Origin of the sequence: Vibrio sp. 10N.261.54.E10 (genome assembly GCF_002877735.2) — a bacterium.
GTDB lineage: Bacteria > Pseudomonadota > Gammaproteobacteria > Enterobacterales > Vibrionaceae > Vibrio > Vibrio crassostreae_C.
Window position 1 is genome coordinate 518,476 of sequence record NZ_MCXE02000001.1, and the last position, 115,343, is coordinate 633,818.

The following is a 115,343-nucleotide window of genomic DNA, read 5'->3' on the forward strand; positions in this document are numbered from 1 at the left end:
TTAGGTCAGGTGAAGCAAGCGTATACGGACTCGCGAGAGAACAAATCCGTTGATGCTTCAATGGAAAAACTATTCCAGAAATCATTTTCTGTTGCGAAGCGTGTTCGAACTGAAACTGAAATCGGCGGAAGCGCGGTTTCTGTAGCTTACGCAGCCTGTACCTTAGCCAAGCATATTTTTGAATCCATCGCAGATTCAACCGTGTTACTGGTTGGTGCGGGTGAAACCATTGAGCTGGTGGCTAAGCACCTTTCGGCGAATGGCTGTACAAAAATGATTGTGGCGAACCGAACTCGAGAACGTGCTCTAGGGCTAGCAGAAGAATTTGGTGCTGAAGTGATCAGCTTGAATGAGATCCCTGATCATCTTCATCGAGCGGACATCGTAATTAGCTCAACCGCAAGTCCATTGCCTATTATCGGTAAGGGTATGGTTGAGACTGCTCTAAAAACAAGAAAGCATCAGCCGATGTTATTGGTTGATATTGCCGTTCCACGTGATGTGGAATCGCAGGTTGGTGATCTAAATGATGCCTACCTTTATTCGGTTGATGATTTGCAGTCGATTGTTGATGGCAATATCGAACAACGTAAAGTTGAAGCGATTCAAGCTGAAGCGATCGTCAGTGAAGAAAGTGCCGCGTTCATGAGTTGGATGCGCTCTTTACAAGCGGTAGACAGTATTCGAGATTACCGTAAATCGGCTAACGAAATCCGCGAAGAATTATTAAGTAAAAGTTTACAATCGCTTGCCGCTGGCGGTGACCCTGAAAAAGTTTTACTCGAGCTCAGCAATAAGCTCACAAACAAATTGATCCATGCTCCAACGCGCGCACTTCAAAGTGCAGCTGAGCAAGGAGAACCTGCAAAATTAATGGTCATTAGACAGAGTTTGGGCTTAGAAAACCCTCAATAATATTAGACCTCCAACAAGATAAGACATTATGAAAGCCTCGATTCTAGTAAAGCTTGAAACACTTGTTGAACGCTATGAAGAAGTTCAACATCTACTTGGTGATCCAGATGTAATCGGGAATCAAGACAAATTCCGTGCACTTTCGAAAGAATACTCTCAACTTGAAGAAGTGACAGCTTGCTTCCAGTCATACCAGCAAGCGAAAGAAGATCTAGAAGCTGCTGAAGAGATGGCAAACGAAGACGACGCAGAAATGCGTGAAATGGCTCAAGATGAAATCAAAGATGCGAAAGCAGCAATTGAACGTCTGACTGATGAGCTACAGATTCTTCTTATTCCAAAAGATCCAAACGATGAGCGTAACTGTTTCCTAGAAATCCGCGCAGGTGCGGGTGGTGATGAAGCAGGTATCTTCGCGGGCAACCTGTTCCGTATGTACTCTAAGTTTGCTGAGAAGAAAGGTTGGCGTGTTGAAATCATGAGCAGCAATGCTTCTGAGCAAGGCGGCTACAAAGAGATGATCGCTAAGGTTAGTGGCGACGCTGTTTACGGCACCATGAAGTTTGAGTCAGGCGGTCACCGTGTACAACGTGTACCTGAAACCGAATCTCAAGGCCGTGTTCACACGTCAGCATGTACGGTTGCGGTTATGCCTGAGATCCCAGAAGCGGATCTTCCAGAAATCAAAGCGGGCGACCTTAAAATTGATACTTTCCGTGCATCAGGCGCGGGTGGTCAGCACGTTAACACCACGGATTCAGCAATCCGTATTACTCACTTACCAACGGGTACAGTAGTAGAGTGTCAGGACGAGCGTTCTCAGCATAAAAACAAAGCGAAAGCGATGGCTGTTCTTGCTGCTCGTATTGTTCAAGCAGAAGAAGAGCGCCGCGCGGCAGCGGTTTCTGATACACGTCGTAACCTACTAGGTTCGGGTGACCGTAGTGACCGTATTCGTACGTACAACTACCCACAAGGCCGTGTTTCGGATCACCGTATCAACCTTACAATTTACCGTCTTAACGAAGTACTTGAAGGTGACATGCAAAGCTTGCTTGATCCTGTACTTCAAGAGCACCAAGCCGATCAGCTTGCTGCACTTGCAGAGAACAACTAACCAGTATGCAGTCAGCATATACGGTTGAAAGTGCTTTAAAAGCAGCAATCGTAAAGCTTCAAGAGGGTGATAACACATCACCCTCTATTGATGCCGCGGTACTGCTTTGTCACGCCTTAGATAAACCAAGATCTTACCTACTGACTTGGCCTGAGAAGCATCTCACCTCTGAGCAAGAGTCTGAATTCAATGCCCTTCTAAAACGTCGCTTAACCGGTGAGCCTGTGGCTTACATTATCGGTGAGCGTGAGTTTTGGTCACTGCCGTTAAAAGTTTCCCCTTCTACATTAATCCCACGCCCAGATACCGAGCGTTTGGTTGAAGTAGCGTTGGATAAAACCTTTGGCAAGCAAGGCGCGATTCTCGATTTAGGGACTGGTACAGGTGCTATCGCGTTAGCATTGGCGTCTGAGATGCCGAATCGACAGGTAACGGGTATTGATCTTCGCCCTGAAGCACAGCAGCTTGCTACAGAGAATGCACAACGTCTCAATATCACCAATGCGACTTTTTTGCACGGCAGTTGGTTTGAGCCTTTGAGCTCTGAAGAAACTGTGAAGTTCTCTCTGATTGTTTCTAACCCGCCATACATTGAGAAGAATGATCCTCATTTATCTCAAGGCGATGTGCGTTTTGAGCCGATCACAGCACTGGTTGCTGAAGAGAAAGGGCTTGCAGATATTCGATACATTTCTGAAAACGCACGCGACTTTTTGGAAAATGAAGGTTGGTTAGCATTTGAACACGGCTATGACCAAGGTTTGGCAGTTCGTGAGATTATGCAGGCGCTCGGTTATCTCGATGTTGTCACAGAGAAAGATTACGGTGGTAATGACCGAGTGACATTGGGTCGTTACTGTTCATAGTTAGTGATTGTTAATCGTCTTGTGAGCAATGGATGATGAACTTGCTAAATTGATACCTTTAACTCGACAATACATTTAACCCGATAATGCATTTAACGCAGAAATACAGAGATTTTACGCAGAACTACAGAGCATTAACGGGTATTGTGAGGCTCGTGTTAACGAAAGCACATATAAAAATATAAAGGAATACCATGTACGAAGGTCTAAAACATTTTCACCTATTAACGATTGCTATAAGTGCGCTACTTCTCTCGATTCGTTTCGCTCTTATGATGGCTAACTCACCTAAGCTTAAGCATCCTTTCTTGCAGCGTTTCCCTCATATCAATGACTCGTTGCTATTGCTATCGGGTATTGGTTTGATTTTCATCACTGGCTTTATTCCATTTACACCAGCAGCACCATGGTTAACCGAAAAACTAACTTGTGTTATGGCTTACATCGCATTAGGTTTCTTTGCGCTTAAGCTAGGTAAAAACAAGCTACTGAGAGTATTCTCTTTCTTTGGTGCGCTTGGCTGGTTAGCGATGGCAGGCAAAATCGCAATGACCAAGACACCAACATTTTTCGGTTAATTATCTCCTTATTTCGGTTAACTATCTATGTACGAATTTTTTGATGAAGACTTTGACCAGCTAGAATTAGCTGAAGGTGCATTGATCTTAAATAAAGCGATTAACCCAGAAACTCAAGACAGTTGGGCAGAGCAAGAGCTGGCGAGATTGTTAAAAGACGCCGAGTTTGCTTTGGTTAATGAAACCGATGAACAGCAGAAGTTTGAATCTTTTATTCGACTATTCTTTTATGAATGGGGTTTTGCTGGCGATAAAGATGCGTATTTCTCTTCGGAAAACGCGTTCATCGATAAAGTGCTTGAGAGAAAGAAAGGCATTCCAGTGAGTCTGGGGGCGATCTTTCTTTTTCTAGGTCGCAAGCTAGGCTTTCCTGTAGAGGGCGTCTCTTTCCCGACTCAATTCTTACTTAAAGTAAGTTGGTACGGGCAAGCTGCAGCCTATATTAACCCTTATAACGGTGAGTATGTTGGCGAACAAACGCTGCGAGCATGGTTAATTGGCCATGATGGCCCATTAGCTAAGGTGAAACCTGAGCACTTAGAAGTCGCCGACCACCCAACAATTATTGGTAAGTGGTTAGCCCTGCTCAAGAGTGCACTGCTGCGAGAAGAGCGTTATACACTTGCATTGAAGTGTACTGACCTTGCTTTGACGTTTGTACCTGATGACCCATATGAAATCCGTGACCGCGGTTTTATCTATCAGCAGCTAGACTGTCACCAAGTAGCCGCAACCGATTATCAATACTTTATCGACCAATGCCCAGATGACCCGGCATCTGAGTTACTGAAATCTCAAGTGAACGTCATGAACGAAAAGACAGTGGTTGTTCACTAATTAATAATTATTTAGAGAGAATATGATGGAACAGAAAACAGTTCATATTGGCGATATGCCAATTGCTAACGACAAGCCATTTACGCTATTTGCAGGCATGAACGTTCTTGAATCTCGCGATCTTGCTATGCAGATCTGTGAGCACTATGTAAAAGTAACCGAGAAGCTGGGCATCCCTTACGTATTTAAGGCGTCTTTTGATAAAGCGAACCGCAGCTCAGTTCATTCATACCGTGGTCCAGGAATGGAAGAAGGTCTCAAAATCTTCCAAGAGCTGAAAGATACTTTCGGCGTGAAGATCATTACTGATATCCACACAGAAGCTCAAGCTCAGCCTGTTGCGGATGTGGTTGATGTAATCCAACTACCTGCATTCCTAGCTCGTCAAACTGATCTTGTTGAAGCAATGGCTAAGACTGGCGCAGTAATCAACGTGAAGAAGCCTCAGTTCATGAGCCCGAATCAAGTTGGCAACATCGTTGATAAGTTCGCTGAGTGCGGTAATGACAACATCATCCTTTGTGAGCGTGGCGCTTGCATGGGTTACGATAACCTTGTTGTGGATATGCTTGGCTTTGGCGTAATGAAGAAGTCTTCAAACGGTAGCCCAATCATCTTCGACGTGACGCACTCTCTACAAATGCGTGACCCATCAGGTGCTGCATCTGGCGGTCGTCGTGAGCAAACGGTTGAACTTGCTAAAGCGGGTCTTGCTACGGGTATTGCGGGTCTGTTCATTGAAGCTCACCCAAACCCAGACCAAGCTCGTTGTGATGGCCCATCTGCGCTACCTCTAGACAAACTAGAGCCGTTCTTGAAGCAGATGAAAGCACTTGATGACCTTATCAAAGGCTTTGAGCATATTGATATTAAATAATTGAGATGGATGTGAAGTAACGGAAACGTTATTTAACAAAGTTGATCTAAGAAAGCCCAGTTCTCTGAATTGGGCTTTTTTTTTATCTCGTAAAATCAGCCGAACATAAACCGTTCATTTAAAGAGTTGTTAACGTGGCGGGTTATTACCTAAGAAACTCTTATATGAGTGTGAGGTCAGTCCTGTTTGCAGTAAATTGCAGATATTCATCACACTTTGTAAGTAAACGATTGCTTGTGATGCAGGGGAAGTTTGAGTGTAATCTCATAATTTTGTTACACTTAACTGTTGACCTATGCGTGACCAATTCGACATAAATATGAAATCGTCGTGTTACATCTAGAATGTTAATTTAAGATTAGTCATGTTGAAGTCTTATTGTTCGAACTCCAGGAAAGGGGTCGCAATAGATTATAAAAAGCAGTGGATTCCCTAAAAAGTTCAAAGGTATGACAATGAAGCAACGCCTTATTCTAAAGACAGCACTAAGTGCTGCAATTCTAGCTACTCTAGCTGGGTGTGCGTCTCAATCAGCTCATGATTGGAACCAAGACGAAACTTACAAGCTAACGATTCTTCACACAAACGATAACCATGGTCGTTTCTGGCAGAATAAATATGGCGAATACGGCATGTCTGCACGTAAAACGCTAGTTGACCAACTTCGTTCAGAAGTTGAAGCAGAAGGCGGTAGCGTGTTGCTTCTATCTGGCGGTGACATCAACACGGGTGTTCCAGAGTCAGACCTTCAGGACGCAGAACCTGATTTTAAAGGTATGAACAAAATTGGTTACGATGCCATGGCATTGGGTAACCACGAGTTTGATAACTCTTTAGACGTATTACAAAAGCAGATCGACTGGGCTAACTTCCCAATGCTATCTGCAAACATCTACGATAAAGCGACAGGTGAACGTAAGTTCCAAGCTTACGAGATGTTCGAAAAGCAAGGCATCAAGATTGCGGTTATTGGTTTAACAACTGAAGATACCCAAAAGATTGGTAACCCTGAATTTATCGCAGGCATCGACTTCCGTGATCCTAAAGAAGAAGCGAAGAAGCTAATCGCTGAACTTAAAGAAACAGAAAAACCGGATCTAATCTTTGCTGTGACTCATATGGGTCACTACGAAAATGGCCAACGTGGTGTTAATGCTCCGGGTGATGTCGCACTTGCTCGTTACCTAAACGAAGGCGATCTAGACATGATCGTTGGTGGTCACTCTCAAGAGCCTGTATGTATGGAAGGCCCTAACGTTGCGAAGAAAAACTTCAAGCCGGGTGATGAGTGTAAGCCTGACGTACAGAACGGTACTTACATCGTTCAAGCTCACGAGTGGGGCAAGTACGTAGGTCGTGCTGATTACGAATTCCGTAATGGCGAGCTAGAGATGGTGAGCTACGACCTGATTCCAGTTAACCTTAAGAAGAAAGTTAAGATCGAAGGTAAGAAGCAACGTGTTCTTATTCAAGATGAAATCGCACAAGACCCAGAGCTACTTGAATTCCTACGTCCTTTCCAAGAGCAAGGTCAAGCACAGCTAGAAGTTCAAATCGCTGAGACAAATGGCAAGCTTGAAGGCGATCGTAACGTCGTTCGTTTCCAACAGACCAACCTAGGTCGTTTGATTGCGACTTCTCACATGGAGCGTGCAAAAGCAGACTTCGCTGTGATGAACTCTGGTGGCGTTCGTGACTCAATTGAAGCCGGTAATGTTACTTACAAAGATGTACTGAAGGTACAGCCTTTTGCAAACATCCTGACTTACACAGACATGACGGGTAAAGAAGTTCTGGATTACCTAAATGTAGTAGCGACTAAACCAATCGATTCTGGTGCTTACGCTCAGTTTGCTGGTATCTCTATGACAGTAGCGAACGGTGAAGTATCGAATGTATTCATCGGTGGCAAACAGCTTCGTCTAGACGAAACTTACCGTTTCACAGTACCAAGCTTTAACGCTGCTGGTGGTGACGGTTACCCTAAACTGTCTGATCACCCAGGTTACGTAAATACTGGTTTTGTTGATGCTGAAGTACTGAAAGAGTACCTAGAAGCAAACAGCCCGGTTGACGTGAACAAGTACGCGCCTTCAGGCCAAATGGTTTACAAGTAATTGAATCCAAGCAATTGTATCAATAGGTGCTAAATTAGATTGACTCTAGCACCATGATAAATTTAACTAAAGCGACGCCTCGGCGTCGCTTTTTGTTTATCTATCGTTTGGATTTGTTATGACCCCAGCAATCAATCTCGCCAAGAAAAAGAAAATCGCTCATAGCGTGCATCAGTACCATCATGATGCCAATAATACGAACTATGGTTTAGAAGCCGTTGAAGCGCTTGGTCAAGATCCCAAACGTGTATTCAAAACGCTGTTGTTCTGCTTGAATGGTGTGGCGAAAGATTTGGCAGTCGCCGTTATTCCTGTCGACCAGAAGCTAAACCTAAAGCTGGCAGCAAAAGCGGCGAAAGGCAAAAAAGCAGAGATGGCTGATCCAGATATTGCTCAGAAAACCACGGGTTATGTCGTGGGGGGAATTAGTCCGCTTGGTCAGAAGAAAGCACTACCTACCTTCGTTCATTCCAGTGCGACAGGTTTTGAAACGATATGTGTGAGTGCAGGTAAGCGTGGGCTAGAGATTGAATTAGACCCAAAAGACTTAACACTGCTGACTCGCGGCCAGTTTGCTGATCTATGTTTATAGATTGTTGTCATGATGATAAAACTATCGAATGACAAACAAAAACGCCCGCTAGACTAATCTAGCGGGCGTTTTTATATCGAGTGTCTCGTCTTACTGATTCAGACTACTTCTTCAGACCTAAAGTACCACCAACACGCTTTGGTGCAGGTTTGTTCGGTCTGTTTGAATCTTGGCTGCGGTTTGCCGGCTTACCGCTTCTACGATCGGTATTATCGCGATCTGTGCGATTGCGATCCGAACGATTTCTATCTGAATTAGAACGCTCTGAACGAGAGTTCGATTTCCAGTTCTCGGTATTACCACCGCTTTCACCATTCGATGAATTGCGGCCACGCTTTGAATTAGGTGCATGACGGAATTCATCCGCATTGTTACCGCGGTAGGTGCGTGTACGGTTCTCGTTTTGATTACGGCGCGCTGTTGAAGCTTGGTTCTCTTCACGGCTATCAAAAAGTTTCGCGTCAGTCGCTTTGCGAATGCGTTGACCTTTCGCGTTCATTTTTGACGCATCTTCCGTACTTACTGAGCCTTCACACATCGCTAAAATTTCAGTGATCTCTTCGTCGCTCAGGTAGCGCCATTTGCCGTTAGGAATACCGTCTAGTGAGATATTCATAATACGAACACGACGCAGTTTAAATACTTCATAACCGAGCGCTTCACACATACGGCGAATTTGGCGGTTAAGGCCTTGTGTTAGCGTAATTCGGAATGAGAACTTAGTCTCTTTCTCTACTTTACATGGCAAAGTGACTGTATCGAGAATGTGAACGCCAGCGCCCATTTGCTTCAAGAATTCCGTCGTAATCGGCTTATCTACACGCACCACGTATTCTTTCTCGTGGTTGTTACCTGCACGTAGGATCTTGTTTACGATGTCGCCGTCATTGGTTAGGAAGATAAGGCCATCAGAAGGCTTATCTAGACGACCAATCGGGAAAATGCGCTTGTGGTGGCCAATAAAGTCGACGATGTTGCCAGGAATATCACGCTCAGTCGTACAGGTGATACCTGTTGGTTTATTGAGAGCAATGTAAATCGGCTTCTCTTTTGAGCGAACAGGCTTATTGTCGATCTCAACATCATCACCTGGCAAGACTTTAGTACCCATTTCAGGGATCTTACCGTTAATAGTAACTCGGCCTGCATCAATCAGTTTATCGGCTTCGCGGCGTGAGCAAAAACCAGTTTCACTGATGTATTTATTAAGGCGTTTAGCTTGGGATTCTTGTGACATGATATTCTCTTAGCGTTTCACAACGGAAATGTAGATAAACAAAAAGCAACCTTTGGATAGTTGCTTTGAGTTGAAATTCGTTAACTGAGGTAATTTTAGCACTTGGTGTGAGTCTAGGCACGAAATATCGATCTTGATGCAAAATCGTTACTAGTCCATTTATCTATCTCAACCTATTAACTGGTGCGTTTTTGATGGCGCTCTCTGTTCTCTAGCTTTTTCTCATTACTCTTTCTGAGCATTACGTAGACTGCGCCCGTACCACCATGAAATTGCTGAGCAGAATGAACACATTGAACGTCGTTGATTTGTGTTAGCCAATTTGCCACGTAGCTTTTCATCATTGCAGGTGGATTCGAACGCTCACCCTTACCATGAACAATGATGACGGTACGAACATCCATTCTTAAACACTGACGCAAAAATGAAAGCACTTCGTTACGTGCGTCTTTCAGTGTTTTCCTATGAAGGTCGAGCTTGGCTTGAATAGGGTATTTTCCTAGGCGCAGCTTTTTGTATACGCCTTCTTGTACACCGTCTTTTTTATAAGCAACAACATCGTCTGGCTTGATCATTGGCGAATAGTCTAATGATAAGTAGTCTTTCTCGTCGTCAGACAGCCACATAGCGGCTTCACGCTTAGCAAGGTGAGATTCGGTGACTCGGTGTACTTTCTGGTGTTCAGCGGTGTCATGGTCGATACGTTTAACATCGCCCATCATTTCTTGGAATAGATCTAAGTCATCATCATGAGACATAGTGTGTATCTCAAGTTGGAGAAGGATAGGGTAAGTATACCTAAGTTGAGGTTAGGTTTAAAAATGAAAAAACCGGAGAAGACAATAAGTCTGCTCCGGTGCAAAGCGTTTTGACATTTACTTATAAAGTAAAAGAATACTTAAAAGTAAATGATTTAGGCAGAGCGATTCTAGTGAGGAGATTTTTCAGTCATAACTTTGTATATGAAGAAGCCTCCATAAAACATCATGAGACCCAGAGCCCCGAAGATTACTATCATTGAAGATAGTCCCACCGCATTACCAAATAGGAGATCTAGCCAAAAGTCCATGTGTATACCTCAAAGTTATATGACATGGCTTAGTGTATTAACAAGCATTATCAATTCACTGATCTGGATCAATCCTGTTTCATAAGTTAAATACTTGTTGGTAACTGTGTGTTTTTCGTCACATCATGCTCGTTGTTGTATGTCTTTTGTTCGAACGATTCAAAATCGCAATAAATATGAGAAAAAGCCCTTGCGGATAAATTCAGAACCCGTATTATACGCTCCATCGACAGGCAATGAGCCAGTTAGATATCTCGGTGAATAGCGCAGCTTGGTAGCGCATCTGGTTTGGGACCAGAGGGTCGGGGGTTCGAATCCCTCTTCACCGACCACATTAGAAAAAGCCGTAGCAGAAATGCTACGGCTTTTTTGTATTTGGGATTTCTACATTCTAACTGCATTGACTGTTTATGGTTGAGGGCAGAGAGTTAGGTCTATTGGACAAACTCATTTGTCGCAACGTTGTTCTTAACCCAGATCAAAGCTTGTAAGCGATTCTTCACCTTGATTTTTTTAAACGTGTTGTGAAGGTGTGCTTTGACCGTATTCTCACTGACATAGAGGGTATCTGCTATCTGAGTGTTAGATGCTCCATCACCGAGTAACTTAATGATCTGCTGCTCGCGTTTGGTCAGCTTGAGGTAATAAGGACTGGTTTTCGCGCACTGCCTCTCTCTGTAGAAGCTAATGTACTGGTAAATGAGCTTTCTACTCATCCACATCTCGCCTTGCAAAATGCAGTTAAAGCCGGCCACGAGCTTTTCAAGCGTGTCCGACGTATAAAAAATGCCGACAAGATACTGCCATTTAAGCATTTCAGAGTGCGGGAAATCGCCTGGTGTATTGAGTAGCACTTCATGGACATCACTTGCTACGTCATCTCTGAGCTCCTGGTATTTCTCTATGTATTGCTTACTCATTGTCGGGAAATCAATAATAATCAGAACTAAGTCATCGTTTTTTAGGGATTTAGCACTGAGCCTTTCCGGTGATATGAGTTTTATGTTCAGGTTAACTTTCTGTTCTATAGACTCTTTTAGTAGTATCGATTGTAAATTGTTCTCCGCAAGTAAAATGGCGTTATGAGCCTCCAGTTTAGCCATGTGGAACTCCTTTTCTTAACTCATTACTTGAACTTTAGGTGTTTTAGTTTAAAGCACGTATTGTTATTTTGCTAACTTTTAAAGCTAATTATTCATCAAATTTATGAAATTAATTTAATAGTATTGTCGAAGGTAAAATAATACTTAAGTAGAAAGAGGGAATTACCGAGATTTATGGTTTTATTTTATTGATTGTACAGTCTTTATGAATTTTCCAGATCCCCTTGTTTGGGTGAAGTTTTATAGTGGCAGGAAACTGATTTATATTAATAATCAACGTTGTAATACCACTATTCGTATTCTGGTTGAAATTAGAGTTGGTGTTCGTACTCAACGTTAATGAAGATGCCACACTGTTATTTATGGTCAGAATAAGACTTTTATTTTTTATCAGGCACTGTACTGAATTTAAATCAGAAGAAAATCCATTAAAATGGAAAGAAATAAATAAAACGGCGATCAACGCCGTTTTAATATATGCACTCTTTATCATATTAATTCTGATAAATTATACCGACATTACCACTTGCGCCATTACCTGAAACGAGAGCAGTATCATAAGAGGTTTGTTCAATCATAAATTGGTTTGAACTGCTGTTTGTTAAGCTAACAATGGCATCTGAATGAGATCCTGTTTGTAACGTGAATACTCGGTTATCGCTACTGCTCACGAGATCGATATCGACATAGTTATCGTCGCCACCACCAACATCGGTGTTGACTATCGTTTGAACATAGTTATTATCGCCGCTGATATCGATGTCTACATCATTATTATCAACACTCGCGTTACTAAACTCGGTATAGGTTGTATTGGAGTTACCAGAGACATTCACATCAGCTTCATTGTAGTCAGCACCACCTAGAGCATTGACGACAGAGATGTTCTCGTTACCCACTTGTGTAACTCGTAAATCATTGCTTCGACCATAAGGTTGAACTGTAATTTGGGCTTGGTTACTAACACCATCTTGATCAACCCAGGCGTTGTTGTTTACATAGCGTAACTTAACGTGAGCTTCATTGAGATTGCCATCTTGTTGAACCACTACGTCAGAGTTATAGCTAGCATGTGTGTCAACTAGTGCAACATGCCCATCAGTAACACCAGACGTGTTCTGGTTAATGGTGACATTGGCATTATCGCCACTACCCATTTGCCAAACGGCAGTATTATCCATCGCTAAAGGTTGAATACCGGCTACTGTCGATGATATGCCAAGATCGGTTGTTCCTTCTATTGTCCCCAACGCTGGCTCAGAGGCTGGAAAAGGAGCAGGTAAATTATCTGCGTATGCTGCATTAAAGCCCAGAATAGCACCGACTATAATTCCAATTTGTGTAACTTTCATAAGTTGTATCCTTATACATTTCCATGTCGACTATGTTGTTACTTCATCGAGAAGCAACGGTGAATCAAGCTTTCCATACTGCGCGCTAATTGGCTTGATTGATGTGAATTCTCATTGAGCTAGACGCTTTCACTAAAGCAAAGTCGTTGCCGTCTTGAGAAATTCCTAAATTACTTCTTCCAGAACCAACCAAATAAGCAGTATTGCCATTGCCTTTTTGGTCAATGCTCAGCTGACTACTCTGTCTTGAGAAGTTAGCTTGTCCGATAACTGCTAAATTGTTATTCCCGTCTTGGGAAATAAGCGCTTCAGAATTTACTCCGAGTTGCCCAATTGCGGCATCGTTATTTGAACCATTCTGGTCTATTAAGGCGGTATTATTGCGCCCTGTTTGACCAATGTATGCGGAGTTAGAACTTCCGCTTTGCGTTATCTTCGCTCTGTTGTTCGCGGTAATACCAGGACTGCGTTGCTTTATTATTGCTATTGAATCAGTAGCATTAGATATATTTAATTCTGAATAATTATCTAAATCTCCAGAAGAGAAGCTTTCTAAATAATTATAATCATTGACTATATCTTGATTAACATTATGTAAAAAATCCCCTTCTATATCTGACGCGATAGCATTATTAAAACCTCCTGATAAAAAATATAAACAAGTTAAGCTGATAAGTGATGCTTTCCCAATTACCATCATCTTTACCTTAAAGTGTTCGTGATTATGATCCCTACGAAAATAAACTGCGTAGGGAATGAGTGAACCTTTGTCTTATCGAAATCCTAGGCCTTGAATTTACGAACAGCTATAAACTTAAAGTTGAAAATATTTAGTTGTTCATATGAAATTTAATTAGTATTTGACCGAATCCTACCAACCTTAGTTAATCAATTCCCTTCAGTAATTAATTCGAAAGTTTATATATGCCACTGTAAGCATGAATTACGCTTTATTCAGTTTCAACGAATCACATTCTCATTTTGTAAATAGACTTTGAATGGGAGCACATATGAAAATCAAGCTGCTTACAATAACTCTGCTTTCCTTTGCTCTTCATGCAGAAGAAAAGAGTCATGGTCTTGAAAATGCTGCTCCTTTAGAAAATGGACAAAAACTTGAGGACTCGACAAATAATCTTAAGGAAAAATTCAATGACTTCAGTGAAGTCGATGGAATCATTGTGGACAGAACCATTACGCGGTTGGGAGAGGATTTCTATTTTTTCTTCTCGCAATCGCTCAATGATAGTTATCCCGACCTTAAGGAAAATTTGACGGTAAAAGAAAGGCCAACGGCGTTATCAGGAAGCATCATAGAGGTTCAACACTCTAGAAAACCGATCTTCCGTACGGCGTTGTCCCCTGGTCGTAGACAAGCGAAAGAACGCGCTGCCGATGCAACACGAGTGGTTGGGAATTACATCATCCGATGGCAAGCGGAACGGATCTTTCAGGACACTTACGATCTAGACCATGATGAATTTTAAGGAGCCAAGGATGTCGATATTTTTCAGAAAGGCCGCGCTCATTGCGCTGATAGTTTCGCCTTCGGTTTACTCAAGCGAATTAGTTTATACGCCCGTAAATCCAAGTTTTGGCGGAAACGCTTTAAACAGTTCTCACCTTTTTAATCACGCTAATGCTATCAATGATTATGAAGACCCAAGTGCAAGGGATATCTTTGATGAGCAAGAATCAGCCTTAGATCGTTTAGCGTCTAGTTTAGAGTCCCGTTTAATTAGCCAATTGCTTGCTGACGTGGGTAATGGAAACACGGGGCAGTTGGAAACTGATGATTTTTTCCTGAATATTGTGGATGATTCCGGGACTTTGTTGGTTCAAATCGTCGATAAAGAGACTGGGGAATCGACAGAAATCAGTGTCTCTGGATTAAACCCCGACCTCTAATCACAAGGATTGTGTTATGAAATCGATCATTATCGTCTTCTTGACCTTTGTGTTGGGAGGGTGCACTTACTCTATGCAAATTCCAGAGACTTCTGAAACGCCAAAGTTGATGCCGAGAGGATCGACTTATACGGACCTGATCTCATTACCTCAGCCTCGCGGTAAAATACTTGTTTCGGTTTATGATTTTAGAGATCAAACGGGACAGTATAAACCTCAGCCAAACAGTAACTTTTCGACAGCGGTACCACAGGGTGGAACGTCTTTACTGACCACGGCATTGATAGATTCCCAGTGGTTTGTTCCTCTAGAGCGTGAAGGGCTCCAGAACTTGTTGACGGAACGTAAGATCATTCGTGCTGCTCAGAAAAAAGACAAGGTAGTGAACAATCACGGAGCCGACTTAACATCGTTGAGCTCTGCGAATATCGTTATTGAAGGCGGTATTGTTGCTTATGACTCTAATATTGTTACAGGTGGGGCTGGTGCGAAGTATCTTGGCATTGGTGGCTCAGGGCAGTATAGAACCGATCAAGTGACAGTTAACTTAAGAGCCGTTGATGTAAGAACAGGGCAAGTTCTGTTGAGTGTGACTACGACAAAAACCATTTCATCACATGAGATAGGATTCGGCGCATTCAGGTTTGTTGACTACAAAGAACTATTAGAAGTTGAAATGGGCTACAGCCAAAATGAACCCGTTAATATCGCTGTGATGTCAGCGATTGATGCTGCGGTAATACATCTTATTGTAAAAGGCATGAAGCGTGGAATGTGGTCGCCGGGCGATCCTAATGCACTACAAAATCCAATTATTGCTCGTTATTCCGAAGAGAGCGCCGACATATTGTAAGCAACCGAGTAAGCAGCAAAATAGGGCTATGCGGAAAACGGACCTTTCCCTTAGCCCTGTTTTTTTCTTCAAGCAACTCAATGATCAATTCACATCGCACGTAATATCTTTTATCGGTGTTTCCGAGGTAACAAAACAAACATACGCTTCCGCTGGCTTATTCGGGCCTATTCGAATGTAACCTGCCTTTATTTCATCTTCATCAAACGTCACCGAGTGAGAACTTCCCGTTTGGTTGTCGTAAAAGTTTGCTTCAAAATTGTTGTTCATTTGGCTTGCGATACGGTTTCGTGTTGTAGATGTTGTGAACGTAATATTGGCGCAGCGCATCGGTGGTTTCTCTGTAATGAGAAATTGCCCACTTTCTTTATCTATCACGCCCCCCTTTGTATCTGGCTGAATGTCGATAGCTTGAAATTGTTCTACCGTACAAGTTTCTTTGGCTGAGGCTATTGAGGGCATCAGCATCGTGAGGGCTAAAGGGAAAGCAAAAAGTACTGGTTTCATTAGAACAACGCCATAGGTAAAAAGAGCGAAAGATAATAGCACTGCAATGGTGCCATTAAATGTAAAGATTCTGTTATTAAGGAAATACTTTTATAACGAAAACAAAATGAGGTTGAGCATCGTTAGCTTTTTTAGCTAGTCTCAAATTGACATTGGGCTGATTGGCTTTGTGATTGCTGAATGACACTGAAGCCTTTCTTTTCTAATAACTGTATAAGGTTACCTTCTCCAATTAGGTGCAAGGTACCAACTACTATCATGTAGTTCCCTTTAGTCTTAAGCTTCCAATCATTGGAGGATAGTTTGTTTGCCCAGTCTATGTTGCGATCGGTTAAGAATGCTTTCTCAAGTTCAGGCGACATCTCTGACAGTTCTGAGAAGGCTTCCAGCTTCGCTAAATCACCCGCTTTCCAGCTTTCAATCAGGCAATGAACCACGCGATCAGTTTGGTCAAATTCTTCTAGGCTACTGACTAACCATTCCTTACCGTCGTCCTTTTGTTTTGTCATCAGGTCTATTTGAAATTGCAGTGGCTCTAAGCTGATCACCGGAACGTCTTGGATGGTTGCCTTATAGGCTAATGTTGCGTCTACACCGCCCGCCGAGCCATAGCCAAGATTCTTTAATTGCTGCATTTGTATCGATAGAGATGTCGCCCAAGGTGGAGAGCTCAATAGTTGCTGAGTCGGCATACCCAAAGATTTTGAAATGCTTGTTAGTAACTGCTTTTGTTCTGTGCTGAGCACATCGGCAGTGGTGACGGTTGTAGCCGGGTATACGACACCTTCGGATTTCCTGATATCCGTTTCGATAATTAAGCCATCACTGTTTTTTAGCGCGTCGGTGATCGCCGAAGGAAGGGGGTACATACTCTCGTCTCCAACGTGCACTGAACCTAAGATAGTGAGTGTCAGATCATCCTTTTGTGCTTGCCAATAAAGGGGCTCGGCGACCGCTTGCCTAGCTGAAAAAGCGAGAACGAATAAAACCATGTACCAGAGTGGACGCAAAGGGAGCTCCTTAAGGAAGTATTAAACTCGTTAAAATCGATTTTGACGGTGTTTTTTAACGGTTTTTTTTGAGAACAATGTCACGTTGTTTGTACGAAAAGTATAATAATACGCTGAAACTCTAAATCCTTTCTGACTACCAATGACACGATTTTATGAAATCGGTAAAAAAGATTGTGATTCATTTCTCAAATTTTACGTCAAAATTAAAATGACGGAAGTGCCGTTGCTTGTAACTTGATGATTTTATTTAAATTAAATTTATCAATATTTTTGAGATTTGAAGCCGATCACTTTATTAGCTCGATTTAATTCACGGTAAAAAATAAGCCCATATAGTTTATCTAACTTTCGAAGCGCTCCATTTTGCTTCTTACTCAATTTTTAATTTATGGGTGAATACGATGTTGAAGAGAAACTTACTATCTGTAGCGATATTGGCTGGCCTAACAGGTTGTGCAGTAACGCAAGCACCAGAACAAAAAGTAGTGAATGCACTGGCTGATAATCTTGATGTTCAGTACGAAATTCTAACTAATCATGGTGCGAATGAAGGCTTGGCTTGTCAGGACCTAGGTGCTGAATGGGCGTCATGTAATAAAGTGAACATGACGCTAACCAATGAAGGTGAAGCGATTGACTCTAAAGATTGGAGCATCTACTTCCACAGTATTCGTCTTATTTTAGATGTTGATAATGAGCAATTTAAGATCACTCGCGTTACTGGTGACCTTCACAAGCTAGAACCTACTGAAAAATTTGACGGCTTTGCGGCTGGTGAAGAAGTGGTTCTTCCGTTAACGAGTGAATACTGGCAACTGTTTGAAACTGACTTTATGCCAGGTGCATTCGTGACGGCGCCAAACGCAGAACCTAAGATGATTGCATCATTGAATACAGAAGATGTTGCATCGTTCGTAACTGGTCTAGAGGGTAATAACCTTAAGCGTACGCCTGATGATAATAACGTAATGGCGACAGCGGTGACGCGTTTTGAAAAGAATGCTGATCTAGCAACGCAAGACGTATCAACTACTTTACTACCAACGCCAATGTCGGTAGAAGCCGGTGAAGGTTCAGTTAGCATTGCTGGTGGTATTGCCCTACCTAAAGACGCATTCGACGCTGAGCAATTCGCAGCAATTGAAGAACGTGCAGATGTGGTAAACGTAGATGTGAGTGGCGACCTACCTGTGAGTGTCGCTGTTGTTCCTACTCAGTTTACGGGTGATTTAGCGAAATCTGGCGCTTATGAACTAAGCATCTCGGAAGAGGGGATTGCAATTAAAGCGTTTGATAAAACGGGTGCTTTCTACGCAGTTCAGTCTATTTTTGGCCTAATAGATAGTCAGAACGCTGAATCATTACCACAACTGTCAATTAAAGATGCGCCGCGCTTTGATTATCGTGGTGTGATGGTGGACGTTGCTCGAAACTTCCACTCAAAAGATGCCATCCTAGCAACGCTAGATCAAATGGCGGCATACAAGATGAATAAACTGCACCTTCACCTAACGGATGATGAAGGTTGGCGTTTAGAAATTCCAGGTTTACCAGAGCTAACGGATGTAGGGTCTAATCGTTGTTTTGATTTGGATGAACAAAGCTGCTTACTGCCTCAGCTAGGTTCTGGTCCAACAACAGACAACTTTGGCTCTGGTTTCTTTAGTAAAGCGGATTACGTCGAGATCCTAAGCTACGCTAAAGCGCGCAGCATCGAAGTTATCCCTGAAATTGATATGCCAGCACACGCTCGTTCAGCTGTGGTATCAATGGAAGCGCGTTACACTCGTCTCATGGCGGAAGGCAAAGAAGCAGAAGCGAACGAATACCGCTTGATGGATCCGCAAGATACATCGAATGTAACCACGGTTCAGTTCTACGATAAGCAAAGCTTCATTAACCCATGTATGGAGTCATCAACTCACTTCGTCGATAAAGTAATCTCTGAAGTGGCGGCAATGCACCAAGAAGCGGGCGTACCGCTAACGACTTGGCACTTCGGCGGCGATGAAGCGAAAAACATCAAGTTAGGCGCAGGCTTACAAGATATTAATGCAGAAGATAAAGTGGCTTGGAAAGGCAACATCGATTTGTCTAAGCAAGATAAGCCGTTCCAACAATCACCACAATGTCAGTCATTGATCGCTGATGGTACTGTAAGCGATTTCGGTCATCTACCAAGCCACTTCGCAGAACAGGTTTCTAAGATTGTTGCTGAGAAGGGTATTCCCCACTTCCAAGCATGGCAAGATGGTCTGAAATACAGCGAAGGCGAGGAAGCATTTGCGACCGAAAGTACACGCGTGAACTTCTGGGACGTTCTTTACTGGGGCGGAACTTCATCAGTATACGATTGGTCAGCAAAAGGGTATGACGTGATTGTCTCTAACCCAGACTACGTATACATGGATATGCCATACGAAGTTGATGCAGCTGAGCGTGGTTACTACTGGGCAACACGTGCAACCGATACTCGTAAGATGTTTGGCTTCGCACCAGAAAACATGCCACAAAACGCAGAAACATCATTAGACCGTGATGGCAATGGTTTTACTGGTAAAGGTGAGGTTGAAGCGAAACCTTTCTACGGTCTGTCAGCTCAACTTTGGTCTGAAACAGTACGTACTGACGAGCAATATGAATACATGGTGTTCCCTCGCGTATTGGCAGCAGCAGAGCGCGCATGGCACCGAGCAGATTGGGAAAACGACTACAAGGTTGGTGTTGAATACTCTCAAGAAACTAACTTAGTGAATAAGCAAGCGTTGAACAGCGACTTTAATCGCTTCGCGAATATTCTTGGTCAACGTGAGCTAGCTAAGCTAGAAAAAGCGGGTATTGATTACCGACTACCAGTTCCAGGTGCGAAGGTTGTTGACGGTAAGCTAGCGATGAACGTTCAATTCCCAGGTGTAGAGCTGCAATACTCTGCTGATGGCGAAAACTGGCTAACATACGATGAGCAACAACGTCCATCAGTTTCTGGTGAGACTTACATCCGCTCTATTTCAGAAAGTGGTGAGAAAGTAAGTCGAGTGACCTCAGTTAAATAATCGATAAGCACTATTAGTAGAAGAGCTCCTGACCTTTATCTTATTCAAGATAAAACGGGAGCTCTTTTTGTTTACTGCGAATTAGGTGCATATCCAAAACTGAAACATATAGAAATCGCCTTTGGTCATATCATCAACAATGCACATAAGGTGACTTTAATCCCAAAAGTGACGCGCTTCTCATTATTCTCTTCAAAAAATAAGCCCCCTGTAAAAAACTCTAAATCAGATGTGATTCAACTATCTAGATCTAATTTTTCTTCGTGAAATAACGTGATCCCGATCTGTATATTTTTCCATCTTAAGTTTTTTATCAATTTTTATGTTTTTAAGTTGTTGATTTTAAAGTTTTAAATAACTTGTCTTTTTTTGATAGTGAGAGGGATCACTCTGCTGTCCCTTTTATTTTTAAGCGCGAATTAATTCGAGCAACATAGATTTCATGCCAGGGAGGCTACCAACTACTCAAGCGGTGAAGGTGAATGATGTACCGAAGATGTGCCGCTGAAAAAATTAAACTAAGGCAGTTTACTATGAAAAAAATTATCGCTCTAAGTGCTCTTTCTCTTGCTTTCGCTTCTAGTGCTTTTGCTGGTTCTTCTTACGTAACGGGTAACATCCAAATTCATGACGATGGCCGTATCCACGGTTCTGACATGACTTCTACGCTAGAAGCTGGTCACACGTTTGACAACTCTCTAGGCGGCTTCACGGTTTATTCTGAGTTTGATGGTATCCAACTGGGCAAACTTGAATCTGAAAATGGCGGTGCAGGTAATACTACTCCAGGCATCACTGTAGGTGGTGAGCAATCTTTCAACATCACTGACAACCTATGGGTTGCTGCGGGTTACCAACACCTATTCTCTGCAGGCGAAAGCATTCAGTTCCGTCCACTAGTTAAGATCGGTTACAACTTCGACAACGGCATCTCTATTAGTAACCGTACTCGTGCACACATCGATGATACTTCAGCTAATGCTGACACAGACTACCGCATGGATAACCGCATTGCTTACACAGTGAATGCTGACCTAGCGATTAGCTACAACAACGTATACATGATTGATGCTGAAGCGATGGACCACGAGTTACGTGCAACATGGACTCGTCAAGGTGTTCAACCTTACTTTGAATTCCGTAGCCAAGCTAACGGTGTAGATTTCGCAAACGGCGATTCTAAGCAGAACAACGCATTCGTATTCGGTGCTTCTTACGGCTTCTAAGCTGATTCGCTTGGTTGCTTAGTCTATTAGATTATTAGCCGAGTGAGCTTCTTCGCTAAATAGCTTTTTGCTAAATAGCTTGCTAGCTAATTAGCGAGGGGAACATAGCGGTACTAACAGCCCGGTTGGTGCCGCGACAAGATTTGCTTTACTGTCCAAAAGCAAAGAGCCTAGCAAGTAAACCACAGTCTTGGGTTTACTGAATGCTAGGCTCTATTTTTATGACTTCTTTTTATTGCTGTGTGTTGGTCTGTTTAGGTTCTATTTCCCGTTGTAGTGACGGTATTCAAACACCTGACCTTTTTCATTAAACGCATACACAGAATACTCGTCTTTCTTATCGCCATATTCCATGCCTGGCGAACCCATTGGCATACCCGGAACCGCTAAACCAATCGCATTACGTGGTGGGTTTTCTAGAAAGGCTTTAATGTCATCTGCTGGAATGTGTCCTTCAAATACGTATCCGTCGATCTCTGCAGTGTGGCAAGAGGCTAGCTCTTGTGTTATCCCTAGTTTCTGCTTGATTGGGTTCATATCATCGTGGAGCTTCTCAGTAACATCGAACCCAGCATCTCGCATATGTTCAGTCCATTCTGTGCAGCAGCCGCAGTATGGAGATTTGTGGTTTAGAACATCAGTAGCTAAAGCTTGTCCTGAGATTGCAGCGAGTGCAGTAAGAGTCATAATTTTACGAATCATGGTTAACCTCATGAATATGGTTTTTATTAATATTAGAATGAGTTGGTTTGAACAATCTCAGCCTGTTGGCATTGCTTACTACAGTAATTGACGACATCGCCATCGCTGCCCCTGCAACTACTGGACTAAGCAGAAATCCGAAAAATGGGTAAAGCACACCGGCCGCGATAGGAATACCAAGCGAGTTGTAGATGAAGGCACCAAATAGGTTTTGCTTCATATTTCTCACGGTCGCTTGAGATAGCTCGATCGCGTTGCTTACTGATAATGGCGATGAGTTGAGTAGCGTCATTTGCGCACTTTCAATCGCGACATCACTGCCACTGCCCATTGCTATGCCTATATCTGCTTGAGCAAGTGCAGGCGCGTCGTTAATACCGTCTCCGACCATGGCAACACTCTTATATTGCTGTTGCAGCTGAACAATGTGTTGAGCTTTCTGCTCTGGAAGCACTTCTGAAATCACTTCGTCGATACCGACGTTTTTACCTATCGCTTGAGCTACAGAGTCGTTGTCGCCCGTTAATAGCACAGTGTGAATTCCGGCGGATTTTAGTTGAGCAATGGCTTGTGTGCTATCTATTTTTAATGCGTCTGAAATGCCTAATATGCCTACCAGTTTTTGGTCGATGACTACGAAGATTGGCGTCCATGCTTGTGTACGGCAAAGTTCGATAAAGTCACGGCCTATTTGAGTATCAATACCAAGTTGGGTTAGGTATTTAAGAGAGCCGACTTGGACGTGTTTTCCGTTAATGTTGGCTTGTACTCCAAGGCCTCGGCGGTTTTCAAAGTCGCTGTGTGGGAGTGCTGAAACTTCTAGGTTTTCGGCATACTGACAAACGGCTTTGGCAAGTGGGTGTTCTGAACCGACTTCAACCGAATAGGCGTAAGCCAGCAGTTCTTGTTCTGATAGGTTGTGATAAAACGCCTGCTGAACGCTTGGTTTGCCTTGGGTTAGAGTGCCTGTTTTATCAAACACGACAGCATCGATTTTGCTGGCTGATTGCAACACATCGGCGTCTTTGATTAGAACACCAAGCTCAGCGGCTTTACCTACGCCGACGGTAATAGAAAGCGGAGTCGCTAGGCCTAAGGCACACGGACAAGCGATGATCAGCACGGTAGTCGATACCACAAGCATATAACTTGCACTTGGTTGTGGGCCAACAAAAAACCAAACTAGGGCGGCAACAGCTGCGATCGCGACCACAACGGGTACGAACACGGCAGAAATAGAGTCGGCTAGTTTCGCAATCGCAGGTTTGCTGCTTTGTGCTTGGCGAACCATTTGAATGATGCGTGCCAACATAGTGCTTGAGCCAATTCCCGTCGCTTCAATGATCAGGCTGCCATCACCATTAATGGTTCCTGCTGAAACGCCATCATTAATCGATTTAACGTTGGGCAGTGGTTCGCCAGTCAGCATCGATTCATCGATATAAGATTCACCCGAAACCACGACACCATCGACAGGGACTTTTTCTCCGGGTTTTACTCGTACCTGCATGCCTACCTGAATCGCTTCTACTGCGATGGTTTGTTCTTTGCCATCGACAATAACCACCGCTTTTTGAGGCTGTAAGTTAATCAATGCCTGTAAAGATTTTGTGGTACGCGCTTTGGCTTTGGCTTCGATGTAATGACCCAAAGAAATTAAGCCAACGATCATTGCGCTTGCTTCAAAGTAGACATGGCGAGATGGTTCTGGAAACCATGATGGAATCAGCACAACCAACATTGAATAGAACCATGCTGCGCCTGTACCTAGAGCGACTAAGGTATCCATGGTCGCGCGCTTATACATGAGAGACTGCCAAGCATTGGTGAAGAAGCTACGACCTGAGGTAGCAAGCAGTATCAAACAAACGACACCAACCAAGCCCCAAGCCAGTTGATCGTTAAATGTGGCAATGGTCATGCTGCCGCCGAACAGACCCCATGCCATCAGCGGCGCACCGATTACCAACGCGCTTACTGAGTTTCTAAGGAAGGCTTGTTGAGTACGAAGTTGCTGTTCTTGTTGTTTTTGCTGTTGAGTCGCTGCATCGTCGACAAACTCAGCGCCATAACCAGCAGCTTTCACCGATTCTATTAGAGCGTTTTCAATGATGTCTCTTGTTTGAGAGGTGAAAACCAAGGCAGTTTGTTCGGCAAGGTTGATCTGAGCTTGGTCGACAAACTCATTCTTTTTCAGTGCTTTCTCTACCGAAGAGACACAACTCGCACAAGTCATCCCCTCAAGAACAAGGTGATAGGTATATTGGCTAGCTGCGGTTTTATCTTCACTCTTTTTATCTGCTTGTTCGTCTTCTAAATCTGAACTCGATGAAAGGTCATTCGTTTCTGAGTAGGGAGCTGCGTGGTAACCCAGGCTTTCGACCAGCTTAATCACCTCAGACTCAGAAAGCAGAGTAACCAGTGATAATTCCTGTTTGCTGACTTCTAGGTTTAAGGCTTGCTCAGTTTGTTCAAGCGCTTTAGTCAGTTTGCTCACACACTTGCCGCAACTCAGACCGGATAGCGAAAGGTGCAGCTGATTACCCATAGAATAGCCAAGCGTTGCTAACTGTTCGTTGAGCTGAATGTAACTAAATGGAGTCGAAATATCGATGTAGGTCGGCGATATGTCATTAATCATCGTGCTGTCGAGATCGCTAAACAGTGTGCGAACTTTCTTCGCGCAACCCATGCAATTTAGGCCGTTGAGCGCCGTTGTGTAGTAGTTCATATCGATACTCCAATTCTCATCTACGCCTAACATAAACCTTCCCGTAAGGGTAAGGTCAAACATAAATTCAAGAATTTGATCTTAGTGGTGCATTAGCTGGTGGATTCAATTTGGGAATGAGAGAGGGGAATAAAGAATGTGCGACTATAACCTACAGGCTAATACCATCGATTTGCTACTTTGAAGACGTAATTGGCCTTTCAATAACAGCTTTCGTACAACAACAGTGCATTAATCATTCACTACTGATTGTAGATTTAAGCGGTGGTGATAAAATAGCGCCCAAAATTTAGTGATATTTTTCTGTTACAGGCTTTGTAATGGCGAGCACTAAAAGAATCACCTACATAATCAAGGTATTTAAATGACGGTTAAAACTCGTTTTGCTCCTAGCCCAACTGGCTATCTTCACGTTGGTGGTGCACGTACTGCACTTTACTCTTGGCTATTCGCTAAAAACCAAGGCGGTGAATTCGTTCTACGTATCGAAGACACAGACCTTGAGCGTAACTCTCAAGAAGCGGTTGATGCAATTCTAGAAGGCATGCAATGGATGGGTATGGAATGGGATGAAGGTCCTTACTACCAATCTAAGCGTTTTGACCGTTACAACGAAATGGTTGATAAGCTACTTGCTGAAGACAAAGCATTCAAATGCTACGCGTCTAAAGAACTGCTTGATGAAATTCGTGCAGAGCAAGAAGAAAACAAAGAGATGGCTCGTTACGATGCTAACCACCCTAAAATTGTTGCAGCAAACGAAGCAGCAAAAGAAGGTGATGCATGCGTTATCCGTTTCCGTAACCCTAAAGAAGGCAGCGTAGTATTTGATGACCAAATCCGTGGTCGCATTGAAATCGCGAACAGCCAACTTGATGACCTAATCATTCGTCGTACAGACGGTGCACCAACATACAACTTCGTAGTTGTAGTGGATGACTGGGATATGGGTATTACACACGTTGTTCGTGGTGAAGACCACATCAACAACACACCTCGTCAAATCAACATCTATGAAGCACTAGGCGCGCCAGTTCCAACTTTCGCTCACTGTGCAATGATTCTTGGTGATGACGGTGCGAAACTTTCTAAGCGTCACGGTGCTGTTTCTGTAATGCAATACCGCGACGAAGGTTACCTACCAAATGCACTAAACAACTACCTAGTTCGTTTAGGCTGGTCTCACGGTGACCAAGAGATCTTCTCTCAAGAAGAGATGATTGAATTCTTCAGCCTGAAGGCTATCAGCAAGTCTGCTTCTGCATTCAACACTGATAAGCTACTTTGGTTGAACAACCACTACATCAAGACTTCTGAGCCTGAGTACGTTGCTAAATACCTGCAATGGCACCTAGACGCACAGAAGATCGATACAACAAATGGCCCAGCTATCACTGAAGTGATCAAGCTAGTTGGCGAGCGTTGTAATACGCTTATCGAACTTGCTGAGCAATCTCGTTACTTCTACGAAGATTTCTCTGAGTTTGAAGCTGGTGCAGCGAAGAAGCACCTACGTGGTGTTGCTAAAGGCCCACTAGAGCTTGCTCTTGCTAAGGTTGAAGCACTTGAAGATTTCACTACTGCAAACATCAAAGATGGTGTAATTGCAGCTGTATGTGAAGAGCTAGAGATCGGCATGGGTAAAATCGGTATGCCACTTCGCGTAGCAGTAACAGGCGGCGGTCAGTCTCCTTCTGTTGATGCAGTGATGGAGCTTGTTGGTAAAGAGCGCGTAATCGCTCGTATCAAGATGGCTCTTGAGTTCATCGCTGAGCGTGAAGCTAACGCTTAATTTGAGCGATTGATAGAATCAAAAAAGGGTCAGTAACTTGGTTACTGGCCCTTTTTATTTACTTAGCGTTTTATGTAGCTAAGCTTAGACTTTCTTGAAGATGATAGAGGTGTTGATTCCACCAAAAGCAAAGTTGTTGCTCATCAAGTATTCAACATCCAATTCGCGACCTGAGCCCGTGATGTAATCGAGCTTGCCGCACTGTTCATCGACATTCTTAAGGTTTAGGGTTGGGCTGAACCAACCGCTATGCATCATCTCTAGGCTGAGCCACGCTTCAATTGCACCACACGCACCAAGCGTATGGCCAAAGTAACTCTTAAGAGAGCTGATTGGTACTTCACCAAAGATATTCGCTGTCGCGTTACTCTCTGCAATATCACCTTTTTCAGTCGCAGTACCGTGCGCAGAAACATAGCCAATCTTCTCAACTGGAAGTTGTGCGTCTCTCAATGCTTTCTCCATACAGATTTGCATGGTTTCCATCTGAGGTTGAGTCACATGAGCCGCATCACAGTTGCTCGCAAAACCTATGATTTCTGCGTAGATCTTTGCGCCACGAGCAACAGCATGTTCGTACTCTTCAAGGATCAGGGTTCCAGCGCCTTCGCCGATAACCAAGCCATCACGCTCGCTGTCGTATGGGCTAGGGGATTTCTTGGGTGTGTCGTTTTTTAAACTGGTAGCGAAAAGGGTATCGAAAACGGCAGACTCAGTTGGGCATAACTCTTCACCACCACCGGCAACCATTACGGTTTGGTAACCATGCTTGATCGCTTCATAGGCGTAACCAATGGCTTGGCTTCCTGAAGTACAGGCGCTGCTGGTGGGAATCACGCGGCCACGCAGACCAAAGAACAGACCTACGTTTACCGCGGCTGTGTGTGGCATCATTTGAACGTAAGTGGTTGCTGTGATTGCTCGTGTCGACTTCTCGTTCAGCATTACTCCGAAAGCACCAACCGCATCGGTACTGCCAGTTGAAGAGCCGTAAGCGATACCAGTTTCGCCATTGGTCAATACATCGTGACCAATTAAGCCGGCTTGCTCCAATGCATTCTCAGTCGCAACGGTAGCTAGGCGTGATACACGGCCCATGCCACGCACTTGCTTACGCTTGTAGTGTTTAGGCAGTTGGAAGTCATCAATAGGCGCGGCAAGTTTTGTGTTGAGACCATCATATTGCTCGAAGCTTGGCATATATTGAGTCGCATTTTCACAGGCCTTTAGCTTAGGCTCTATCTGTTGCCAGTCGTTACCAAAAGCAGTAACACCAGACATTCCAGTTACAACAACGCGGCGGGTCATACTAAGCCTCCATTTACTGAAATCACTTGGCGAGTTACGTAGCCTGCAATATCAGACATTAGGTAGCTGACTAGGCCGGCTACTTCTTCCGGCTCACCCATACGGCGCAGTGGTACTTGAGGAAGTGCATGATCTTTCACGTGCTCGTCAACCATACCTGTGTCAATTAAGCCAGGAGCGACACAGTTTACCGTGATCTTGCGTTTTGCGAGTTCTAGAGCAAGAGACTTAGTTGCGCCAATCACCCCCGCTTTTGCTGCAGCATAGTTAGTTTGACCACGGTTACCCATAATGCCGGATACCGACGCTAGAGTGACGATACGGCCACCTTTACGCTTTTGAACCATAGGCATTACACAAGGGTGAAGTACGTTGTAGAAGCTATCTAGGTTGGTATGGATCACACCATCCCACTCTTCTTCCGTCATCGCGGGGAATGCAGTGTCACGAGTAATGCCCGCGTTGTTCACTACACCATAGTAAGCACCATGTTCAGCGATATCAGACTCAAGCTTTTCGCGACACTCGCTTCGTTTGCTGATATCAAATTGAATAAGACGTCCAGCGCCACCCAGTTCGGTGATCGACTTTAGCGTCTCTTCAGCACCTTGCTTGTCACCCATGTAATGAACGGCGATTTCAAACCCGTCTTTCGCGAGTTGAATAGCGATCGCTTTACCAATACCTTTACTGGCACCAGTGACTAAAACCTGACGGCTCATGATGGGCTCCTAGTTTTCATTTCTTGTAATTTTTGTTCGGTCGGCACGTAGACGTTGAGTTGGCATTGAGCCACTAACTCACCTCGGTCTTCGACTCTTGCGGTAAACACAGCCATACCGCTGTCTTCCATCATCTGTTCGGCGTAGATATCAAGGGTCTGACCTTGAGTAAACTCATCACACAGTGATTTATAGCGACGAGAGCCGAGTAAGAATCCGATTGGGGGCGTGGTGCCGTTTTTAAGTGCGTGATATCCAGACCATGCCGCTACAGACTGCGCCATAAACTCGATTCCAACATATGCTGGTACCGTTTGAGATTCGGCGTCAAAGAACAGATTATGGTCACCAATATCGACCTGACAGTGGGTCGACAACGCCTCTACGCTGATAGCACGATCGATTAATATCATCGGATCATCGTGAGGGAGAAGTTGGTCTACAGAAGGGATATCAGTCATTTACTACACCAAAAATCAGGCTAATGTTGTTGCCACCAAAAGCAAACGAGTTGCTTAAGATGTTCTTTGCTTTAAGTTTCTGTGAACAGTTTACCAAATCAATCTCAATATCTTCAGCTTTATCCTGACATTTTTGTAAGGGAAGCGGTAAGTCATATTTCAAAATATGCCACGCAATTGCAGCCTCAATCGCACTTGCTGCGCCTAGAGTATGCCCGGTCAGCGGTTTGGTAGAACTGACGGGAACCTTGTTTGCAAAAATACGATGAATGGCTTTACTTTCCATCGAGTCATTGAGTGGCGTTGCTGTACCATGTGCATTGATATAACCAATGTCTTCTGCGTTTAACTGTGCAGAATGTAACGCTTTTTTCATTGCTTGTTCAGCACCATTGCCTTCAGGGTGAGGCGCTGAAATGTGGTGTGCATCAGAGCTATCACCACAGCCTAATAAGGCAATTTGAGGTGTGTTTTGAGTAGAATGAACACGCTTGATCTTGGTTTTACTGAGCAACATAAATGCGGCTGCTTCACCAATATTGATGCCATCTCGAGATTCGCTAAATGGCTTACAATGTTTGGTTGAAAGGGCTTCAAGACCATGGAAACCATTGAGTGTCAGCTTACACAAGGTATCCACGCCACCGACTAACACGGCATCAGACATGCCTGAATCTAACAAGCGCTGGGCGGTCAGAAACACGCGGCCGCTGGATGAGCAAGCCGTAGAGATGACGTAGTTTGGTCCTGTTAACGCGCAGTATTGGCTAATGAACTCAGAAGTGTCACCAAGCTCTTGTTTTGAGTAATGGTAATCTTCTGGAAACTCACCGTTTGTCAGTTTTTGTTTGAAGGCCGCTTCACCATCGGAGATACCAGAGGTGCTGGTGCCTATAACAACAGCAATACGGTCTGCGCCAAACTGTGCCTTGGCAAGTTCAATAGAATCTTTGATTTGGTTGAGAGCTGACAACGCCAGCTGATTGTTGCGAGTGGCATACTTCACGAGGGTGGATGGAACCTCTGGTAGCTCACCTGCGATTTTGCCAACGACAGTGTGTTTGCCGTCGTTCAGCATATCGCTCACTTCAACCATGTTTGGTTCACATTCGCCTTTTAGGCAGCTATGAATGTCAGTAATACTTGAGCCTAGCGCTGAGTGGAAACCACAGTCTTGGATATAAATAGGCATAGTGTTTAGCTCTTACTTGGGTTATCGACAATCGTTGAATCCAACGTTTGTATAGTAATGGTGTAGCCTTGGGTCAAATGTTTAAAAACAATGTTGCCTGCCGTTTTGTGTGTATTCGGTTCGGCTTGGTAATCAATTCGGATGATTGCCTGCTTTTTGTCATTAAACACTGTGCGGCTGTTATCTGTATCGACCAAATGCCAACCTATGCCTTGCAGAGACTGAGCCCATGCTTCAATTGGCCATAGAGTCAGCATTAAATTAAAAAGCACCTGTTCGGGTTGCGGTAAAGTCGCGCCAAGGCCAGATAGCACTTGCGTTTCAATGGCTTGATTTTGATATTGCAGCGATAGGATGCGCGTTCCCCAAGAGGAAAAACCCGCTAACACGACTTTATCCGCTGTGACTTCGACTTGAACAGGAAGCTGCTGTGTGTCGGTTTCCCACGTGGCGCTAATCAGCTGACTGGCCGTGAGGGAATACCCTAGTTCAGCTGGCATTGGTAGTGCTAGCTCGGTGTCATTGTCGATAGACACACTGGCACCACTCGGTTGCTGAGAAACCATCGAGCAGGCAGTAAGTAGAATACCCACTAGTGTGACGAAGGTTACCTTTAATGTCTGGATCATCTAAAAGCCTCTCGAGTAATTGGTCCTTCTACGTTTTTACTACTGTTGATCGCGAGTGGAGAAAGCAGCCAAGCGACAAAGATCCCTGTCAGAACCGTCACCCCGAAGCTATGAATAGCATGAGTCTGGCTCAGCGACAGTAAGCCGAATGAAAGTAGTGTTGTGAGACCTGACAAGGTGATCGCTAATAAGGTGCTCAGCGATTTCTTTTGCTCAGCAAAGAACAGGGTGTAGTCTATGCCAATCCCTAAAATCAGAATCAAACCAAGCAGGTTAAATAGGTTCAGTGTCGAGCCTAAAATGCCCGTGACCGCCAAACCTGCTACGCCTGCAATCAATGAAGGCAACAGCATTAACAGGCTTTGCTTCACACCATAGCGCCAGCCTAACAGCATGCCAATAGCTGCCAATGCTATCAATAACAGCTCGGTAATCTTGACGCGGTACTCAGCAAAAAGAGAGGAGATTTCATCCGCTTTATTGAGGTGTTTCACACCTTGCTTCTGAGCAAAATCTGACTCCAACCACTGTGAGAACAGCTCAGCATCAGTGACGTCTTTTATCAAAATGACCGACGCTGCTTGCCCGTCGATAGGTTTTAACCAAAGTGGTCGAACAGGCTCTGAGACTGGAGACTCCAAAAATCCAGATACCGTGATTGGTTCGAATTTTGGTAGTTCTGGAAACGTAGACCAACCGAGAGAGCTTTGTAATATATGGCTTTGTTGACTATAGAGTTGTTCAACCAACTGATAGTTATCATGCTGTTCTTGTTTACTTAACAAGTGTTGATTGATGCTGCGATACCCGGAGATACCTTGGCTATTGACCAGCGAATCTAAGCTTGTGGTGATTTCTGTCAATTTTTTGAGTAGCTTTTGGTCGCTCTGAGCTGTGACCAAAAGCATATTTTGACCACTGCCTAACCCTGATATCTCAGTAATGGCTTGCTCTTGTTGTTTGAGTTGTTCGGGCATAGCCTGAAGCTGGCGAATATCGTCGTCGTAACGAATTTGACTGAGTGACATCAAGCTAACGACAGTCACTGTTAACGGTAAGCCAATTCTAAATTTTTGGTTGCTCCAAAGGCTTAACCAAGTATGCCAAAGTTTCGACAGGGGAAGAGGGCGCTCTTGGCCTGGTTTTACCGCTAAAACGGGGTACCAGCACACCACACTGGCGTAAGCTGCGATCAGTCCAATCGACGAAAACAGAGCCAGTTGCTGCAAGCCTGGGAATGGCGCAACCAGTAGCCCTAAGTATCCGATTAAGCTGGTGATTAAACCTAGAGTGATGGCAATGAAAATATGCTTTAGGCCTTTATCGCTCTGCCAGTGGCTTCCTGCGGCCAAACGGTCAGTGAGATAGTGAAAAGAGTAATCGATGGATACGCCAATCAAGCTAGCGCCAAACACCAAGCTGAATAGATGCACCTTACCAAAGATAGCGACAGTGCTTGCCAGTGCAACCAATAATCCTGTACTGATTGAGAGTAAAGATAAGGCAAGTGGTAGCGCACTACGAAATGTCAGCCACACCAATAAAATAACGCCTGCCAATGAGCCCAAACCAATGGTACTGATTTCTGATTTCGCGCTTTCGGTACCGTAATTGGCGTAGAACACCACACCAGTATGCTGCACCTTGACGCCAAATTGTTTTTCGACCTCGCGCTCAATTGAATCAAGATCGGGAAGTTGTTCTTGAATCGCCAAGCTATAAGGCGAGCCAGCCAGAGTTGCTGTAACCAAAATATGAGTTTGGTCATTAGATTGAGCGGTGAGGTATCCCTCTTTCTGAACAAAATTACTTGATTGAACGCCAACGGCACTGATGTAGTCGCGAAATAGTAGAAATGGATCCATCGACAGTTCGGCTGCAGTCACGCCTGAGAACGGATTGTACAGAGACCGAATCACATATTGAGCTCGTGAATCAGGCGAGTGGGTCAGCGTCTCTTTTTGTTGCTGGGTAAGCAGTTGAGCTCGGTGACGAAAGTAGAAATCGCTCCACTGGCTTTGGGTGCTGGCGCTGATTTTGCCTTGAACTTGCTGAAACAGAGTTGGCTGACTTGAAAAGGCTCTTTGGTTGAGAGCTTTTTCAAAAGCGTCGGTCGCAACCATGGTTTGTTCGATGTCGGGGGCGCTGATGATAAACACCACTTGCTCGCTCATCGAGCTGGATATCTGCTGAAAGGCTTGCTCTACCATTGGGTCTTGCTGGTTTTCTGGTAGTAACTTTAGGATGTTGCTTTCAATGGGTACCGACGAAGAAAAAGCGAATTGTTTTATCAACAACCCGCTAAACAGCATTACAACAACAAGCCAAACAAGGGCAAGACTAGAGTTGGAATTGTTTCGCTTCAGCATCTGATAATACTTCCGGTAGATGGCTTAACTGACTGAATTCGATCACTGTGCTATCTCCACGAATCTCTTTCAACTCAATACGTTCAATATCGCTGTTGCCTTGCAGCGTGATAGCCTCAAACACCGCATTCATCGGTGCATTTTTGGGCTTTAGAGTCAGTGTCCATGCTTGTACATTTTCATCAGAGCTGGTGTTAGTTGCGGGCTCAAAATTGAGTGCGAACTGTTCCTGAAGTTTTTGCGTGTCCCCATGAAACACTGACAAGAAGATATGGCTGAAATAAAACGCCATTGGATTTTCTTTGTCGGTGATGATTTTTGCGGGTTGATCGGCAAACCTTTGGCTCAGTTTGTTATCGGTGAGCACTAAGTTCACGGGAAACGGAGTGGTTTGTGTCCAGAGTAAGCCACTTGATTTGTCTAACAGAAATGTACCTTGTGACGTTAAAGGCTGGGCGAACATCTCCATATTGCGTGTTTGAGTGAACTCACCACGCACAATACTATTTTCGCTGAGCACCGTCTGCAGCTCTGAAATAGAATTGACAGCAGCAGAGTTTTCTTTGGCGCTTACAAGGCCGCTTGCCATCATCGCAGTAAGTCCAATTAGCGCGATATTGATGTATTTGCGACTGCGTTTAAACAGATTCATGGTTCACCTGCTGTGGGTTAGAGGTTTGTGTTTGATGTTCAGTTGCTAGAGGTAAGCAACCAAATTGGTGCCAGTGTTCGACTTTGTCAGTAAACACTTTGGGTGAGGCAAAGCACATCTCTTGTTCTTCGATGGTGACGGCAACCTGCATGGTGTGAGCACGTGTCATTCGAGCACCGGTTAGAGCATCATGAATTTCATAATCGACGCGCAGGCGATTTTCCCACTCGGTGAGTTTCGCCGTTACCTTAATCTTGTGATTAAACGGTATCGCCTTAATGTATTTCACGCGGGTATCGATGATAGGCCACATGTAGCCAGAATCCTTCATCTCATGGTAGTTGTACTCAATCTTATCCATCATGATGCGCCTAACTTCTTCAAAGAATCGGAAGTAGTTGCCGTGATAGATCACGCCCATTGGGTCGGCATCTTGGAATGAGGTGATAAGCGTCACCTCAGATTGTAATGGGTGAAGGATTTCAGACATAAATCGCTCTCAACAATATTGCGTAAAGGGTTGGCTACTTTATGAGTAAAGTGACCAGTGCTGACTTTGAATACGAGCAATGAAGTGGCGTAGATCGCCTTCAAGTGGTCGATCTTCTACGATAAATTCAAACTCCTTAAGCACTTCGTCGCGAATGTGCTTGAGGTTCTCACTCATGTGGTGCTCATCAAGCTCATTGTGGCGCTTACGAAGTTCGAGTGCTTGTGTCCCCGCCAGTAGTGACGCTGCTGCCACTTGTTCGGTTAGCTCTAGAACGCGTAAACAGTCACGAGCTGCGATGGTGCCCATACTCACTTTATCTTGGTTGTGACACTCAGTTGAGCGAGAGAATACGCTTGCTGGCATGGTGTGTTTCAATGCTTCTGCTGTCCAAGCTGAAACGCCAATCTGTACTGCTTTAAAGCCGTGGTTGATTGGCTTACGTTCGCCTTCAGCACCCGTTAGGTTGAATGGCAAACCGTTGTTGAACTTGTAGTCCATCAGCTGAGCCATTTGACGGTCAAGCAGATCAGCAAGGTTCGCAACTGCAGTTTTTAACGTATCCATCGCCATTGCAATGTGTCCACCGTAGAAGTGTCCACCGTGCAGTACGCGCTCATTATCACCATCGATAATTGGGTTGTCGTTGGCACTGTTTAGCTCGTTCTCGATCATTTGGCGTAGCCAAGGCAGAGAGTCTTGAACCACGCCGATAACATGTGGAGCACAGCGCAGAGAGTAACGATCTTGGAGGCGATCACTGTTACGTGGCGGGCGATCCGCTTGCAGATCATCACGCAGCCATGCAGCAACTTGTTGTTGACCAGGATGAGGTTTGACTGCAAACAGCGCTTCATCGAAATGGAAGTCATTGCCGTGCATACCGACTGATACCATAGCGGTGATCTTAGTTGATAGCTGAGCTAGATATTCCGCACGCTTGTAAGCGATACAAGCTAATGCCGTCATTACAGACGTACCATTCATCAACGCCAAGCCTTCTTTTGGCTTAAGTTTGATAGGGCTAATTCCTAACTCTTTGTAGACGTCACTGGTTGGGCGCACTTCACCTTTGTAGATTACATCACGCTCACCAATCAGTGCTGCGGCTAAGTAAGACAGAGGTGTTAAGTCGCCACTGGCACCCACCGATCCTTCTTGAGGAATGCGTGGTGAGATGTCTTGGTTGATTAGGGTAACGATCTGGTTGAGTAGATCGTGAGTCACACCAGAGACACCTTGTGATAACGAACAAAGACGAGTTGCAAGGACTGCACGAGCTTGTTCGTGAGACAATATTTCACCTAAACCACAGCCGTGAAAACGTGTTAAATGCAGTGGTAGCTCGTCAACTAGGTTTGGCGGAATCGCAACCGTACATGAGTCACCGTAACCCGTCGTTACACCGTAAATCACACCTTCTTCTTTCAATAGGCGTTCTAAGAAAGCGACACCACGGTCGATCTTAGATGTGAATGCTTCACTTGTGTTCATCGAGGCTTTTGCGCCTTGTGAGATAGCGACAACATCCTCAATCGTGAGGCGCTCGGCACCAAAGGTGATGCTATTTGAATTCTTTTTCGTCATGGTGCTTGCTCAATGTCCAAAAATTAAAAAAGTTGTACCACTGAAGCGGTGCTTGCAGTGTGTAGTGCTGAAGTCGATTTGCGTATTTTTGCACGACTTGCTGTAAAGATTGTTCGCGAGTCTTTCTTGGTAGCTCGATCTTGTTGCTAAAATGCTCGAAATAGACATTAAAATGCGGCTTAGATTGTGAGTCGTCACGTAACCCAAACAGCAAAAATACGGGTGCTTTGAGAACCGAGGCTAACATAAATGGACCTTGAGGGAATGGAGCTTCCTTACCTAAGAACTCAGCCCATACTGAGCGGCTCTCTTTGCTGGTGGAAGTTCGATCGCCAACAATCACGATCCATTCGCCTTGCTCTAGTTTCTGTTGTAACAAGATAGCGGTATCAGGCCCCATCGATGTCACCTGAATCAGATTTAAATCAGACTGCGGGTTAACCGCTTTCATCACGGAATTAAAACGTTCGGCGTGTTCTGTAAAAACCAGGGCGTTGATTTTGATGTTCGAGTGTCTGCGACCTAAAGCTCGGCACAGCTCAATATTGCCAAGGTGAGATCCAAGGATTAGCACACCTTGCTTATTTGCCACCATGCTCTCGAACTGGTCTTGGCCATGAATAGTCAGGTTATCTGCCGAGAAATCACCTTTCCATGCCGCGAGCTTGTCGAGCATCGTATGGCCAAATGAAAGCAGATGGTTGTAACTGGTTAGTTCTCCGGGGAGCTCAATATTTTGCTGTTCCGCATAGGCTTTTAATTGGAATAGATATTGTTCGGAAGCGTTTCGCGCACGCTGGCCCGTCAAGTGGTAGTAACGCATCACACCACGCAGAATGAGGTTGAACACACCGCGACCTAACAAGGTATAAATGGCTAATAACAGCTTAATGCCTAATACTGTGCCGCGTTCTTGAGTGCGGGACCAGTGTGGTTGTTCAGAAGCTTGCGGCTCTGAATCAGTCGATAAATTTGGGTTATTATCAGCTGAATCGGATTTGAAATGGCGAGCAATCAGTTTTGGTGCTCTTGGCAGCATGCTGAAGAATAGACGTGTATGCATCCAACTGATTTTGACGTTATCCCACAACGCATCGAAATGAGAGATGCCGTTCTCAGGATAGATAACGCGCGTTTCAACGAAGTCTATGTCGCAACCTTCCCAATACAGGCGAACCAAAATCTCGATATCGAAGTCCATTCTCGAACCAACATCGTACTTATTCAACACAGTTTGAGTTTGGTTGATAGGATACGCTCTAAAGCCACACATGCTGTCTTTAATTGATAAAGAAAGGGTTTCTATCCATACCCAGATATGTGTCGCGTAGCGCCCATAGAGCCTTGCTTTGGGTACGCTGTCGTCGTAGATAGGCTGGCCTGATATCAGACGTTGTGGCTTAGCTTGTGAGGCCTCAATCAATGTTGGCAAGGCTTCCAGGTCGTGTTGCCCATCAGCATCTATCTGAATAGCGTGGCTAAAGCCTAGTTGCTGCGCTTTTTTGATTCCGGCTTTTACTGCGCCGCCTTTACCTTGGTTCTGTTCAAGCGTCACCAAGGTTACGTTTGAATTCTCTGCTAGGGGAGACAGAAACTGTTTTGTTGTGAGTTCACTGCCATCGTCAACGATGATGATCGGTAACTCAAAATGATGAAGTGACGACACCACAGCCGGCATGGTTGCGCCATGGTTAAAGCACGGGATAAGGAAGCAAGCCTTGTAGCTGCTTTCTTTTGTGTGGTGTTGAGAAGTAGCCTCGACGGGAGCGCTATTCACTTTTTTCTCCCAGCTTCATTTTGCCTGAAGAGTGGGTCTGTTCACCGTTGTTTGATGTGTAACTAAAGCTCAGCTTGTCTTTGTCAGCATCCCATTTGAGTGATAGCTGGATTGTAGCGTCAGGCAGGATAGGCTCTTGGAACTTAATGACTTCCATTCCTTTAAAGAAACCAGGAACGCCTAACTCTTGGACTGCGTAGTGAAGTGCCCAATCAATTTGCGTGACGCCAGGTAGAATAGGGAAGCTCTTGAAGTGCCCATTAAAGTCGGTGATATCTCCGCTAACATGAAGTGTCAGGGTCGATTCATTTTCTACCGTGTCTACAGCAATGATGTTTGGTTTTCTTTTATCCATAGGGCGTGCTTAGAATCCTTGGGCAAATATTGGTTCTTTGACAAAAATATAAAAAGATAATCTCAGTGTAAAATACGATCAGCGGTTTCTATGATTTTATTAGCTGTTCTATGTGAGATGTTAATCGCTTACCTTGGCTGTTGAGGGGGATCTCATCGACAACACGGTATTTTCTCGGGATTGCGATTGGCTCTAACCACTTTCTGAGTTCTGTACGCAGCATCAACCAGAATTTACCTTTGCTCATGGTCGATAGAGCGGCTTGGCCTTCATCTGATAATACCAAAACAGAGGCTAATATTAATCGCTCAGGCTCCTCAAATGGAATAACCACGCACTCACTTATCCAAGGCAGTTGCTCCAGTCGCTTTTCCACTTCAACCAGTGATACTCGCTTTTCTTCTATCTTGATCACTCGGTCCGTTCGGCCCTTCAATATGAATTGATTCTCCGAGACCATCTCGCACTCATCAGAGGTTTGATACCAGTTATTCTTATCGATGTACGGCGACAATAACTTAATGCAATTCTCACTGTTGAGACTAGCCTCAATACAGGCAAAAAGCTGCCAAGGCGTTTGAGCGCTCTCTTGCTGACGAAATGCGATGCCACCGGTTTCTGTGCTACCAAAGACTTCAATCGGTAAATGACCAAGCAGATCTCGTGACTGGTGAGCCGACTCGGTAGGCAATGGACCACCCGAAGAGAAGATTCCTGCAAGTTGTACCTTGTTGGTCTCATGCTTTAATCGTTTAAGTAGCGCTGGGCTGCTGATCAGTACACAGTTTTGATTTGCGTGAGATAAGATCTGTTCTGGGTATTCAAGGTTGTGTCGAGCAAATGGAACACCAGAGCATAGTGGCCATAAGATTCTAAACAGCAAACCATAGATATGTTGATGAGAAACTGTGCTTTGGATTTGGTTTCCCTTGAGTAACTCACCCCAGTTCTTGTGTAACTGAGCGGTCTCAATATCGAGGTGCTCTAACGTTTTATCTATCGCTTTTGGCGTGCCACTTGAACCTGAAGTGAACAGAGTTAATGGGACTGTTGCCAAATCAATGGTCGTAAGATTCTCGGTTAGAGGTTTTTGTGCTTCAGTGTTTGAATCCAATAAGGTTTGGATATTACGAACGTCATTCACCTCAACTTCGCCAATCGAGTTATCAACTAGCAGGCAATCAAACTGCTTACTTAACTCAGCAAGCGCACATGGCTGGTAGTTGCCCGGTAAGATGATGTGTTTGTTGGCTGCTGTACATGCCAAAAAGGCCACCGAAAATAGGTAGCTGTCTTGGGTACAAATCGCGATTCGTTGAAAAGGGGATAAAGACAAAAATTGTACGAGTTGAGATAAGTCGTCGTTAAATGTTTGCCACGTAATCTCGCTATTGTCGTCAAAGCAGACAATAGATTCAGGGGCTCTGTCCTGGCTAAGAAGCTCAGACAACGAGGTGTAAGATACGGTTTGGGTCATAACAATTTAACTCTGACGAATGCGCTGTCTTACTACCCACTCTCCTGCAAAGAGTAACCCTGCAAACAGATAGCTGAGTAAGCCATTGTATAGGGTCCATACTTCTAGCGGTTGGAAGCAGGTGTAAAGGGCAATAGAGCCATTGATAACAAAGAACAAGCACCACACTTTGGTGACTTGTCGTGTGTAATCAACGCCACTTTGCGGAAGTTCAGGCTCTTGAAGGCGAGCAAGACGTTCGATAATCGTTTGTGGTTGCCATAGGCTCGAAGCGAATACAACCAGCATACAAACATTAACGATAACGGGATAATAGGTTAGCCAGCCGTGTTGCTTAAAGGCTAAGCCTAAAGCCAGCAGAACAATACCGGCACTTCCACTGATCCAAGCTAGGTGTTTTAGCTCTTTGATTTTAGCCTGACCGCCGGTGAAAATGCGTACAGCAAAGATAGCGGCTAAGGCAATACCAACGGTTTGTAAGCCAAACTTGTTGAGTCCAAAGTAAACCGCTATTGGATAAGTGAAAAGTATAATTGCCGACAGTAAAGTCAGCAGAGGACGCATTAGGCGTCCTTCAATAGTTCAACCACAGATTCGACAACGTCATTAACGGTGCGCACTGCTTTGAACTCTTCAGGTTTTATCTTCTTACCTGTGACGTTCTGTAGGTGAACGACCAAATCAACGGCATCAATGCTGTCTAGGTCTAGATCAAGATAGAGATGAGCTTCAGGGGTGATATCTTCAGCATCAAGCTCGAACAGCTCAATAAGCGCATCTTTAACCTGGTTGTATACTTCTTGTTGGTTAGCTTGTGTCATAAAGATCTGTCTAGTTATTCGTTTGAGAAGAGATGTAGTTCGCTAGATTTTCAACTGACGCAAAGTGCTGTCGAGTGTTTGAATCATCTGCATCGATAACAATGTTGTACTTTTTCTTGATAGCAAGGCCAAGCTCAAGGGCATCGATAGAGTCTAGTCCAAGTCCATCACCAAATAGTGGAGCTTCCGTTTCAATCTCATCAATGCTCATGTCTTCAAGGTTCAATGCGTCGATGATCAGTTGTTTCAGTTCGTTGTGTAATGTTTCCACTTTGGCCTACTTAATGCTTTATCTGAATGCTGCTTTAAGGGGGCGATTCTACATTATATGAGGTATTTTCGAAATGCCGATATCGCCTGTTATGTTATTGATACGCTAAATGTTTTCTTCGGAAGGGAAAATTGTTTGTGCAAGATGATGATTAAGGCGCCTTGCTGCCGAAGTTAAATTATTTGAGCCTTCAATAAATGGTTCGACTTCTATTTTACCTTTCACCGCGACATGAAAAAAGGGCTTCGACGCAGGAACTTGATACCATTTTTTCTCTTTCGTTAAGAATGTCGGAGAAACCGTAATATGAATCACGCGTAAATCGGTTTGTGTTCGAGTCGCGATTTGTGCCGCCCCACGCTGTAAGGATGGTTCAATTCCTGGCGTTGTGCGAGTTCCTTCGGGAAAAATCAGCATGACATTGCCACGTGAGAAGCGTTCTTCACAGCGCTCTAAAAGATCGTCAGGGGCTTGGTTCGGTATATAACCTGCCGCTTTGACAATCCTTTTCATAAAAGGGTTTTCCCAAATGGCCGCTTTGACGAGGCAATCACATTGAGGAAGTTGAGAGGCGATCAGCACATAGTCAATCAAACTTGGGTGGTTGGCGACGATAATGCAGTTACGGTCGTTACGCAGTAGTTCTGCACCATCAATTCGGTAATCGATTGCTCCGGTGAACTTCATGATTTGGCAAAAGGCGTTGAATGAGAAACGGATTAATCGCTGTGCTTTAAGCTCTCTTTTAATGGTATTGGGATTGGTTAGCGCGATAGTCGGTAAGATTAAGAAGCTTAATACTAAGCCACCTAGACCAAAGATGGTAAAGCACAGCCCTGTCGCGAATACTCGCCAATACTGGTCTACTCTGCTCATTACGCTGTACCTGTCTCGGTGTTATTTACCCAAGACCAAGTTTGGTGCTTGCCAGCAATAGCCCACCTATTTGTACCTAATAAGATATGTTGGAGCGTTTGTAACCCTTGTGGTAACACGGAAGGTGCTTGGTTGGTCTCTACTGTCCTAGTAATAGAGTATTCACTGCCAGCGGTGAGCACTAAGCCCAGCGCATAATCAGCAAAGTTCTGTGTTTCGTACTCTTGGTAGAGCTCGGGCAGAGGTTGGTCGAAATCGATAACTAACACTCGATGCGACGGATATTGATGAAGGTAAAGATAAGCTTCGATCAGAGCGTTATGGAAAGTATCTTGCCCTGCGGCTATTGAAGTCAGTGGAATCGGTGCTTTGGCGGCAATGGTGGTTAGACCAGCTGCGGTATTATGTACCGACTGCGAGAACGCCATTGGTGAGGCATCATCACCTTCCAATATCGACTGGATCAAGGTTGCGGTTCGGTGCAGTTCACCATGTCGACTGGCAAAAACCAGATAATCAATCGAGTTGTCTTTTAAGAGTGTCAATGCAGTTTGAACGGCCAATTTACTTTGTAGGCTCATTCGGCGGCGCATCATCGGTGGGATCGCTTTAAATTCAGTTGAGCCATCTTGTGGCCAATCTAAATTAGTGCTCCACGCTTGCCATTGGGCAACAGAATTGAGACCAGCCGAATTTGCAGACCATTTCTCAATATTAAACGACATTAATTGGGATTGATTTGACATAGAGTATTGATTTGCTTTGAGTCTAACTAAATACTATGCGCGCTTATAAATAAACACAGATAAGGAATTTAAATGAAATTACTAAAAATAGCAGTTTCAATGTTATTCATATTCGTTCTTGCAGGGTGTGGACGCGTCCAACCTGTAATGAATGTTGAGGATACTCCAGTTGCACTGAATCTTCAAAGTAAACAGGTTAAATCAGCTATTTCTGAATCTGCTGAAAATCGAGGCTGGTTGGTTTCAGAAATAAAGCCTGGTTTGATCCGCGCTGAATTGTATGTTCGTTCGCACCACGCTGTGGTTGAAATTCCTTATAGTGATAAGTTTTACTCTATTCTTTACGTTGAATCAGAGAATTTGAAGTACGACGATGGTGAAATACACCGTAATTACAACCGTTGGGTTAATAACTTAAACGTTGATATTAAACGTAAGCTTGCGCAAATGGCAGCTGAGTAACTCTCTATTATTTAAAGTTAGGTTTTTCGTGTCGGAATATAAATTAGATCCATTCAACGCATTAGAAGCAAAAACAGAAGCGCAGAAATTGTCTTTCGCTCCGATTGTTTTTCATACTGCTCGTACACTTCGTGATTTAGGCATTTTGAAAGCGTTAGATGACGCGGGCAACGAGGGTTTACCAGCAGAGTCTATCTCTGAATCGACCGGTGTCTCTGAGTACGGCGTGAAAGTCCTGCTCGATATGGCGTTAAGTGCTCATATTGTGACTTGGGAAAAGCCTAACTACAAAATGGCTAACCTTGGTTTCTACCTTCTGCATGATGGTATGACTAACGCAAACATGGATTTCACAGCCGATGTTTGTTATGCCGCGATGATGCATCTAACAGAAGCGATTGAAGAAGGCACACCTGCAGGCTTGAAAGAGTTGGGTGATTGGGAAACCATTTACCAAGGCTTGTCTCAATTGCCAGAAAAAGCAAAAGAGAGTTGGTTCAAGTTTGATCACTTCTATTCGGATCGCTCGTTCCCTGTGTTACTTGAAAAAGTCTTCAGCAAGAAACCTAAGTCGCTGGTGGATATCGGCGGCAACACGGGTAAGTGGGCGATGCAATGCTGCAACCATGATGCGGACGTTGAGGTGACGATTGTTGATTTGCCACAGCAGCTAGAAATGGCAATGGCAAACGCGGCCAAGCATGGTCATCAAGAGCGAGTCACGCCATTCCCAGCGAATATGCTCGATAAACAGCAAACTCTGCCAACGGGCGCGGATGTTTGGTGGATGAGTCAGTTCCTTGATTGTTTCTCGCCAATGGAGATTCTGAGCATATTAAAGCGCGTTCGCTCTCATATGTCAGAAGATGCGACTGTCTATATCCTTGAACTGTTTTGGGATTCACAGAAATACGATGCGGCTTCTTATAGCTTAAACGCGACGTCTCTCTACTTTACCTGCTTGGCCAATGGCAACAGTCGTTTTTACCGCAGTGAAGATTTCTTAGAGATTGTTGAAGAAGCGGGCTTTGAAGTGGTAACGCGTACCGACGATATCGGTCTTGGTCACACGCTTCTAGAATTGAAAGCTGGCGCGCAATAAAAATAACAAACATGGCTTAAATAATGAAAAAACTATCAACTCAAGTGGTGATCATCGGAGCTGGGCCATCAGGGTCTATTGCTGCGTCTTTACTTCATAAAAAAGGCATCGATGTTCGAGTGATTGAAAAGAGCGTATTCCCTCGCTTTTCTATTGGTGAAAGCCTATTACCAGCTTGTATGGAAATGATTGAACAGGCTGGGATGACTGACGCAGTGATCAACGCTAACTTCCAATACAAAGATGGCGCTGCCTTTCGCAAAAATGGTGTTTATACGGCGTTCAATTTTGAAGACAAGTTCTCTTCTGGCCCTGGAACCACGTTTCAGGTTCAGCGAGGTGCCTTTGATAAGGTTTTGGCAGATACGGCTGAGGCGCAGGGTGTCTGCATTGATTACCAACATGAGTTAATGGGCATTAATTTCACCGACGACAGCACCATTTTAGATGTACAAGTGCTGGGTGGAGAGCGTTATCAGATAGAAGCTCAATACGTTCTGGATGGCAGTGGTTTTGGTCGAGTGCTACCAAAAATGCTTAACTTGGCAGAGCCGTCATCGCTTCCTCCACGCAAAGCTATTTTTACGCACATTAACGATCATATTGCAGAGGTGGATACCGATCTTGAATATGACCGAAATAAAATTCTTATCTCTGTGCATCCAACCAACCCTGATGTTTGGTATTGGTTGATCCCGTTTAGTAACGGTGTCTCTTCGTTTGGTGTGGTAGGAGAGCCTAAGTTCTTTGAGTCCTATCCAGAAGACAAGATTGCTGCAATTAAACAGCTGGCAGCGGAAGAGCCGGGCTTGGCTGAGATACTGGCAAGCGCCGAGTATCCAAACCCTGCGGGTGAAATTGGTGGCTATTCTGCCAATGTAAAACATTTGGCGACGGGTACGCGTTGCTTGGCAATGCCGGCGAGTTCCTTGACCCGGTGTTCTCGTCAGGCGTGACGATTGCGATGAAGTCGGCACAGTTTGCGGTTGAGTGTGTCGAAAAGCAACTTAACGGTGAGAAGGTAGATTGGGAACGCGATTATGCCGCTCCTTTGATGGTTGGTGTAAACACCTTTAGAACGTATGTTGAGGGGTGGTACTCAGGTACTTTGCAGGATGTGATTTTCTATCAAGATCCAAATCCAAAGATTAAGCAGATGGTGTGCTCAATTCTGGCGGGTTACGCATGGGATCAAGCCAACCCTTATGTGAAAGAGTCTAAGCGCCGATTGGCGACACTGGCTGAGATATGCCGAAACTAGGTAATCGATTTTGTATGTAGCAATACTCTAAATTGCCACGATGGATCGTCATAAATTAAAAACAGCCGCAATGTGCGGCTGTTTTTGTATCTGAAAAATATGGGCGGTCAGCTTAATCGGATTTAAGCCTATTTTAAGTCGATGCTGTTCAATCGTCCCATAAATATAAGTAGATCAATTACGTCTTTGTGAGCATCAAGCAGCGCACGTTTGGTTTGGCTATAAGCTGCAAGTCGGCCGTGCTTTCTGATTGAACATACCTTGGTTTTGTACTTGTAGTCACCATTCTCAGAGAAGACGCGCCACTTAGCGATGTAGCACTCGTCGCGGTGCTCAGGATCACTCTGAGTTGGATTTGGCTTGAATACAATTTTGGGTTCTAAACTATGAGGCAGGCGCGTCATTAGGTAGGGCTCTTTGAGGACTTTGGGCCAAAATTTACCCCAAAGCTGTCTGCCCAGTTCATCTCTTAATTTAATGGTTTTCTTTAGTGCTTTGTCTTCACCCATACGAACAAAACCGACCGACCGATGCAGCACCGTATCTTCGGGAGTATGGATGTGGATCTTAAAAGCGGTTTTACCTTTCGAGATAAAGCGGTAACCGGTAGCACCAATTAGATTATTCTGACTCATAGTTTGCTAAGTGATGATTATGTTATCAATAAGATTACGCCAAATACTGCAAAACCGAAACTAATACCCATGAAAAAAATAAAGCCTTAGCATCTTTGCTAAGGCTTTATTAGAAACTCTGAGACGAGAGTGTCGCTAACTACATGATTTTCTGCATCACATCACCAATTTGAATGCTTCCCGCAAGGCTTGGCTGATCAATCGTGAGTTCCGCTTCGTTTTCGTAAACGCGAGAAACCGTTAGGGTGATGTCGCTTTGAGAAACCTTGTTGCGTGGCAAACCGCGTTGGTCGATAAACGAACCTGTGTGCCACAGTTGCAACTTGTCACCTTGTTGTACGCCATGCATTCGACCTAAATCAATGGTCACAGTGTTACCAAATACCGCTGCCACCTCTGGAAGGGTGATCTTACATGACACTTCCGATTCTAAGTCCAACATAATATTACGGCTAACACGCAGCATCATGCTGCCGTAGGTTGATGCCCAGAAACGGGCACTGCGGGTGTCGACTTCACTGGTCTTAGCAAATGGCCACTTTGCCACTTCACGATAGCTACGGTTGTAAACCTGATGCCCTGTTTTACCATCGAAGACTTGCATCTCTAACGCAAACTGGCGATTGATGATGTCGTCTTTCAACAGTTTGGACTCGATGGTCGCGGTTAAATCGGTAATGTCGCCACCAATGATGTATTGTGCGCCAGTGTCTTGGGCGATCATCTTGATCACTTCAGGTCGACGTTTGTCGATGTCGTAATTGGTCGTGCCAACGGAAACAAAGCTGCGAGACTCTTGCGCCAGCTGTCGATCTACGACATGACCAAAATCATCACCGATGTTATAGATTCTGCCCATTACAGCTTGCTGTGGGGAAGTTACATCGATGTTGCCGACCAAAAATGTCTTCTTATATTGGCTCTCATGGCAAGCATTTGCCGAAGGATAGATATCGATCCTTGCGGTGATCATTATATTGCCACTGCGTTTTTTCTCTTTTTCTACCAAGATGTAGCGCACTTCATGATTGGTAAATTGAAACTCTTTTTTGTTTGCGTCGAGGTAGGGCGTGAGGTTGGCAATGCTACCAATGTCGGCTCCTGAGAACTGGATCGCTTTATATACCGCGTCTTCCAGAGCATGGACCCTTGCCGTTTCCTCTGACGATACGATGGCTGCGGTACCGGTAACCTCATACCAAGAGGCATGAGCACTGAAGCTTATGGTTATCAGTGAACTTATTGAAAATAAGTAAGAAATTATTTTTTTCATCTATTCGTTACCAGTTGGGTATAAATATTGCTTAACAAATAACTATAAGCTTGAAGCTGACTTAAGTGCGTTTTTCTTAATCTGAACTATTAATGAAAAGCAAAGACTGTTCCAACATTGTAATCCATTGAAAAGAATAATGGTGAGAACATATTGGAACAGGTGGCACTAAAACTATCTGGAGATTAGAGAATGAAAAAATGGCTCGTAGTAATGAGTGTCATGTTACTGACATCATGCGCTTATTCGCCGATCTATAACGGCAAGTCTGAATATTCAGGCAGTCAGTTTATGTTGATGGACAGCCCTCGTCATACCATGGATTTTTTTGTGGAAAGTATGACTGAAGATTTGATCATTTCGAATACAAGTATTTCAGCGAGAACGCCAATAGCAATTACTTCGTTTGTGGACCTGCAGCACATGGACACAACGAACTGGCTAGGCAACTCGGTATCAGAAGGCTTCATTCATCAGTTTCAGCGTCGTGGCTTCAAGGTGGTTGATTTTAAAACTACTGGCTCTATCCAAGTGACTCACCAAGGTGACTTTGCGTTGAGCCGCGATTGGAAAGACTTAGCTCAAGAGCAAGACGTACAGTATGTACTGACAGGCACCATGCTTCGCCAAGAAGGCGGTGTACTAGTAAATGCTCGCGTTGTTGGCATGCAAACTCGAATTGTAGTGGCGACGGCACAAGGCTTCTTACCTGCAGACCGTATTGGCCGTGACCTAGATACTCTCAACAGTATTCGAACTCAAGATGGCGTGATCATTCGTTCCGATCCAACGATCAGTCAGCCTTATACTGTTATTCTTCGCCCTTAGGAGTTCGAGATGAAGAAGTTAATGTTTGTTGTTGCCGCTTTATTGCTTGTTGGCTGTCAGCCATTGCAGAGCATGAGACCTGATGATTTCTTAGTGGCTGTTGGCTATGCGAGTATCAGTGAGCAGAAAGGTCGTAACGACGAAGAGAGACGTATCCGCGCGATGAGAGCCTCTAAGATCGATGCTTATCGTGAGCTTGCTGAACAGGTTTACGGCATGCGAGTGAGTGGTCGGGCAGAGTTGGAAGATCAACGCCTTGGTACGGAACGTACTTCTGGTGCGGTTGATGGCGTAATCCGCGGTGCAGAAGTGGTACGCAGCTACCCTGTGGGCGATAGCTATGTTACTGAGCTTCAGCTTGATATCCGTAAGATGGAACAGCTACGTAATTACGGTGAAGTTCAACCTGTACCTGAAAAGAGACAACAAACGCTGTTCTAGCCCAAGGGGCGTCTAGCGATAGGACTATCCAGTTATATTGGCTGCTTTCGTTTTCCAGATGGCGTATCGGCAACCAATAACTAATATGAATGTAAAAGCGGCAAGTATGAAAATACTTGCCGCTTTTTTGTTTATCGATTTTGTCAGGGCGTTCAAAGGCTGATTAGGTGTTTTAATAAAAGATAACGACAGGAATAGTCTGAGATACAGATAAACGGTTAACAAGGGGTATTACTGAAGAGGAAGAGTTAACTTAACTAGGCTTTTACGTTGGTTCCCAGCGTAGAGATAGTATGCGTTTGACCACCGGCATTGTAGGTCATGCCAATTTTGCCGTGGCTTTGCTGCATCATATTGCTGAGTTTTTTGAAGCTAAGGTGTGCTCGATTCAAGGCTTCGCCATTAACAAGGTTCGCTTGCTGGCAATCGTGCACTATCGACTGGATCTTAGTGACTAACTGAGCAAGTTCAGGGTTCTCGGTCAGTTCTGAGATATTGGTATGGGCTGCGATTCGCTGATCGGTTGATCTTAGTTGTTCAACTAGGACCACTTTTTCTTTGGCGATTCGCTCAATATCGTTTGATTGTCGGCTCGTAATAGCGGTTTTCTCTGAACTTAGTAATTCAGATAAGGCTTTGGCATTTTGAAGTTGAAAATTAACTAAATCTGCTAGTGCCGCCATAACGTAAACCTATTCATAACCTCGAGTACTTTAAGACAATAACTTCAATGAAAAGTTAGTGTTTTCTTAAAGGCCTTTTAATTCATCTTCGAACTTGATCATGTTGTCAGCCAGTTTCTCTGGATCGACAGTGTATGAACCATTCGCAATTGCTTCTTTGATCGCTGCTACTTTCACAGAATCAAAGCTTGGCTGTGCTGCCATATCTTGGTGGAGCTGACCAATCGCTTTGCCTTGTTGGCTCAGTGAAACCGCATCTTTGCTTGCTGGTGATTTAGTTGATACATCAGAGCGTGATGCCTCAGAACTAGAATCAGAGCGTACTGCTGATCGGTTAGTGGTCGTTAGGGTTTGCCCTGAACGAATATTATCAATGCCTGCCATAGTTAAGCCTTTTTCTTCAAAAATGGGAACCTGTACAGTCAATATCGACCAAGGGTTCGAATACTTTAGCAATTTTTAGCTCAATAGTCGAAAAGGGACAAAACACCGCAGCCGTTATATTTGGCGTTAGAGTTGAGGGTGAAATCGCTAACGATACCGTCAATTTAGAAGTAAAGAGTTAAAAGTAAACCGTGACTTCAGACATGCTGGTAACAATCCCTTCAATTATACGCTGTGATTTATCATTTTTCACTCTTACTTGATCACCCATAGAGCCATCGGTAAGCGCAGTTCCTTTGGTGGTAATGGTCATGCCACCTTTTACTGCCTGTATGATAACCTTCTCGTTTCGGCACACGACACAGATATCACCTCTTTCTACAACATCGCCCGGTCTTAGGTTCTTTTTTACCTTAGCGCCGATGACCTGATGTGGAGCTGTGAAACCTTGGCGACGAAACTTGTTAAGAGAAATCATAGCGGTGGTGACATCGTATTGACCGACGATTTCGCCTCTCGCGAGTGAGCGAGTGGTGGTGACAAGAGGCACCGACATCGAAAGGCGCACCGGTACATAAACTCGCCACTCATCAGGAACACATTGCACTAAAACCGTAATACTGCTGCGGGTATTGGTGGTCGTTGAAGCGCTGGTCTCTAAAGGCACTGGGCAGTCTGTCGCTTTGATTCTTGAGTCAACATTTGCTGAATTAACAAAGAGTTCGCCACCTTGTGGCTGCTCAACTGTATCAAGGATATGTTGCTCCGCTGCAGACTGAATCATCTCAATTTGTTCTGGGGTCGCAGCTTGTACAAAAAAACTAAACAATATTGATAAAATGCCGATAAACTTAGCGACAGTTTTAAAAGTAGCTCTACACATTGCTATGGAAAGAGGTGGCAAATTTGTTTTATAATACGTCATTCCGTTTCTCTGGTGGTTCGTAGCCTGCAGTAGACTAACACTTTTTATACAAAAAAGTTTGATATGGAGATGAGCTCATGACGGGTATTCTTGATTCGGTGAATCAGCGTACGCAACTCGTCGGTCAAAACCGATTAGAATTACTAACCTTTCGCCTAATGGGGCGTCAGCGTTACGGCATTAATGTCTTTAAAGTAAAAGAAGTGCTGCAATGCCCTAAGCTGACAAAGATGCCAAACTTGAACCCACTGGTTAAAGGTGTAGCACACATTCGTGGCCAAACGATCTCTGTGATCGACTTGAGCTTAGCGATTGGTGGCCGTCCTACAACGGATATTGAAAAGTGTTTTGTGGTTATCTCTGAGTTTAACCGAACCATTCAAGGTTTCTTGGTAAGTTCAGTTGAGCGCATTATTAACATGCACTGGGAATCGATTCTTCCGCCGCCAGATGGCGCAGGTAGAGCTAACTACCTGACAGCGGTAACCAACATTGATAATGAATTGGTAGAAATTCTTGATGTTGAGAAGATCCTTGCAGAAATTTCTCCTGTTGATGAAACAATGGACAGCAAGATTGCTGAAGATATTGCGAAAGTAGAACAAGAGAAAGAACTGGTTCGCCGCATCTTGATTGCTGATGACTCGACCGTTGCTCGTAAGCAGGTTCAGCGTGCTATTGAGTCGATTGGTTTTGAAGTTATCTCGGTGAAGGATGGTAAAGAAGCCTATGAGAAGCTGATGCAGATGTCATCAGAAGGCAGTATTTACGATCAGATTTCATTGGTGATTTCTGATATCGAAATGCCAGAAATGGATGGATACACGCTGACTGCTGAGATTCGTCGTCACGCCGAACTTAAAGATTTATACGTAATTTTACACTCATCGTTGAGTGGTGTATTTAACCAAGCCATGGTTGAGCGTGTTGGAGCTAACTCCTTCATCGCTAAATTCAACCCAGATGAGCTTGGTGCAGCTGTAAAAGCTGCGTTAACTAACTAAAAGAGACATTAATGACTGCTATAACAATAAGTGATCAAGAGTATCGCGATTTCAGCCGTTTCTTAGAATCTCAATGTGGCATTGTATTAGGTGACAGCAAGCAGTATTTAGTGCGCAGTCGTCTAAGCCCATTAGTAACGAAGTTTAAGTTAGCTTCTTTGTCTGATTTGTTGAGAGATGTAGTAACAGGTCGAAACCGTGAGCTGCGTGTGGCTGCTGTCGATGCCATGACGACGAACGAGACACTTTGGTTCCGTGATACTTACCCGTTTGCTGTGCTTGCGGATAAGCTTCTACCGGAAATAGCGGCAAATAAACGTCCTATTAAGATTTGGTCTGCGGCAAGCTCTTCAGGCCAAGAAGCATACTCAATGGCAATGACGATTCTTGAAACTCAAGCTCGTAAGCCAGGTATGCTGCCAAATGTATCGATTACCGCAACTGACATCTCAGCAAGTATGTTGGATATGTGCCGCACTGGCGCTTACGACAACCTTGCATTGGGACGTGGACTTTCTCCAGAGCGCCGTCGTACTTTCTTTGAAGATGCGGGCGATGGCCGTATGAAAGTGAAAGATAACGTCAAGCGCATGGTGAACTTCCGCCCTCAGAACTTGATGGACAGCTATGCATTGTTAGGCAAGTTCGACATCATTTTCTGTCGTAACGTGCTGATCTACTTCTCACCTGATATGAAGTCAAAGGTACTTAACCAGATGGCAAATAGCCTCAACCCAGGTGGTTACCTGCTATTAGGTGCGTCGGAATCACTAACAGGCTTAACGGATCGTTTTGAAATGGTTCGCTGTAATCCAGGCATCATCTACAAATTAAAGTAACGAGCGGCACCGATATTAGGTGTAAGGTTACCGTCTAAATTTAAAACCCAGCCAAGTGCTGGGTTTTCTTTTTCCTGCTTAAGCTATATCTTTAAGTCAGAGTGACATTCCAATTTACTCTATTTTTTGGCTTGTTTATTGCAAGTTTACCCACGAGTAACCTGTAAAAGCATTGATAGACCGCCTTGTTTCAAAAGTTGGTATATATATTGCTTTGGTTATTTCATAACAGTCAGTTCTTGAGTTGAGGTTTACATGGCTATTTCTTTTGACAATGCTTTGGGCATTCACCAGCACACAGTTGGTGTACGTGAGCGTAACGCTGAGGTGCTTTCCACCAATATCGCGCAAGCAAACACGCCTGGGTATAAAGCAAAGGGATTAGACTTTAAGAAATCACTGCAAGCGGCAAGTTCTGGGGCAAGCATTGGTCTTAGCCGTACAGATGGTCGGCACATTTCTGCCTCAACAACGGTGAACGGGGAAACGAAGTATCGCATTCCTACCCAACCTGATACAGGAGATGGCAACACGGTTGATTTGGATTTGGAAAGAAACCTTTTCATGCAAAACCAAATTAGGCATCAAGCCTCTCTCGACTTCTTAGGAAGTAAGTTCAAGAATTTAACTAAAGCGATTAAAGGGGAATAATTAGATGAGTTTATTCAATGTATTCAATGTGACTGGTTCTGCGATGAGTGCTGAATCTGTTCGTCTAAATACGACCTCGAGCAACCTTGCGAACGCGGACAGTGTAAGTAGTTCTGCTGAAGAAACTTACAAGGCTCGTCACGCAGTGTTCGGCGCTGAGTTAAATAAAGCACGCAACAGTGGTCACACTGTGCCTGTGAAAGTATTAGGTATTGTGGAAAGCGATAAGCCGCTAAGCGCGGAGTACAACCCGGATCACCCATTAGCGAACAACGAAGGCTATATCTACAAGCCTAATGTCAACGTTATGGAAGAAATGGCAAACATGATTTCGGCATCACGTGCGTACCAAACAAACGTACAGGTTGCTGACTCGAGTAAACAAATGCTGCTGCGTACGCTGCAGATGGGTCAATAAGGATAAGGAGGTAGCACATGGCTGGAATCAACAACAATGTTGGTCAAAGCGGCTTGTCCTATGTTGACCAGCTGAAGAGTCTTCAAGATGGCGCTAAAAAGCCCGACGAAACAACAGGTAAGCAGGATCTTAAACAAGAAGACTTCTTATCTTTGTTGACTAAGCAACTAGCACAACAAGACCCTTTCAAGCCGGTTAGCAATGACCAGATGATTGCGCAAATGGCTTCATTTGCGACCGTAGATGGCATTGGCAAAATGAATACACAGTTTGAAAGCTTGAATTCATCAATGACCTCTAACCAAGCTCTTCAGGCCTCCTCTTTAGTTGGGCGTGATGTATTGGTTCCTGGTGCGGCAGGTGTAAAACCCGGTGATGGCGGTATGGCGGCAATGGTTAAGCTTCCTCAGGCAATGGACAATGTAATGGTCCGTGTTGAGAACGAAGTTGGCCAATTGGTTCGCACATTTGATATCGGCTCTAAACCATCTGGTGATACACGTGTTGAATGGGACGGAAAAGACGAAGACGGTAACCCATTGCCGGCCGGTAAATACAACGTGAAAGCGTCGGGTTTGCTGGATGGCGAGAACACAGAGTTCCAAGTTTCCAGTTATGCGAACGTGAACAGTGTGCTTCTTGGTAAGGGCGATGGCAACGTACTACTCAATCTGGCTGGTTTCACATCGCCAGTACGACTTGCTGAAGTACTAGAAGTTGGTAAAGCGTAGCTCTTTATTGAGTGACTATGCTAGCTAGATAGATTAGGAGAATAATGGAATGTCATATGTAGCTTTAAGCGGCCTATCCGCTGCACAATTAGACCTTAATACAACCAGTAACAACATTGCGAACGCGAACACATTTGGCTTTAAAGAGTCTCGTGCCGAGTTTGGTGATGTTTACTCAAGCTCGTTGTTCACTAACGCAAAAACGACGGCAGGTGGCGGTGCGCAAGCTAGCCAAGTGGCGCAACAGTTCCACGAAGGTTCAAGTATTTATACGAACAACCCAATGGACTTACGTGTAAGTGGTACAGGTTTCTTTGCAGTATCTAAAGACCGCATGGTGCCAGAGATTAACGAATTAACGCGTAATGGTGCATTTCACCTAAACAAAGACAACTACATGGTTACCGCTAATGATGAGTTTCTTTTAGGTTACGATGTTGATCCAAACTCGGGGGAAGTTCTTTCTTATGCGCCAAAGCCTCTCGACATTCCTGCTGAGTTTGGTAAACCAAAACAGACAGAAAACATTGAAGTAGGGGTTAACCTTCCTGCAAACGGTGATCTTAAAGACCCGGCTGCATTTAACTTCAAAGATGCTGATACTTATAACCGTGCAACGTCTTCGACGGTATACGATTCTATGGGTCAGTCTTACAAGTTAACGACTTACTACCTCAAAGATCAGACTCAACCAAACACTTGGCAAACGTACTACACCATGTCAGATGAGAACGGTGAAAAGCCGGTCAACATTACTGGTGGTGATGCGACGAATGCACAAGGTCATGTTGGTCACACAATGAAGTTCAACAATGACGGTACGTTAGCAAGCCTAAACAATGGTCAGCCGATTAACTCGGAACCACTGGGTGCTGGCGCGAACCCAATTGACTTGAACGGTGCTGATCCAACTCAAGTGCTTAAGTTTGGTCTAGATTCGTCAACTCAGTTTGCCGCTCCGTTTGAATTGACTAAGTTTGATGAAGATGGCGCGACAACAGGTTTCTTAACAAAAATCGATTTCGATGAGTACGGCAGTGTTCTAGGTACTTACTCAAATGGTGAAAACGTGATGCTTGGCCGTGTAGGCTTGGTTCGTGTACCAAATGAGCAAGGTCTGGATAAGAAAGGCGGTACTCAATGGGATTCTACCAACGACTCTGGTGACAAGATCTGGGGTGAATCGAACAAAGGTTCATTTGGTAGCATCAACAACGGCTCGCTAGAGCAGTCGAACATCGATATGACTCAAGAACTGGTTGATTTGATTTCTGCTCAACGTAACTTCCAAGCGAACTCGCGTTCTCTAGAAGTACACAACCAGCTACAACAGAATATTCTTCAGATTCGTTAATCGTTTAAAGCGTTTGAATCATCTGCGAATACCCAATTCAATGTTATTGAATTGGGTATTGTTGTTTGTCTTTTTATTTGCCGCCCCTATTGCCGCCCGGTAATGCCTCTGGCAACAATTATTCCTCAATGATCCTTTGACGATCACCCCTTTCCGTTCTTTCTCTATTTAAATTACTGATAAATAACAGTAAAAAATATTGGCACAGTGTTTGCTTTATTAGCCCCAGAAGATGATTTTTTGGAGCAAAATTATGGATCGTGCACTGTTTCTTGCCATGAGTGGCGCTAAGCAAAATATGCAAGCTTTGCAGCTACGTGCTAACAACCTTGCCAACGTAAGTACAACGGGTTTCCGTGCTGATTTAGCACAAGCACGTTCAATGCAAGCGTACGGTGAAGGCATGCCTACTCGTGTTTTCAGCATGACAGAACGTCCGGGTCATAATTTCGCACAAGGTAGTGTGGTCACCACTGGCCGAGATCTTGATGTCACTATTCAAGGTGATGGTTGGATTTCAGTGATGGATAACACAGGCCGTGAAGGTTTAACGCGTAATGGTAATCTAAAGGTAGACCAAAACGGTTTGTTAACCAACGCAAGCGGTCACTTGGTGTTAGGTGAGAATGACGCGCCAATCACGCTCCCAATCCCAGTCAGCAAAGTAGAAATTGGTACAGATGGTACGATTTCGGTGATTCCTCAAGGCGCTCCAGCTGAAGAATTAGCGATTGTCGACCGTATCAAACTTGTACGCCCAGACAACCAAAGTTTGTTTAAAGATACGAATGGTCTATTCCGTTCGAAAAACCCAGATCAGGCATACGAAGCGGATGCAGCGGTAACGTTGCTTAAAGGTGCTATCGAAGGCAGTAACGTAAATGCTGTAGGTGAAATGACCAGCCTAATTGACTTACAACGTCAGTTTGAAATGCAGGTCAAGATGATGAGCACGGCAGAGGAAATGGACAAGTCGTCTGATTCACTGCTTCGTATGAGCTAATAGAATTTAAAGGAATTTACTATGCATCCAGCATTATGGGTAAGTAAAACAGGTTTAGACGCACAACAAACCAATATATCAACAATTTCGAACAACCTTGCCAACGCCTCGACCATTGGTTTTAAAAAGAGCCGTGCGGTATTTGAAGATCTGTTCTATCAGAATATCAACCAGCCAGGTGGCCAATCGTCTCAAAATACTGAGCTGCCTAGTGGCTTGATGTTAGGTGCAGGTTCAAAAGTAGTCGCAACTCAAAAAGTGCACACTCACGGTAACGCGCAAACAACGTCGAACAGCTTAGATATGATGATTGAAGGCGACGGCTTCTTCCAAGTTGAAATGCCAGACGGTGAAACAGGTTACAGCCGAAATGGTCAGTTCACTCTGAACGGTGACGGCGCGATCGTTACATCAGGTCAAGGTTATGCTCTGCAACCAGAAATCGTGATTCCTGAAGATGCGATTTCGGTAACTGTTGGTAACGACGGTGAAGTATCAGTACGTCTACGTGGTGAGCAAAACAACGTCGTGGTTGGCCAAATCACCATCACTGACTTCGTAAACCCAGGTGGTTTGGAGCCTGTAGGTCAAAACCTTTACTTACCAACCGGTGCTAGTGGCGATCCGCAAGAGGGGGTTCCTGGCTTTGATGGCTTAGGTAATATTCGTCAGTCGATGCTAGAAACATCGAACGTCAACGTCACCGAAGAGCTGGTTAATATGATTGAAGCTCAACGTGTTTACGAAATGAACTCGAAAGTTATCTCGTCGGTAGACAAGATGATGAGTTTTGTTAACCAACAGCTGTAATTGGTTTATTTGCCGTTTACTTTTTTAATTAATAGATCTGTTTTTGCTAATTGATCCATTTACCATTGCCTGCTGAGAGTATATCGCCATGAAACGTATTTTTTGTTTAGCTCTGTTTATGTCTATGACGGGGTGTTCTGTCTTGGATCCTATTGAGACTCCGGCAGAAGAAAACGCAACCACAGTGGTTGATGCCGTGGAAGGTGATAAGTCGGCGCAAGAGAGCTCTGGCATTATTGATACACTTCGTGGTCGAACCGATCCAGTTGCCGGTGACCCAGCATGGGCGCCAATCAATCCAAAAGAAAAACCAGAACACTACGCAGCAGCAACGGGCTCACTGTTCAATGTTAATCACATTGGCAGCATGTATGACGACTCAAAACCTCGTGGCATTGGTGACATCATTACCGTGGCGTTAGACGAGAATACTCGAGCGACCAAGAAAGCCAACGCAGACATGTCTAAGTCGAACGATGCATCGATGGAGCCGCTGGCAGTTGGTGGTCAAGAGCTGACTATCGACAAGTACAACTTTTCTTATGATCTGAGCAACACCAACACCTTTGCGGGTGATGCGTCAGCCAACCAAAGTAACAGCATCAGCGGTTACATTACCGTTGAAGTTATCGAAGTATTAGCCAATGGTAACCTAGTCGTTCGTGGCGAAAAGTGGATGACACTGAATACGGGCGATGAGTACATCCGCCTAAGCGGCACCATCCGTCCTGATGATATAGACTTCGAAAATACCATCGCTTCAAACCGTGTTTCTAACGCACGAATTCAGTATTCAGGTACGGGCGTGCAGAAAGATATGCAAGAGCCTGGATTCTTGGCACGATTCTTTAATGTATCTCTGTAGAGCTTGATAGGGCGTCGAGATACTGACAGCCCTCATCAATCACAAATATTTCGCTAAGTTATTATAAACTAAAGCAATACAGACAGGTTACTCAATGAAAAAACTCACACTCGTACTATTCGGCATGCTATTTCTTGCCACCAGTGCCCATGCTGCGCGTATTAAAGACGTGGCAAAAGTGGCGGGTGTTCGTAGTAACCAACTTGTCGGTTATGGTTTGGTTACGGGTTTGCCGGGGACAGGTGAGACAACTCCCTTTACCGATCAAACGTTTAACGCAATGCTGCAAAACTTTGGCATCCAATTGCCGCCCGGCACCAAGCCAAAAACTAAAAACGTCGCCGCGGTAATTGTTACCGCTGAACTCCCGGCATTCTCTAAGCAGGGCCAGGAAGTTGACGTAACGGTGTCTTCTATCGGATCAGCAAAAAGCCTTCGTGGTGGTACCTTACTGCAGACTTTCCTGAAAGGTCTAGACGGTCAAGTGTATGCTGTGGCTCAAGGTAACTTGGTGGTAAGTGGCTTTAGTGCACAAGGTAACGACGGTTCTAAGATTGTCGGTAACAACCCTAACGTCGGTATCATCTCTAGCGGTGCGACGGTTGAACAAGAGATCCCGACCCCATTCGGTCGTGGTGACTACATAACCTTTAACCTAATTCAATCTGATTTCACAACGGCTCAGCGTTTGGCTGATGCGGTTAACAACTTCCTAGGTCCACAAATGGCGTCTGCGGTTGACGCGACGTCAGTAAAAGTTCGCGCTCCTCGAGAAATCAGCCAACGCGTGGCTTTCTTATCGGCAATCGAAAACATCGAATTTGATCCTGCAGAGGGTTCTGCAAAAATTATTGTTAACTCCCGCACCGGAACTATTGTGGTTGGTAAGCACGTTCGCCTAAGAGCGGCGGCGGTAACCCATGGTGGTATGACGGTTGCAATCAAAGAAAATCTCAACGTAAGCCAACCTAATGCATTCTCTGGTGGTCAAACGGTAGTGGTTCCTGATTCTGATATCGAAATCACGGAAGGCGATGGCAAGATGTTCAAATTTGAACCGGGCCTAACGCTGGACGATTTGGTACGCGCAGTCAATGAAGTAGGCGCTGCACCTTCTGATTTAATGGCAATCCTTCAAGCACTGAAACAAGCGGGTGCAATTGAAGGCCAATTGATCATTATCTAAGGAATAAAGCATGATTAAGAATAACAATGACATCGGCTTTATTCACGACATCGGTAGTTTAGACCGTCTTCGTCAACAAGCCGTAAACGGTGAAGAAGGCAGCGAGAAAGAAGCATTAACCGCGGCGGCAAAACAGTTTGAATCGATTTTCACCTCGATGTTGTTTAAGTCAATGCGCGATGCTAACTCAAGCTTTAAGTCGGATATGCTGAACAGCCAGAACGAGCAGTTCTATCGTCAGATGCAAGATGACCAAATGGCGAGTGAGTTAAGCGCTTCAGGTTCATTAGGTCTTGCAGATATGATCGTGGCTCAACTAAGCGCTGGCCAAGCAAGCGATACGTCTGAAGAGAAGGTTCGCAGTGAAGGCTTTGATGCTTCATTGCAAAGACCGCAATATTCAGGCCGTTCGGAAGAGCGAGCGTCAGACGTTCAACCTGCGCAAGCAGCAAAACAGCCAGTATCCTTTGATTCTCCAGAATCGTTTGTGACCTCAATGAAGCCTTACGCGGAAAAAGCGGCAAGTGCGCTTGGTGTGGACTCGTCTCTTCTATTGGCACAAGCTGCCCTTGAAACGGGTTGGGGTTCTAAAATGGTTAAGAACTCTTTGGGCAACAGCAATAACTTATTTAACATCAAAGCAGATAGAAGTTGGAAGGGCGATAAGGTCGCGACTCAAACTCTTGAGTTCCATGGCAAAACCGCCGTTAAAGAGTCAGCTTCCTTCCGTTCTTACTCTAATTTCGAAGATAGCTTTAATGATTACGTGAAGTTCTTGAACGAAAATCCAAGATACGAAACGGCGCTACAGCATCAAGGCAATTCAGAGAATTTCATCAAAGGTATTCATCAGGCTGGTTACGCAACTGACCCTAACTATGCAGACAAGGTTTTACGAGTTAAAGCCAAGATTGATGAGATGAACTAGCGTCATAAATCAACATAGAGAGCTTGCTACTGGCAGGCTCTTTTCTTCTCCGCCCCTTCAGTTCTTACGCGTAATCCATAGTTATCTCCTTACACTTCAATAAATTATCGTCTTTTAATTTCCTATTGTTTGTGTTGGCACATATATTGCTTTTATCTTAGTAATATACGGTTGTAGTTAATCAGTTCATTCTGGTTTTGTTAAGTTTTTTGGGGGCATTATGGCGTCGGATCTTCTGAATGTAGGGGCACAAAGTGTTCTTACGGCTCAGAGACAGCTCAACACCACAGGTCATAACATTTCTAACGCTAACACAGAGGGCTATAGCCGCCAGTCTGTGATTCAAGGTGTGAATGACCCGCGCCAGTACGGTGGGCAATCCTACGGTATGGGGGTACATGTGGAAAATGTTCGCCGCTCTTGGGATCAGTTTGCCGTCAAAGAACTTAACTTATCGACAACCAATGCCGCCAACAAAGGCGATACCGAAGCCAACCTCGATATGCTGTCGAGCATGTTGTCGTCGGTCGCTTCAAAGAAGATTCCAGAAAACCTCAACGAATGGTTTGATTCCGTTAAGACTCTCGCCGATACCCCAAATGATGTGGGTGCGCGTAAGGTCGTGTTAGAGAAAGCAGGGCTTGTAACTAAAACCTTGAATGAATTTCATGAAACAGTTCGTCAACAGTCTGATTCTACGAATAAAAAATTAGATATGGGTATCGAGCGAGTTAACCAACTTGCGTACGAGATCCGTGATGTTCAGCGTTTAATGATGCGAACTCCTGGGCCTCATAATGACCTACGAGATCAGCATGAAAAGTTGATTAATGAGCTTTCTGGTTACACCAAAGTTACGGTGACACCACGCTCAAATGCCGAAGGGTTTAATGTCCATATTGGTAATGGCCATACCTTGGTCTCTGGTAGTGAAGCGAGTCAGCTGAAGATGGTTGATGGCTTACCCGATGCACATCAGCGCCGCCTAGCGATTGTTGAAGGTAAGTCTTTAAAACCGATCACCAGCAGTGATATCGACGGAAAAATCGGCGCCATGCTAGACATGCGTGACGAACATATCCCAGCAATCATGGATGAGCTTGGTCGTATGGCGACCGCGTTTTCATATGAGGTCAATAGTCTTCAAGAACAAGGTTTGGATCTTAACGGCAACGTAGGTAAGGACTTGTTTACCGACGTGAACTCAGAGCTGGTGGCAAAATCTCGTGTCACGGCTAGCGGGCAATCGAAAGCCGATGTTGCGGTATACATTGATGATACTTCTGCCTTAAAAGGCGGTGAGTATGGACTGAAATACGATGGCAGTGATTATGTCGTGACTAAGCCGAACGGTGAGACCGTTAAGATGGCGACCGACTCTAGCGGTAGTGCTTTTTATCTTGATGGCATGCGAGTGGAAGTACGTAACCCTCCTGAACTAGGAGAGAAACTGTTACTGCGTCCAACGCGTAATTTTGCTGCGCAGATTCATATGGAAACCAAAGACCCGAAAGACATTGCTGCGCAAAGTTATGAGGCATCGACCACGTTTGCCAAGGGTACAGCGGGATTTAAAATCCTAGAAGCAGGTCAACTGCGTGAGTTTGAAGTGATTGTCTCACCAAAAGGTGAGCAGTTTGCTGTGACGGATCCGAAGGGTAACATTTTAATGCAGCCTCAACCGTATCCGCCACAAGGGCCAGTGACCATCAACGGTACAACGTTTGAGCTCACACCCGGTGCGGTGGCAAATGATAAGTTTACGGCAAACCTTGTCCCATCAGAAGGTGACAACGGTAACCTGCGTAAGCTACAAGATCTTCAAACAGGAAAGATGTTGAATGATGGTGAGTCTACGATTTTAGACCTTTACCACAACTTGAATACTAATACGGGCTTGAAGTCTTCAACGGCAAATCGCCTGAGTGATATTGCGACATTAGAAAAACAGTCGGCTCAAGAACGTATTGCTTCTATCTCGGGAGTAAACCTCGATGAAGAAGCGGCAAACATGATGAAATTTCAGCAAGCGTATATGGCTTCTTCACGTATCATGCAAGCAGCCAATGATACGTTTAACACTATTTTGGCTCTGAGATAGGAAGGTATAAATGTTGAATCGTATCTCTAGCTTCCATAATTATCAGTCAGTACAAAACGACTTGCGCCGTCAAGAGAACAAGGTGCATCACAACCAAGCACAACTTGCTTCGGGTAAGAAGTTACAGTCGCCAAGTGATGACCCATTAGCGACGCACTATTTACAGAACATTGGTCAGCAGTCAGAACAGCTTAAACAGTATGTCGATGCGATTACTCTAGTCAGAAACCGTCTTGAGCATCATGAAGTATTGGTTTCTAACACTGAAGGCTTTGCTGATGAAGCAAAACGAACCGTGATGGAAATGATCAACGGTGCGCTTTCTCCGGAAGACCGTTTAGCTAAGAAGCGTGAAATTCAAGAACTGGCGAATAACTTCCTGCATTTAGCCAACTCTCAAGATGAGTCGGGTAACTACACGTTTGCAGGCACTAAGCCGAAAAATCAGCCTTTCTTTCGAGATAACGAAGGGAATGTGACATATCAAGGTGATGACTACCAACGCAAGATGCGTGTGGCAAGCAGCTTTGAAATGGCAATGAATGATCCGGGCAGCAAGATGTTTATGGAAATAGACAACCCGTTCGGTGACTACGAACCTCAGTACGAGCTTGAACCTGCGTCTGAGTTATTGCTCGGGCGTGCGACCAACAGCGATGAAGATGGGTCTACTTATAAAGTGACGTTTGTCGACATGCAGACGGGCAATTTCGCTTATCAGCTTGAAAAAGACGGCGCAGTGGTTGCGGCAGAAGATTTTGATCCTTCGACAGGCATTGTTTATGAAGGGCTGAATATTCAAATCAAAGGCCAAATCACTAAAGGTGATTCGATCACCTTAGAACCACGAGAGACTTTCTCTATCTTTGATACGTTCAAAGAGGCTGCTGAGCAGGCTGAAAACCCGGTATCGGATGCATCAGCAACAGCGAAACTGCACCAAGTAACTGAAGAGTTCCACGCTGCGTTTATCCATTTGACCAAGGCAAGAACCGATGTTGGTGCACGCTTGAGTACTTTGGATATTCAAGAGCAACAACATGAAGATTTCAAGTTGTCTTTAGCAAAAGCAAAAAGCAACTTTGAAGACTTGGATTACTCGAAAGCGATCATTGAGTTCAATGAAAACTCTCGAGCACTACAAGCTTCTCAACAAGCGTTTGGCAAAACCAAAGACCTGACCTTGTTTAACTATATTTAATGATCAATCGGTATTTAATGGTGGCTTGTCGATCACCATGGCGTTGATTCCTTGCCGTATGTGCTATGCCATACGTGCGAATGACGCCACAGTTTGCCGCTTTTTTGTACGAAGCATGATGTTTCTAGAATAGCGGCAAAAAACGGCAATAAGGAAGGTGAATGTTTTTCATCTTCTAATAGTAGAAAATCATAATTGCGCAGTGTTGTTTGTAAGCTTCTGATTTTTAGATAATTAAAAAATTATTTATATGATATTAAACTTGGCATACAACTTGTATCTGTGTTGGTTATAAATGATTAATACAGATCTTAAACCTTGTATAGGGTTTATCGAGTAATACACGGTCAGTGCTTATCCATATGAGAGTAAAGCTGGCCGCTTCGCAGAAACTTTGCGAACTCATAAGGAGAGCAAAATGGCTATCAATGTAAGCACTAACGTATCTGCTATGACAGCACAGCGTTACCTGAATAAAGCATCTAATGACTTAGCGACTTCTATGGAGCGTTTGTCATCTGGTCACAAGATCAACAGCGCGAAAGATGATGCGGCAGGTCTGCAAATCTCGAACCGTCTAACCGCTCAGTCTCGTGGTCTTGATGTGGCAATGCGTAATGCCAACGACGGTATTTCGATTGCTCAAACAGCAGAAGGCGCGATGAACGAATCGACTAACGTACTACAACGTATGCGTGATCTAGCGATTCAATCATCAAACGGCACTAACTCGCCGGCAGAGCGTACTGCACTGAACGAAGAGTCAATGGCACTTCAAGATGAGCTTAACCGTATTGCGGAAACCACATCGTTTGGTGGTCGTCGTCTACTGAACGGTTCATTCGGTGAAGCTTCATTCCAGATCGGTTCTAACTCTGGTGAAGCAATGATCATGGCTCTGACAAGTATCCGTGCAGATGACTACCGTATGGGTGGTACTACGTTCGATTCAGAAAACGCGAAAGATAAGAACTGGGAAGTGCCGCCAACAGCGAGCGATCTTAAGTTCGAATTCAAAACCAAAGCGGGTGAAGACATCGTTTTAGATATCAATACCAAAGCGGGTGATGATATCGAAGAGCTTGCGACTTACATTAATGGTCAATCTGATCTTGTGAACGCATCGGTTACCGATGATGGCCGCATTCAACTGTTCGTTGCTGAACCTGACCTTGAAGGGGCTATGTCTATTTCTGGTGGCTTAGCTTCTGAGTTAGGAATCAAGAGTGAAGGTCGTGCAACATCGGTTCAAGATATTAGTTTGATGAGCGTAGCAGGATCACAGAATGCTATTAGCGTGATTGATTCTGCAATGAAATACGTAGATTCACAGCGTGCTGATTTGGGTGCAAAGCAGAACCGTCTAAGCCACAGTATTAATAACTTGGCAAACGTACAAGAGAACGTAGACGCTTCAAACAGCCGAATCAAAGATACGGACTTTGCGAAAGAGACGACGCAAATGACCAAATCACAAATTCTGCAACAAGCAGGTACTTCGATACTTGCTCAAGCGAAACAGTTGCCTAACTCTGCGATGTCACTATTGCAATAGTTATTGGTTGAACTCGCTGCTCGTGTTCAGACGTGAGCCATGCAGCAAGGGAAACTGGCAAGCATACTTACTATTGAGTGTTTAGCTCTCTCATCTCTCACCTGCTATCCATTTTTACAGTAAGAATGCAACGGCAAGTCGGAAATGTGTTCATTTCTCGATGATCTCCACACAGGCTCTGACGCGCCAACTAGCCCCGGTTCTCTCAAAGGAAAAGGGGCTTTTTCCTTTCTGTATTTCTTGTTTTTGCTATTTACTTTCCTGCGAATTTTCTCGCTCTACCTTTTTCAAATCTCTATTTGACTGTTCTTCTTCACGATAAATAATCTCATCTATTACACAAGATCTGCCTAACTCGGAGATTTTTGGCGATTGATCATTTCTCGACCTTGAGCCATTTAGACGGCGGTTCGTACGCTTTCTGAACAGATTAAGATCTTTTTCCAATTGAAATCTATCGCTGTATTAGAAAATGATGAAAATTAAGTTGTTGATAAATATTAGATTAATATTTTTTTTGTGGTTTTTTGAAAGTTTTTCTAAAGCTTCTGATTTTCGCGCCGTTATTAAAAGTAACTTTGAGAGAACTACTTGGTTTTCCGAGACGTCGGAAACCGCTATACCGGAAAATCAATTGGAGAAATCACCATGGCAGTGAATGTAAATACAAACGTTTCAGCGATGACAGCGCAACGTTACCTAAACAACGCAAACAGCGCACAACAAACATCAATGGAGCGTCTAGCTTCTGGCTCAAAAATCAACAGCGCAAAAGATGACGCTGCGGGCCTACAAATCTCGAACCGTTTGAACGTTCAGAGCCGTGGTCTTGATGTTGCTGTACGTAACGCGAACGACGGTATCTCTATTGCACAAACTGCTGAAGGTGCAATGAACGAGACAACGAACATCCTGCAACGTATGCGTGATTTGTCTCTACAGTCTTCAAACGGCTCAAACTCAAAATCTGAGCGTGTAGCGATTCAAGAAGAAGTAACTGCGCTTAACAATGAACTTAACCGTATCGCAGAAACCACATCTTTCGGTGGTAACAAACTCATTAATGGCACTTACGGAACTCAGTCATTCCAAATCGGTGCGGACAACGGTGAAGCGGTAATGCTTCAACTGAAAGACATGCGCTCTGATAACGCTCAGATGGGTGGTAAGAGTTACCAAACTGAGAACGCGAAAGATAAAGATTGGAACGTTCAATCAGGCTCTAACGACCTAAAAATGTCGTTCACTGATAACTTCGGTCAAGCACAAGAAATCGACATCAGCGCAAAAGCGGGTGACGACATTGAAGAGCTAGCAACGTACATCAACGGTCAACAAGATTCTGTTAAAGCATCTGTAACTGAAGACGGCAAGCTACAAATGTTCACTGGCAACAACAAAGTGAGCGGCGATGTGTCTTTCTCTGGTGGTCTTGCTGGTGAGTTAGGTATTCAAGCAGGTAAAGACGTAACGGTTGACACTATCGATGTAACATCAGTTGGCGGCGCACAAGAGTCTGTAGCTGTTATCGATGCGGCACTTAAGTATGTAGACAGCCACCGTGCTGAATTGGGTGCTTTCCAAAACCGTTTCGACCACGCTATCAGCAACTTAGACAACATTAACGAGAACGTTAACGCATCTAAGAGCCGTATTAAAGATACCGATTTCGCGAAAGAAACGACTCAGATGACTAAGTCTCAGATCCTTTCTCAAGCTTCAAGCTCGATTCTTGCTCAAGCGAAGCAAGCGCCGAACTCGGCACTTAGCCTACTAGGTTAATCGATTAAAAAGCCACGTTGACTATAAGCGTCAACGTTAGGCTTCCACAAATTAGCTCGTGGTGAGAGATGAGCGCTAAACAGACCCAGCTTCGGCTGGGTTTTTTATTGCCTGCAATTTGGAGAAGGGGGGAGTTTTGGTGTTGGTCGTTGATTGGAAAGCGAGATTCCCTATCACGCTCGCTCCTCACTGTAGGGAGTGACGGGAATTGGGAAATGATGGTTTCCTCGCTTACTACATCGAAGCAGTCTTTCGTCACCCCAGAATCGAGTAGAACGAGATATCAGGGATCTCTTCTGACTTTATATTCAACACTACGCTCATTAACTTAAATAATGGGGCAACTTTAGCGAATGTCGCCCTATTAATTGAAGCCCGATCACACTTTCCTTTGTTGTTGAAAAGAATATGAAAAAAAGCGCATTTTTTATTAAAGCTTCTAATTAAGGGGCCGTTAAAGGGATTGAGAGAAATGATATGTACCAATGTAAGGTGAGAGAGACACTGGTGCATAAACAAATTGACATGTATTTGTGTGAGGTGAGAGTCACATAAGTGCATTAAAAAATGCCTAAAGGAGATCAACTATGGCGATTAATGTAAACACTAATGTGTCTGCAATGACGGCTCAGCGCTACCTGAATAGCGCGGCTGAAGGTACTCAAAAATCAATGGAGCGTTTGTCTTCTGGCTATAAAATCAATAGCGCAAAAGATGATGCTGCAGGCCTACAAATCTCTAACCGCTTAACGTCGCAAAGCCGTGGCCTAGATATGGCTGTGAAAAACGCGAATGATGGTATCTCTATTGCACAGACAGCTGAAGGTGCAATGAATGAGTCAACCAACATTCTGCAACGTATGCGTGACCTTTCTCTTCAATCTTCAAATGGTTCAAACAGCAAATCTGAACGTGTTGCGATCCAAGAAGAAGTCTCTGCTCTGAACAAAGAACTTAACCGTATTGCTGAAACAACTTCTTTTGGTGGTAACAGGCTTCTTAACGGAACTTACGGTAGTCAATCTTTCCAAATCGGTGCAGATTCTGGTGAGGCGGTAATGCTTTCTATGGGGAACATGCGCACCGATACTCAAGAAATGGGCGGTAAGAGCTACGGCGTAGAAGAAGGCAAAGATGCTTCTTGGCGTGTAGGTGCGGGTGCTGATCTAACGATTAAGTACAATGATAAATTTGGTGAAGCTCAAGAGTTGTCCATTTCTGCGAAAGAAGGCAACGATATTGAAGAGCTAGCAACTTACATCAACGGTCAAAGTGAAGACGTTAAAGCGTCTGTGGGTGAAGGCGGTAAACTGCAACTTTTCGCTTCAAGTCAAAAAGTTGAGGGTGACGTGGAGTTTGGTGGCAGCCTTGCGGGCGAGCTAGGTATTGGTGGAGCTAAAGATGTTACTGTTAACGACATCGATGTAACTTCGGTTGCTGGTGCAAACGAAGCGGTATCTATCATTGATGGCGCACTAAAATCTGTTGATAGCCAACGTGCTTCTCTAGGTGCTTTCCAAAACCGTTTTGACCACGCAATCAGTAACTTAGACAATATCAACGAAAACGTTAATGCGTCTAAGAGCCGTATCAAAGATACCGATTACGCGAAAGAAACAACGGCTATGACTAAGTCTCAAATCCTACAACAGGCGAGTACTTCTATCCTAGCTCAAGCAAAACAGTCACCATCAGCAGCTCTAAGCTTATTGGGCTAAACTTACCTCGGTAAGTAGCGGTAAACTCTACTCTGGGTAGAGTTTTACTGTTTGGCTCATAAAGGAGGGAGGGAGAGTGTTATGGAAATATCATCCAACGCATCGAACATCCAGCCTTATGGCTCACCTAATGGCATTAAAATTGCAAGCGATGAAGGTAGTAGTGCGTCGAGTCTTTCGCGACTAAAAGAAGCAACATCTTATGACAAGGTAGAGAAATCGAAAGAGGAAGCTACCGAAGCGGCGATTCAATTAGCTCAACATAGACAAGAGTTAAATGATGAAGAGCGAGTCAAAATGGTGGAGAAGGTAAACGAGTTTATCTCCTCTCTCAATAAAGGTGTGGCTTTTAAGGTCGATGAAGAATCTGGGAGAGATGTGGTTACCATTTATGAGACCACAACCGGTGATATTATTCGCCAGATCCCTGATGAAGAAATGCTTGAAATTCTAAGACGCCTAGCAGCCCAAAACTCGAATAGTCGAATATTTGAGGTGAAGGTTTAAGTCGTATTATTGAGGTGATTTAATGAGTTTTGGCCCAATGGGGATTTCGTCTGGCATGGATATCAATTCCATGGTCAGCAAAATTGTTGATTCGGAGCGTGTACCTAAACAGCAACGAATCGACAATGAACGAACGCGAATCGATACCAGCATTAGTGCCTATGGAAGACTCAGAGAATCCCTTGATTCGATGAAAAACCTGATGACAAACTTTCGTCAGGAAAAAGCTTTTGCTGTGCGAACAGTGGAAAGTACCGATGAAGCGCTTGTCTCTGCAACCGCGACTACCGAAGCGATCGCTGGCAAATATGCCATCGATGTGTTGCAGCTTGCCCAAAGCCATAAAGTGGCTTCTGATGTACTGTCAGAGGACATGAAATTTGGCCCAGGTAAGCTGCAGGTTTCGCTTGGTGATGACAGCTTTGACGTGCAAGTTGGCGACAGATCGAGACTTATCGAAGTTGTTCATGGTATCAACGGTGCAGATAGCAACCCAGGCGTTCGTGCATCTATTATCAACGATGTCGAAGGTCCAAGACTTATTATTGCCTCGAACCAGTCTGGTTCAGATCAGCAGATCAGCATTAATGTTGAGTCAGATGCTGCCAATCCCTTAAAAAAACTCGAATACAAAACGCTTGAAGAACGTGTTAAAGCGCTAGAGAAAGCGCGCGTTGCTGCTCAAGATATTCTAGCTCTAACCCCTGCAGGAAAAGCCGTTGAACTCATCGATGAAGTGATCGCTAGCGATGACCCAAATGCGAATGAAACACTCGATAAAGATGGCAATATCATCCCAGCAGCCCAAACCGATTCTACTTCAGATGTTGACGGAGACTCTAAAAGTCTCAGCTACGGTGAGCAAGCAGCCGCCGACGGCCAAGCCGCCCTAGACGCAGCTCAAGCGGCAAAGTCTGTGATGCCTGAAGATAATATCCCTGGCTGGACTGAAACCGCGTCAGGTACGCTTTTAGATTCTTACTACACACCAGAACTTGAGCTTGATGAAAAAGCGATAAAGAAGGCACCCGATGTGCCGGGGTGGTCAAATGCTGCCTCAGGTACTCTGACCGATTCATACGTGACACCGAAAGAAGCCCAACAAAAGCTTGAGGCTGAGCAAGCGCGTATCGAAGAGAAGATTTCACAAGAAAAAGCGGAGTTGGCTGAGAAAGTTCAAAAAGGCGAACTCACCGCAGAGCAAGCCAAGAAAATTGAGCGTGCCAAATTAGAACCCGAAGAGCGCGAGCTCTTAGAGAAGGTCGATAAAGCGCAAGCAGACCTTGAACAAGCACAGCAATCTTTTGATACCTATAGTGGAATGACTGAAGTTCAGGCTGGCCAAGATTCTATGGTTGTCCTAGATGGTGTTGCTCAACTCTCTAGTAATAACAATGTGATTGAAGATGCCATTGAAGGTATTGATATTACGGTGAAAGGAAAAACGCCAAAAGATAAGCCGCCGGCAGAAATTGGTGTGGAGTACGACCGTAATAGTGTTCGCCAAGACATTGAAGCTTTTGTTAATTCTTATAATCAGTTTTACCAAGTGTCTAAAAACTTGGCGGGTGTTGACCCAACGACTGGCCAAAAAGGCCCGCTGTCTGGTGACAGTACCGTGCGTAACGCCGACTCACGATTAAAAGGTGTGTTCTCATCAAGCATTGAAGGCGCGCCTGATAACCTAAAATCTTTGACCGAGTTTGGTATCACGACCACAAGACAAGGCTCGTTAGAAATCAACTACGACATGCTTGACCGTCAACTTAACAATAACTTTGATAAGTTGGGTGAGTTCTTTGGTGGCAACAACGGCTTCGCCAAAAAAGTGGAAGACGCGATTCAAGGCATTACAGGTATCACGGGTTCAATCCGTACTCGAGAAAAGAGCTTGGTCGAGCAAAATTACCGCCTAGCAGATGACCAAAGCGCGCTTGACCGCCGCATGGACAGCCTTGAGAGCCGTACCCACTCTAAGTTCACGGCCATGCAAGATGCGACCAGTAAGATGCAATCTCAGTTGGGCAGTATGATGAATGCGTTGGGCTAATAGATGAATAGCCAGCTAAAAGAGCTTTGTGAACTCGATCAATTAATTCTCTCTAAGCTTGAATTTAGTGAAATTAATGCTGAAGAAATAACGCTGCTTGTCGATAACAGAGAACAGTTATTGCAAAACGTGCTTCAAATAATCGACTCACACCCCGACGTTAAGCAAAGTTCTGAATGGTTTGAAGCCATTATCAGAACCAGAAAATTAGTCGAATTGATGCAGTCTGAGACGAGTCGAGTAGGTAAGGCCCTACACAAATATCGTCACGGTGCTAAATCAGTTCAACAATACAAAAAGTTTTTATAGAAGAGGTTTACTATGCGCGGTTCTTTACAGGCATATAAAAAGGTATCAGTGGATAGTCAGCTAACGGCTGCCTCACCGCATAAGATTGTACAGATGCTAATGGCAGGTGCTATCGAGCGTTTGATTCAAGGTAAAGCGGCAATGCAAGCGGGTAACATCCCGGTGAAAGGTGAGCGACTTGGTAAGGCTCTAGATATCATTATTAGCCTACGCAGTTGCCTATCTATGGACGATGGTGGCGATATTGCGAAAAACCTAGATCAACTTTATGAGTTCATGATCACGCAAATTTCTGCGGCAAATCACAAAAATGACCCACAGCCTATTGATGATGTTATCGATATTATTCGCGAAATTAAGAGCGCTTGGGACCAAATTCCGAACGAATATCACAACTTGACGTCTGCTGACGTAGGTATTTAAAGAAAAATTGCAGTTTTAACCAATCTCATATCCCTTAATTGGTTGGTTGCCTTATTTTTTTAATCAAATAAAATAGAAGCCATTAGATAGCCTAATGGCTTTTTTCGTTGCTGATTTCCTAAATTTGTCCACGTAGATCATAATCATTGATACTTTTCATTGTTTTATAGACTACGTCGCTCACCGTTTTTCCGCATCGCACCAAAATAAAGGCAATAATTCCTACTTATGCAAGGTTTGGCAAAACTGCTTGTCGTCGACGATAGCGCTCAAGATCGTCACAATTTAAGCACAATATTAGAGTTTGTAGGAGAGAGCTGCGAAGTAATCAGCTCTGAACAAGCACGTAAAGTTGACTGGTCACTACAGTGGGCCGGCTGCATTATTGGTACCATTAAAGGTAAAGGCTTCAACGCATTACTGAATGAAAAGCTTGTTCACGCCAATCACATCCCTTTACTGGTGATTGGCAAAAACAATCACCCGGTTGACGAGTTGACTAACTATGTTGGTGAGCTTGAACTTCCTCTTAACTACCCTCAATTAAGTGATGCATTAAGACACTGTAAAGACTTCTTAGGTCGCAAAGGTGTTCAAGTGGTGTCTTCGGCACGCAAGAACACTCTATTTCGTAGCCTAGTAGGACAAAGTGCTGGCATTCAAGAAGTACGTCACTTAATTGAACAAGTCTCTTCTACGGAAGCGAACGTGCTGATTCTTGGTGAATCTGGTACCGGTAAAGAAGTTGTAGCGCGTAATATTCACTATCACTCTAAACGTCGTACTGGGCCTTTCGTGCCGGTAAACTGTGGTGCTATCCCACCAGATTTACTTGAGAGTGAATTGTTTGGTCATGAGAAGGGCGCGTTTACTGGTGCGATTACCGCACGTAAAGGTCGTTTTGAATTGGCTGAGGGTGGCACACTGTTTCTTGATGAAATTGGCGATATGCCAATGGCGATGCAAGTTAAGTTGTTGCGTGTACTGCAAGAGCGATGCTTTGAACGCGTCGGTGGTAACAGCACCATACAAGCTGATGTTCGTGTGATTGCGGCAACCCACCGCAACCTTGAAGATATGATCGATGATGATTTGTTCCGTGAAGATCTTTACTACCGCTTGAACGTATTCCCAATCGAAATGCCGGCGCTTCAGGACCGTAAAGAAGATATTCCACTGTTGCTTCAAGAGTTGATGACTCGAATGGAAGCGGAAGGCAGCATGCCTATCTGCTTTACCGCTCGTGCGATTAACTCTCTAATGGAGCACTACTGGCCAGGTAACGTTCGTGAATTAGCGAACCTGGTTGAGCGAATGGTTATCCTGTATCCAAACAGCTTGGTTGATGTGAATCACCTTCCAACTAAATATCGATACAGCGATATTCCTGAGTTCCAGCCTGAGTTTAATAGCTTTGTATCTGAAGAAGAGCAAGAGCGTGATGCACTTGCTGACTTATTCTCAGAAGATTTCAGTTTTGATCAGCAAGATGATATTGCCGACAATGCTAATGCGCCTCAAGAGTTACCGCCAGAAGGGGTTAACTTGAAAGAGCTACTCGCGGATATGGAAGTGAATATGATCAATCAAGCGTTGGAAGCGCAGGGCGGCATTGTTGCTCGTGCTGCTGACATGCTTGGAATGCGTAGAACCACTCTGGTTGAAAAAATGCGTAAATATAACTTGCAGCGATAGTGTCCAGTTTTCGATGAAAACGAAAAACTAGCACACACTTTTTAGCTATTTGGTAACTCTAGCTAAGTGAACAGATAAACCATAGTCGAGTTGTTGCTTGCTTAACTATGTGATAAATATAGCAAATAGCCTGACTCGTGTTGTACGTCTCAGGCTGTTTTAGTATTTGAGGCAAATTTTTGACATGTGCGTATCTAACGAACCAGAAAATCAATCACACCTAGATTCTGTTGAACAGCAGGTTGAGCGCTATAAGCAAGTACTCGACGTGATGCCAGCAGGGGTTATCTTGTTAGATACACACGGCGAAGTGAGAGAAGCGAACCCTGAAGCGCATCGTATTCTTGGTGTTGAGTTGGTTGGCGAGAAGTGGTTTTCAGTGATTCAAAGTGCCTTTGACCCAAAAGACGATGACGGTCATGAGATCTCATTGAAGAACGGGCGAAAAGTGCGTTTGGCGATTTCAGCCTCTACCACGGGTCAGCTGATTTTGATTACCGATCTGACCGAGACCCGACTATTGCAGTCTCGCGTGAGTGATCTTCAGCGTTTGTCTTCATTAGGTAGAATGGTGGCCTCGCTTGCCCATCAAGTGCGAACGCCGCTTTCAAGTGCGATGCTGTATGCATCAAACCTTGCCGCGCCAAATCTGCCGCCGGCAACAAAAACGCGTTTTCAATCTAAGCTTATGGATAGATTGCATGACTTAGAGAAGCAAGTGAACGACATGCTGTTGTTTGCCAAAGGTGGTGACAACAAAGTCGTTAAGCCATTTACTGTGGCTGAATTGATCACTGAATTTCACCCTATGGTGGAAGCGGCATTGAAAACTAACCAGATTGATTATTGCCAAGAAGTTGAGGGCGAACAGACTCAAATGTTCGGCAACGCCAATGCTATCGCCTCAGCGTTAAGCAACCTAGTGTTGAACGCGGTTCAAATTGCGGGTAAGGAATCGCAGATCGATGTGTTTTTTAGGCCCGTAAATGGCGAGCTTAAGATATCAGTGCAAGACAGTGGCCCCGGCGTACCGAAAGAGCTTCAAGGTAAAATAATGGAACCCTTCTTTACCACTCGTTCACAAGGTACAGGTCTAGGCTTAGCGGTTGTACAAATGGTATGTCGAGCACATGAAGGCCGACTGGAATTGATATCAGAAGAAGGCGACGGCGCATGCTTTACCATGTGTCTACCGCTTGAAAGAAGTGCTTCTTCTGAAGACTAATAAGTTTTAACTGAATTTACACTGGAGAATCCTATGGCTCAAAGCAAAGTGTTAATCGTCGAAGATGATGAAGGTCTACGCGAAGCCCTTGTCGACACACTCGCGCTTGCTGGCTATGAATGGCTGGAAGCGGATTGTGCGGAAGATGCTCTGGTCAAATTAAAATCGAACTCCGTTGATATTGTCGTATCTGACGTGCAGATGGCGGGCATGGGTGGCTTGGCACTATTGAGAAACATTAAGCAGCATTGGCCAAATTTGCCGGTATTGCTAATGACAGCGTACGCCAACATCGAAGATGCCGTTGCTGCAATGAAAGAGGGCGCTATCGACTATATGGCAAAGCCATTTGCGCCAGAAGTGCTGCTCAACATGGTCAGCCGTTATGCGCCTGTAAAGTCGGATGACAACGGCGACGCTATCGTTGCTGATGAAAAAAGTATCAAGCTAATGATGCTGGCTGATAAAGTTGCGAAAACCGATGCCAACGTCATGGTGTTGGGCCCGAGTGGTTCTGGTAAAGAGGTGATGTCTCGCTACATTCACAATGCTTCTAGCCGAAAAGATGGCCCGTTTGTCGCGATTAACTGCGCGGCGATCCCAGACAACATGTTAGAAGCGACCCTGTTTGGTTATGAAAAAGGCGCATTTACTGGCGCTATTCAAGCTTGCCCGGGGAAATTCGAGCAAGCGCAGGGCGGTACAATTCTGTTGGATGAGATCAGTGAAATGGATCTTAGCCTACAAGCCAAACTACTGCGTGTTTTGCAAGAGCGCGAAGTTGAGCGATTAGGTAGTCGTAAGAGCATCAAATTGGATGTTCGTGTATTAGCGACCAGTAACCGCGACCTTAAACAGTATGTTTCTGAAGGGAATTTCCGTGAGGATTTATACTACCGCCTGAATGTATTCCCAATTTCTTGGCCTCCATTGTGCGAGCGTAAAGGCGATATTGAGCCTTTAGCCAAGCACTTAGTTGAGCGCCACTGCACCAAACTTGGTATGCCTGTACCCGTTATGTCAGCACAAGCGATCAGCAAACTCGTCAATTATCCGTGGCCGGGCAATGTTCGCGAATTAGACAATGTGGTACAGCGTGCGCTAATATTGAGCGAACAAGAGAACATCTCTGGTGAGCATATCCTTCTTGAAGGTGTCGATTGGCAAGACGCAAGCAGCCTACAACAAATCGTCGAAGGCAGTGACGTAGCTGCGCCAGAAATTAAGCCTATTGCCGAAGCAAACCCAATCAATAAAATCGCGGCTAGCAGCGAAGGGTTAGGTAATGAGCTTAGAGATCAAGAGTATGCGATCATTCTTGAAACCCTGATTGCATGTAATGGCCGACGCAAAGATATGGCTGAAAAACTGGGCATTAGCCCTCGTACACTGCGTTACAAGTTGGCTAAAATGCGCGATGCTGGAATAGATATCCCAAACTGAGGATAGATTAGTAGTGTCAGCTTTCTGACTAGTATAATACGATATCTAGTCAATTAAATGTGTGGCACGCTAATTGCTCTGTCAATAATATAGCTAAATAGATGGTCATAATTTTGACTCCTGAGGTAGTAGATGAGAATAGATGGTTTACAAGGCGAAATGCAGGCAATGATGGTCGAAGCTGCCAGCGCGCGTCCCGCAGCAACGGGGCAAGCGGTCGGTGCAGATTTTGGCAACATGCTGACTAATGCCATCAATAATGTGAACTCATTACAAAAGACCTCAGGTGATCTTCAAGCTCGTTTTGATAGTGGCGACCAAAGCGTATCCCTATCGGACGTGATGATTGCTCGTAATAAATCTAGTGTGGCTTTTGAGGCGACGATCCAAATTAGAAATAAATTGGTCGAATCGTACAAAGAGCTGATGAATATGCCGGTATAAGTTGGGTAGTTAAATAGTGGCAGATAATAGTCAAACAACAGATTTAACCGTAAGCGATAGCAACGACCATGCACTTATTGCAGGCTCTGAGCTAGACGGAGAAGGGCAAAATCCCGATCTAGGTGAACGCAGTTCATCGAAGTTCGATATGGCTGTCGGTGATCTTGATTTACTTCGTCAGGTCGTCTTAGTCCTTTCTATCTCTATCTGTGTAGCGCTGATTGTGATGCTGTTTTTCTGGGTAAAAGAGCCAGAAATGCGTCCATTAGGGGCTTACGAAACAGAAGAATTGATCCCCGTTCTTGATTACTTGGATCTGCAAAAGATCCAGTACACGCTTGAAGGCAATACCATCTCAGTACCGGCGAGTGAGTACAACTCATTAAAGCTTAATATGGTACGAGCGGGTTTGAATCAAGAGCGAAACGCGGGTGATGACATCCTCATGCAAGACATGGGTTTTGGTGTATCACAACGTTTAGAACAAGAACGCCTTAAATTAAGCCGCGAAAGACAACTTGCCAAAGCCATTGAGCAGATGAAACAGGTGCGTAAAGCTCAGGTTTTATTGGCCCTGCCGAAGCAGAGTGTTTTTGTACGTCATAATCAAGAAGCCTCTGCTTCTGTATTCCTAACTCTAAAAACAGGTACTAACCTCAAGCAGCAAGAAGTTGATTCTGTTGTGGATATGGTGGCAAGTGCCGTTCCGGGAATGAAAACCTCACGTATTACGGTGACCGATCAGCATGGCCGATTGTTGAGCTCAGGCTCTCAAGACCCTATGTCAGCGGCGCGTCGTAAAGAACACGAGTTAGAGCGCAATCAAGAACAAGCGCTGCGTGAAAAAATTGACTCCATCCTGATTCCTATTCTTGGGTTTGGTAACTACACCGCTCAGGTTGATATCCAGCTCGATTTCAGTGCTGTGGAGCAAACCAGAAAACGTTTTGATCCGAATACACCGGCGACTCGAAGTGAATACACCTTAGAAGATTACAACAATGGAAATACGGTGGCGGGTATTCCGGGTGCGTTGAGTAACCAGCCTCCAGCGGATGCCTCAATTCCACAAGATGTGGCTCAGATGAAAGACGGCGCGATGACAGGTCAAGGCTCTGTTCACAAAGAAGCGACTCGAAACTTTGAGCTAGACACCACCATCAGTCATGAACGTAAACAGAGCGGCACGGTTAATCGTCAGACGGTTTCTGTTGCGATCAAAGACCGCCAATCCTTGAACCCAGATACGGGTGAAGTGGTTCATACGCCAATCCCGGCGAGCGAAATCAATGCGATTCGCCAAGTACTGATTGGTACGGTGGGCTTTGATGAAACTCGTGGTGATTTGCTCAACGTATTAAGCATGCAGTTTGCACCTCAAGTAACAGATGTTGTTGCTGATGTGCCAATCTGGGAGCATCCAAACTTCAATGATTGGGTTCGTTGGTTTGCAAGTGCCTTGGTTATCATTGTGGTGGTGTTGGTACTTGTTCGCCCTGCAATGAAGAAACTGCTTAACCCAGCAGCAGACAACGATGAACAGATGTACGGACCTGATGGCATGCCAATTGGTGCCGACGGCGAAACCAGCTTAATTGGTGGTGATATTGAAGGTGGTGAGCTGTTTGAATTTGGTTCAAGTATCGACTTACCAAACCTTCATAAAGACGAGGACGTGCTGAAAGCAGTACGTGCACTTGTAGCGAATGAACCAGAGCTAGCAGCTCAAGTAGTTAAGAATTGGATGGTAGATGGCTAACGAAATAGTTCCACAACAAACTGAAGGCGGTGAAGTGCTTGATGTCTCTAGCGTGGATATCGGCTCTATCTCAGGCGATGAGCGCGCTGCGATCTTGTTGCTCAGTTTAAATGAAGAAGATGCTGCTGGTATTATTCGTCACCTAGAGCCAAAGCAGGTTCAGCGTGTGGGTAGTGCGATGGCGCGAGCTACAGACCTATCCCAAGAGAAAGTAGGCGCTGTGCACCGTGCTTTCTTAGATGATATTCAGAAGTACACCAACATTGGTATGGGCAGCGAAGACTTCATGCGTAATGCGTTAGTTGCTGCTCTGGGTGAAGACAAGGCGAATAACCTTGTTGACCAAATCCTTCTCGGCACAGGTTCGAAAGGTTTGGATTCGCTTAAGTGGATGGATCCTCGTCAGGTGGCGAGCATTATCATCAACGAGCACCCTCAAATTCAAACTATTGTGTTGTCGTACCTCGATGCCGATCAATCGGCTGAGATCCTGTCTCAGTTCCCAGAACGAGTTCGTCTGGATCTGATGATGCGTATTGCCAACCTTGAAGAAGTTCAACCTTCGGCGCTTGCTGAACTGAATGAAATCATGGAGAAACAGTTCGCGGGTCAAGCGGGTGCTCAAGCTGCCAAAATTGGTGGCCTGAAAGCCGCGGCTGAGATCATGAACTACATGGATAACAACGTGGAAGGCGTCTTGATGGATCAAATCCGTGACCAAGACGAAGACATGGCAACACAGATTCAAGATCTGATGTTTGTCTTTGAAAACCTTATTGAAGTTGATGACCAAGGTGTTCAACGACTACTACGTGATGTTCCACAAGATATTCTACAGAAAGCACTTAAAGGTGCAGATGAAGGTCTACGTGAGAAGATCTTCAAGAACATGTCTAAACGTGCTGCCGATATGATGAGAGACGATATTGAGGCGATGCCGCCAGTCAAAGTCTCTGATGTTGAAGCGGCTCAGAAAGAGATTTTGGGTATCGCGAGGAAGATGGCAGACAGTGGCGAAATTATGCTGTCTGGTGGCGCCGACGAGTTCCTTTAATACAGAAATCTCAAAAGCCCCACACTGTTGGGGCTTTTCTTTATCCAATCTCGAACCACAGATTAACTCAGTTTAACTGCTTGAATTCACAATACAGTTAAGCCACTCATAGATAGGTACTGATATGTCAGGTGATAGAAAACGCGGCTTCCTTCGCCCTGAAGAAGATAATACGGTTGCCCAACCTCAGAAATGGGGGCTGCCTGACTACACCTCTGACGTGAGCAAACAAGCCAAAGAAACCGCTTTTAACTACGACCCTAGTTGGATGCCAACGGTTGAAGAAGCCATTGAAGATGAAGAGCTGGTTCTGACTGAAGAGCAAATCGAGCTGATTAAACAAGGCGCTTATCAGGAAGGGCTGCATCAAGGCCAAGAGGCGGGCTTTAAGCAAGGCTATGAAAAAGGCAAAGAAGAAGGTTTTGCTGCCGGTCACGAAGAAGGCAACGAAGCCGGCAAGCTTGAAGGCGTAACCGCGGGTCAAGAGTACATTCAACAGCAGGTGGCCGTCTTCATGGGGCTGGCAAACCAGTTCGCTCAACCCTTAGAGTTGATGAACGCTCAGGTGGAGAAGCAATTGGTCGACATGGTGCTTACCATGGTCAAAGAAGTGGTTCATGTTGAAGTGCAAACCAACCCACAAATCATATTAGATACCGTTAAAGAATCGGTAGAGTCGTTGCCGATTTCTGGTCACGCAATCACATTGAAACTCAATCCGGAAGATGTGGCGATCATTCGCTCTGCGTATGGCGAGACTGAATTGGACTGCCGTAATTGGACGCTGGTCGCAGAGCCAGCACTCAACCGTGGTGATGTACAAATTGAAGCGGGTGAGTCGAGCGTTAACTACCGCATGGAAGATCGTGTAAAGAACGTTATTCAAAATTTCTGCGGCGCAAATCGTCACCAAGGTCATGAGTAATGCTTGAGTTAGTGAATCGTCTCAGTCAGTACAAAGTCGAGGGGCTAAAATCGCGACCAATTGCCTCTGGTAAATTAGTACGCGTTGTTGGCTTAACGCTTGAAGCGACCGGCTGTAAAGCGCCAATCGGCAGTTTGTGTTTAGTCGAAACCATGTCTGGTCAGATGGAAGCCGAAGTCGTCGGTTTCTCTGGCGATAACCTATTTTTGATGCCGAGTGAGCAAATCACCGGGATCTTACCTGGCGCTCGCGTCACGCCAATGACTACCGAAAGTGGTATCCCTGTTGGAATGGAACTGCTCGGTCGAGTGATCGACGGCGTAGGTAATCCACTCGACGGTTTAGGTCCAATCTATACAGAGCAACGCGCTTCATTTAATGCGGAGCCAATCAACCCGTTAGCTCGTAAACCGATTTCTGAACCACTCGATGTCGGCTTGAAAGCCATTAATGGTTTGCTAACCGTGGGTAAAGGGCAACGTATCGGTCTGTTTGCTGGCTCTGGTGTCGGTAAATCCGTAACTCTGGGCATGATGACTCGAGGCACAACTGCGCAAGTAGTGGTCGTAGGCCTAATCGGTGAGCGTGGACGAGAAGTTAAAGAATTTATTGAAGAGATTCTTGGTGAAGATGGCCGTAAGCGTTCGGTTGTTGTTGCCGCTCCTGCCGACTCATCACCATTGATGCGCTTAAAAGGCTGTCAAACCGCGTTGGCTGTCGCCGAATACTTCCGCGACCAAGGCTTAGATGTTCTGCTACTCATGGATTCATTGACCCGTTTTGCTCAAGCTCAGCGTGAAATTGCTCTGTCTGTGGGTGAGCCGCCAGCAACCAAGGGCTATCCGCCATCAGTCTTCGCTAAGCTTCCTGCGCTGGTGGAACGAGCAGGTAACGGCAATGATGAACAAGGTTCTATCACGGCTTTCTTTACCGTGTTAACCGAAGGCGATGACTTACAAGATCCGATTGCGGATGCGTCGCGAGCAATTCTCGATGGTCACGTTGTGTTATCTCGTGAGATGGCCGATGCCGGTCACTACCCAGCGATTGACGTTGAGAAATCCGTCAGTCGTGTTATGCCGCAAATCACCACTGAAGAACATGTCTTGATGTCGAAAGCGGTAAGGCAAGTGCTGTCTATCTGCCGTAAAAACCAAGATTTGGTGTCGATTGGTGCTTACAAGCCAGGAACGGATCCAGCAATCGATAGTGCCTTCACGTTGAAACCAAAACTGGATGAGTACTTGCAGCAGAAGATGAAAGAGACCGTCCCATACGACATGTGCGTCAACATGTTGAAACATGTATTGGGTGGCTAACGGGTGAATAAGGTTAGTCATGGATAACGCATTAGAATTTTTGCTCGATCAAGCCAAAGATCAAGAGAACCAAGCGGTACTTGCGCTCAACAAAGCGAACTCTGAGCTGCAAGGCTACTATGAGCAGGTTGCGCAGATTGAAAAGTATCGACTGGATTACTGTCAGCAGCTCGTTGACCGCGGCAAGGCAGGCTTAACGGCGAGCCAATATGGTCACTTGAACCGCTTCTTAACTCAGTTGGATGAAACATTATCCAAACAGAGAGAAGCCGAGCACCACTTTAAAAATCAAGTCGACAACTGCCAAAGCTACTGGATGGAGTTACGCAAAAAACGTAAATCCTACGAGTGGTTGATGGAGAAAAAGCAGAAAGAGAAAGCAAAGCTGCAAGATCGAAGAGAACAAAAGCAAATGGATGAGTTTTCGACTCTGTTATACAGCCGAAAGAAGATGTGATCCTAAGCCACGAATGACGTCAGTGCTGTTCTCTATATTGTGAAAACCGAACTTATAGGCATGTTTCTTGCTCCGTTTTATATAAAATTGCGCGTTATGCCCACCAAAGGCATGAAAAGCATCCGACTTTCTTTTTGTTGCCTGATTCATGGCAGCAAAGCTAGTAGATAGAGCTTGTATATATGAATGTTAGTCTTTCCTCAAATTCAGCGACCAACAAAATGTCATCGTTGTTGGACACCGGTTCTGCCTCTTCCAAGGTAGAAGAAACCGGCGACTCTAAAGGTTTCTTTGAGTCCTTTAAAGAAGCGCTCGGCTTTGAAGAAAGTGACAGTAAAGTCGCAGCAAAAGACACAGAAAGCACTGCGAAACCTGATACTAAACAGACATCTACCGAAGGTGAAGCGTCAGCCGAAGCGAACAAAGGTGATTCCGCTGAATCAAAGGCTACTGACGAAGTGAGCGAAGCGCAAAGCAAGCAAGCAGCTTCAGAAGTAGAAGGCGAGAAAGCTGCTGATAAAACATCAGCAGAGGCTGCGTCTGGATCTGAGGCTCAGCTCAAAGCCAATTCGGGCACTGATAGCACTGTCGCTGATAAGACTGTTGCAGATAAGGCAGATGGTAAAGATGCGCAGGATACGACTAACGAATCTAAAGAACATATTGCTCAATCCCAAACTCAGGGTCCATCAGCGGTAGATGGTGCTACGCAGGCATCGCAAGCCAATGCAGCGATGAGCGAAGGCAATAAATTGCTTGGTCAATTGGATGAGGCAAACAAAACCCTAAATCAAGCGCCAAACGGCAAAGGCTTGCCTCAGCAAGGTCAGGTAGAACAAGCCCAAGGTAATATCACCGGTGCTTCTGTTGCAGGAGTTTCCGTTACGGATAAGGCGACACAACAAGCTAAGGCTGCAAATCAGGAGAAGAGCCTTGAAGTCGATTCTGAAATCGCTGTACTTACCGGAGGTAAGGGTGTTTCTCAGCTAACTGATACTGAAATTCGACAGTTGATGGATAAAGGCGTCACTCCAGAACAAATTGAAGCCAGTATGAGCCGAGAGCTGAGCCAAAAGAATGCAGCTAGTGCGGTTGCTGCCGAGCAGAGCCAAGCATTGTCAGCCGTGGATATTGAACTGGCAAAGCAAGTAGATGCCCATACCAAAGCGCTAAACCAATTGAATGGACAAATCGAATCAGAGCAGTCTGTTGTCGATAGCTTGCTTGATAAGCAACAAAGTGGCGCTAAGTTGACGGTTGATGAGCAAGCCGCTTTGGCTAAAGCGACCTCTAACCTAGACCTGTTGAATCAACAGCTCGCTAACGTTCAACAACAAGTAACAGCTTTGCTAAGTCAAGCTCCGGCTGCGAACAGTGCGTCTGGTGAACCCACTGCTATCGATTGGGATAATACGGATTCAAGCGAAACTAAAGCCTTAGCTGCGGCAGCATCAACAGCAGCTGTAGCGACGGCTACACAACAAGTGTCAGCGCAGGCCGCTTCTCAATCAGCAAACAATGCTCTTACGGACAAGGCGGCAATGCTGCACGCCAATAATGCACATGCAGCCCAACAGGCCGCAGCTCAACAAGCTAATGTGGCTTCACCTCAGCAGCAAGCAACGTTGGATCCAGCTTTAACCGCGCAAGGAATGGCGATGAATGCAACGCCAGCTGCCACAAAAGCAGGCTCGACTGATACGCTTCTTAAAGCGGGCGCCGGTGCAGCAGCACTGTCTGGTTTGGGTAAAGCGGGTGCTAAAGAAGATTCTAAAGATTCGACCTTTGCTCAGCAGATCGCTTCTGCGGCTGGTGCACAAGGTACGGCAACGGTGGGTTCAGCACCTACGCGAGCTGAAATTCAAGCTGCTCAACAAGCGCCCTTACAGCTCACCAAAGAGCTAGCCAATGAGCAAGTGGCTGAAAAAGTACAAATGATGATGTCTAAGAACCTTAAGAACTTGGACATTCGTCTCGACCCACCAGAATTGGGCCAAATGAAAATCCGCATGACCATGAATAATGACGTGGCAAACGTGCACTTTACGGTGAGTAATCAGCAAGCGAGAGATGTGATTGAACAAACCTTACCTCGCTTGAGAGAGATGCTTGCTCAGCAAGGTCTGCAGCTTGCCGATTCGTCTGTTCAACAACAGAACTCCGGTCAGGGACAAGATAGATACAACAATGGTGAGCAACAATCCGGCGCTAACCGCACAAATGATACGCAAGGTGATGAAAACCTTGATAGTGACAGCAATCTTGAATTGAATGTCGCATCAAAGCGTGATGGAATTAGTTATTATGCCTAATATCAGGCTAAGAACGCTTGGTTAATAGAAAAAACCAGTTAATAAAAAGAACCATCAGTTAATCGCAAGAACAGGAAGTTAGAGTAAGATATGGCCGAAGAACAAGATGCACCTAAAGGGAAGAGCAAGCTCCTTATAATTATTATTGCCGTAGTTGTGTTACTGCTTGGTATAGGTGGTGCGCTGTACTTTTTCTTAGGTTCTGACGATAGCGCCTCTGAATCTCAGTCTCAGCCAGCAACGGCTGTGGTCGCTGCAGAGCCGGTTATGTATGTTAATATTCCTCAGCCCTTCTTGTTTAATGTGACAGGTGACAAAAAAGATCGCCTAGTTCAGATAAAAGCACAGCTCATGGTACGTGGCAGTAAGAATGAAGACCTGGCTCGTTACCACTCTCCACTTGTAGAAAGTACGCTACTGGCCACGTTCGCTTCGGCAACGGTTGATCAATTGCGCTCACCAACAGGCCGCGTGGAACTGCGTAATAAGGCAACAGAAGATATTAAAGCAAGCCTGGCTCAAGCTGTTGGCCAGCCTGTGATTGAAAAAGTGTTATTCACTGACTTCGTAATTCAATAGGTAATTTGTGACCGATTTATTAAGCCAAGACGAAATTGATGCGCTGTTACATGGCGTTGATGATGTTGAAGAAGTTGAAGATGTCTTAGAAACCGAAAATGACAATGCGGTCAATTTCGACTTCTCATCTCAAGATCGAATCGTCCGTGGTCGAATGCCGACCCTTGAACTTATTAACGAGCGCTTCGCACGTCATATGCGTATCAGCTTGTTTAATATGTTACGTAAAACGGCTGAAGTGTCGATCAACGGCGTACAGATGATGAAGTTTGGTGAGTACCAAAACACATTGTATGTACCCACCAGTTTAAACATGGTTCGTTTCCGTCCATTGAAAGGTACGGCACTCATCACCATGGAAGCTCGTCTGGTTTTCATTCTCGTAGAGAACTTTTTTGGCGGTGATGGTCGTTTCCACGCCAAGATTGAAGGTCGTGAATTCACGCCTACTGAAAGACGAATCATTCAGTTACTGCTGAAAATTGTTTTTGAAGATTACAAAGAAGCTTGGTCGCCAGTGATGGGGGTTGAGTTTGAATACTTGGATTCCGAAGTGAACCCAAGTATGGCGAACATTGTGAGCCCAACCGAAGTGATTGTTGTGAGTTCGTTCCACATTGAAGTGGATGGCGGTGGTGGTGACTTCCACGTTGTCATGCCTTACTCCATGGTTGAGCCGATCCGTGAACTGCTTGATGCGGGTGTTCAATCAGACAAGATGGAAACCGATGTTCGTTGGAGTACCGCACTGCGTGATGAGATCATGGATGTGCCCGTCAATTTCCGCGTGAATTTGCTAGAGCAAGATATTTCCCTTCGTGATCTGATGGAGCTGCGCCCTGGTGATGTTATCCCAATGAACATGCCTGAGCACGCAACCATGTTTGTCGAAGAACTGCCGACTTATCGTGTGAAAATGGGCCGTTCTGGTGAGAAGCTTGCAGTACAGATTTCGGAAAAAATTCAAAGACCACATGTGGTTAAAACTGATCTCGCTTTTCTAGGTAAAGACTTATTGTCTGAGCTCGAAAACAGTGATGATGACGACGAATAGTAAAATAGATAAAAGTATAGGAATTGGTAATGGAACCTAGTGAAGATCAAAAGCTAGCAGACGAATGGGCTGCAGCACTTGGTGAAGATCCTTTAGCGCCGTCAATTGATGTTGATGATGTGCTTGCGGCACCACTTGATGAGCTAACCGATTCATCATCTCCGATTTCTGAAGATGAGCGTCGTAAGCTGGATACCATTATGGATATTCCAGTGACTATTTCGATGGAAGTTGGTCGCTCTCAGATCAGTATTCGTAACTTACTCCAATTGAACCAAGGCTCGGTTGTTGAGCTTGATCGAATTGCTGGTGAGTCACTAGATGTGATGGTTAACGGTACTCTGATTGCTCACGGTGAAGTGGTTGTAGTAAATGACAAATTTGGTATTCGTTTGACTGACGTTATTAGCCAAACAGAACGAATTAAGAAGCTGCGTTAATGAGTTTTTTGTCTCAAAGACTTGCGGGCTCTTCTCTCGGAATGACAGGTTTGTTACGAGGAATCTTGGGAGTAGGGCTATTAACGGTTCCTTCCATTGCTTTTGCAGCAACACCGCCTTCTCTCGATTTAGCGACCACCTTTGGGTCGCTAATTTTCGTTATAGCCTTCATTTTATTTATTGCTTGGCTACTCAAGCGAATGCAAGTACCTGCGATGTCGAATCAACAAGGTTTGGCGATTGTTAGGCAAATCCCTGTTGGTACTAAAGAGCGTATCGCTATTGTGCAAGCGGGTGATGAACAGTTCTTGGTAGGGATTACCACACAATCGATTCAGCTGATCTCTAAGCTCGATAAACCTCTTACTCAGGAGATGCTGGAAAAAAGTACATTTTCAAGTCAGCTTTCCCAGCTAATAAAAAAAGATGCAAACAAGTAACGGACTTTTGAACTCCTCTTACTTTCACCAAGCCGGAGCTTTCCGAGCGGTGAAAGTGTGGTTGGTTCAGCTTATTCTCCTATGCTCAATCGTATTCAGTGTGTCGGTATTTGCACAAGCTGAAGACGGCACCGTCATTCCTGCGAATACCGCTGGCTCGGAATCGGTGACTATCAGCACGATGGAACAAGACCAAGCCAAATCGACAACCATGACCACGGGCAGCTTAACTGGCAATGGTGGCGGCATACCTGCCTTTACCATGACAACCAATGCCAATGGCGGTGAAGACTACTCGATTAACCTGCAAATTCTCGCGTTAATGACCATGCTTGGCTTCTTGCCGGCGATGGTGATTTTGATGACATCGTTCACTCGTATTGTGGTAGTGATGTCTATCTTGCGTCAGGCGATGGGTCTACAACAAACACCGTCTAACCAAGTCATTATTGGTATTGCGATATTCTTGACCTTCTTCATCATGTCGCCAGTGATTAACCAAGTGAACGAACAAGCAGTTCAGCCATATCTTAATGAACAGATCTCGGCACGACAGGCATTTGATGTTGCCCAAGAACCGATTAAATCCTTCATGCTTAAACAGACTCGAATCAAAGATCTTGAAACCTTTGTTGAGATTTCTGGTGCGGAAGTGACTAACCCTGAAGATGTTTCGATGGCGGTTCTGATTCCAGCATTTATCACATCGGAATTAAAAACGGCTTTCCAAATCGGATTTATGCTGTTCTTGCCTTTCCTAATCATCGACTTGGTGGTGGCATCGGTATTGATGGCTATGGGTATGATGATGTTGTCACCGATGATTGTATCGCTGCCGTTTAAGTTGATGCTGTTTGTTCTTGTTGATGGCTGGAACTTGATACTCTCCACACTCGCCGGCAGTTTTGCCTTGTAGCTGGGGGAATAATGAATCCTGAAATATTCGTAGAGTTGTTCCGAGATGCCCTTTGGATGGTATTAATCATGGTTTGCGCCATCATTATTCCTAGCCTGCTGATCGGTTTGGTTGTGGCTGTTTTCCAAGCTGCGACCTCAATCAACGAACAAACCCTGAGTTTCCTGCCGCGTTTGATCGTAACTTTGTTGGCGTTGATGCTATTCGCACACTGGATGACCCAGATGATGATGGAGTTCTTTTTTGAGCTCATCGAACGCTTGCCGCAAGTTCTGTATTAAACCGATATGGAATATCCAACGAGCCTTGTACTAGAGTGGTTAGCCAATTATTTTTGGCCATACACTCGCATCTCAGCGATGCTGATGGTGATGACGGTAACAGGGGCACGCTTCGTGTCGCCGCGTATTCGTCTGTATTTAGGCTTGGCGATCACTTTTGCGGTGATGCCTGCGATTCCGGCCGTTCCCAAAGAGATTGAACTTCTGTCCTTTCAAGGCTTCCTGACTGTCTTCGAGCAAATTGTGATTGGCGTGGCCATGGGTTTTGTTACCCAGTTCATGATTCAAACCTTTGTTATGCTGGGTCAGATCCTCGGTATGCAATCGAGCTTGGGTTTTGCATCAATGGTCGACCCGGCTAACGGGCAAAACACGCCGGTACTTGGTCAGCTGTTCATGCTGCTAGCGACCATGTTTTTTTTGGCGACCGATGGTCACTTGAAAATGCTGCAGCTGGTGGTGTTTAGTTTTAAGACCTTGCCGATTGGCAGTGGCTCTCTAACCTCTGTGGATTTTCGAGAGCTCGCATTGTGGCTCGGCATCATGTTCAAAACGGCATTAGCGATGTCATTGTCGGGGATTATTGCGCTGCTAACGATTAACCTTTCTTTTGGTGTAATGACGCGTGCGGCACCTCAATTAAACATCTTTTCTTTGGGTTTTGCATTTGCGCTACTCGTGGGTCTGTTGCTTTGTTGGTACATCCTTGGCGGCTTATATAGTCACTATGAGCTATTTTGGATGCAGGGCGAACAACAGATATGTCGTCTAATCCGGTTAGATTGCTAGGAGACTGAAATGGCAGAGTCAGACGGTCAAGAACGCACAGAAGACGCCACGCCCAAACGCTTGCAACAGGCCAAAGAGAAAGGGCAGGTTGCAAGGTCAAAAGAGCTAGCGTCAGCGTCGGTACTTATTGTCGGTGCGATTGCATTAATGTGGTTTGGCGAATCGATGGCGAAGGCTTTGTTCGAGGCGATGCAACGCCTGTTCTCTTTGAGTCGCGACGAGATCTTTGACACCAATAAACTCTTAGAAATTGCCGGTGGTGCACTGGTGAACCTGCTGTTCCCGCTGTTTTTGATACTGATAACCTTGTTTGTTGCTGCCGTCATCGGCGCTGCGGGTGTCGGTGGGATTAACTTCTCAATGCAAGCGGCGATGCCAAAGGCGTCTAAGCTCAACCCACTGAGTGGTATCAAGCGTATGTTTGGCCTGCAAAGTTGGGTTGAACTGCTCAAGTCTATTCTTAAAGTAGCGCTCGTATCGGGGATGGCGATTTATCTGATTCAAGCCTCTCAGCATGATTTAATGCAGCTGAGTATGGATGTGTACCCGCAGAACATCTTTCATGCCTTGGATATCTTGCTCAATTTCATCCTGTTGATCAGCTGCTCACTGCTGATTGTGGTGGCGATTGATATCCCGTTCCAGATCTGGCAACACGCCGATCAATTGAAGATGACCAAACAAGAAGTCAAAGACGAATTCAAAGATACTGAAGGTAAGCCGGAAGTGAAAGGCCGAATTCGTATGCTTCAAAGGGAAGCGGCTCAGCGTCGCATGATGGCAGACGTTCCTCAAGCAGATGTGATTGTGACCAACCCGGAACACTTTTCAGTGGCGCTGCGCTATAAGCAGAATCAAGACAAAGCACCAATTGTGGTTGCTAAAGGTGTCGACCACATGGCGATGAAGATCCGAGAGATTGCGCGTGCAAACGACATCTATATAGTTCCAGCGCCGCCATTGGCGAGGGCGCTTTATCATACCACTGAGCTAGAACAACAAATTCCTGACGGTCTGTTTACGGCAGTTGCACAAGTGCTTGCATATGTTTTCCAGCTTAAACAGTACCGAAAACGAGGTGGTGAGCGACCAAAACTGCAAGATTCTAATATGCCGATCCCACCTGATTTACGTCATTAGATCAATTGCTTGAGCTCTGCGTGATGAACCCTGATAATAGCGAGCTAGCTAATCTTCCTTTTATAGAGGTGATGGCGATAATTTGACGTGAGATGTTGGTACAGTGTTTGCTGTAGTAGCCTGAACATTATAAGCCCATAGCAAACAGCCCTGACTAAGACCTAATCCACTTGTTCAGAGAGCTACAACATAGCGAAACTGTCTAGATTTATGAAATTCTCCCTGCCTTTTGTGGACAAGCTACCTAAAATCCCTAACCGTGCCATGCCTGCGATTGGTGCACCTGTTATGGTACTTGCAACGCTTGCTATGGTGGTGTTGCCCATTCCAGCTTTCTTGTTGGATATGTTCTTCACCTTCAATATTGCACTGTCTATGGTTGTGCTATTGGTATCGGTTTATACCCGCAGGCCTTTAGATTTCGCTGCATTCCCGACCGTCCTGCTGATTGCGACTCTACTTCGATTGGCCTTGAACGTTGCTTCGACACGTGTGGTATTGCTCCATGGTCACGAAGGTGGCGACGCGGCAGGTAACGTGATTGAAGCCTTCGGTAACGTGGTTATCGGTGGTAACTACGCGGTTGGTTTAGTGGTGTTCTTGATTCTTATGATCATCAACTTCATGGTTGTAACCAAAGGTGCGGGTCGTATCTCGGAAGTAAGCGCGCGTTTCACGTTAGACGCCTTACCGGGTAAACAGATGGCAATCGATGCCGACTTGAACGCAGGTTTGATCGACCAAGACCAAGCGCGTCTGAGACGTTTTGAAGTCACCAAAGAAGCTGACTTCTACGGTTCGATGGACGGTGCTTCTAAGTTTGTTAAAGGCGATGCGATCGCTGGTATCTTAATCTTATTCATCAACATCATTGGTGGCTTGAGCATTGGTATGGCTCAGTTTGATCTTGGTTTTGGTGAAGCAATCGAAATCTACACGCTACTGACTATCGGTGATGGTCTGGTTGCACAAATTCCATCTCTATTACTGTCTATTGCAGCTGCGATGATGGTAACGCGCCAAAATACTGATGAAGATATGGGTGAGCAACTTGTCTTCCAGATGTTCGACAATCCAAAAGCCTTGATGATCACCGCCGCCATCCTTGGCATCATGGGTATTGTTCCGGGTATGCCACATTTCTCGTTCTTGAGCCTTGCCATCGTTGCAGGCGCGGGGGCGTATTACATCGATAAAAAGAACAAGAAGAAGGCGGAAGAGCCTAACCTTCCGGCGACAGTTGAAGCGAATGGAGAAGTAGGCTCTCAGAAGGAGCTCTCTTGGGATGATGTTCAACCTGTCGATATTATTGGTTTAGAAGTGGGTTACCGTTTAATTCCTTTGGTTGATAGAGACCAAGGTGGTGAATTGCTTGAACGCGTTAAAGGTGTGCGTAAAAAGCTGTCTCAAGACTTTGGTTTCTTGATCCCAGCGGTACACATTCGCGATAACCTAGAACTGACACCAAACAGCTACCGTATTACCCTGATGGGTGTTGCTGTGGGTGAAGCTGAGATTAAGCCAGACATGGAGCTCGCGATTAACCCGGGCCAAGTCTATGGCATGATCGATGGCGAGCCGACGATTGACCCTGCCTTTGGCCTTGAAGCGGTTTGGATTCGTGAAGAGCAGCGTGAACACGCACAAGCTCTAGGTTATACCGTTGTAGATTCTTCTACAGTACTGGCGACACACCTTAGCCAGCTGCTAACCAACAACGCATCACAGCTTATTGGTCATGAAGAAGTTCAGAACTTGCTTGAGATGCTCAGCCGCTCAACACCTAAGCTGGTTGAAGGTTTTGTACCGGATCAATTGCAGTTGGGTGTGGTTGTGAAAGTACTACAGAACCTGCTGAATGAAGCGATTCCAATTCGTGATATTCGAACCATAGTCCAAACTTTGTCGGAGTATTCAGGTAAGAGTCAAGAACCTGACATACTTACTGCGGCGGTTCGTATCTCATTGAAACGACTAATTGTTCAAGAAATCAATGGTATAGAACCAGAATTGCCAGTGATAACTTTGATTCCTGAGCTGGAACAAATCTTGCATCAAACCATGCAGGCATCCGGCGGAGAATCTGCTGGTATTGAACCTGGTTTAGCCGAACGTTTACAGACCTCCCTCAGCCACGCTACACAAGAGCAAGAGCTGAAAGGTGAGCCCGCGGTACTATTGACCTCTGGCGTGTTGCGTTCGACTCTGGCTAAGTTCGTGAAGAACACGATCCCAAGCTTACGAGTCTTGTCTTACCAAGAAATACCGGACGAAAAGCAGATACGTATCGTACAAGCTGTTGGTAATTAAGCCGCCTAATTAGAACGGACAATCGAATTGAAAATTAAACGATTTTTTGCAAAAGATATGCGAACGGCTCTGCTCCAAGTTAAAGAAGAACTTGGTTCAGAAGCGGTGATCATGTCTAACAAAAAGGTCGCAGGTGGCGTGGAAATTGTTGCCGCTATTGATGGCGAATCCAGCCCGTCGACAGCGAGCCAGAGACTAAATAAACCTCAGCAGCCTGCCCAAAGCCAATATACGCAAATGGCCGCGCCCGCAACTCCTGCAGGGCGACGTCAACTAGACGATGACAAGGTTAGCCTGCAGTCGAATGCTGAAGGTGGACGCTCAATGACCAAGCGCTTTGCGAATATGCTAAAGCAATACAGTCATGGCGCCGATGATGAGCCACAACATCGTGCTGGAAATGAAGATTCATTGTCAGCATTGCTCAATCGTCAATCAAGCACGGGTCATAAGCCTCATAGTCATCAGACTCAAAGCAATTTGCAGTCTCATGGCCATCAGCAATCTCACGGAAACCAACAGTCTCACGGCAATCTTGATTCAGCATTTGCTCGTGAAACGGGTTTGTCTAAGTTGATTGCTGAAGACCGCAGAGTAGAGCGCCCGGCACCTCGCTTGGATCCTACCCGTTATGATCGTGGTCGAGAGAACACTCAGTCCAAAGGTTCTGATACTGAAATGGAAACGATGCGCGAAGAGATGACCTCAATTCGTCGTCTGTTAGAGCATCAAGTTTCTGGGTTGATGTGGCAAGAAGTTGAGCGCCGTGAACCACTGAGAGCCATGCTTATTAAGCGCCTTGAACGTATGGGTGTATCTGCAGAGCTTGCCGATCAAATGGCTTGCTACATTCCTGAAGATACTAAACCTGCACGTGCATGGAAGGCTCTGTTAGCTCTGGTTGCTGACCAAATCTCCGTTACACAAAAAGATATTTTAAAACGCGGCGGTATTGTGGCTCTACTTGGCCCAACCGGCGTGGGTAAAACAACGACTGTTGCAAAACTAGCTGCACGTGCCGCCATGGAGTATGGCGCAGACAACGTCGCACTAGTGACAACCGACACATATCGTATAGGTGCACATGAGCAGTTATCGATTTATGGTCGAATTATGGGTTGTCCTGTAAGAGTTGCTAAAGATTCTAGTGAGTTGGCCGATGTAATATATCAGTTACGTAATCGTCGCCTAATTCTGGTCGATACTGCAGGCATGGGACAACGAGATGTTCGCCTATCTGAGCAGTTAGACACATTGATGCAAGAGAGTGGTTCCGTTATCAATAGCTACCTTGTGTTGCCTGCAACCGCGCAACGCAAAGTGCTGCAAGAAACAATTGAACACTTTAGAAGAATCCCGTTGTCGGGATGCATCATGACTAAGCTGGATGAATCCCTAAGTCTAGGTGAATTCATCAGTGTCGTAATACAAAATGCATTACCAGTTGCTTACATAGCAAATGGTCAACGAGTTCCTGAAGATATCGTTATAGCTCAGCCAAAGTACATGATTGCTAAGGCTAATGAGCTATTAGAAAAATCTACAGAGAATGAACCTCATTACTGGAATAGCGATTCTGAAGGGCTCTAGGCGGCGGATAAATATGAATGAAAATATGATACATGACCAAGCTAGCGGCCTCCGTCGCTTAACCAAGCCTTCACTCACAAAAGTTATCGCTGTAACCGGTGGTAAGGGAGGCGTTGGTAAATCTAATGTGACGTTAGGTATGGCTATTTGCATGGCGCGCCAAGGCAAAAAAGTCATGGTGCTAGATGCCGATTTAGGACTAGCGAACGTCGATATCATGCTAGGTATTCGTTCTAAACGAAACCTTGGGCATGTGTTGGCTGGCGAATGTGAACTTAAGGATGCGATTGTCGAAGGGCCGCACGGAATTAAAATTATTCCAGCGACATCGGGCACTCAAAGCATGACTGAACTTTCACACGCACAGCATGCTGGTTTGATTCGCGCATTCGGTTCGCTTGAAGACGAGATGGATATCTTGTTGGTTGATACCGCAGCCGGTATTTCGGACATGGTGATCAGCTTCTCAAGAGCGGCGCAAGACGTGGTTGTCGTGGTATGTGATGAACCTACCTCGATCACGGATGCATATGCTTTGATTAAGCTTTTAAGCAGAGAACACCAAGTTCAGCGATTCAAAGTTGTTGCAAATATGGTCAGAAGCTACCGCGAAGGCCGAGAATTATTTGCAAAGTTGACTTTGGTCACAGAGCGCTTCTTGAATGTGAGCCTCGAACTCGTAGCATGTATTCCTTTAGATGATAAAGTACGTCAATCAGTCAAGAGACAGAAAATCGTAGTCGATGCGTTTCCTCGCTCTCCAGCTGCATTGGCAATCAGCTCTTTGGCTAACAAAGCCTTGACCTGGCCAATACCAAAAACACCGAGCGGACACTTGGAGTTCTTTGTTGAAAGGCTGCTGAATCGTACTGAATTTATAGAGGAACCATTTGGTGAATAAAGCGCTTACTTACGACCAACACGCTAATCACAATAGCCAACAGGCTTTTTTTGAGAAGTACTCTGTGTTGGTTAAACGTATCGCTCATCACTTGTTGGGGCGATTACCGCCTAATGTATTGGTTGATGACTTAATTCAAGCTGGCATGATCGGCTTGATTGAAGCGCAACAAAACTATGATGGTACCAAAGGCGCAAGCTTTGAGACGTATGCTGGTATTCGGATTCGCGGGGCAATGTTGGATGACATTCGCCGTGGGGACTGGGTGCCGAGATCGGTTCATAAGAACAATCGAGAAATCAGCAGTGCAATTGCGGAATTAGAGGGTATCCTCAACCGCGACCCGAGTGATGCCGAAGTGGCAAAACACATGGGGCTCAGTTTAGAGCAGTATCACAGTGCTTTAACTGACATTAATTGCTCAAGACTGGTTGGAATTGAAGATTTAGGCGTCTCAGATGATGTAATATCTCCGAATGAAGACTCTCAAGATAATACGCCTTTTCAAGGGGTTGCTGATGAGTCATTCCGCCAAGCTTTGATCGATTCGATAAAACAACTTCCGGAAAGGGAAGGCCTTGTGCTTTCGCTTTATTACGACGAAGAACTCAATTTAAAAGAGATTGGGGAAGTGTTAGGTGTCAGCGAATCTCGTGTCAGCCAAATACTGAGCCAATCTATGCAGCGTTTACGCACTAAGTTAAGTGCTTGGACACAGAACGACTAACAACACTGATCCTATTCAGTGGAGGCTAATTTGAACAAAAACATGAAAATTCTCATTGTTGATGATTTTTCAACGATGCGCCGAATTGTTAAAAACCTACTTCGCGATTTAGGTTTCAACAACACTCAAGAAGCAGATGATGGCTTGACCGCGTTACCTATGCTGAAAAAAGGCGAATTTGATTTCGTGGTAACTGACTGGAACATGCCAGGCATGCAAGGGATTGACCTGCTTAAACACATTCGCGCAGACGCAGAACTTAAGCACCTTCCAGTGCTTATGATCACAGCTGAAGCGAAGCGTGAGCAGATCATCGAAGCTGCGCAAGCGGGTGTTAATGGTTACATTGTGAAGCCTTTCACTGCTGCAACGCTGAAAGAGAAACTTGATAAGATTTTTGATCGCTTATAAGCATCAATAAATTTAGGCACTTCTAGGTAAACACTGACTGATAAGTTATCTGTTTATCTCGATAGCCTAAGCGCACAAAGTATGCGGAGTAAGGCCGAATTCAGGATGATTTCATTAGAACAAGCAAAAAAATTAGTAGAGCTGCTTGAGAACGATGAGCAGCAAAATGCTGATTCTCTTGTGAGAAGCATTTATGAAGATAACTTTAGTCTTCAAGACAATCCAATGCTTCAAGAAATAGGAAGTCTGACACGCGACCTCCACGACTCTTTGACTCAATTCAATTTCGATGAACGCATCAGCGTTATCGCAAATGACGAAATCCCTGATGCAAGGGATCGCCTTCAGTATGTCATTGATAAAACGGAAGTTGCGGCAAATAAGACGATGGACGCTGTCGATCGCTGTATGCCAATCGCAGACAACCTACACGAGTGTTTACTTCAAGTAAGGCCTCAATGGAATGAACTGATGCATGGCCGCATTGAGCTGGCACAATTTAAAGCTTTATGTCACCGCATTGATGGATTGCTTGTCCAAGTAGAAGGCGACAGTACTGAACTACGCGGACAATTGACTGAAATCTTGATGGCTCAGGATTTCCAAGATTTAACTGGGCAGATAATCAGCAAAGTTATTACCTTGGTGAATGAGGTGGAAGGACGTTTGGTCGAGATTCTCACGGTATTCGGTGCGAATCAAAAAGAGCCAACTCCAGAGTCAGAGAAGAAAGCATCGATTGCGCCTGAAGGTCCAATTATGAACCCAGAAGAGCGCGAAGACGCTGTCGCATCTCAAGATGAAGTCGACGATTTGTTATCCAGTCTTGGATTTTAAAGGTAACGTATGAGCTACGATTTAGACGAAGATATTCTTCAGGACTTTTTAGTCGAAGCAGGAGAGATCCTTGAACTCCTATCAGAACAACTGGTAGAGCTTGAGAATAACCCTGACGACAAAGACCTATTAAATGCTATTTTCCGTGGTTTCCATACAGTAAAAGGTGGTGCTGGTTTCCTAGCATTAACTGAGCTGGTGGATACTTGTCATGGTGCTGAGAATGTGTTCGACATTCTGCGAAACGGCCAACGCAGCGTAACATCAGGTTTGATGGATACCATGCTGCAGGCGCTAGATACAGTCAATGTACAGTTTCGCGCCGTGCAAGATCAGGAACCTTTAGTGCCAGCCGACCAATCTTTATTGGATGAACTTCACCGTCTCTGTAAACCAGAGTCTGCGGATGAAGTGGCACCAGTAGAAGCGCCTGCACCTATTATCCCTGAACCTGTTGTTGCAGCGCCTGAGCCTGTTATTGCTCCGGAACCTACTGCTGAAAGCTCAAACATCAATGCATCTTCAGTCGATGATATCTCTGAAGATGAGTTTGAACGCTTGCTTGATGAGCTTCACGGTAAAGGTGGTTCACCAACAGCGCCTTCTGCACCAACACCGCCGCCAGCACCCGCTGCACCTCAGTCTGTTGCTGACAGTGGTGATATTACTGATGACGAATTTGAAAAGTTATTAGATGAATTGCACGGTGCGGGTAAGAGCCCGACAGCGGCAAGTTCAACGCCTCCTCCACCGCCACCGCCGCCAGCAGCACCTGTTTCGGCGATGTCTGAAGGCGATGATCTGATGACTGACGAAGAGTTCGAGAAGTTACTTGACCAACTACATGGCTCAGGTAATGGACCTTCGATTGAAGAATTGGATGCCGCGACTAAGCCAGCAGAAGTTAAGGCAGTAGCACCTCAAGCTGCGCCTAAACCTGCTGCGCCAGTTGCCGTTAAAGCTGAGCCAAAACCGAGCGCTCCAGCAAAAGCTGAAGTTAAAGTGCCGGCTAAGAAGCAACAAGCTGAAGCGACAGTTCGTGTTGATACATCAACACTGGACACCATCATGAACATGGTGGGTGAACTGGTATTGGTGCGTAACCGACTAGTCAGCCTAGGCCTCAACAGCAACGACGAAGAAATGTCGAAAGCTGTCTCTAACTTAGATGTTGTTACTGCAGACCTTCAAGGTGCGGTAATGAAGACTCGTATGCAGCCGATCAAGAAAGTATTTGGTCGCTTCCCACGAGTTGTCCGTGACCTTGCTCGTAGCTTGAAGAAAGACATCGTTCTTGAAATGCGTGGCGAAGAAACGGACCTTGATAAAAACTTAGTAGAAGCACTTGCTGATCCCCTGATTCACTTGGTGAGAAACTCTGTCGATCATGGTATTGAAATGCCAAACGACCGTGTTGCTGCGGGTAAATCACAAACGGGTAAAGTGATTCTGTCTGCCTCTCAAGAAGGTGACCACATTGAACTGGCTATCGTTGATGACGGTGGCGGTATGGACCCTGATAAGCTTCGTGCTATCGCGGTTAAACGTGGCCTGATGGATGAAGATGCAGCGTCTCGCTTATCAAATAAAGAGTGTTTCAACCTGATTTTTGCTCCTGGCTTCTCAAGCAAAGAGCAGATCTCGGATATCTCTGGTCGTGGTGTGGGCATGGACGTTGTGAAAACAGCGATTAACACACTGAACGGCTCTATTGATATTGATTCAGAAATGGGACAGGGCACCAAGATCACCATCAAGGTTCCACTAACCCTAGCGATTCTACCAACCTTGATGGTCGGTGTTGCCGGTCATCCATTTGCATTGCCATTGGCTTCTGTAAACGAGATCTTCCACCTAGATTTAAGCCGCACAAACGTGGTTGATGGCCAGCTGACGATTATCGTTCGCGATAAGTCTATTCCGTTGTTCTACTTGCAAAACTGGCTTGCTCCTAAAGCGGGTATTGTTGAGCTGCGTAAAGGGCACGGCCATGTTGTTATCGTACAACTTGGTAGCCAACGTGTTGGTTTTGTTGTCGATACGCTTATCGGTCAAGAAGAAGTCGTGATCAAGCCGCTTGATAAGCTTCTGCAAGGTACGCCAGGAATGGCAGGTGCGACAATTACAAGTGACGGACACATTGCATTGATTCTAGATGTGCCGGACTTGTTGAAGCAGTACGCAGCTGCGTCAAGAATTTAATTTAAGGATAAATATGGCGATTAAAGTATTAGTCGTTGATGATTCGAGTTTCTTTCGTCGTCGCGTTAGCGAGATCATCAACTCAGAGGCTCGCCTAGAAGTCATTGATGTAGCAGTAAACGGTAAAGAAGCCGTTGAAAAAGCGAAACAGCTAAGACCTGACGTAATCACGATGGATATTGAAATGCCTGTCATGGACGGTATCACTGCCGTTCGTGAAATCATGGCCGCGTCTCCAACGCCTATTTTGATGTTTTCATCGTTAACGCATGATGGAGCGAGAGCAACGTTAGATGCGTTAGATGCAGGTGCTCTCGACTTCCTTCCTAAGAAGTTTGAAGACATTGCACGTAACCGCGACGATGCAGTTGCATTGCTTCAACAGCGTGTGATTCAGATTGCAGCGAAGCGTGCGTTTATGCGCCGTGCTCCTATTGCGCCGAGAGCGACTGCGACGACTGCAACATCTACGCCATTGCGCCAACCGATTTCAACAGCAGCTTCGACTTCGACAGCGAAGCCTGCGGTTGCATCAACGGCGAAATTCAGAGCGTCAGGTAAGAAGTATCAATTAACAGCAATTGGTACGTCGACTGGCGGCCCTGTTGCTCTACAGAAGATTTTGACTCGCATCCCTGCTAACTATCCACACCCAATTGTGTTAGTTCAGCATATGCCAGCAACATTCACAGCTGCTTTTGCTAGTCGATTGAACACCTTGTGTAAGATTGAAGTTCGCGAAGCGCAAGACGGTGATGTGTTGAAACCAGGAGTGGCGTATCTTGCTCCGGGTGGTAAACAGATGATGGTTGATGGCCGCGCAGGGTCTGCACGTCTAAGAATTATCGATGGCGGCGACCGCATGAACTACAAGCCTTGTGTGGATGTCACATTCGGCTCTGCAGCGAAGATCTACGGCGACAAAGTGTTGTCTATGATCCTGACTGGTATGGGCGCAGATGGTCGAGAAGGTTCGCGTATGTTGAAAACTGCGGGCTCGACAATTTGGGCACAAGACGAAGATAGCTGTGTTGTATATGGTATGCCTCAAGCTGTAGCAAAAGCTGGCATTTCTACTGAAGACCTCCCTCTAGACCGTATCGCGGAAAGGATCTTGGTCGAAGTTGGGTTAGCTTAGGTAAATCGAAATGATTGTTTGGAGTGTTGCAAACCAAAAAGGTGGTGTTGGTAAAACGACCACGACCGTGACTCTAGCAGGTTTACTTGCGTTGAAGGGGCACCGTGTTCTGTTGGTTGATACTGACCCACATGCATCACTGACCACCTATCTGGGTTACGATTCAGATACGGTGGAATCGAGCCTGTTTGATCTGTTCCAGTTGCGTGAGTTTAACGTGCAGACGGTAAGACCTTTGCTTTTACAAACAGAAGTCGAAGGTATCGATATTATCCCTGCGCACATGTCTTTGGCGACATTAGACCGTGTAATGGGAAATCGAAGCGGCATGGGGTTGATCTTGAAGCGTGCTTTAGCCGCTTTGAAAGACGACTATGACTATGTATTGATCGATTGCCCGCCAATTCTGGGTGTGATGATGGTCAATGCATTGGCTGCTAGCGATCGTATATTGATTCCGGTACAGACTGAGTTTTTGGCGATGAAGGGCTTAGAGCGCATGATTCGCACTTTGACCATCATGCAGAAGTCTCGCAAAACACCGTTTAAGGTTACGATTGTCCCAACGATGTACGACAAGCGAACCAAAGCCTCACTGCAAACATTAACGCAGCTCAAAGATGATTACCCAAACCAAGTTTGGACGTCTGCTGTGCCGATTGATACCAAGTTTCGAGATGCGAGCCTAAAGCGCTTGCCAGCCTCTCATTTTGCATCGGGTAGCCGTGGTGTATTTGCTTATAAACAGTTGCTTATTTATCTCGAAAGGTTGGCGATAAATGAGCGCGAATAAAGAATCAACATTGGCGCAGCCAAGTCTCTCCAGTGAACAAGCACTGGATGATTATTTTACTGCGCTGTTAGGTGATGAAAGCTTTGAATCTGACGATTTTTTTGTTGACGAGTCGAGCGACGAATCACAATCTGAAGAGCCAGAGCCAGAGCCAGAGCCAGAGCCAGAGCCAGAGCCAGAGCCAGAGCCAGAGCCAGAGCCAGAGCCAGAGCCAGAGCCAGAGCCAGAGCCAGAGCCAGAGCCAGAGCCAGAGCCAGAGCCAGAGCCAGAGCGCCAATTTTCGAGTCACCACTCAAGCTACGCAGAAATACGCGCGGCTGAGTTTGAGGTTCCTAACCTTGAAGATGTTCAGAAACTACTCAGCCGTTTAGAGGCGACCAATGTTGTTGATGAACTGAACCTTGATGAGTTGATGGATCAGAACACCCAGAAAATCGCCCAGCAAGCAGACATGCAAATGTTTGATGCCGCGGTTGAGTCTGTTCAAGTGTTCGAAGAGCCAGAGATTCAGGATTGGAATCTTCCAGAACCCGATTTATCAATTGTTGTAGAGCCACCTGTTGAATCGCAGCAAATTGAAGAGTTACAAGCTGAATCGTTGGAGACGGAACAAGTAGAAGTTAAGGCTGTTGAGCCTGAACTTGACGTTCCTGATCCCGAGACAGTTATTGAACCCGAAACTCAAGCAGGAGGTGCTGACCAGTTTACCTCTTGGGAAAGTACGGTTCGCAAAGAAGACTTTCAAGTCTTGTATTTTGATGTAAACGGCGTGACCTTTGCGGTGCCACTTGATGAGCTTGGCGGCATCCATCGCCTTGAAGAGTTAAGTCATATCATTGGTAAGCCAGCTTGGTATTTGGGTTTACAAACCAACCGTGATAGTCAGCTAGATGTGGTCGACACCGCAAAATGGGTGATGTCTGAGAAACTATCAGGTGACGAATACAAAGAAAACTATCAATATATAGTGATGCTTGGAGAGAGCTTGTGGGGCCTGGCGGGCACAGAGCTCAAAGGCACCGAGCTACTTAATACAGACAAAGTACGTTGGCGAGAAATGGCAGGGAAACGCCCATGGCTCGCTGGTATGGTAAAAGAAAAAATGTGTGCTTTGATTCATGTTGAAGCATTAATCGCCATGCTAAACGCAGGGCTAGATGTAAAAGCATTAAGCTAGTAATAAGCATTGGGCTAACAATAAGCATCAAGTTAATAATAGTGGTCGGTAACGACGGCAAGAGGATTATCTATGTCTCATATGAGTGAAGTTGAAGTAAGAAAAGAGCAAACGAATGATGAAGTACTTCAATGGGTGACTTTCCAGCTAGAAGAAGAAACTTACGGCATCAACGTAATGCAAGTACGTGAAGTACTACGTTACAGCGAAATTGCTCCAGTACCGGGTGCTCCAGATTACGTTCTAGGTATTATTAACCTACGTGGTAACGTTGTTACTGTTATCGACACTCGTTCTCGCTTTGGTTTGATGCAAGGTGAAATCACAGACAACACTCGTATCATCGTTATTGAATCTGAGCGTCAAGTAATTGGCATTCTAGTAGATAGCGTTGCTGAAGTGGTTTACCTGCGTTCTTCTGAAATCGACACAACGCCAAGTGTTGGTACTGATGAAAGTGCTAAGTTCATCCAAGGTGTAAGTAACCGAGATGGCAAGCTACTTATCTTAGTAGATCTAAACAAACTACTAAGCGAAGACGAATGGGATGAGATGGCTCACCTGTAATGTTTGAAGCGCTTCCTTTAAGCCCTGTCGCTCTGATATCAGGCGTTGGGGTTTTTACGTTATTTATCCTGATTTTGATTAGCAAAGTAAAACGTGCGATTCAAAAGCAGCTCGATCAGTCACGCCTGCAAGTTCGTAACTTGGACAAAGAGCTTCAAAAATCGAGTAAGCAATTACTTGAGGTTCGCTCTGTTGTGGTTGGCCTTGGCCAGAAAGTGACTGAACAACAAGATCTTATCAAACATTTGAATGAACGTATTGTTGAGCTGGAACATGCGGATACCGATGGACGTTTGTACACACGTGCAACGAAAATGGTTCAGCTTGGCGCTGGGATTAACGAGTTAATTGAAGAATGTGAATTACCCAAAGCAGAAGCTGAGCTGATGATGTCTCTGCAGAACAAGCTTGCTGGTAAAGAGAAAATTCCTTCATTACGAAGCGACCCTTCATCGTACGATCAGCAACCCGATGCCTCTCGCGATCGCAGAGACCCGCCTCGACGTCGTTAAATTGAGCGCTTAATTCGTATTGAGCAATTGATGTTTATTACGTATTCCTCTTAAAAGAAGCTTCGGCTTCTTTTTTTATGCCTGTCCGATCTATATAGAACGATGTTTATAAGTGCTTGTATCTACGACAATATCTTGTTTGTTGATGAAAATGTGTAAATTGTGATGAGGTGGTAACAGTTTCTTACCGACTTTGTTCTATCGAAAACGCCTAGTCCTGTTTTGTCACCATGTTGGTGTGCTACTATAGCGCTCTCATTACTCGACTAAATTTACCTATGCTAGAAGTCTCAAATTTAACTGCTATTCGTGACGACAGGATTCTGTTTGAATCGTTGTCTTTTCAATTGAAACCAGGTGAGCTGGTTCAAGTTGAAGGTCGTAACGGTACCGGGAAAACGACACTCCTTAGGATTATTACTGGCTTAGGTGATCGCGATGACGGCACTATCTCTTGGGACGGTGAGTCTATTGAATCGAGTCGAGATGTTTATCATCAAAATTTACTTTTTCTTGGTCACCAAACAGGCGTAAAGCGCGAGCTTAGTGCTTATGAGAATCTGAGCTTTTATCAGTCGATTCACAGTGGCGGTACCAGCAAAGAAGAGCTTTATCACGCGCTGGCTCAAGTCGGGCTTGCGGGCAGAGAAGACGTACCTGCGGGGCAACTTTCAGCAGGCCAACAACGCCGAGTTGCGTTGGCTCGCCTTTGGTTGAGCAAGCAAATGTTGTGGATTCTTGATGAGCCGCTGACTGCCATTGATAAGCAGGGCGTGAAAGTTCTCGAATCTCTTTTTTCTCAGCATGCAGACAACGGTGGCATTGTGTTGTTAACCACACACCAAGATATGTTTGCTGATAGCCCGAAACTAAGAAAAATAAAGTTGGGTGAGTAATATGATCTCTTCAATGACCACGATTATCCGACGCGAACTGCTTATCGCGTTTCGACGTCAAGCGGATATCTTTAACCCTTTGTGGTTCTTCATCATTGTTATCACGCTTTTCCCTTTGAGTATTGGCCCAGAGCCAAACCTACTTGCGCGTATTGCTGCGGGTATTGTTTGGGTGGCCGCTTTGCTCTCTGCATTGCTCTCTTTAGAGCGTCTTTTCCGTGATGATTTTCAAGATGGCGCCCTTGAACAGATGATGCTGATGCCAATCCCGTTGCAGTTGGTAGTATTGTCCAAAGTCATAGCACACTGGTTGTTGACCGGGTTACCATTGATTTTAATCAGCCCATTATTGGCTGTTTTGTTGTCTTTAGATTTTGATACATGGCTCTCAGTTGTGTTGACCTTGCTGGTAGGAACACCCGCATTGAGTTTTATTGGTGCGATTGGTGTTGCGTTAACCGTTGGGTTACAGAAGGGCGGAGTCCTGTTAAGCCTGTTAATCTTGCCGCTTTACATCCCCATTTTAATCTTCGCGACGTCAGCAATTGACGCTGCGGCTTTGGGCGTTGCATACAACGGTCAATTGGCGGTGCTTGGGGCAATGTTAATGGGTGCGATGACTATGACGCCTTTTGCGATCAGTGCCGCACTTAGAGTGAGTGTGAACTGATTGGGGTTCCGTTATCGTATAGCCAATGTGAACCAAATGTGACGATTGGACTCATAGAGTCAATAAAACTGAAAGCAAGACAAATAAAATTATTATAATTATAGCTTTAATAGCTGTAAGCAATATGAAGTAAGAGTGAGATTACAACATGTGGAAATGGCTCCATCCCTATGCCAAAGCAGAAACCTCTTATCAGCTTGCTGGTAAACTTTTGCCATGGTTTTCGATCCTAGCGCTATTGTGTCTATCCGTCGGTACCGTGTGGGGGCTTGCATTTGCGCCTTCTGATTACCAACAAGGCGATAGCTTCCGTATCATCTACATCCATGTACCGTCTGCAATCTGGTCTATGGGTGTTTACATGTCGATGGCGATTGCTGCCTTTATCGGTTTGGTATGGCAGGTAAGGCTATCAGACATGGCCGCACTGGCGATGGCACCGATTGGTGCTGTGTTTACCTTCATTGCGTTACTAACCGGCGCTGTTTGGGGTAAACCAATGTGGGGCGCCTGGTGGGTTTGGGATGCGCGTTTAACCTCAGAGCTGATTCTTCTATTCCTATACTTGGGTGTGATTGCACTACACCACGCTTTTGACGACCAAAAAACAGCAGCAAAAGCGGCAGGCATTTTGGCTATCGTTGGTGTCATCAACCTACCTATCATTCACTTTTCAGTAGAGTGGTGGAACACACTTCACCAAGGCGCGACCATTACTAAGTTCGACAAGCCTTCTATTTCAAGTGACATGTTATGGCCGCTTCTTCTTAACATCTTCGGCTTCGCTTTCTTCTTTGGTGCTTTAACCATGATTCGTTTCCGTAACGAAATCATCAGTAAAGAAAGTCACCGTCCATGGGTTCGCAAGCTTGCGGCTGAAAAAGCGTAGTAGGGTAGGTAATTATGTATTTTGAATCTTTGAGTGATTTCTTAGCCATGGGAGGTTATGCCTCGTATGTCTGGAGTGCATTTGGAATCACATTCCTCGCGATGATCATTTTACTGGTCGTAAGCGTTCGTCGTGGTAAGCAATTACTAAATGAAGTACAAGCTAAGATTGATCGTCAAGCTCGTATCGATGCAGCAAAAAATATGGAGAACACTCTATGAACCCAAGACGTAAAAAGAGGCTGGGCATTGTCTTAGCGATCTTTTTTGGTATCAGTGCGACTGTTGGATTGATGGTTTACGCACTTAACCAGAACATGGATCTGTTCTACACACCAACTGAGCTGGTCAACGGCAAAGATGGTAAAAAGCCTGAAGTTGGTCAACGCCTACGTATTGGTGGCATGGTCGTAGTCGGCTCTGTAAGCCGTGACACTGAATCACTACGTGTAAGCTTCGATTTGGCGGATGTAGGCCCTAAAGTAACAATTCTATACGATGGTATCCTTCCTGATCTTTTCCGTGAAGGCCAAGGTATTGTTGCTCAGGGTGTCCTTAAAAATGCAACGACAATCGAAGCGTTTGAGGTGTTGGCAAAGCACGATGAAGAGTACATGCCTTCTGAAGTTGCGGAAGCAATGAAGAAAACCCATGAGCCTTTGCAATACACGACTGAACAAAAAGAAGGAAATGCTCAATGATAGCCGAGATCGGCCATTTTGCGATGATCCTGTCCTTGGGACTTGCATTGCTGCTAAGCGTGCTCCCATTGTATGGAGCCGCTCGAAATAACACATTATTGATGAACAGCGCACGACCGTTGTCGTGGGGTATGTTCGGATTCTTAGCGATTTCGTTCTTTATCTTGTGTTACGCGTTTTACACAAATGATTTTACGATTCAATACGTAGCAAGTAACTCAAACAGCCAACTACCTTGGTACTACCGAATTACGGCGGTTTGGGGTGCGCACGAAGGTTCATTACTGCTTTGGGTTCTCATCCAAGCGGGTTGGACTGTAGCAGTAGCGACATTCAGTCGTGGTATGCCTCAAGAGTCTGTGGCTCGCGTTTTGGCTATCATGGGTCTGATTACTGTCGGCTTCTTGCTGTTCATTATCGTGACGTCTAACCCGTTCTTACGTACATTGCCTTTCTTCCCTGTTGATGGCCGTGACCTGAACCCACTACTGCAAGATCCGGGTTTGATTATTCACCCGCCAATGCTTTACATGGGTTATGTAGGTTTCTCTGTTGCGTTCTCTTTCGCAATCGCTTCTCTAATGAGTGGTCGTCTTGATACGGCATGGGCTCGTTGGTCGCGTCCTTGGACAATCGCAGCTTGGTTATTCCTAACGGTAGGTATCGCACTAGGTTCATGGTGGGCTTACTACGAACTTGGCTGGGGTGGCTGGTGGTTCTGGGATCCAGTAGAAAACGCTTCATTCATGCCTTGGTTGGCTGGTACTGCTCTAATGCACTCACTAGCGGTAACTGAGAAGCGTGGCACATTTAAAGCTTGGACAGTACTGCTGGCTATCTCCGCATTCTCGCTAAGCTTACTAGGGACATTCTTAGTTCGTTCGGGCATCTTGGTATCGGTTCACGCATTCGCGTCGGATCCTGCTCGTGGTATGTTTATTCTAGGTTTCCTAGTCTTTGTTATCGGTGGTTCACTGCTGTTGTTTGCTATTAAAGGCGCATCGGTTCGTGTTCGCGGTAACTTCGATCTGGTTTCTCGTGAAAACGCACTGCTTGGTAACAACATCTTACTGATTGCAGCGCTTGTCGTTGTGTTAGTAGGTACGCTACTGCCATTAGTTCACAAACAGTTAGGCTTGGGCTCGGTATCTATCGGTGCACCATTCTTTGATATGTTGTTCTTCTGGTTAATAATCCCGTTCTCGTTCCTGCTTGGTATCGGTCCTCTGATCCGATGGAAACGTGACAACCTGTCTAAGCTTGTTAAACCAATGCTGATTTCAGGTGCACTCTCACTTGGCTTGAGTGCGCTAATGGTTGCTCTACTGGCTGACCGCTTCAGTGGTACTGCGTTTGCTGGTTGGGTAATGGCGTTCTGGATCATCTTCATGCACGGCTTTGAGCTGCATGAGCGTGCGACTCACCGTCATACATTCTTGAAAGGTCTAACTAAGCTACCTCGTAGTCACTGGGCAATGATGTGTGGTCACATAGGTTTAGCCGTGACAGTGATTGGTATCGCGATGGTGCAAAACTACAGCATCGAACGTGATGTACGTCTGGCGCCAGGTGAAAGCTACCAGCTTGAAGAATACAGCTTCCTGTTTACAGGGGTTCGTGACAAAGATGGTCCTAACTACGATGGTTACATTGCTGACTTTGAAATTACTAAAGAAGGCAAATACATCAACACGCTTCACGCTGAAAAACGTTTCTACACCACAGCTAAGTCTATGATGACAGAAGCAGCGATTGACCGTGGCGTAACGCGCGACCTTTACATTGCAATGGGTGAACGTTTAGACGACAACAAATCTTGGGCTGTACGTATCTACTACAAACCATTTGTACGTTGGATCTGGGCAGGTTCTTTGATTATGTCGATTGGTGGCGCTATTGCTATCAGTGACCGTCGTTACCGTTTCCGTAAGACAACCAAAAAGTCGGCTGAAGAGCAGGAGGCTTAATTCGAATGAACAAGAAGATTTTATTCATTCCATTGATTGCGTTCATGGTTCTAGCTGGAATCTTTGCAACGCAATTAATGCGCAACCAGTCGGGCGATGACCCAACTAAGCTAGAATCCGTATTGATTGGTAAGCCTGTTCCTGAGTTTGGTCTAGAAGACTTAGAACAACCAGGTAAGTTTCATGATCAAGCGATCTTTAAAGGCGAGCCACTGCTTCTTAACGTGTGGGCGACTTGGTGTCCTACTTGTTATGCAGAGCACTCTTACCTGAACAAGCTTGCGGATCAAGGCGTTAAGATCATTGGTCTTAACTACAAAGATGATCGCAACAAAGCGGTTGGTTGGCTAAAAGAGTTGGGTAACCCGTACCTAATTAGCCTGTTTGATGGTAATGGCATGCTAGGCCTTGACCTTGGCGTGTATGGCGCGCCTGAAACTTTCCTAATCGATGCTAGCGGCGTAGTTCGCTACCGCCATGTTGGTGACGTGAACCCAACCAACTGGGCATCGACGCTTGAGCCGATGTATCAAGAGTTGTTGGAGGAATCGAAATGATTAGAAAGGCACTGATTACTCTATTCGCTACGTTCGCAATTTCAGCGACGGTTTCTGCTGCGCCTATCGAGTTCCATGAATTTGATACCGTAGATCAAGAACAGCAGTTTAAAGAGTTGAGTAATACGCTACGTTGCCCTAAATGTCAGAACAACACGATTGGTGATTCGAATGCTGAGCTAGCGGTCGACTTACGCCAAAAAGTGTACGAGATGACAAAAGACGGCAAGTCTGAGCAAGAAATTATTGATTACATGATTGCTCGTTACGGTAACTTTGTAACGTACAACCCGCCACTGACCTTAGCTACATCGATCCTTTGGATTGGTCCGTTTGCGGTTGTTGTGTTTGGATTTGGTTTGATTATTTTACGAAGCAGAAAGTCAAAATCAAAAGCAGCAGTAGAGTCAGATAAAGACTGGGATGCAGACAAAGAAGCTCGCTTAAAAGCGTTACTCGATGAAGAGAACGACGGAGATAAGAAGTAATGACTCTATTTTGGATTTCTACCATTATCCTTTCGCTAGCGGCAATTTTCTTAATTGTTCTGCCCTTTATTAACAAGAAGGCAAACAATGACGAGATGCTTCGCGACGAGTTGAACAAAGCATTCTATAAAGATCGTCTTGTCGAGTTAGAAGTAGAAGCAGAGGAAGGTCTTGTTGATAACCAACAAGAACTGATCGCTGATTTGAAACAGTCTCTGCTTGATGATGTTCCTGCACAAGAAGAGGTGAAGAAAACTCAAATCTCTACGCTTGGTGTGGTTGTACCGTCGATCATTCTTGTCGTCGTTGTGACTTATGGTTTGTACTTTAAGTTCGGTGCACTGGACAAAGTTCAGCACTGGCAAGAAGTGAGCTCGAACCTTCCTGAATTGTCTAAAAAGCTAATGTCATCGGAAGGTGGTGCACTAACGGATGATGAACTGGAAGATTTGACTCTGGCGCTTCGTACTCGTCTGCATTACCAACCAAAAGATTCAACAGGTTGGTTACTACTCGGTCGTATTGCACTGGCTAACCGTGATGCTGAAACAGCAAAAGATTCTATGGAGCGAGCTTACAAGCTTGAACCTAAGAATGAAGATGTTCAGTTAGGTTTCGCACAAGCACTGATGCTTTCACCTGATGAAGCGGATCAAAACCAAGCTCGTTTGATTTTGAGCCGTTTGATTCAAAACGATTACGTCGACCTTCGTGTGTTCTCACTGCTAGCGTTCGATGCATTTGAGCGTCAAGACTACCCGGGTGCTGTGAAGTACTGGAGCATCATGCAACAGATGATTGGTCCACAAGACAGTCGCTATGAAATGCTTTCGCGCAGTATTGAAAGTGCTCAGAAGAAAATGGGCGACACTATGGGTGTCGACCAAGGTAAGACTGTTGCTGTAACGCTCGATCTATCTGCAGACGTGAATGCTGACCCTAACTCAGTGTTAATTGTGTCAGTACACAGAGCGGATGGTTCTCCAATGCCTATCGCAGCCGCTCGTTACCCACTAGGGACTTTCCCTCGTACTGTTGTGCTAGATGACGGCAACAGCATGCTGGAAGGACAAGAGCTGTCTAGCCTTGAAACTCTGATGGTTAGAGCTAGGCTTGATACAGACGGCAACGTTTCAACTCGCGAAGGTGATTGGTACGGTGAAAGTGAAGTGGTTGAATTGGGCGATCCAGTCACCATTGATATCAATAAGCAATATTAATCATCATTTTGCATAGGTGTTAGCTATTCCGATTTTCAGATAAACGGTATAGACTTAGCCAAACAATTGAGGCCAGCGATTGCTGGCCTTTTTTATTATTTGAATTCCTTATGGAAAAGGTGATATGTCTGTCAGTGTTTTAAGACTCTCGAGTTTACTTTTTATCGCAAGCTTAACGGTTGGGTGTTCAAGTGCGCCGGACGAAAGTGTTAACGATGATAACCTCGAAACCTCTGAATACGTCGAAGAGTCCCACTCCAATGATCCTTTTGAAGGCTTCAACCGAGCGATGTGGGATATCAACTACGAATATCTAGATCCTTATTTAGTTCGCCCTGTTTCCCTCGCTTATGTTGACTACACCCCTGTGCCAGTACGTTCTGGTATCTCCAATTTTCTAGCCAACTTAGACGAACCATCAAGCATGGTGAATAACCTCATTATGGGCAATGGTGAAAAAGCACTCGACCATTTCAATCGTTTTTGGATTAACTCAACGATTGGTTTGTTAGGCTTGATCGATATTGCCAGCGAAGCTGGGATCACAAAATACGATGATAAGTCGTTCTCTGATGCGATTGGTCATTACGGGGTAGGGAATGGTCCGTACTTCATGGTACCGGGTTATGGCCCAGTAACAACGCGCGAAGTGACTGAAACCGTTGATGGTATGTATGTGCCTCTGTCTTTCTTGAACTTCTGGGCTAGCTTAGGAAAGTGGGCATTCGAAGGCATGGAAACTCGTGCTCAGTTAGTTTCTCAAGAAGCTCTGTTGGATGACTCGCCAGATCCATATGCTCTGACTCGTGAAGTTTACATTCAACGTCGTGACTTTAAAGCCGAAATCGAACCGGAAGAAGTCGATCTTGAAGAAGAAGATTTCATTGACGGATACCTAGAAGATTACTAGATATAAGATTTTGAATAACTGATAAAAGAAAGGCTCGATGTTGAAAATAACATCGAGCCTTTTTTATATTTGCTACTTTAGATTAAGTAACCAGATTAGAAACGGTAGTTAGCTTGGATACCTACTAGCCAGATGCTACCTGTCACTTCACCTTCGAAAGTGCCGCCAAACGGTGCTGAACTTGCATCGTCTTCAAGCATTTTTGCATCTTTCGCTAGAATGTAAGTGAAACCTGCGTCTAGAGTTAATTGATCAGACCATTGGTAGCCAGCACCAATACTTAACCAAGTACGGTCTGTTTCTGGAATCGTCGCTGTACGGTGTTCTTCGCTTACTGCTGATGTGTCGTATGCAATACCAGAACGTAAAGCTAACTTAGGCGTCATTTGGTAAGTCGTACCAATCGCAAAACGGTAGTTGTCTTCCCAGTTCTCTTCTTTGATTGACACTGATTCTGTTGGGAAATCAGCAATAAGCTCTTTGAAGCTGCTCCAGTTAGTCCAGTTAATGCTCGCGTGAACCGCAACTTTTTCTGTCAATTGGTGGAAACTTGCAAGCTCTGCGGTCGCAGGAAGCGCAAGATCCATTGAGCCATTTCTTTTTTGGCCTTGTGGAAGTTTGAAGCCTGCACCTTCTGCATGGCCTTCAAGAGTAAGGTCAACCTCTGATTTATAGGTAAAGCCTAAGCGGTTGTTTTCATTGATTTGCCAAGCTGTACCGATCTGCCAACCCCAAGCAGTATCGTCACCTTCCATGTATTTGAGTGTATCGCCTTGGTTGATAGCATTTGGAATAGTTATAGCAGATACGGCACCAAAGCTACCTTCAGCCATTACATAGCGAATACCACCGCCAATAGATACGCTTTCGATTACTTGGTAAGCTGCGTTTAGGTTTAATTCCATCGAAGTAACACTTGCTTCGTTACCAAAGTTCGCACCTCCAAAGTCCTTACCTAAGTCTGTTTCCATACCGTAGTTAGTACCTGCAGCAAAGCCTAAAGCGAACTTTTCGTTGTACTTATGAGAAACGTAAAAATTTGGGATTACAGCGCTGTGGGCGAAGTCGCTAGAGCTTGAAGGCGTTGACGTACCACCTGGTGTTGAGGTTCCATCTATATCAATATTTGGATCAACATAGATAGCACCAACAGAAACTTGTGTGCCTTCTAGGTAAGTCAGCATAGCAGGGTTACGCCATTGTGCGTCTGCACCGTCAGCCATTGCTGCTTCACCCGCGTATGCGCGGCCTAGGCCTGTTGCCGAGTATTCTGCTAGTTGAAAACCTGCCGCGTGAGTTACGGTAGAAGTCGAAAGTAGTCCAACTGCCACAGCAGCAGATAGAAGAGTCTTATTCATTTTCATTATTATGTTCGCTGAATCATAAGTATTTAGTGGCGTGATTCTACTTTTAGAGTCATTACTTTAAAAATGAAATTCGAATAAAACAGTGTTTTAGGGATTTAATGAGTAAATGTGTTTAATTATTAGAGAAATAATCTAAATGTTTCGGCTGTGTTGCGAAGTTTGAGCGTACACTTGTAGTCATATATTGACCTTGCAGGCTACAGTTGTAAGCTTAAATTGATGTAGGTCAGTGGTTTAGGCAATAAAAAAGGGTCGTATTATGCGACCCTTTGAGGTTTATAACCTAGCTTTTATTAGAAGCTACGGCTGTACTGTAGACCCAGTAGGATTGCATCTGCATGTGTCGTACCAGAAACAGATGCGCCAGGGACGCTTGTTTCATTAACTTCTACATCATCACCTAGTAGGTAAGTAAAGCCGAAGTCAACATTTGACGCTGTATCAATATGGTATGTGAAACCAGCAGAGAACCATTGACGGTCTGAATCAGGAACTGAAATTGAAGTCAGTTCGTCTTGAGCACTTGTGTCATACATGTAACCAGTACGTAATGTCCAAGTATCGTTCAAGTAGTACGTACCACCGATAGCGTAGTGCCAACCATCTTGCCACTCATACGCTTTTTCAGTGTACGGCAGGCCTGGATTTCCAACTAGATTTACGTTTTTGAAGTCAATTTTATCGAATGCCCCCCAGCCAATCCATTGCACAGAGTAGTGAACAGCAAACTTGGTATCTTCAATTTTGTGGTAACCAGAGAATTCCGCCATATCAGGTAAAGGAAGAGTAATCTCTTGTCCTTTATCATCTTTTGCTGTGATTTCTGGGCTGTAGCGGTAAGACAAGCCAAAACGGTTGTTTTCGTCTAGTTCATAGACAGTACCAACATTGAAGCCAACACCCCAACCATCAGCTTCATCGATATCAATTAAGTTCGTTGTGCCGCCAAGAACTGGAGTACCGCCACGCTTCATTGTGCCTTGGCCGTAAATTAGATCAAGACCTGCACCAAAACTCCATTGGTCATCAAGGCGGTATGAACCCGATAGGCCGAAGTTAATGCTCATGATATCTGTTAAGCCGCCGTATTCTTTAGCTACGTAATCATCCGAAAACTCGGTTTTTGTGCCAAAGTTTGAGTAAGCATTTACGCCCCAAGCAAACTTGTCGTTAACTGGAACGATAAGATGGATGTTAGGAGCAATAGATGTATCGCCTACATCATCGTAGCTTGCATCAGCGCCAGTTGGAGCGCTTAGTGAGCGATATGTAGCATCTTTAACTTCAATCATTGAAGTGATGCTTTCAAAACCAAGAGATAACTCAGTTTTATCAAACAGTGCCATTGCTGCAGGGTTACGTGCCATTACTGACGCGTTATCTGCGATTACTGCATCACCAGCGAAAGCACGGCCGATACCGGTAGCTGATTGTGCGTTAAGTTGGAAACCTGCTGCCATCGCTTGCGAAGACGCCAGTGTAATTGTTACTGCTAAAAGAGACTTTTTAAACAGACGCGTGTTGTTGGTAGTCATTCATTTATTCCTTTATATATCCGCCTCTACAGGGCGATTAATTTGAGCAATTGCTCAATGGTGGCTGATCCTATTCGCAAGTATACGATATACAAATCCGACCATTGGGAATTTTGAGTGGAAAATTATGGAAATGACGCCTATCTGGCACGAAAATGGTGTGAAATGCTGTTTTTTAGAGTTTTAACTCTAAAGGTATTGGTGGTGTGAATGGTTTTGTGGTTTATTTATAAATAAAGCCCAGCAATATCAGTAATATAATTGCTGGGCCTTTTGTGACGGGGCTTTAAGAGCGAATCAGCTCATTGGTTTGATCATTTTTGTCAGCTTTTCGGCGATTTTGGAAACATCCTCACCATTTTCACCCACAAGGATTAAGCTGCTGCCATCTACGGGTGTTACCGAGCCGGACATGCCTTTTTCATCAAAATCGATAGGTTTGTCTGTTGGAATACCGGTTAAAAACAGTGTTACTTTGCCTTTTGCGCCTTGGAAGACCATATGTACTGCGTTGGATTTACCAAAGCCACAGTGGTTTAGGTAATAAACATGGTAAGGGAAAGCGTCATCAAACTGAAAAGCAAATGGGTTCATTTTTGCGTTGATCTGCTGCGATGTAACCTGTTCATCGATGCTACTAACAAAGCTCTTCTCATCAACAACATGCTTCATCGCTGTATCAACTAAACTAGCTTGCGCAGGTGAAACGAATGCATTTCCCCAATTCACTTGGCCAACTAATAAACCTGCAACGAATGCTACTGAGGCGGCCATTGCCATTGCTCGTCTCGCAAACGTTGGCCTTACTACTTTGCTTTCTTCGCTTGAGGTCTGATTGAACAGAATACGATCAGCAAGATCGTCTGGCACATCCACATTCATCGCAGAGTGGATCTGTTTATCAAGCGCTAGTACATCGTCTAAGAAGTTACTATTGGCTTCGCTATTCGCGGTCGCATCAACAATATCTTGTGTACGTTGTTTAGGTTCCGACAATACACGACGACGAAATTCCAAATCATCCATTATGTTGCCCCCTCTCTGCCTCTTCTGTATCCAACAGCTCTTTCAACTGATTTCGAGCTCTGAATAAACGTGTC

Annotated in this window: 114 protein-coding genes, 1 tRNA gene and 1 pseudogene (2 of these 116 only partly in view); 80 read left to right on the forward strand and 36 right to left on the reverse strand. The window is 45.0% G+C overall.

The features are described 5' to 3' along the window. The 8 genes from hemA to ybaK all read left to right on the forward strand — a co-directional run. Positions 1 to 915, forward strand: partial view of a glutamyl-tRNA reductase gene (hemA, locus tag BCU07_RS02250; RefSeq protein WP_017062312.1) — the 3' portion only. Its footprint begins 345 nt before the window's first position; only the last 915 of its 1,260 coding nucleotides appear in the window; the start codon falls outside the window, past its left edge; the stop codon is at positions 913 to 915. Between the two features lie 28 nt (positions 916 to 943). Then, positions 944 to 2,032, forward strand: coding sequence for a peptide chain release factor 1 (gene prfA / locus BCU07_RS02255; protein ID WP_017062313.1), 1,089 nt, complete (start codon positions 944 to 946; stop codon positions 2,030 to 2,032). 5 nt (positions 2,033 to 2,037) lie between these two features. Continuing rightward, positions 2,038 to 2,898, forward strand: coding sequence for a peptide chain release factor N(5)-glutamine methyltransferase (gene prmC, locus BCU07_RS02260; RefSeq protein ID WP_102428678.1), 861 nt, complete (start codon positions 2,038 to 2,040; stop codon positions 2,896 to 2,898). A 194-nt stretch (positions 2,899 to 3,092) separates the two neighbouring features. After that, on the forward strand, positions 3,093 to 3,476 hold the full coding sequence (locus BCU07_RS02265; protein WP_009848726.1) for a SirB2 family protein: 384 nt from the start codon (positions 3,093 to 3,095) through the stop codon (positions 3,474 to 3,476). Positions 3,477 to 3,503: 27 nt separating this feature from the next. Continuing rightward, entirely contained in the window at positions 3,504 to 4,313 is an 810-nt protein-coding gene (locus tag BCU07_RS02270; RefSeq protein WP_017064164.1) for a SirB1 family protein, read from the forward strand. A 22-nt stretch (positions 4,314 to 4,335) separates the two neighbouring features. Then, positions 4,336 to 5,190 (forward strand): 3-deoxy-8-phosphooctulonate synthase, encoded by an 855-nt coding sequence (gene kdsA / locus BCU07_RS02275; RefSeq protein WP_017069619.1) that lies wholly within the window; start codon positions 4,336 to 4,338, stop codon positions 5,188 to 5,190. A gap of 455 nt (positions 5,191 to 5,645) precedes the next feature. Beyond that, on the forward strand, positions 5,646 to 7,307 hold the full coding sequence (gene ushA, locus BCU07_RS02280) for a bifunctional UDP-sugar hydrolase/5'-nucleotidase UshA (protein WP_102428679.1): 1,662 nt from the start codon (positions 5,646 to 5,648) through the stop codon (positions 7,305 to 7,307). Between the two features lie 118 nt (positions 7,308 to 7,425). After that, complete coding sequence (gene ybaK / locus BCU07_RS02285) at positions 7,426 to 7,899, forward strand: Cys-tRNA(Pro) deacylase (RefSeq protein WP_050651812.1); 474 nt, start codon at positions 7,426 to 7,428, stop codon at positions 7,897 to 7,899. A gap of 103 nt (positions 7,900 to 8,002) precedes the next feature. On the opposite strand, the gene rluF is transcribed toward ybaK, so the two are convergent. The 3 genes from rluF to BCU07_RS02300 form a co-directional block, all read right to left on the reverse strand. Continuing rightward, entirely contained in the window at positions 8,003 to 9,136 is a 1,134-nt protein-coding gene (rluF, locus tag BCU07_RS02290; RefSeq protein ID WP_017064161.1) for a 23S rRNA pseudouridine(2604) synthase RluF, read from the reverse strand. A gap of 176 nt (positions 9,137 to 9,312) precedes the next feature. Then, on the reverse strand, positions 9,313 to 9,894 hold the full coding sequence (gene smrA, locus BCU07_RS02295) for a DNA endonuclease SmrA (RefSeq protein WP_017062320.1): 582 nt from the start codon (positions 9,892 to 9,894) through the stop codon (positions 9,313 to 9,315). Between the two features lie 170 nt (positions 9,895 to 10,064). After that, positions 10,065 to 10,205: a DUF3149 domain-containing protein gene (locus BCU07_RS02300; protein WP_017062321.1), complete on the reverse strand. Its 141-nt coding sequence runs from the start codon at positions 10,203 to 10,205 to the stop codon at positions 10,065 to 10,067. Between the two features lie 255 nt (positions 10,206 to 10,460). On the opposite strand from BCU07_RS02300, the gene BCU07_RS02305 reads away from it, so the two are divergent. Further along, positions 10,461 to 10,537 (forward strand) — tRNA-Pro (locus BCU07_RS02305). Positions 10,538 to 10,639: 102 nt separating this feature from the next. Here the strand turns inward: BCU07_RS02305 and BCU07_RS02310 are convergent. The 3 genes from BCU07_RS02310 to BCU07_RS02320 all read right to left on the reverse strand — a co-directional run bounded on the left by BCU07_RS02310 (position 10,640) and on the right by BCU07_RS02320 (position 13,357). Then, complete coding sequence (locus BCU07_RS02310; RefSeq protein ID WP_017064159.1) at positions 10,640 to 11,308, reverse strand: LuxR C-terminal-related transcriptional regulator; 669 nt, start codon at positions 11,306 to 11,308, stop codon at positions 10,640 to 10,642. 494 nt (positions 11,309 to 11,802) lie between these two features. Further along, positions 11,803 to 12,660 carry a curlin gene (locus BCU07_RS02315; RefSeq protein WP_102428680.1) on the reverse strand — a complete coding sequence of 286 codons (858 nt, stop codon included), beginning with the start codon at positions 12,658 to 12,660 and terminating at the stop codon, positions 11,803 to 11,805. 85 nt (positions 12,661 to 12,745) lie between these two features. Continuing rightward, positions 12,746 to 13,357, reverse strand: coding sequence for a hypothetical protein (locus BCU07_RS02320; protein ID WP_017064156.1), 612 nt, complete (start codon positions 13,355 to 13,357; stop codon positions 12,746 to 12,748). Positions 13,358 to 13,670: 313 nt separating this feature from the next. On the opposite strand from BCU07_RS02320, the gene BCU07_RS02325 reads away from it, so the two are divergent. The 3 genes from BCU07_RS02325 to BCU07_RS02335 are packed head-to-tail and all read left to right on the forward strand — an operon-like array spanning position 13,671 to position 15,421. Then, complete coding sequence (locus tag BCU07_RS02325; protein WP_017064155.1) at positions 13,671 to 14,147, forward strand: curli production assembly/transport protein CsgE; 477 nt, start codon at positions 13,671 to 13,673, stop codon at positions 14,145 to 14,147. Positions 14,148 to 14,157: 10 nt separating this feature from the next. After that, the gene (locus tag BCU07_RS02330; protein ID WP_102333662.1) at positions 14,158 to 14,568 is read left to right on the forward strand and encodes a curli assembly protein CsgF; all 411 of its coding nucleotides are present in this window, start codon (positions 14,158 to 14,160) and stop codon (positions 14,566 to 14,568) included. 16 nt (positions 14,569 to 14,584) lie between these two features. Continuing rightward, positions 14,585 to 15,421: a CsgG/HfaB family protein gene (locus BCU07_RS02335; RefSeq protein WP_102428681.1), complete on the forward strand. Its 837-nt coding sequence runs from the start codon at positions 14,585 to 14,587 to the stop codon at positions 15,419 to 15,421. An 84-nt stretch (positions 15,422 to 15,505) separates the two neighbouring features. On the opposite strand, the gene BCU07_RS02340 is transcribed toward BCU07_RS02335, so the two are convergent. Together BCU07_RS02340 and BCU07_RS02345 are read right to left on the reverse strand one after the other, a co-directional pair. Beyond that, positions 15,506 to 15,928 (reverse strand): hypothetical protein, encoded by a 423-nt coding sequence (locus BCU07_RS02340; protein WP_102428682.1) that lies wholly within the window; start codon positions 15,926 to 15,928, stop codon positions 15,506 to 15,508. 131 nt (positions 15,929 to 16,059) lie between these two features. Then, positions 16,060 to 16,920 (reverse strand): TraB/GumN family protein, encoded by an 861-nt coding sequence (locus BCU07_RS02345; RefSeq protein WP_372102518.1) that lies wholly within the window; start codon positions 16,918 to 16,920, stop codon positions 16,060 to 16,062. A gap of 422 nt (positions 16,921 to 17,342) precedes the next feature. Here BCU07_RS02345 and BCU07_RS02350 point away from each other — a divergent pair, with 422 nt between their 5' ends. Next, positions 17,343 to 19,994, forward strand: coding sequence for a beta-N-acetylhexosaminidase (locus tag BCU07_RS02350; protein WP_102428622.1), 2,652 nt, complete (start codon positions 17,343 to 17,345; stop codon positions 19,992 to 19,994). 533 nt (positions 19,995 to 20,527) lie between these two features. Further along, positions 20,528 to 21,220 (forward strand): oligogalacturonate-specific porin KdgM family protein, encoded by a 693-nt coding sequence (locus BCU07_RS02355; RefSeq protein WP_102428623.1) that lies wholly within the window; start codon positions 20,528 to 20,530, stop codon positions 21,218 to 21,220. Between the two features lie 261 nt (positions 21,221 to 21,481). On the opposite strand, the gene BCU07_RS02360 is transcribed toward BCU07_RS02355, so the two are convergent. After that, positions 21,482 to 21,922: a DUF411 domain-containing protein gene (locus BCU07_RS02360; RefSeq protein ID WP_017064149.1), complete on the reverse strand. Its 441-nt coding sequence runs from the start codon at positions 21,920 to 21,922 to the stop codon at positions 21,482 to 21,484. Next, complete coding sequence (locus BCU07_RS02365) at positions 21,912 to 24,716, reverse strand: heavy metal translocating P-type ATPase (RefSeq protein ID WP_102428624.1); 2,805 nt, start codon at positions 24,714 to 24,716, stop codon at positions 21,912 to 21,914. Before BCU07_RS02365 ends, BCU07_RS02360 begins: the two co-directional genes overlap by 11 nt. Positions 24,717 to 25,017: 301 nt before the next feature. Here BCU07_RS02365 and gltX point away from each other — a divergent pair, with 301 nt between their 5' ends. Next, positions 25,018 to 26,445, forward strand: a complete 1,428-nt coding sequence (gene gltX, locus BCU07_RS02370; RefSeq protein WP_017064147.1) for a glutamate--tRNA ligase — start codon at positions 25,018 to 25,020, stop codon at positions 26,443 to 26,445. Between the two features lie 84 nt (positions 26,446 to 26,529). On the opposite strand, the gene BCU07_RS02375 is transcribed toward gltX, so the two are convergent. The 17 genes from BCU07_RS02375 to BCU07_RS02455 form a co-directional block, all read right to left on the reverse strand. Further along, positions 26,530 to 27,753, reverse strand: coding sequence for a beta-ketoacyl-ACP synthase (locus tag BCU07_RS02375; protein ID WP_102428625.1), 1,224 nt, complete (start codon positions 27,751 to 27,753; stop codon positions 26,530 to 26,532). Next, positions 27,750 to 28,475, reverse strand: a complete 726-nt coding sequence (locus BCU07_RS02380) for a 3-ketoacyl-ACP reductase FabG2 (protein WP_017062285.1) — start codon at positions 28,473 to 28,475, stop codon at positions 27,750 to 27,752. Before BCU07_RS02380 ends, BCU07_RS02375 begins: the two co-directional genes overlap by 4 nt. After that, positions 28,472 to 28,936: a hotdog family protein gene (locus tag BCU07_RS02385; RefSeq protein WP_102428626.1), complete on the reverse strand. Its 465-nt coding sequence runs from the start codon at positions 28,934 to 28,936 to the stop codon at positions 28,472 to 28,474. Before BCU07_RS02385 ends, BCU07_RS02380 begins: the two co-directional genes overlap by 4 nt. Then, positions 28,929 to 30,128 carry a beta-ketoacyl-[acyl-carrier-protein] synthase family protein gene (locus tag BCU07_RS02390; RefSeq protein ID WP_102428627.1) on the reverse strand — a complete coding sequence of 400 codons (1,200 nt, stop codon included), beginning with the start codon at positions 30,126 to 30,128 and terminating at the stop codon, positions 28,929 to 28,931. Before BCU07_RS02390 ends, BCU07_RS02385 begins: the two co-directional genes overlap by 8 nt. 5 nt (positions 30,129 to 30,133) lie before the next feature. Then, the gene (locus tag BCU07_RS02395; RefSeq protein ID WP_102428628.1) at positions 30,134 to 30,757 is read right to left on the reverse strand and encodes a DUF3261 domain-containing protein; all 624 of its coding nucleotides are present in this window, start codon (positions 30,755 to 30,757) and stop codon (positions 30,134 to 30,136) included. Beyond that, a complete protein-coding gene (locus BCU07_RS02400) occupies positions 30,754 to 33,126 on the reverse strand; it encodes an MMPL family transporter (RefSeq protein WP_102428629.1) in 2,373 nt (790 codons plus the stop codon). Before BCU07_RS02400 ends, BCU07_RS02395 begins: the two co-directional genes overlap by 4 nt. Further along, positions 33,098 to 33,778: a LolA family protein gene (locus BCU07_RS02405; RefSeq protein WP_017064143.1), complete on the reverse strand. Its 681-nt coding sequence runs from the start codon at positions 33,776 to 33,778 to the stop codon at positions 33,098 to 33,100. Before BCU07_RS02405 ends, BCU07_RS02400 begins: the two co-directional genes overlap by 29 nt. Next, the gene (locus tag BCU07_RS02410; RefSeq protein WP_017062279.1) at positions 33,765 to 34,268 is read right to left on the reverse strand and encodes an acyl-CoA thioesterase; all 504 of its coding nucleotides are present in this window, start codon (positions 34,266 to 34,268) and stop codon (positions 33,765 to 33,767) included. The genes BCU07_RS02405 and BCU07_RS02410 overlap by 14 nt, the downstream gene beginning before the upstream one ends. 39 nt (positions 34,269 to 34,307) lie before the next feature. After that, positions 34,308 to 35,855 (reverse strand): HAL/PAL/TAL family ammonia-lyase, encoded by a 1,548-nt coding sequence (locus BCU07_RS02415; RefSeq protein WP_102428630.1) that lies wholly within the window; start codon positions 35,853 to 35,855, stop codon positions 34,308 to 34,310. Continuing rightward, positions 35,833 to 37,632, reverse strand: a complete 1,800-nt coding sequence (locus BCU07_RS02420) for a glycosyltransferase family 2 protein (protein ID WP_102428631.1) — start codon at positions 37,630 to 37,632, stop codon at positions 35,833 to 35,835. Before BCU07_RS02420 ends, BCU07_RS02415 begins: the two co-directional genes overlap by 23 nt. Next, positions 37,625 to 37,987, reverse strand: a complete 363-nt coding sequence (locus BCU07_RS02425) for a 3-hydroxyacyl-ACP dehydratase (RefSeq protein ID WP_017062276.1) — start codon at positions 37,985 to 37,987, stop codon at positions 37,625 to 37,627. Before BCU07_RS02425 ends, BCU07_RS02420 begins: the two co-directional genes overlap by 8 nt. Positions 37,988 to 38,075: 88 nt before the next feature. Further along, positions 38,076 to 39,464 carry an AMP-binding protein gene (locus BCU07_RS02430; RefSeq protein WP_102393642.1) on the reverse strand — a complete coding sequence of 463 codons (1,389 nt, stop codon included), beginning with the start codon at positions 39,462 to 39,464 and terminating at the stop codon, positions 38,076 to 38,078. Between the two features lie 6 nt (positions 39,465 to 39,470). Beyond that, the gene (locus BCU07_RS02435) at positions 39,471 to 40,028 is read right to left on the reverse strand and encodes a septation protein IspZ (RefSeq protein ID WP_048669155.1); all 558 of its coding nucleotides are present in this window, start codon (positions 40,026 to 40,028) and stop codon (positions 39,471 to 39,473) included. Further along, positions 40,028 to 40,285: an acyl carrier protein gene (locus tag BCU07_RS02440; protein ID WP_004739745.1), complete on the reverse strand. Its 258-nt coding sequence runs from the start codon at positions 40,283 to 40,285 to the stop codon at positions 40,028 to 40,030. The genes BCU07_RS02435 and BCU07_RS02440 overlap by 1 nt, the downstream gene beginning before the upstream one ends. A gap of 10 nt (positions 40,286 to 40,295) precedes the next feature. Next, the gene (locus BCU07_RS02445) at positions 40,296 to 40,556 is read right to left on the reverse strand and encodes a phosphopantetheine-binding protein (protein ID WP_004736154.1); all 261 of its coding nucleotides are present in this window, start codon (positions 40,554 to 40,556) and stop codon (positions 40,296 to 40,298) included. Positions 40,557 to 40,661: 105 nt separating this feature from the next. Then, positions 40,662 to 41,432, reverse strand: coding sequence for a lysophospholipid acyltransferase family protein (locus BCU07_RS02450; protein ID WP_017062273.1), 771 nt, complete (start codon positions 41,430 to 41,432; stop codon positions 40,662 to 40,664). After that, positions 41,432 to 42,178, reverse strand: coding sequence for a beta-ketoacyl synthase chain length factor (locus BCU07_RS02455; protein ID WP_198599058.1), 747 nt, complete (start codon positions 42,176 to 42,178; stop codon positions 41,432 to 41,434). The genes BCU07_RS02450 and BCU07_RS02455 overlap by 1 nt, the downstream gene beginning before the upstream one ends. Positions 42,179 to 42,250: 72 nt before the next feature. Here BCU07_RS02455 and BCU07_RS02460 point away from each other — a divergent pair, with 72 nt between their 5' ends. The 3 genes and pseudogenes from BCU07_RS02460 (at position 42,251) to BCU07_RS02470 (ending at position 45,003) form a co-directional block, all read left to right on the forward strand. After that, entirely contained in the window at positions 42,251 to 42,640 is a 390-nt protein-coding gene (locus BCU07_RS02460; protein ID WP_017062271.1) for a hypothetical protein, read from the forward strand. Positions 42,641 to 42,668: 28 nt separating this feature from the next. Further along, the gene (locus tag BCU07_RS02465) at positions 42,669 to 43,742 is read left to right on the forward strand and encodes a methyltransferase (RefSeq protein WP_017062270.1); all 1,074 of its coding nucleotides are present in this window, start codon (positions 42,669 to 42,671) and stop codon (positions 43,740 to 43,742) included. Positions 43,743 to 43,765: 23 nt separating this feature from the next. Continuing rightward, positions 43,766 to 45,003: pseudogene (locus BCU07_RS02470) on the forward strand (NAD(P)/FAD-dependent oxidoreductase). 128 nt (positions 45,004 to 45,131) lie between these two features. Here the strand turns inward: BCU07_RS02470 and BCU07_RS02475 are convergent. Further along, positions 45,132 to 45,638, reverse strand: a complete 507-nt coding sequence (locus BCU07_RS02475) for a hypothetical protein (protein ID WP_017062268.1) — start codon at positions 45,636 to 45,638, stop codon at positions 45,132 to 45,134. A 139-nt stretch (positions 45,639 to 45,777) separates the two neighbouring features. Next, positions 45,778 to 46,911 carry a flagellar assembly protein FlgT gene (locus BCU07_RS02480; RefSeq protein ID WP_017062267.1) on the reverse strand — a complete coding sequence of 378 codons (1,134 nt, stop codon included), beginning with the start codon at positions 46,909 to 46,911 and terminating at the stop codon, positions 45,778 to 45,780. 192 nt (positions 46,912 to 47,103) lie between these two features. Here BCU07_RS02480 and BCU07_RS02485 point away from each other — a divergent pair, with 192 nt between their 5' ends. Both BCU07_RS02485 and flgP read left to right on the forward strand, forming a co-directional pair. After that, positions 47,104 to 47,739 carry a FlgO family outer membrane protein gene (locus BCU07_RS02485; RefSeq protein WP_017064137.1) on the forward strand — a complete coding sequence of 212 codons (636 nt, stop codon included), beginning with the start codon at positions 47,104 to 47,106 and terminating at the stop codon, positions 47,737 to 47,739. 9 nt (positions 47,740 to 47,748) lie between these two features. After that, positions 47,749 to 48,180, forward strand: a complete 432-nt coding sequence (gene flgP, locus BCU07_RS02490; protein ID WP_102428633.1) for a flagellar assembly lipoprotein FlgP — start codon at positions 47,749 to 47,751, stop codon at positions 48,178 to 48,180. Positions 48,181 to 48,437: 257 nt separating this feature from the next. On the opposite strand, the gene BCU07_RS02495 is transcribed toward flgP, so the two are convergent. The 3 genes from BCU07_RS02495 to flgA form a co-directional block, all read right to left on the reverse strand. Next, complete coding sequence (locus BCU07_RS02495; RefSeq protein ID WP_017064136.1) at positions 48,438 to 48,863, reverse strand: flagella synthesis protein FlgN; 426 nt, start codon at positions 48,861 to 48,863, stop codon at positions 48,438 to 48,440. Positions 48,864 to 48,929: 66 nt separating this feature from the next. Then, positions 48,930 to 49,247, reverse strand: a complete 318-nt coding sequence (flgM, locus tag BCU07_RS02500; RefSeq protein ID WP_017062263.1) for a flagellar biosynthesis anti-sigma factor FlgM — start codon at positions 49,245 to 49,247, stop codon at positions 48,930 to 48,932. 178 nt (positions 49,248 to 49,425) lie between these two features. Continuing rightward, entirely contained in the window at positions 49,426 to 50,172 is a 747-nt protein-coding gene (flgA, locus tag BCU07_RS02505) for a flagellar basal body P-ring formation chaperone FlgA (RefSeq protein WP_017064135.1), read from the reverse strand. Positions 50,173 to 50,249: 77 nt separating this feature from the next. On the opposite strand from flgA, the gene BCU07_RS02510 reads away from it, so the two are divergent. From BCU07_RS02510 to BCU07_RS02805, 60 genes are all read left to right on the forward strand, one after another. Beyond that, positions 50,250 to 51,176, forward strand: coding sequence for a chemotaxis protein CheV (locus BCU07_RS02510; RefSeq protein ID WP_017062261.1), 927 nt, complete (start codon positions 50,250 to 50,252; stop codon positions 51,174 to 51,176). A gap of 11 nt (positions 51,177 to 51,187) precedes the next feature. After that, on the forward strand, positions 51,188 to 52,015 hold the full coding sequence (locus BCU07_RS02515; RefSeq protein ID WP_004736174.1) for a protein-glutamate O-methyltransferase: 828 nt from the start codon (positions 51,188 to 51,190) through the stop codon (positions 52,013 to 52,015). Positions 52,016 to 52,270: 255 nt separating this feature from the next. Beyond that, complete coding sequence (gene flgB, locus BCU07_RS02520; protein WP_004736175.1) at positions 52,271 to 52,666, forward strand: flagellar basal body rod protein FlgB; 396 nt, start codon at positions 52,271 to 52,273, stop codon at positions 52,664 to 52,666. A 4-nt stretch (positions 52,667 to 52,670) separates the two neighbouring features. Next, positions 52,671 to 53,084 carry a flagellar basal body rod protein FlgC gene (gene flgC, locus BCU07_RS02525; protein ID WP_004736176.1) on the forward strand — a complete coding sequence of 138 codons (414 nt, stop codon included), beginning with the start codon at positions 52,671 to 52,673 and terminating at the stop codon, positions 53,082 to 53,084. 17 nt (positions 53,085 to 53,101) lie between these two features. Next, on the forward strand, positions 53,102 to 53,815 hold the full coding sequence (gene flgD, locus BCU07_RS02530; protein ID WP_010439286.1) for a flagellar hook assembly protein FlgD: 714 nt from the start codon (positions 53,102 to 53,104) through the stop codon (positions 53,813 to 53,815). Positions 53,816 to 53,864: 49 nt separating this feature from the next. Beyond that, positions 53,865 to 55,169, forward strand: a complete 1,305-nt coding sequence (gene flgE, locus BCU07_RS02535) for a flagellar hook protein FlgE (protein ID WP_017062260.1) — start codon at positions 53,865 to 53,867, stop codon at positions 55,167 to 55,169. 253 nt (positions 55,170 to 55,422) lie between these two features. Further along, complete coding sequence (gene flgF / locus BCU07_RS02540) at positions 55,423 to 56,172, forward strand: flagellar basal-body rod protein FlgF (RefSeq protein ID WP_017095944.1); 750 nt, start codon at positions 55,423 to 55,425, stop codon at positions 56,170 to 56,172. A 21-nt stretch (positions 56,173 to 56,193) separates the two neighbouring features. Further along, positions 56,194 to 56,982 (forward strand): flagellar basal-body rod protein FlgG, encoded by a 789-nt coding sequence (gene flgG / locus BCU07_RS02545; RefSeq protein WP_004736180.1) that lies wholly within the window; start codon positions 56,194 to 56,196, stop codon positions 56,980 to 56,982. Positions 56,983 to 57,070: 88 nt separating this feature from the next. After that, positions 57,071 to 57,847, forward strand: coding sequence for a flagellar basal body L-ring protein FlgH (flgH, locus tag BCU07_RS02550; protein ID WP_004736181.1), 777 nt, complete (start codon positions 57,071 to 57,073; stop codon positions 57,845 to 57,847). A gap of 94 nt (positions 57,848 to 57,941) precedes the next feature. Beyond that, a complete protein-coding gene (locus BCU07_RS02555) occupies positions 57,942 to 59,033 on the forward strand; it encodes a flagellar basal body P-ring protein FlgI (RefSeq protein WP_017076828.1) in 1,092 nt (363 codons plus the stop codon). Positions 59,034 to 59,043: 10 nt separating this feature from the next. Then, positions 59,044 to 59,961 (forward strand): flagellar assembly peptidoglycan hydrolase FlgJ, encoded by a 918-nt coding sequence (gene flgJ / locus BCU07_RS02560; RefSeq protein ID WP_017064131.1) that lies wholly within the window; start codon positions 59,044 to 59,046, stop codon positions 59,959 to 59,961. A gap of 220 nt (positions 59,962 to 60,181) precedes the next feature. After that, positions 60,182 to 62,062: a flagellar hook-associated protein FlgK gene (gene flgK / locus BCU07_RS02565; protein ID WP_102428634.1), complete on the forward strand. Its 1,881-nt coding sequence runs from the start codon at positions 60,182 to 60,184 to the stop codon at positions 62,060 to 62,062. A 10-nt stretch (positions 62,063 to 62,072) separates the two neighbouring features. Then, a complete protein-coding gene (gene flgL, locus BCU07_RS02570) occupies positions 62,073 to 63,263 on the forward strand; it encodes a flagellar hook-associated protein FlgL (RefSeq protein ID WP_017064129.1) in 1,191 nt (396 codons plus the stop codon). Positions 63,264 to 63,681: 418 nt separating this feature from the next. Further along, the gene (locus BCU07_RS02575; RefSeq protein ID WP_102428635.1) at positions 63,682 to 64,818 is read left to right on the forward strand and encodes a flagellin; all 1,137 of its coding nucleotides are present in this window, start codon (positions 63,682 to 63,684) and stop codon (positions 64,816 to 64,818) included. A gap of 648 nt (positions 64,819 to 65,466) precedes the next feature. After that, positions 65,467 to 66,600 carry a flagellin gene (locus tag BCU07_RS02580; protein ID WP_120459687.1) on the forward strand — a complete coding sequence of 378 codons (1,134 nt, stop codon included), beginning with the start codon at positions 65,467 to 65,469 and terminating at the stop codon, positions 66,598 to 66,600. A gap of 587 nt (positions 66,601 to 67,187) precedes the next feature. Next, entirely contained in the window at positions 67,188 to 68,318 is a 1,131-nt protein-coding gene (locus tag BCU07_RS02585) for a flagellin (RefSeq protein ID WP_017060691.1), read from the forward strand. An 81-nt stretch (positions 68,319 to 68,399) separates the two neighbouring features. Beyond that, positions 68,400 to 68,825, forward strand: coding sequence for a flagellar protein FlaG (gene flaG / locus BCU07_RS02590; RefSeq protein WP_017066380.1), 426 nt, complete (start codon positions 68,400 to 68,402; stop codon positions 68,823 to 68,825). 22 nt (positions 68,826 to 68,847) lie between these two features. Continuing rightward, positions 68,848 to 70,875, forward strand: coding sequence for a flagellar filament capping protein FliD (gene fliD / locus BCU07_RS02595; protein WP_102429080.1), 2,028 nt, complete (start codon positions 68,848 to 68,850; stop codon positions 70,873 to 70,875). Positions 70,876 to 70,878: 3 nt separating this feature from the next. Next, positions 70,879 to 71,184 (forward strand): flagellar protein FliT, encoded by a 306-nt coding sequence (locus tag BCU07_RS02600; RefSeq protein WP_048661524.1) that lies wholly within the window; start codon positions 70,879 to 70,881, stop codon positions 71,182 to 71,184. Between the two features lie 12 nt (positions 71,185 to 71,196). After that, positions 71,197 to 71,607 (forward strand): flagellar export chaperone FliS, encoded by a 411-nt coding sequence (fliS, locus tag BCU07_RS02605; RefSeq protein ID WP_004736194.1) that lies wholly within the window; start codon positions 71,197 to 71,199, stop codon positions 71,605 to 71,607. Between the two features lie 228 nt (positions 71,608 to 71,835). Beyond that, positions 71,836 to 73,302 (forward strand): sigma-54 dependent transcriptional regulator, encoded by a 1,467-nt coding sequence (locus BCU07_RS02610; protein WP_102429081.1) that lies wholly within the window; start codon positions 71,836 to 71,838, stop codon positions 73,300 to 73,302. Between the two features lie 184 nt (positions 73,303 to 73,486). Beyond that, positions 73,487 to 74,527, forward strand: a complete 1,041-nt coding sequence (locus tag BCU07_RS02615) for a sensor histidine kinase (RefSeq protein ID WP_017066378.1) — start codon at positions 73,487 to 73,489, stop codon at positions 74,525 to 74,527. 33 nt (positions 74,528 to 74,560) lie between these two features. Next, positions 74,561 to 75,970, forward strand: a complete 1,410-nt coding sequence (locus BCU07_RS02620) for a sigma-54-dependent transcriptional regulator (protein ID WP_017060685.1) — start codon at positions 74,561 to 74,563, stop codon at positions 75,968 to 75,970. A gap of 132 nt (positions 75,971 to 76,102) precedes the next feature. Beyond that, positions 76,103 to 76,414, forward strand: a complete 312-nt coding sequence (fliE, locus tag BCU07_RS02625) for a flagellar hook-basal body complex protein FliE (protein WP_017060684.1) — start codon at positions 76,103 to 76,105, stop codon at positions 76,412 to 76,414. Between the two features lie 16 nt (positions 76,415 to 76,430). Beyond that, positions 76,431 to 78,173 carry a flagellar basal-body MS-ring/collar protein FliF gene (fliF, locus tag BCU07_RS02630; RefSeq protein ID WP_017064120.1) on the forward strand — a complete coding sequence of 581 codons (1,743 nt, stop codon included), beginning with the start codon at positions 76,431 to 76,433 and terminating at the stop codon, positions 78,171 to 78,173. Beyond that, the gene (gene fliG, locus BCU07_RS02635) at positions 78,166 to 79,227 is read left to right on the forward strand and encodes a flagellar motor switch protein FliG (protein ID WP_017060682.1); all 1,062 of its coding nucleotides are present in this window, start codon (positions 78,166 to 78,168) and stop codon (positions 79,225 to 79,227) included. Before fliF ends, fliG begins: the two co-directional genes overlap by 8 nt. A gap of 124 nt (positions 79,228 to 79,351) precedes the next feature. Continuing rightward, entirely contained in the window at positions 79,352 to 80,152 is an 801-nt protein-coding gene (gene fliH, locus BCU07_RS02640) for a flagellar assembly protein FliH (RefSeq protein ID WP_017060681.1), read from the forward strand. Then, positions 80,152 to 81,471 (forward strand): flagellar protein export ATPase FliI, encoded by a 1,320-nt coding sequence (gene fliI / locus BCU07_RS02645; RefSeq protein WP_102429082.1) that lies wholly within the window; start codon positions 80,152 to 80,154, stop codon positions 81,469 to 81,471. The genes fliH and fliI overlap by 1 nt, the downstream gene beginning before the upstream one ends. Positions 81,472 to 81,490: 19 nt before the next feature. Beyond that, the gene (gene fliJ / locus BCU07_RS02650; protein WP_017060679.1) at positions 81,491 to 81,928 is read left to right on the forward strand and encodes a flagellar export protein FliJ; all 438 of its coding nucleotides are present in this window, start codon (positions 81,491 to 81,493) and stop codon (positions 81,926 to 81,928) included. A gap of 182 nt (positions 81,929 to 82,110) precedes the next feature. Continuing rightward, positions 82,111 to 84,240: a flagellar hook-length control protein FliK gene (locus BCU07_RS02655; RefSeq protein ID WP_102429083.1), complete on the forward strand. Its 2,130-nt coding sequence runs from the start codon at positions 82,111 to 82,113 to the stop codon at positions 84,238 to 84,240. A 90-nt stretch (positions 84,241 to 84,330) separates the two neighbouring features. Further along, positions 84,331 to 84,819, forward strand: a complete 489-nt coding sequence (gene fliL / locus BCU07_RS02660) for a flagellar basal body-associated protein FliL (protein ID WP_017060677.1) — start codon at positions 84,331 to 84,333, stop codon at positions 84,817 to 84,819. Positions 84,820 to 84,826: 7 nt separating this feature from the next. Further along, a complete protein-coding gene (gene fliM, locus BCU07_RS02665) occupies positions 84,827 to 85,873 on the forward strand; it encodes a flagellar motor switch protein FliM (protein WP_017060676.1) in 1,047 nt (348 codons plus the stop codon). Positions 85,874 to 85,902: 29 nt separating this feature from the next. Next, positions 85,903 to 86,313 (forward strand): flagellar motor switch protein FliN, encoded by a 411-nt coding sequence (fliN, locus tag BCU07_RS02670; protein WP_004736208.1) that lies wholly within the window; start codon positions 85,903 to 85,905, stop codon positions 86,311 to 86,313. Next, on the forward strand, positions 86,313 to 86,753 hold the full coding sequence (gene fliO / locus BCU07_RS02675; protein ID WP_050652153.1) for a flagellar biosynthetic protein FliO: 441 nt from the start codon (positions 86,313 to 86,315) through the stop codon (positions 86,751 to 86,753). The genes fliN and fliO overlap by 1 nt, the downstream gene beginning before the upstream one ends. Next, positions 86,740 to 87,669, forward strand: coding sequence for a flagellar type III secretion system pore protein FliP (gene fliP / locus BCU07_RS02680; RefSeq protein WP_170791796.1), 930 nt, complete (start codon positions 86,740 to 86,742; stop codon positions 87,667 to 87,669). Before fliO ends, fliP begins: the two co-directional genes overlap by 14 nt. Before the next feature lie 11 nt (positions 87,670 to 87,680). Then, positions 87,681 to 87,950, forward strand: a complete 270-nt coding sequence (gene fliQ / locus BCU07_RS02685; RefSeq protein WP_029235191.1) for a flagellar biosynthesis protein FliQ — start codon at positions 87,681 to 87,683, stop codon at positions 87,948 to 87,950. A gap of 6 nt (positions 87,951 to 87,956) precedes the next feature. Then, positions 87,957 to 88,739, forward strand: coding sequence for a flagellar biosynthetic protein FliR (fliR, locus tag BCU07_RS02690; protein ID WP_017060672.1), 783 nt, complete (start codon positions 87,957 to 87,959; stop codon positions 88,737 to 88,739). A 9-nt stretch (positions 88,740 to 88,748) separates the two neighbouring features. Then, complete coding sequence (gene flhB, locus BCU07_RS02695; RefSeq protein ID WP_017060671.1) at positions 88,749 to 89,879, forward strand: flagellar biosynthesis protein FlhB; 1,131 nt, start codon at positions 88,749 to 88,751, stop codon at positions 89,877 to 89,879. Between the two features lie 210 nt (positions 89,880 to 90,089). Continuing rightward, complete coding sequence (flhA, locus tag BCU07_RS02700; RefSeq protein ID WP_017064115.1) at positions 90,090 to 92,189, forward strand: flagellar biosynthesis protein FlhA; 2,100 nt, start codon at positions 90,090 to 90,092, stop codon at positions 92,187 to 92,189. 27 nt (positions 92,190 to 92,216) lie between these two features. Then, a complete protein-coding gene (flhF, locus tag BCU07_RS02705; protein WP_102429084.1) occupies positions 92,217 to 93,779 on the forward strand; it encodes a flagellar biosynthesis protein FlhF in 1,563 nt (520 codons plus the stop codon). Positions 93,780 to 93,792: 13 nt separating this feature from the next. Next, positions 93,793 to 94,680, forward strand: a complete 888-nt coding sequence (locus BCU07_RS02710; RefSeq protein WP_017060668.1) for a MinD/ParA family protein — start codon at positions 93,793 to 93,795, stop codon at positions 94,678 to 94,680. Then, a complete protein-coding gene (locus BCU07_RS02715) occupies positions 94,673 to 95,407 on the forward strand; it encodes an RNA polymerase sigma factor FliA (protein ID WP_017060667.1) in 735 nt (244 codons plus the stop codon). The genes BCU07_RS02710 and BCU07_RS02715 overlap by 8 nt, the downstream gene beginning before the upstream one ends. Before the next feature lie 42 nt (positions 95,408 to 95,449). After that, entirely contained in the window at positions 95,450 to 95,818 is a 369-nt protein-coding gene (gene cheY, locus BCU07_RS02720; RefSeq protein WP_016767062.1) for a chemotaxis response regulator CheY, read from the forward strand. Positions 95,819 to 95,923: 105 nt separating this feature from the next. Continuing rightward, positions 95,924 to 96,655 carry a protein phosphatase CheZ gene (locus BCU07_RS02725; protein ID WP_017064113.1) on the forward strand — a complete coding sequence of 244 codons (732 nt, stop codon included), beginning with the start codon at positions 95,924 to 95,926 and terminating at the stop codon, positions 96,653 to 96,655. A 9-nt stretch (positions 96,656 to 96,664) separates the two neighbouring features. Then, positions 96,665 to 98,857 (forward strand): chemotaxis protein CheA, encoded by a 2,193-nt coding sequence (locus tag BCU07_RS02730; protein ID WP_102429085.1) that lies wholly within the window; start codon positions 96,665 to 96,667, stop codon positions 98,855 to 98,857. A gap of 13 nt (positions 98,858 to 98,870) precedes the next feature. Continuing rightward, the gene (locus BCU07_RS02735) at positions 98,871 to 99,995 is read left to right on the forward strand and encodes a protein-glutamate methylesterase/protein-glutamine glutaminase (protein WP_017060664.1); all 1,125 of its coding nucleotides are present in this window, start codon (positions 98,871 to 98,873) and stop codon (positions 99,993 to 99,995) included. A 10-nt stretch (positions 99,996 to 100,005) separates the two neighbouring features. Then, the gene (locus BCU07_RS02740; protein ID WP_017071206.1) at positions 100,006 to 100,788 is read left to right on the forward strand and encodes a ParA family protein; all 783 of its coding nucleotides are present in this window, start codon (positions 100,006 to 100,008) and stop codon (positions 100,786 to 100,788) included. Next, positions 100,775 to 101,965: a chemotaxis protein CheW gene (locus tag BCU07_RS02745; protein ID WP_413286079.1), complete on the forward strand. Its 1,191-nt coding sequence runs from the start codon at positions 100,775 to 100,777 to the stop codon at positions 101,963 to 101,965. The genes BCU07_RS02740 and BCU07_RS02745 overlap by 14 nt, the downstream gene beginning before the upstream one ends. A 72-nt stretch (positions 101,966 to 102,037) precedes the next feature. After that, positions 102,038 to 102,532: a chemotaxis protein CheW gene (locus tag BCU07_RS02750; protein ID WP_017064109.1), complete on the forward strand. Its 495-nt coding sequence runs from the start codon at positions 102,038 to 102,040 to the stop codon at positions 102,530 to 102,532. Next, positions 102,532 to 103,044 (forward strand): DUF2802 domain-containing protein, encoded by a 513-nt coding sequence (locus BCU07_RS02755; protein ID WP_017060660.1) that lies wholly within the window; start codon positions 102,532 to 102,534, stop codon positions 103,042 to 103,044. The genes BCU07_RS02750 and BCU07_RS02755 overlap by 1 nt, the downstream gene beginning before the upstream one ends. 278 nt (positions 103,045 to 103,322) lie before the next feature. Beyond that, on the forward strand, positions 103,323 to 103,940 hold the full coding sequence (gene ccmA, locus BCU07_RS02760) for a cytochrome c biogenesis heme-transporting ATPase CcmA (RefSeq protein ID WP_017060659.1): 618 nt from the start codon (positions 103,323 to 103,325) through the stop codon (positions 103,938 to 103,940). A gap of 1 nt (position 103,941) precedes the next feature. Continuing rightward, positions 103,942 to 104,610, forward strand: coding sequence for a heme exporter protein CcmB (gene ccmB / locus BCU07_RS02765; protein ID WP_017060658.1), 669 nt, complete (start codon positions 103,942 to 103,944; stop codon positions 104,608 to 104,610). Positions 104,611 to 104,758: 148 nt separating this feature from the next. After that, positions 104,759 to 105,499 (forward strand): heme ABC transporter permease, encoded by a 741-nt coding sequence (locus tag BCU07_RS02770; protein WP_017060657.1) that lies wholly within the window; start codon positions 104,759 to 104,761, stop codon positions 105,497 to 105,499. Positions 105,500 to 105,513: 14 nt separating this feature from the next. Next, the gene (ccmD, locus tag BCU07_RS02775) at positions 105,514 to 105,720 is read left to right on the forward strand and encodes a heme exporter protein CcmD (protein ID WP_017060656.1); all 207 of its coding nucleotides are present in this window, start codon (positions 105,514 to 105,516) and stop codon (positions 105,718 to 105,720) included. Beyond that, on the forward strand, positions 105,717 to 106,199 hold the full coding sequence (gene ccmE, locus BCU07_RS02780; protein WP_102429087.1) for a cytochrome c maturation protein CcmE: 483 nt from the start codon (positions 105,717 to 105,719) through the stop codon (positions 106,197 to 106,199). The genes ccmD and ccmE overlap by 4 nt, the downstream gene beginning before the upstream one ends. Next, on the forward strand, positions 106,196 to 108,166 hold the full coding sequence (locus BCU07_RS02785) for a heme lyase CcmF/NrfE family subunit (RefSeq protein WP_102429088.1): 1,971 nt from the start codon (positions 106,196 to 106,198) through the stop codon (positions 108,164 to 108,166). Before ccmE ends, BCU07_RS02785 begins: the two co-directional genes overlap by 4 nt. A 5-nt stretch (positions 108,167 to 108,171) precedes the next feature. Next, a complete protein-coding gene (locus BCU07_RS02790; protein WP_102429089.1) occupies positions 108,172 to 108,723 on the forward strand; it encodes a DsbE family thiol:disulfide interchange protein in 552 nt (183 codons plus the stop codon). Further along, a complete protein-coding gene (locus tag BCU07_RS02795) occupies positions 108,720 to 109,211 on the forward strand; it encodes a cytochrome c-type biogenesis protein (RefSeq protein ID WP_065583667.1) in 492 nt (163 codons plus the stop codon). Before BCU07_RS02790 ends, BCU07_RS02795 begins: the two co-directional genes overlap by 4 nt. Continuing rightward, complete coding sequence (gene ccmI / locus BCU07_RS02800) at positions 109,211 to 110,431, forward strand: c-type cytochrome biogenesis protein CcmI (protein WP_102429090.1); 1,221 nt, start codon at positions 109,211 to 109,213, stop codon at positions 110,429 to 110,431. Before BCU07_RS02795 ends, ccmI begins: the two co-directional genes overlap by 1 nt. 124 nt (positions 110,432 to 110,555) lie before the next feature. Then, positions 110,556 to 111,341 (forward strand): VacJ family lipoprotein, encoded by a 786-nt coding sequence (locus tag BCU07_RS02805; protein WP_102429091.1) that lies wholly within the window; start codon positions 110,556 to 110,558, stop codon positions 111,339 to 111,341. Positions 111,342 to 111,436: 95 nt separating this feature from the next. Here BCU07_RS02805 and BCU07_RS02810 read toward each other — a convergent pair whose 3' ends face one another. The 4 genes from BCU07_RS02810 to BCU07_RS02825 form a co-directional block, all read right to left on the reverse strand. Further along, positions 111,437 to 112,705 (reverse strand): outer membrane protein transport protein, encoded by a 1,269-nt coding sequence (locus tag BCU07_RS02810; RefSeq protein ID WP_102429092.1) that lies wholly within the window; start codon positions 112,703 to 112,705, stop codon positions 111,437 to 111,439. A 296-nt stretch (positions 112,706 to 113,001) separates the two neighbouring features. Next, complete coding sequence (locus BCU07_RS02815) at positions 113,002 to 114,243, reverse strand: outer membrane protein transport protein (RefSeq protein ID WP_102429093.1); 1,242 nt, start codon at positions 114,241 to 114,243, stop codon at positions 113,002 to 113,004. Between the two features lie 297 nt (positions 114,244 to 114,540). Next, complete coding sequence (locus tag BCU07_RS02820) at positions 114,541 to 115,269, reverse strand: DUF3379 domain-containing protein (protein WP_017060647.1); 729 nt, start codon at positions 115,267 to 115,269, stop codon at positions 114,541 to 114,543. Beyond that, on the reverse strand, positions 115,262 to 115,343 hold the end of the coding sequence (locus BCU07_RS02825; RefSeq protein WP_017060646.1) for a sigma-70 family RNA polymerase sigma factor. 467 nt of this gene lie beyond the right edge of the window; the window shows 82 of its 549 coding nt (coding positions 468–549); its start codon lies off the right edge, out of view — the gene reads right to left on this strand; its stop codon occupies positions 115,262 to 115,264. The genes BCU07_RS02820 and BCU07_RS02825 overlap by 8 nt, the downstream gene beginning before the upstream one ends.

Excerpts from the sequence above, each read along its gene's own strand:
- prfA (WP_017062313.1), top strand. The coding sequence starts at position 944 with ATGAAAGCCTCGATTCTAGTAAAGCTTGAAACACTTGTTGAACGCTAT.
- prmC (WP_102428678.1), top strand. The coding sequence starts at position 2,038 with ATGCAGTCAGCATATACGGTTGAAAGTGCTTTAAAAGCAGCAATCGTA.
- BCU07_RS02265 (WP_009848726.1), top strand. The coding sequence starts at position 3,093 with ATGTACGAAGGTCTAAAACATTTTCACCTATTAACGATTGCTATAAGT.
- BCU07_RS02270 (WP_017064164.1), top strand. The coding sequence starts at position 3,504 with ATGTACGAATTTTTTGATGAAGACTTTGACCAGCTAGAATTAGCTGAA.
- kdsA (WP_017069619.1), top strand. The coding sequence starts at position 4,336 with ATGATGGAACAGAAAACAGTTCATATTGGCGATATGCCAATTGCTAAC.
- ushA (WP_102428679.1), top strand. The coding sequence starts at position 5,646 with ATGAAGCAACGCCTTATTCTAAAGACAGCACTAAGTGCTGCAATTCTA.
- ybaK (WP_050651812.1), top strand. The coding sequence starts at position 7,426 with ATGACCCCAGCAATCAATCTCGCCAAGAAAAAGAAAATCGCTCATAGC.
- rluF (WP_017064161.1), bottom strand. The coding sequence starts at position 9,136 with ATGTCACAAGAATCCCAAGCTAAACGCCTTAATAAATACATCAGTGAA.
- smrA (WP_017062320.1), bottom strand. The coding sequence starts at position 9,894 with ATGTCTCATGATGATGACTTAGATCTATTCCAAGAAATGATGGGCGAT.
- BCU07_RS02300 (WP_017062321.1), bottom strand. The coding sequence starts at position 10,205 with ATGGACTTTTGGCTAGATCTCCTATTTGGTAATGCGGTGGGACTATCT.
- BCU07_RS02310 (WP_017064159.1), bottom strand. The coding sequence starts at position 11,308 with ATGGCTAAACTGGAGGCTCATAACGCCATTTTACTTGCGGAGAACAAT.
- BCU07_RS02315 (WP_102428680.1), bottom strand. The coding sequence starts at position 12,660 with ATGAAAGTTACACAAATTGGAATTATAGTCGGTGCTATTCTGGGCTTT.
- BCU07_RS02320 (WP_017064156.1), bottom strand. The coding sequence starts at position 13,357 with ATGGTAATTGGGAAAGCATCACTTATCAGCTTAACTTGTTTATATTTT.
- BCU07_RS02325 (WP_017064155.1), top strand. The coding sequence starts at position 13,671 with ATGAAAATCAAGCTGCTTACAATAACTCTGCTTTCCTTTGCTCTTCAT.
- BCU07_RS02330 (WP_102333662.1), top strand. The coding sequence starts at position 14,158 with ATGTCGATATTTTTCAGAAAGGCCGCGCTCATTGCGCTGATAGTTTCG.
- BCU07_RS02335 (WP_102428681.1), top strand. The coding sequence starts at position 14,585 with ATGAAATCGATCATTATCGTCTTCTTGACCTTTGTGTTGGGAGGGTGC.
- BCU07_RS02340 (WP_102428682.1), bottom strand. The coding sequence starts at position 15,928 with ATGAAACCAGTACTTTTTGCTTTCCCTTTAGCCCTCACGATGCTGATG.
- BCU07_RS02345 (WP_372102518.1), bottom strand. The coding sequence starts at position 16,920 with ATGGTTTTATTCGTTCTCGCTTTTTCAGCTAGGCAAGCGGTCGCCGAG.
- BCU07_RS02350 (WP_102428622.1), top strand. The coding sequence starts at position 17,343 with ATGTTGAAGAGAAACTTACTATCTGTAGCGATATTGGCTGGCCTAACA.
- BCU07_RS02355 (WP_102428623.1), top strand. The coding sequence starts at position 20,528 with ATGAAAAAAATTATCGCTCTAAGTGCTCTTTCTCTTGCTTTCGCTTCT.
- BCU07_RS02360 (WP_017064149.1), bottom strand. The coding sequence starts at position 21,922 with ATGATTCGTAAAATTATGACTCTTACTGCACTCGCTGCAATCTCAGGA.
- BCU07_RS02365 (WP_102428624.1), bottom strand. The coding sequence starts at position 24,716 with ATGTTTGACCTTACCCTTACGGGAAGGTTTATGTTAGGCGTAGATGAG.
- gltX (WP_017064147.1), top strand. The coding sequence starts at position 25,018 with ATGACGGTTAAAACTCGTTTTGCTCCTAGCCCAACTGGCTATCTTCAC.
- BCU07_RS02375 (WP_102428625.1), bottom strand. The coding sequence starts at position 27,753 with ATGACCCGCCGCGTTGTTGTAACTGGAATGTCTGGTGTTACTGCTTTT.
- BCU07_RS02380 (WP_017062285.1), bottom strand. The coding sequence starts at position 28,475 with ATGAGCCGTCAGGTTTTAGTCACTGGTGCCAGTAAAGGTATTGGTAAA.
- BCU07_RS02385 (WP_102428626.1), bottom strand. The coding sequence starts at position 28,936 with ATGACTGATATCCCTTCTGTAGACCAACTTCTCCCTCACGATGATCCG.
- BCU07_RS02390 (WP_102428627.1), bottom strand. The coding sequence starts at position 30,128 with ATGCCTATTTATATCCAAGACTGTGGTTTCCACTCAGCGCTAGGCTCA.
- BCU07_RS02395 (WP_102428628.1), bottom strand. The coding sequence starts at position 30,757 with ATGATCCAGACATTAAAGGTAACCTTCGTCACACTAGTGGGTATTCTA.
- BCU07_RS02400 (WP_102428629.1), bottom strand. The coding sequence starts at position 33,126 with ATGCTGAAGCGAAACAATTCCAACTCTAGTCTTGCCCTTGTTTGGCTT.
- BCU07_RS02405 (WP_017064143.1), bottom strand. The coding sequence starts at position 33,778 with ATGAATCTGTTTAAACGCAGTCGCAAATACATCAATATCGCGCTAATT.
- BCU07_RS02410 (WP_017062279.1), bottom strand. The coding sequence starts at position 34,268 with ATGTCTGAAATCCTTCACCCATTACAATCTGAGGTGACGCTTATCACC.
- BCU07_RS02415 (WP_102428630.1), bottom strand. The coding sequence starts at position 35,855 with ATGACGAAAAAGAATTCAAATAGCATCACCTTTGGTGCCGAGCGCCTC.
- BCU07_RS02425 (WP_017062276.1), bottom strand. The coding sequence starts at position 37,987 with ATGGATAAAAGAAAACCAAACATCATTGCTGTAGACACGGTAGAAAAT.
- BCU07_RS02430 (WP_102393642.1), bottom strand. The coding sequence starts at position 39,464 with ATGACCCAAACCGTATCTTACACCTCGTTGTCTGAGCTTCTTAGCCAG.
- BCU07_RS02435 (WP_048669155.1), bottom strand. The coding sequence starts at position 40,028 with ATGCGTCCTCTGCTGACTTTACTGTCGGCAATTATACTTTTCACTTAT.
- BCU07_RS02440 (WP_004739745.1), bottom strand. The coding sequence starts at position 40,285 with ATGACACAAGCTAACCAACAAGAAGTATACAACCAGGTTAAAGATGCG.
- BCU07_RS02450 (WP_017062273.1), bottom strand. The coding sequence starts at position 41,432 with ATGAGCAGAGTAGACCAGTATTGGCGAGTATTCGCGACAGGGCTGTGC.
- BCU07_RS02455 (WP_198599058.1), bottom strand. The coding sequence starts at position 42,178 with ATGTCAAATCAATCCCAATTAATGTCGTTTAATATTGAGAAATGGTCT.
- BCU07_RS02460 (WP_017062271.1), top strand. The coding sequence starts at position 42,251 with ATGAAATTACTAAAAATAGCAGTTTCAATGTTATTCATATTCGTTCTT.
- BCU07_RS02475 (WP_017062268.1), bottom strand. The coding sequence starts at position 45,638 with ATGAGTCAGAATAATCTAATTGGTGCTACCGGTTACCGCTTTATCTCG.
- BCU07_RS02480 (WP_017062267.1), bottom strand. The coding sequence starts at position 46,911 with ATGAAAAAAATAATTTCTTACTTATTTTCAATAAGTTCACTGATAACC.
- BCU07_RS02485 (WP_017064137.1), top strand. The coding sequence starts at position 47,104 with ATGAAAAAATGGCTCGTAGTAATGAGTGTCATGTTACTGACATCATGC.
- flgP (WP_102428633.1), top strand. The coding sequence starts at position 47,749 with ATGAAGAAGTTAATGTTTGTTGTTGCCGCTTTATTGCTTGTTGGCTGT.
- BCU07_RS02495 (WP_017064136.1), bottom strand. The coding sequence starts at position 48,863 with ATGGCGGCACTAGCAGATTTAGTTAATTTTCAACTTCAAAATGCCAAA.
- flgM (WP_017062263.1), bottom strand. The coding sequence starts at position 49,247 with ATGGCAGGCATTGATAATATTCGTTCAGGGCAAACCCTAACGACCACT.
- flgA (WP_017064135.1), bottom strand. The coding sequence starts at position 50,172 with ATGACGTATTATAAAACAAATTTGCCACCTCTTTCCATAGCAATGTGT.
- BCU07_RS02510 (WP_017062261.1), top strand. The coding sequence starts at position 50,250 with ATGACGGGTATTCTTGATTCGGTGAATCAGCGTACGCAACTCGTCGGT.
- BCU07_RS02515 (WP_004736174.1), top strand. The coding sequence starts at position 51,188 with ATGACTGCTATAACAATAAGTGATCAAGAGTATCGCGATTTCAGCCGT.
- flgB (WP_004736175.1), top strand. The coding sequence starts at position 52,271 with ATGGCTATTTCTTTTGACAATGCTTTGGGCATTCACCAGCACACAGTT.
- flgC (WP_004736176.1), top strand. The coding sequence starts at position 52,671 with ATGAGTTTATTCAATGTATTCAATGTGACTGGTTCTGCGATGAGTGCT.
- flgD (WP_010439286.1), top strand. The coding sequence starts at position 53,102 with ATGGCTGGAATCAACAACAATGTTGGTCAAAGCGGCTTGTCCTATGTT.
- flgE (WP_017062260.1), top strand. The coding sequence starts at position 53,865 with ATGTCATATGTAGCTTTAAGCGGCCTATCCGCTGCACAATTAGACCTT.
- flgF (WP_017095944.1), top strand. The coding sequence starts at position 55,423 with ATGGATCGTGCACTGTTTCTTGCCATGAGTGGCGCTAAGCAAAATATG.
- flgG (WP_004736180.1), top strand. The coding sequence starts at position 56,194 with ATGCATCCAGCATTATGGGTAAGTAAAACAGGTTTAGACGCACAACAA.
- flgH (WP_004736181.1), top strand. The coding sequence starts at position 57,071 with ATGAAACGTATTTTTTGTTTAGCTCTGTTTATGTCTATGACGGGGTGT.
- BCU07_RS02555 (WP_017076828.1), top strand. The coding sequence starts at position 57,942 with ATGAAAAAACTCACACTCGTACTATTCGGCATGCTATTTCTTGCCACC.
- flgJ (WP_017064131.1), top strand. The coding sequence starts at position 59,044 with ATGATTAAGAATAACAATGACATCGGCTTTATTCACGACATCGGTAGT.
- flgK (WP_102428634.1), top strand. The coding sequence starts at position 60,182 with ATGGCGTCGGATCTTCTGAATGTAGGGGCACAAAGTGTTCTTACGGCT.
- flgL (WP_017064129.1), top strand. The coding sequence starts at position 62,073 with ATGTTGAATCGTATCTCTAGCTTCCATAATTATCAGTCAGTACAAAAC.
- BCU07_RS02575 (WP_102428635.1), top strand. The coding sequence starts at position 63,682 with ATGGCTATCAATGTAAGCACTAACGTATCTGCTATGACAGCACAGCGT.
- BCU07_RS02580 (WP_120459687.1), top strand. The coding sequence starts at position 65,467 with ATGGCAGTGAATGTAAATACAAACGTTTCAGCGATGACAGCGCAACGT.
- BCU07_RS02585 (WP_017060691.1), top strand. The coding sequence starts at position 67,188 with ATGGCGATTAATGTAAACACTAATGTGTCTGCAATGACGGCTCAGCGC.
- flaG (WP_017066380.1), top strand. The coding sequence starts at position 68,400 with ATGGAAATATCATCCAACGCATCGAACATCCAGCCTTATGGCTCACCT.
- fliD (WP_102429080.1), top strand. The coding sequence starts at position 68,848 with ATGAGTTTTGGCCCAATGGGGATTTCGTCTGGCATGGATATCAATTCC.
- BCU07_RS02600 (WP_048661524.1), top strand. The coding sequence starts at position 70,879 with ATGAATAGCCAGCTAAAAGAGCTTTGTGAACTCGATCAATTAATTCTC.
- fliS (WP_004736194.1), top strand. The coding sequence starts at position 71,197 with ATGCGCGGTTCTTTACAGGCATATAAAAAGGTATCAGTGGATAGTCAG.
- BCU07_RS02610 (WP_102429081.1), top strand. The coding sequence starts at position 71,836 with ATGCAAGGTTTGGCAAAACTGCTTGTCGTCGACGATAGCGCTCAAGAT.
- BCU07_RS02615 (WP_017066378.1), top strand. The coding sequence starts at position 73,487 with ATGTGCGTATCTAACGAACCAGAAAATCAATCACACCTAGATTCTGTT.
- BCU07_RS02620 (WP_017060685.1), top strand. The coding sequence starts at position 74,561 with ATGGCTCAAAGCAAAGTGTTAATCGTCGAAGATGATGAAGGTCTACGC.
- fliE (WP_017060684.1), top strand. The coding sequence starts at position 76,103 with ATGAGAATAGATGGTTTACAAGGCGAAATGCAGGCAATGATGGTCGAA.
- fliG (WP_017060682.1), top strand. The coding sequence starts at position 78,166 with ATGGCTAACGAAATAGTTCCACAACAAACTGAAGGCGGTGAAGTGCTT.
- fliH (WP_017060681.1), top strand. The coding sequence starts at position 79,352 with ATGTCAGGTGATAGAAAACGCGGCTTCCTTCGCCCTGAAGAAGATAAT.
- fliI (WP_102429082.1), top strand. The coding sequence starts at position 80,152 with ATGCTTGAGTTAGTGAATCGTCTCAGTCAGTACAAAGTCGAGGGGCTA.
- fliJ (WP_017060679.1), top strand. The coding sequence starts at position 81,491 with ATGGATAACGCATTAGAATTTTTGCTCGATCAAGCCAAAGATCAAGAG.
- BCU07_RS02655 (WP_102429083.1), top strand. The coding sequence starts at position 82,111 with ATGAATGTTAGTCTTTCCTCAAATTCAGCGACCAACAAAATGTCATCG.
- fliL (WP_017060677.1), top strand. The coding sequence starts at position 84,331 with ATGGCCGAAGAACAAGATGCACCTAAAGGGAAGAGCAAGCTCCTTATA.
- fliN (WP_004736208.1), top strand. The coding sequence starts at position 85,903 with ATGGAACCTAGTGAAGATCAAAAGCTAGCAGACGAATGGGCTGCAGCA.
- fliO (WP_050652153.1), top strand. The coding sequence starts at position 86,313 with ATGAGTTTTTTGTCTCAAAGACTTGCGGGCTCTTCTCTCGGAATGACA.
- fliP (WP_170791796.1), top strand. The coding sequence starts at position 86,740 with ATGCAAACAAGTAACGGACTTTTGAACTCCTCTTACTTTCACCAAGCC.
- fliQ (WP_029235191.1), top strand. The coding sequence starts at position 87,681 with ATGAATCCTGAAATATTCGTAGAGTTGTTCCGAGATGCCCTTTGGATG.
- fliR (WP_017060672.1), top strand. The coding sequence starts at position 87,957 with ATGGAATATCCAACGAGCCTTGTACTAGAGTGGTTAGCCAATTATTTT.
- flhB (WP_017060671.1), top strand. The coding sequence starts at position 88,749 with ATGGCAGAGTCAGACGGTCAAGAACGCACAGAAGACGCCACGCCCAAA.
- flhA (WP_017064115.1), top strand. The coding sequence starts at position 90,090 with ATGAAATTCTCCCTGCCTTTTGTGGACAAGCTACCTAAAATCCCTAAC.
- BCU07_RS02710 (WP_017060668.1), top strand. The coding sequence starts at position 93,793 with ATGAATGAAAATATGATACATGACCAAGCTAGCGGCCTCCGTCGCTTA.
- cheY (WP_016767062.1), top strand. The coding sequence starts at position 95,450 with ATGAAAATTCTCATTGTTGATGATTTTTCAACGATGCGCCGAATTGTT.
- BCU07_RS02725 (WP_017064113.1), top strand. The coding sequence starts at position 95,924 with ATGATTTCATTAGAACAAGCAAAAAAATTAGTAGAGCTGCTTGAGAAC.
- BCU07_RS02730 (WP_102429085.1), top strand. The coding sequence starts at position 96,665 with ATGAGCTACGATTTAGACGAAGATATTCTTCAGGACTTTTTAGTCGAA.
- BCU07_RS02735 (WP_017060664.1), top strand. The coding sequence starts at position 98,871 with ATGGCGATTAAAGTATTAGTCGTTGATGATTCGAGTTTCTTTCGTCGT.
- BCU07_RS02740 (WP_017071206.1), top strand. The coding sequence starts at position 100,006 with ATGATTGTTTGGAGTGTTGCAAACCAAAAAGGTGGTGTTGGTAAAACG.
- BCU07_RS02745 (WP_413286079.1), top strand. The coding sequence starts at position 100,775 with ATGAGCGCGAATAAAGAATCAACATTGGCGCAGCCAAGTCTCTCCAGT.
- BCU07_RS02750 (WP_017064109.1), top strand. The coding sequence starts at position 102,038 with ATGTCTCATATGAGTGAAGTTGAAGTAAGAAAAGAGCAAACGAATGAT.
- BCU07_RS02755 (WP_017060660.1), top strand. The coding sequence starts at position 102,532 with ATGTTTGAAGCGCTTCCTTTAAGCCCTGTCGCTCTGATATCAGGCGTT.
- ccmA (WP_017060659.1), top strand. The coding sequence starts at position 103,323 with ATGCTAGAAGTCTCAAATTTAACTGCTATTCGTGACGACAGGATTCTG.
- ccmB (WP_017060658.1), top strand. The coding sequence starts at position 103,942 with ATGATCTCTTCAATGACCACGATTATCCGACGCGAACTGCTTATCGCG.
- BCU07_RS02770 (WP_017060657.1), top strand. The coding sequence starts at position 104,759 with ATGTGGAAATGGCTCCATCCCTATGCCAAAGCAGAAACCTCTTATCAG.
- ccmD (WP_017060656.1), top strand. The coding sequence starts at position 105,514 with ATGTATTTTGAATCTTTGAGTGATTTCTTAGCCATGGGAGGTTATGCC.
- ccmE (WP_102429087.1), top strand. The coding sequence starts at position 105,717 with ATGAACCCAAGACGTAAAAAGAGGCTGGGCATTGTCTTAGCGATCTTT.
- BCU07_RS02785 (WP_102429088.1), top strand. The coding sequence starts at position 106,196 with ATGATAGCCGAGATCGGCCATTTTGCGATGATCCTGTCCTTGGGACTT.
- BCU07_RS02790 (WP_102429089.1), top strand. The coding sequence starts at position 108,172 with ATGAACAAGAAGATTTTATTCATTCCATTGATTGCGTTCATGGTTCTA.
- BCU07_RS02795 (WP_065583667.1), top strand. The coding sequence starts at position 108,720 with ATGATTAGAAAGGCACTGATTACTCTATTCGCTACGTTCGCAATTTCA.
- ccmI (WP_102429090.1), top strand. The coding sequence starts at position 109,211 with ATGACTCTATTTTGGATTTCTACCATTATCCTTTCGCTAGCGGCAATT.
- BCU07_RS02805 (WP_102429091.1), top strand. The coding sequence starts at position 110,556 with ATGTCTGTCAGTGTTTTAAGACTCTCGAGTTTACTTTTTATCGCAAGC.
- BCU07_RS02810 (WP_102429092.1), bottom strand. The coding sequence starts at position 112,705 with ATGAAAATGAATAAGACTCTTCTATCTGCTGCTGTGGCAGTTGGACTA.
- BCU07_RS02815 (WP_102429093.1), bottom strand. The coding sequence starts at position 114,243 with ATGACTACCAACAACACGCGTCTGTTTAAAAAGTCTCTTTTAGCAGTA.
- BCU07_RS02820 (WP_017060647.1), bottom strand. The coding sequence starts at position 115,269 with ATGGATGATTTGGAATTTCGTCGTCGTGTATTGTCGGAACCTAAACAA.